The sequence below is a fragment of the Pseudomonas sp. GW821-FHT01D09 genome, from assembly GCF_059422465.1.
In genome coordinates this window covers 57,672-167,411 of record NZ_JBWKWY010000008.1, presented here as the reverse complement: position 1 = coordinate 167,411, position 109,740 = coordinate 57,672, and the positions used below count along the sequence as shown (strand labels likewise).

General features: G+C 61.8%; 94 protein-coding genes and 1 pseudogene (1 of these 95 cut by a window edge). 48 read left to right on the top strand and 47 right to left on the bottom strand.

Annotation, left to right across the window (positions count from 1 at the left end):
* Positions 1-176: 176 nt before the first annotated feature.
* The 5 genes from AC07W7_RS11305 to AC07W7_RS11285 all read right to left on the bottom strand — a co-directional run bounded on the left by AC07W7_RS11305 (position 177) and on the right by AC07W7_RS11285 (position 4,932).
* A complete protein-coding gene (locus AC07W7_RS11305; RefSeq protein ID WP_032862749.1) occupies positions 177-401 on the bottom strand; it encodes an MbtH family protein in 225 nt (74 codons plus the stop codon).
* Positions 402-480: 79 nt separating this feature from the next.
* On the bottom strand, positions 481-1,893 hold the full coding sequence (locus AC07W7_RS11300) for an aspartate aminotransferase family protein (RefSeq protein ID WP_076963773.1): 1,413 nt from the start codon (positions 1,891-1,893) through the stop codon (positions 481-483).
* A gap of 142 nt (positions 1,894-2,035) precedes the next feature.
* The gene (locus AC07W7_RS11295) at positions 2,036-2,809 is read right to left on the bottom strand and encodes an N-acetylmuramoyl-L-alanine amidase (RefSeq protein ID WP_495039329.1); all 774 of its coding nucleotides are present in this window, start codon (positions 2,807-2,809) and stop codon (positions 2,036-2,038) included.
* 123 nt (positions 2,810-2,932) lie between these two features.
* Positions 2,933-4,252, bottom strand: coding sequence for an ATP-binding protein (locus AC07W7_RS11290; protein ID WP_099170454.1), 1,320 nt, complete (start codon positions 4,250-4,252; stop codon positions 2,933-2,935).
* Positions 4,252-4,932: a response regulator gene (locus tag AC07W7_RS11285; protein WP_495039328.1), complete on the bottom strand. Its 681-nt coding sequence runs from the start codon at positions 4,930-4,932 to the stop codon at positions 4,252-4,254. Before AC07W7_RS11285 ends, AC07W7_RS11290 begins: the two co-directional genes overlap by 1 nt.
* A 173-nt stretch (positions 4,933-5,105) precedes the next feature.
* Here AC07W7_RS11285 and dsbD point away from each other — a divergent pair, with 173 nt between their 5' ends.
* Genes dsbD through dsbG form a run of 3 tightly spaced genes read left to right on the top strand, consistent with a single transcriptional unit; the run spans position 5,106 to position 8,442 of the window.
* Complete coding sequence (dsbD, locus tag AC07W7_RS11280; RefSeq protein WP_495039327.1) at positions 5,106-6,836, top strand: protein-disulfide reductase DsbD; 1,731 nt, start codon at positions 5,106-5,108, stop codon at positions 6,834-6,836.
* Positions 6,836-7,705, top strand: a complete 870-nt coding sequence (locus AC07W7_RS11275; RefSeq protein WP_495039326.1) for a TlpA family protein disulfide reductase — start codon at positions 6,836-6,838, stop codon at positions 7,703-7,705. Before dsbD ends, AC07W7_RS11275 begins: the two co-directional genes overlap by 1 nt.
* Entirely contained in the window at positions 7,681-8,442 is a 762-nt protein-coding gene (gene dsbG, locus AC07W7_RS11270; protein WP_076963779.1) for a thiol:disulfide interchange protein DsbG, read from the top strand. The genes AC07W7_RS11275 and dsbG overlap by 25 nt, the downstream gene beginning before the upstream one ends.
* A gap of 129 nt (positions 8,443-8,571) precedes the next feature.
* Here the strand turns inward: dsbG and AC07W7_RS11265 are convergent, their stop codons facing one another.
* The 3 genes from AC07W7_RS11265 to AC07W7_RS11255 all read right to left on the bottom strand — a co-directional run bounded on the left by AC07W7_RS11265 (position 8,572) and on the right by AC07W7_RS11255 (position 27,873).
* Complete coding sequence (locus AC07W7_RS11265; protein ID WP_495039325.1) at positions 8,572-11,991, bottom strand: hypothetical protein; 3,420 nt, start codon at positions 11,989-11,991, stop codon at positions 8,572-8,574.
* A 220-nt stretch (positions 11,992-12,211) separates the two neighbouring features.
* Positions 12,212-14,773: a hypothetical protein gene (locus AC07W7_RS11260; RefSeq protein WP_495039324.1), complete on the bottom strand. Its 2,562-nt coding sequence runs from the start codon at positions 14,771-14,773 to the stop codon at positions 12,212-12,214.
* 167 nt (positions 14,774-14,940) lie between these two features.
* On the bottom strand, positions 14,941-27,873 hold the full coding sequence (locus tag AC07W7_RS11255; RefSeq protein ID WP_495039323.1) for a non-ribosomal peptide synthetase: 12,933 nt from the start codon (positions 27,871-27,873) through the stop codon (positions 14,941-14,943).
* 429 nt (positions 27,874-28,302) lie between these two features.
* On the opposite strand from AC07W7_RS11255, the gene AC07W7_RS11250 reads away from it, so the two are divergent.
* Positions 28,303-28,854 (top strand): RNA polymerase factor sigma-70, encoded by a 552-nt coding sequence (locus AC07W7_RS11250; protein ID WP_029298131.1) that lies wholly within the window; start codon positions 28,303-28,305, stop codon positions 28,852-28,854.
* A gap of 76 nt (positions 28,855-28,930) precedes the next feature.
* Here AC07W7_RS11250 and AC07W7_RS11245 read toward each other — a convergent pair whose 3' ends face one another.
* The 3 genes from AC07W7_RS11245 to AC07W7_RS11235 form a co-directional block, all read right to left on the bottom strand.
* Positions 28,931-29,944 (bottom strand): GNAT family N-acetyltransferase, encoded by a 1,014-nt coding sequence (locus AC07W7_RS11245; RefSeq protein ID WP_099170458.1) that lies wholly within the window; start codon positions 29,942-29,944, stop codon positions 28,931-28,933.
* 81 nt (positions 29,945-30,025) lie between these two features.
* Positions 30,026-30,823, bottom strand: coding sequence for a substrate-binding periplasmic protein (locus AC07W7_RS11240; RefSeq protein WP_099170459.1), 798 nt, complete (start codon positions 30,821-30,823; stop codon positions 30,026-30,028).
* 99 nt (positions 30,824-30,922) lie between these two features.
* Positions 30,923-31,546: a TetR/AcrR family transcriptional regulator gene (locus AC07W7_RS11235; RefSeq protein WP_099170460.1), complete on the bottom strand. Its 624-nt coding sequence runs from the start codon at positions 31,544-31,546 to the stop codon at positions 30,923-30,925.
* A 157-nt stretch (positions 31,547-31,703) separates the two neighbouring features.
* On the opposite strand from AC07W7_RS11235, the gene AC07W7_RS11230 reads away from it, so the two are divergent.
* The 8 genes from AC07W7_RS11230 to ppnP all read left to right on the top strand — a co-directional run bounded on the left by AC07W7_RS11230 (position 31,704) and on the right by ppnP (position 40,887).
* Positions 31,704-33,482 carry an acyclic terpene utilization AtuA family protein gene (locus tag AC07W7_RS11230; protein ID WP_495039322.1) on the top strand — a complete coding sequence of 593 codons (1,779 nt, stop codon included), beginning with the start codon at positions 31,704-31,706 and terminating at the stop codon, positions 33,480-33,482.
* Positions 33,483-33,494: 12 nt separating this feature from the next.
* Positions 33,495-34,367: an SDR family oxidoreductase gene (locus AC07W7_RS11225; RefSeq protein WP_169898070.1), complete on the top strand. Its 873-nt coding sequence runs from the start codon at positions 33,495-33,497 to the stop codon at positions 34,365-34,367.
* A gap of 3 nt (positions 34,368-34,370) precedes the next feature.
* Positions 34,371-35,987 carry a geranyl-CoA carboxylase subunit beta gene (gene atuC, locus AC07W7_RS11220; RefSeq protein WP_197883051.1) on the top strand — a complete coding sequence of 539 codons (1,617 nt, stop codon included), beginning with the start codon at positions 34,371-34,373 and terminating at the stop codon, positions 35,985-35,987.
* A 20-nt stretch (positions 35,988-36,007) separates the two neighbouring features.
* Positions 36,008-37,165, top strand: coding sequence for a citronellyl-CoA dehydrogenase (gene atuD, locus AC07W7_RS11215; RefSeq protein ID WP_099170464.1), 1,158 nt, complete (start codon positions 36,008-36,010; stop codon positions 37,163-37,165).
* A complete protein-coding gene (locus AC07W7_RS11210; protein ID WP_495039321.1) occupies positions 37,162-37,944 on the top strand; it encodes an enoyl-CoA hydratase/isomerase family protein in 783 nt (260 codons plus the stop codon). The genes atuD and AC07W7_RS11210 overlap by 4 nt, the downstream gene beginning before the upstream one ends.
* Before the next feature lie 63 nt (positions 37,945-38,007).
* Positions 38,008-39,942 carry an acetyl/propionyl/methylcrotonyl-CoA carboxylase subunit alpha gene (locus AC07W7_RS11205; RefSeq protein ID WP_495039320.1) on the top strand — a complete coding sequence of 645 codons (1,935 nt, stop codon included), beginning with the start codon at positions 38,008-38,010 and terminating at the stop codon, positions 39,940-39,942.
* A gap of 70 nt (positions 39,943-40,012) precedes the next feature.
* Positions 40,013-40,555 (top strand): 3'-5' exonuclease, encoded by a 543-nt coding sequence (locus AC07W7_RS11200; RefSeq protein WP_099170467.1) that lies wholly within the window; start codon positions 40,013-40,015, stop codon positions 40,553-40,555.
* 47 nt (positions 40,556-40,602) lie between these two features.
* Positions 40,603-40,887, top strand: a complete 285-nt coding sequence (gene ppnP / locus AC07W7_RS11195) for a pyrimidine/purine nucleoside phosphorylase (RefSeq protein WP_169865569.1) — start codon at positions 40,603-40,605, stop codon at positions 40,885-40,887.
* Between the two features lie 63 nt (positions 40,888-40,950).
* Here the strand turns inward: ppnP and AC07W7_RS11190 are convergent, their stop codons facing one another.
* Positions 40,951-41,757, bottom strand: a complete 807-nt coding sequence (locus AC07W7_RS11190; protein ID WP_495039319.1) for an MOSC domain-containing protein — start codon at positions 41,755-41,757, stop codon at positions 40,951-40,953.
* 88 nt (positions 41,758-41,845) lie between these two features.
* On the bottom strand, positions 41,846-42,781 hold the full coding sequence (locus AC07W7_RS11185; protein ID WP_495039318.1) for a chemotaxis protein CheV: 936 nt from the start codon (positions 42,779-42,781) through the stop codon (positions 41,846-41,848).
* Positions 42,782-43,324: 543 nt separating this feature from the next.
* Here AC07W7_RS11185 and AC07W7_RS11180 point away from each other — a divergent pair.
* The 3 genes from AC07W7_RS11180 (at position 43,325) to AC07W7_RS11170 (ending at position 45,728) form a co-directional block, all read left to right on the top strand.
* Positions 43,325-43,774 (top strand): hypothetical protein, encoded by a 450-nt coding sequence (locus tag AC07W7_RS11180; protein ID WP_099170471.1) that lies wholly within the window; start codon positions 43,325-43,327, stop codon positions 43,772-43,774.
* A gap of 404 nt (positions 43,775-44,178) precedes the next feature.
* On the top strand, positions 44,179-45,072 hold the full coding sequence (locus AC07W7_RS11175) for a sensor histidine kinase (RefSeq protein WP_099170472.1): 894 nt from the start codon (positions 44,179-44,181) through the stop codon (positions 45,070-45,072).
* The gene (locus AC07W7_RS11170; protein WP_099170473.1) at positions 45,069-45,728 is read left to right on the top strand and encodes a response regulator transcription factor; all 660 of its coding nucleotides are present in this window, start codon (positions 45,069-45,071) and stop codon (positions 45,726-45,728) included. The genes AC07W7_RS11175 and AC07W7_RS11170 overlap by 4 nt, the downstream gene beginning before the upstream one ends.
* Here AC07W7_RS11170 and yegS read toward each other — a convergent pair.
* From yegS to moaB, 3 genes and pseudogenes are all read right to left on the bottom strand, one after another.
* Positions 45,690-46,614, bottom strand: a pseudogene (gene yegS, locus AC07W7_RS11165) (lipid kinase YegS); the annotation flags it as partial. The gene AC07W7_RS11170 and the pseudogene yegS sit on opposite strands and share 39 nt — an antisense overlap.
* Positions 46,615-46,702: 88 nt before the next feature.
* Entirely contained in the window at positions 46,703-47,929 is a 1,227-nt protein-coding gene (locus tag AC07W7_RS11160) for a molybdopterin molybdotransferase MoeA (RefSeq protein ID WP_495039317.1), read from the bottom strand.
* On the bottom strand, positions 47,913-48,452 hold the full coding sequence (moaB, locus tag AC07W7_RS11155) for a molybdenum cofactor biosynthesis protein B (protein WP_099170476.1): 540 nt from the start codon (positions 48,450-48,452) through the stop codon (positions 47,913-47,915). Before moaB ends, AC07W7_RS11160 begins: the two co-directional genes overlap by 17 nt.
* A 76-nt stretch (positions 48,453-48,528) precedes the next feature.
* On the opposite strand from moaB, the gene mobA reads away from it, so the two are divergent.
* Together mobA and AC07W7_RS11145 are read left to right on the top strand one after the other, a co-directional pair.
* On the top strand, positions 48,529-49,131 hold the full coding sequence (gene mobA / locus AC07W7_RS11150; RefSeq protein ID WP_495039316.1) for a molybdenum cofactor guanylyltransferase MobA: 603 nt from the start codon (positions 48,529-48,531) through the stop codon (positions 49,129-49,131).
* 81 nt (positions 49,132-49,212) lie between these two features.
* A complete protein-coding gene (locus AC07W7_RS11145; RefSeq protein ID WP_099170478.1) occupies positions 49,213-49,434 on the top strand; it encodes a YgdI/YgdR family lipoprotein in 222 nt (73 codons plus the stop codon).
* 68 nt (positions 49,435-49,502) lie between these two features.
* Here AC07W7_RS11145 and AC07W7_RS11140 read toward each other — a convergent pair whose 3' ends face one another.
* The 3 genes from AC07W7_RS11140 to AC07W7_RS11130 all read right to left on the bottom strand — a co-directional run bounded on the left by AC07W7_RS11140 (position 49,503) and on the right by AC07W7_RS11130 (position 51,091).
* Positions 49,503-50,393 carry a pseudouridine synthase gene (locus AC07W7_RS11140; protein ID WP_099170479.1) on the bottom strand — a complete coding sequence of 297 codons (891 nt, stop codon included), beginning with the start codon at positions 50,391-50,393 and terminating at the stop codon, positions 49,503-49,505.
* Between the two features lie 50 nt (positions 50,394-50,443).
* Positions 50,444-50,779, bottom strand: coding sequence for a hypothetical protein (locus AC07W7_RS11135; RefSeq protein ID WP_029298086.1), 336 nt, complete (start codon positions 50,777-50,779; stop codon positions 50,444-50,446).
* A 75-nt stretch (positions 50,780-50,854) separates the two neighbouring features.
* Entirely contained in the window at positions 50,855-51,091 is a 237-nt protein-coding gene (locus AC07W7_RS11130) for a glutaredoxin family protein (protein WP_099170480.1), read from the bottom strand.
* 154 nt (positions 51,092-51,245) lie between these two features.
* Between AC07W7_RS11130 and AC07W7_RS11125 the strand changes: the two genes are divergently transcribed.
* Positions 51,246-52,976 (top strand): cation:proton antiporter, encoded by a 1,731-nt coding sequence (locus tag AC07W7_RS11125; RefSeq protein ID WP_099170489.1) that lies wholly within the window; start codon positions 51,246-51,248, stop codon positions 52,974-52,976.
* Here the strand turns inward: AC07W7_RS11125 and AC07W7_RS11120 are convergent.
* Positions 52,963-54,171, bottom strand: a complete 1,209-nt coding sequence (locus AC07W7_RS11120; RefSeq protein WP_099170481.1) for an ammonium transporter — start codon at positions 54,169-54,171, stop codon at positions 52,963-52,965. The two genes, AC07W7_RS11125 and AC07W7_RS11120, sit on opposite strands and share 14 nt — an antisense overlap.
* Before the next feature lie 354 nt (positions 54,172-54,525).
* Between AC07W7_RS11120 and AC07W7_RS11115 the strand changes: the two genes are divergently transcribed.
* The 8 genes from AC07W7_RS11115 (at position 54,526) to AC07W7_RS11080 (ending at position 63,508) form a co-directional block, all read left to right on the top strand.
* Positions 54,526-54,840: an ElaB/YgaM/YqjD family protein gene (locus AC07W7_RS11115; protein ID WP_057439163.1), complete on the top strand. Its 315-nt coding sequence runs from the start codon at positions 54,526-54,528 to the stop codon at positions 54,838-54,840.
* A 2-nt stretch (positions 54,841-54,842) separates the two neighbouring features.
* Positions 54,843-55,229 (top strand): phage holin family protein, encoded by a 387-nt coding sequence (locus AC07W7_RS11110; protein ID WP_029298076.1) that lies wholly within the window; start codon positions 54,843-54,845, stop codon positions 55,227-55,229.
* Positions 55,226-55,567: a hypothetical protein gene (locus AC07W7_RS11105; RefSeq protein ID WP_099170482.1), complete on the top strand. Its 342-nt coding sequence runs from the start codon at positions 55,226-55,228 to the stop codon at positions 55,565-55,567. Before AC07W7_RS11110 ends, AC07W7_RS11105 begins: the two co-directional genes overlap by 4 nt.
* A 109-nt stretch (positions 55,568-55,676) precedes the next feature.
* Entirely contained in the window at positions 55,677-56,840 is a 1,164-nt protein-coding gene (locus AC07W7_RS11100) for an EAL domain-containing protein (protein WP_495039315.1), read from the top strand.
* 72 nt (positions 56,841-56,912) lie between these two features.
* Positions 56,913-58,244: a deoxyguanosinetriphosphate triphosphohydrolase gene (locus AC07W7_RS11095; protein ID WP_169901518.1), complete on the top strand. Its 1,332-nt coding sequence runs from the start codon at positions 56,913-56,915 to the stop codon at positions 58,242-58,244.
* Positions 58,245-58,490: 246 nt separating this feature from the next.
* A complete protein-coding gene (locus AC07W7_RS11090; RefSeq protein ID WP_169898051.1) occupies positions 58,491-58,892 on the top strand; it encodes a response regulator in 402 nt (133 codons plus the stop codon).
* Between the two features lie 354 nt (positions 58,893-59,246).
* A complete protein-coding gene (locus tag AC07W7_RS11085) occupies positions 59,247-59,873 on the top strand; it encodes a response regulator transcription factor (RefSeq protein ID WP_099170486.1) in 627 nt (208 codons plus the stop codon).
* Between the two features lie 8 nt (positions 59,874-59,881).
* A complete protein-coding gene (locus AC07W7_RS11080) occupies positions 59,882-63,508 on the top strand; it encodes a transporter substrate-binding domain-containing protein (RefSeq protein ID WP_495039314.1) in 3,627 nt (1,208 codons plus the stop codon).
* A gap of 80 nt (positions 63,509-63,588) precedes the next feature.
* Here AC07W7_RS11080 and AC07W7_RS11075 read toward each other — a convergent pair whose 3' ends face one another.
* Together AC07W7_RS11075 and AC07W7_RS11070 are read right to left on the bottom strand one after the other, a co-directional pair.
* The gene (locus tag AC07W7_RS11075) at positions 63,589-64,071 is read right to left on the bottom strand and encodes a GAF domain-containing protein (RefSeq protein WP_099169536.1); all 483 of its coding nucleotides are present in this window, start codon (positions 64,069-64,071) and stop codon (positions 63,589-63,591) included.
* A complete protein-coding gene (locus AC07W7_RS11070; RefSeq protein WP_099169535.1) occupies positions 64,068-64,958 on the bottom strand; it encodes an ATP-binding protein in 891 nt (296 codons plus the stop codon). The genes AC07W7_RS11075 and AC07W7_RS11070 overlap by 4 nt, the downstream gene beginning before the upstream one ends.
* A gap of 166 nt (positions 64,959-65,124) precedes the next feature.
* Between AC07W7_RS11070 and AC07W7_RS11065 the strand changes: the two genes are divergently transcribed.
* Complete coding sequence (locus AC07W7_RS11065; RefSeq protein WP_495039332.1) at positions 65,125-67,449, top strand: hybrid sensor histidine kinase/response regulator; 2,325 nt, start codon at positions 65,125-65,127, stop codon at positions 67,447-67,449.
* 51 nt (positions 67,450-67,500) lie between these two features.
* On the opposite strand, the gene AC07W7_RS11060 is transcribed toward AC07W7_RS11065, so the two are convergent.
* The gene (locus AC07W7_RS11060; RefSeq protein ID WP_099169533.1) at positions 67,501-67,986 is read right to left on the bottom strand and encodes a glutathione peroxidase; all 486 of its coding nucleotides are present in this window, start codon (positions 67,984-67,986) and stop codon (positions 67,501-67,503) included.
* 164 nt (positions 67,987-68,150) lie between these two features.
* Positions 68,151-68,543, bottom strand: coding sequence for a peptide-methionine (R)-S-oxide reductase MsrB (gene msrB, locus AC07W7_RS11055; protein WP_099169532.1), 393 nt, complete (start codon positions 68,541-68,543; stop codon positions 68,151-68,153).
* A 203-nt stretch (positions 68,544-68,746) separates the two neighbouring features.
* Here msrB and AC07W7_RS11050 point away from each other — a divergent pair, with 203 nt between their 5' ends.
* Complete coding sequence (locus AC07W7_RS11050) at positions 68,747-69,958, top strand: pyridoxal phosphate-dependent aminotransferase (protein ID WP_099169531.1); 1,212 nt, start codon at positions 68,747-68,749, stop codon at positions 69,956-69,958.
* A gap of 304 nt (positions 69,959-70,262) precedes the next feature.
* Positions 70,263-71,150 carry a protease HtpX gene (gene htpX / locus AC07W7_RS11045; protein ID WP_029298042.1) on the top strand — a complete coding sequence of 296 codons (888 nt, stop codon included), beginning with the start codon at positions 70,263-70,265 and terminating at the stop codon, positions 71,148-71,150.
* A 54-nt stretch (positions 71,151-71,204) separates the two neighbouring features.
* Here htpX and AC07W7_RS11040 read toward each other — a convergent pair whose 3' ends face one another.
* Positions 71,205-71,861 (bottom strand): thiopurine S-methyltransferase, encoded by a 657-nt coding sequence (locus AC07W7_RS11040; RefSeq protein WP_495039313.1) that lies wholly within the window; start codon positions 71,859-71,861, stop codon positions 71,205-71,207.
* Positions 71,862-71,964: 103 nt separating this feature from the next.
* Here AC07W7_RS11040 and AC07W7_RS11035 point away from each other — a divergent pair, with 103 nt between their 5' ends.
* Positions 71,965-72,732, top strand: a complete 768-nt coding sequence (locus AC07W7_RS11035; protein ID WP_495039312.1) for a DODA-type extradiol aromatic ring-opening family dioxygenase — start codon at positions 71,965-71,967, stop codon at positions 72,730-72,732.
* A 100-nt stretch (positions 72,733-72,832) separates the two neighbouring features.
* Here AC07W7_RS11035 and AC07W7_RS11030 read toward each other — a convergent pair whose 3' ends face one another.
* Complete coding sequence (locus tag AC07W7_RS11030; RefSeq protein WP_017136163.1) at positions 72,833-74,506, bottom strand: DEAD/DEAH box helicase; 1,674 nt, start codon at positions 74,504-74,506, stop codon at positions 72,833-72,835.
* 422 nt (positions 74,507-74,928) lie between these two features.
* On the opposite strand from AC07W7_RS11030, the gene AC07W7_RS11025 reads away from it, so the two are divergent.
* Positions 74,929-75,720 carry a crotonase/enoyl-CoA hydratase family protein gene (locus AC07W7_RS11025; protein WP_495039311.1) on the top strand — a complete coding sequence of 264 codons (792 nt, stop codon included), beginning with the start codon at positions 74,929-74,931 and terminating at the stop codon, positions 75,718-75,720.
* A 137-nt stretch (positions 75,721-75,857) separates the two neighbouring features.
* Here AC07W7_RS11025 and AC07W7_RS11020 read toward each other — a convergent pair whose 3' ends face one another.
* Positions 75,858-76,613 (bottom strand): spermidine synthase, encoded by a 756-nt coding sequence (locus tag AC07W7_RS11020; RefSeq protein ID WP_169898798.1) that lies wholly within the window; start codon positions 76,611-76,613, stop codon positions 75,858-75,860.
* A gap of 142 nt (positions 76,614-76,755) precedes the next feature.
* Between AC07W7_RS11020 and AC07W7_RS11015 the strand changes: the two genes are divergently transcribed.
* Positions 76,756-78,102, top strand: a complete 1,347-nt coding sequence (locus AC07W7_RS11015; RefSeq protein ID WP_495039310.1) for a class II 3-deoxy-7-phosphoheptulonate synthase — start codon at positions 76,756-76,758, stop codon at positions 78,100-78,102.
* An 89-nt stretch (positions 78,103-78,191) separates the two neighbouring features.
* Here AC07W7_RS11015 and AC07W7_RS11010 read toward each other — a convergent pair whose 3' ends face one another.
* Positions 78,192-79,424: a winged helix-turn-helix domain-containing protein gene (locus AC07W7_RS11010; protein ID WP_495039309.1), complete on the bottom strand. Its 1,233-nt coding sequence runs from the start codon at positions 79,422-79,424 to the stop codon at positions 78,192-78,194.
* Between the two features lie 43 nt (positions 79,425-79,467).
* Complete coding sequence (locus AC07W7_RS11005) at positions 79,468-79,674, bottom strand: DUF1127 domain-containing protein (RefSeq protein ID WP_495039331.1); 207 nt, start codon at positions 79,672-79,674, stop codon at positions 79,468-79,470.
* Positions 79,675-79,744: 70 nt separating this feature from the next.
* Between AC07W7_RS11005 and AC07W7_RS11000 the strand changes: the two genes are divergently transcribed.
* A complete protein-coding gene (locus AC07W7_RS11000) occupies positions 79,745-80,626 on the top strand; it encodes a LysR family transcriptional regulator (protein ID WP_099169524.1) in 882 nt (293 codons plus the stop codon).
* Here the strand turns inward: AC07W7_RS11000 and AC07W7_RS10995 are convergent.
* On the bottom strand, positions 80,616-81,365 hold the full coding sequence (locus tag AC07W7_RS10995; RefSeq protein ID WP_169898789.1) for a TSUP family transporter: 750 nt from the start codon (positions 81,363-81,365) through the stop codon (positions 80,616-80,618). The genes AC07W7_RS11000 and AC07W7_RS10995 overlap by 11 nt on opposite strands.
* A gap of 112 nt (positions 81,366-81,477) precedes the next feature.
* On the opposite strand from AC07W7_RS10995, the gene AC07W7_RS10990 reads away from it, so the two are divergent.
* From AC07W7_RS10990 to AC07W7_RS10980, 3 genes are all read left to right on the top strand, one after another.
* On the top strand, positions 81,478-82,428 hold the full coding sequence (locus AC07W7_RS10990; RefSeq protein ID WP_495039308.1) for a LysR family transcriptional regulator: 951 nt from the start codon (positions 81,478-81,480) through the stop codon (positions 82,426-82,428).
* Positions 82,429-82,505: 77 nt separating this feature from the next.
* On the top strand, positions 82,506-82,949 hold the full coding sequence (locus AC07W7_RS10985) for a MarR family winged helix-turn-helix transcriptional regulator (protein ID WP_099169522.1): 444 nt from the start codon (positions 82,506-82,508) through the stop codon (positions 82,947-82,949).
* A 151-nt stretch (positions 82,950-83,100) separates the two neighbouring features.
* A complete protein-coding gene (locus AC07W7_RS10980; RefSeq protein WP_099169521.1) occupies positions 83,101-83,520 on the top strand; it encodes an organic hydroperoxide resistance protein in 420 nt (139 codons plus the stop codon).
* A 61-nt stretch (positions 83,521-83,581) separates the two neighbouring features.
* On the opposite strand, the gene AC07W7_RS10975 is transcribed toward AC07W7_RS10980, so the two are convergent.
* Both AC07W7_RS10975 and earP read right to left on the bottom strand, forming a co-directional pair.
* A complete protein-coding gene (locus tag AC07W7_RS10975; RefSeq protein WP_099169520.1) occupies positions 83,582-84,160 on the bottom strand; it encodes an elongation factor P in 579 nt (192 codons plus the stop codon).
* 49 nt (positions 84,161-84,209) lie between these two features.
* Positions 84,210-85,343 (bottom strand): elongation factor P maturation arginine rhamnosyltransferase EarP, encoded by a 1,134-nt coding sequence (earP, locus tag AC07W7_RS10970; protein WP_495039307.1) that lies wholly within the window; start codon positions 85,341-85,343, stop codon positions 84,210-84,212.
* A 132-nt stretch (positions 85,344-85,475) separates the two neighbouring features.
* Here earP and AC07W7_RS10965 point away from each other — a divergent pair, with 132 nt between their 5' ends.
* Positions 85,476-85,844, top strand: a complete 369-nt coding sequence (locus AC07W7_RS10965; RefSeq protein WP_099169518.1) for a hypothetical protein — start codon at positions 85,476-85,478, stop codon at positions 85,842-85,844.
* Between the two features lie 14 nt (positions 85,845-85,858).
* Complete coding sequence (locus tag AC07W7_RS10960; RefSeq protein ID WP_099169538.1) at positions 85,859-86,341, top strand: GreA/GreB family elongation factor; 483 nt, start codon at positions 85,859-85,861, stop codon at positions 86,339-86,341.
* Between the two features lie 5 nt (positions 86,342-86,346).
* Here AC07W7_RS10960 and cysB read toward each other — a convergent pair whose 3' ends face one another.
* The 5 genes from cysB to AC07W7_RS10935 all read right to left on the bottom strand — a co-directional run bounded on the left by cysB (position 86,347) and on the right by AC07W7_RS10935 (position 90,218).
* Positions 86,347-87,321, bottom strand: coding sequence for an HTH-type transcriptional regulator CysB (gene cysB / locus AC07W7_RS10955; protein WP_099169517.1), 975 nt, complete (start codon positions 87,319-87,321; stop codon positions 86,347-86,349).
* Positions 87,322-87,425: 104 nt separating this feature from the next.
* The gene (locus tag AC07W7_RS10950) at positions 87,426-87,926 is read right to left on the bottom strand and encodes a universal stress protein (RefSeq protein ID WP_099169516.1); all 501 of its coding nucleotides are present in this window, start codon (positions 87,924-87,926) and stop codon (positions 87,426-87,428) included.
* A 76-nt stretch (positions 87,927-88,002) separates the two neighbouring features.
* Positions 88,003-88,914: a 5'-nucleotidase gene (locus tag AC07W7_RS10945; RefSeq protein WP_495039306.1), complete on the bottom strand. Its 912-nt coding sequence runs from the start codon at positions 88,912-88,914 to the stop codon at positions 88,003-88,005.
* A 9-nt stretch (positions 88,915-88,923) separates the two neighbouring features.
* Positions 88,924-89,883, bottom strand: coding sequence for a putative 2-dehydropantoate 2-reductase (locus tag AC07W7_RS10940; protein ID WP_197883509.1), 960 nt, complete (start codon positions 89,881-89,883; stop codon positions 88,924-88,926).
* Positions 89,883-90,218, bottom strand: coding sequence for a YbbN family protein (locus tag AC07W7_RS10935; protein WP_099169513.1), 336 nt, complete (start codon positions 90,216-90,218; stop codon positions 89,883-89,885). The genes AC07W7_RS10940 and AC07W7_RS10935 overlap by 1 nt, the downstream gene beginning before the upstream one ends.
* Before the next feature lie 187 nt (positions 90,219-90,405).
* On the opposite strand from AC07W7_RS10935, the gene AC07W7_RS10930 reads away from it, so the two are divergent.
* Entirely contained in the window at positions 90,406-91,482 is a 1,077-nt protein-coding gene (locus AC07W7_RS10930) for a 3-deoxy-7-phosphoheptulonate synthase (RefSeq protein ID WP_099169512.1), read from the top strand.
* Positions 91,483-91,537: 55 nt separating this feature from the next.
* On the opposite strand, the gene AC07W7_RS10925 is transcribed toward AC07W7_RS10930, so the two are convergent.
* Entirely contained in the window at positions 91,538-91,819 is a 282-nt protein-coding gene (locus tag AC07W7_RS10925; RefSeq protein WP_029297992.1) for a GNAT family N-acetyltransferase, read from the bottom strand.
* 615 nt (positions 91,820-92,434) lie between these two features.
* Here AC07W7_RS10925 and oprI point away from each other — a divergent pair.
* Complete coding sequence (gene oprI, locus AC07W7_RS10920; RefSeq protein ID WP_003172710.1) at positions 92,435-92,686, top strand: outer membrane lipoprotei OprI; 252 nt, start codon at positions 92,435-92,437, stop codon at positions 92,684-92,686.
* A gap of 121 nt (positions 92,687-92,807) precedes the next feature.
* On the opposite strand, the gene AC07W7_RS10915 is transcribed toward oprI, so the two are convergent.
* Genes AC07W7_RS10915 through AC07W7_RS10905 form a run of 3 tightly spaced genes read right to left on the bottom strand, consistent with a single transcriptional unit; the run spans position 92,808 to position 94,794 of the window.
* A complete protein-coding gene (locus AC07W7_RS10915) occupies positions 92,808-93,776 on the bottom strand; it encodes a L,D-transpeptidase family protein (RefSeq protein WP_169865617.1) in 969 nt (322 codons plus the stop codon).
* Between the two features lie 59 nt (positions 93,777-93,835).
* The gene (locus AC07W7_RS10910) at positions 93,836-94,132 is read right to left on the bottom strand and encodes a hypothetical protein (protein ID WP_029297976.1); all 297 of its coding nucleotides are present in this window, start codon (positions 94,130-94,132) and stop codon (positions 93,836-93,838) included.
* Between the two features lie 56 nt (positions 94,133-94,188).
* The gene (locus tag AC07W7_RS10905; protein WP_099169510.1) at positions 94,189-94,794 is read right to left on the bottom strand and encodes an arylesterase; all 606 of its coding nucleotides are present in this window, start codon (positions 94,792-94,794) and stop codon (positions 94,189-94,191) included.
* 10 nt (positions 94,795-94,804) lie between these two features.
* Here AC07W7_RS10905 and AC07W7_RS10900 point away from each other — a divergent pair, with 10 nt between their 5' ends.
* Both AC07W7_RS10900 and AC07W7_RS10895 read left to right on the top strand, forming a co-directional pair.
* Entirely contained in the window at positions 94,805-95,488 is a 684-nt protein-coding gene (locus AC07W7_RS10900; protein ID WP_029297972.1) for an ABC transporter ATP-binding protein, read from the top strand.
* Positions 95,488-97,998, top strand: a complete 2,511-nt coding sequence (locus tag AC07W7_RS10895; RefSeq protein ID WP_169898779.1) for an ABC transporter permease — start codon at positions 95,488-95,490, stop codon at positions 97,996-97,998. The genes AC07W7_RS10900 and AC07W7_RS10895 overlap by 1 nt, the downstream gene beginning before the upstream one ends.
* Before the next feature lie 39 nt (positions 97,999-98,037).
* Here the strand turns inward: AC07W7_RS10895 and greB are convergent, their stop codons facing one another.
* Together greB and AC07W7_RS10885 are read right to left on the bottom strand one after the other, a co-directional pair.
* Positions 98,038-98,511, bottom strand: coding sequence for a transcription elongation factor GreB (gene greB, locus AC07W7_RS10890; RefSeq protein ID WP_099169508.1), 474 nt, complete (start codon positions 98,509-98,511; stop codon positions 98,038-98,040).
* Between the two features lie 140 nt (positions 98,512-98,651).
* Complete coding sequence (locus AC07W7_RS10885) at positions 98,652-99,833, bottom strand: hypothetical protein (protein WP_495039305.1); 1,182 nt, start codon at positions 99,831-99,833, stop codon at positions 98,652-98,654.
* 308 nt (positions 99,834-100,141) lie between these two features.
* Between AC07W7_RS10885 and AC07W7_RS10880 the strand changes: the two genes are divergently transcribed.
* The 3 genes from AC07W7_RS10880 to AC07W7_RS10870 are packed head-to-tail and all read left to right on the top strand — an operon-like array spanning position 100,142 to position 103,598.
* A complete protein-coding gene (locus tag AC07W7_RS10880) occupies positions 100,142-101,068 on the top strand; it encodes an ABC transporter ATP-binding protein (protein WP_099169506.1) in 927 nt (308 codons plus the stop codon).
* Complete coding sequence (locus AC07W7_RS10875; RefSeq protein ID WP_495039304.1) at positions 101,065-101,790, top strand: ABC transporter permease; 726 nt, start codon at positions 101,065-101,067, stop codon at positions 101,788-101,790. Before AC07W7_RS10880 ends, AC07W7_RS10875 begins: the two co-directional genes overlap by 4 nt.
* A gap of 14 nt (positions 101,791-101,804) precedes the next feature.
* On the top strand, positions 101,805-103,598 hold the full coding sequence (locus AC07W7_RS10870; RefSeq protein ID WP_495039303.1) for a GldG family protein: 1,794 nt from the start codon (positions 101,805-101,807) through the stop codon (positions 103,596-103,598).
* A 10-nt stretch (positions 103,599-103,608) separates the two neighbouring features.
* Here AC07W7_RS10870 and AC07W7_RS10865 read toward each other — a convergent pair whose 3' ends face one another.
* The 3 genes from AC07W7_RS10865 to AC07W7_RS10855 form a co-directional block, all read right to left on the bottom strand.
* The gene (locus tag AC07W7_RS10865) at positions 103,609-103,917 is read right to left on the bottom strand and encodes a hypothetical protein (protein WP_099169503.1); all 309 of its coding nucleotides are present in this window, start codon (positions 103,915-103,917) and stop codon (positions 103,609-103,611) included.
* 247 nt (positions 103,918-104,164) lie between these two features.
* The gene (locus tag AC07W7_RS10860) at positions 104,165-104,599 is read right to left on the bottom strand and encodes a DoxX family protein (protein WP_099169502.1); all 435 of its coding nucleotides are present in this window, start codon (positions 104,597-104,599) and stop codon (positions 104,165-104,167) included.
* A gap of 103 nt (positions 104,600-104,702) precedes the next feature.
* Positions 104,703-106,124 (bottom strand): MltF family protein, encoded by a 1,422-nt coding sequence (locus tag AC07W7_RS10855; protein WP_495039302.1) that lies wholly within the window; start codon positions 106,122-106,124, stop codon positions 104,703-104,705.
* Between the two features lie 236 nt (positions 106,125-106,360).
* Here AC07W7_RS10855 and AC07W7_RS10850 point away from each other — a divergent pair, with 236 nt between their 5' ends.
* The 3 genes from AC07W7_RS10850 to AC07W7_RS10840 all read left to right on the top strand — a co-directional run bounded on the left by AC07W7_RS10850 (position 106,361) and on the right by AC07W7_RS10840 (position 109,253).
* Positions 106,361-107,167 carry a TatD family hydrolase gene (locus AC07W7_RS10850; RefSeq protein WP_495039301.1) on the top strand — a complete coding sequence of 269 codons (807 nt, stop codon included), beginning with the start codon at positions 106,361-106,363 and terminating at the stop codon, positions 107,165-107,167.
* Positions 107,168-107,263: 96 nt separating this feature from the next.
* On the top strand, positions 107,264-108,745 hold the full coding sequence (locus AC07W7_RS10845; protein WP_169865637.1) for a methyl-accepting chemotaxis protein: 1,482 nt from the start codon (positions 107,264-107,266) through the stop codon (positions 108,743-108,745).
* 145 nt (positions 108,746-108,890) lie between these two features.
* Entirely contained in the window at positions 108,891-109,253 is a 363-nt protein-coding gene (locus AC07W7_RS10840) for an Mpo1-like protein (RefSeq protein ID WP_169865639.1), read from the top strand.
* A 7-nt stretch (positions 109,254-109,260) separates the two neighbouring features.
* On the opposite strand, the gene AC07W7_RS10835 is transcribed toward AC07W7_RS10840, so the two are convergent.
* On the bottom strand, positions 109,261-109,740 hold the 3' portion of the coding sequence (locus tag AC07W7_RS10835) for an acyl-CoA thioesterase (protein ID WP_495039300.1). It continues 318 nt past the right edge of the window; 480 of the gene's 798 nt are visible here — the last part of the coding sequence; its start codon lies off the right edge, out of view; its stop codon occupies positions 109,261-109,263.

Sequence of the window (109,740 nt, the reverse complement as noted above, 5' to 3'; positions counted from 1 at the left end):
CCCCCCCCCCCCCCCCCCCCCCCCCCCCCCCCCCCCTCCCCCCCCCCCCCCCCCCCCCCCCCCCCCCCCCCGCTCCCACATTTGATCTGCGCTGCTTTGAGCATTGCGTTCGCTTAACTGATCGGCATTAGGGCTTGCCCGCTCCCACACAAGCCCGCTCCCACATTTGTTTGTGTTCAGCCAGCAACAACCTGGGCGTCCATCTTCTGGCGCAGGCTCAGCGGGCGCATATCGGTCCACACTTCTTCGATATAGGCCAGGCACTCTTTCTTCATCCCACTTTTACCCACGGTGCGCCAGCCTTCTGGCACGGCCTTGTAGTCGGGCCAGATGGAATACTGTTCTTCATGGTTGACCACTACCTGGAACAGGATGTCTTCGCGGTCAAATACTGAGGTCATTGCGGTTCTCCGTCACTTAAAGGCTGCCACGCACTGCGCGTGGCTGATGTATGTAGGAACGTACAACGGCGCAGGAAAATTAGAGGCTGGCCACCGCCGCCGCCACCGCCCGCCCGAAGAGTTCTGCCACGCGGTCGATTTCTGCGGCGGTGATGACCAACGGCGGCAGGAAACGCACCACACTGCCATGGCGCCCACCCAGCTCCAGGATCAACCCGCGCTTGAGGCATTCGCGCTGTACCAACGGCGCCAGTTGCCGATGGACCGGCGGGTGGCCCTGGACATCGGGCGTGCCGCTCGGGTTCACCAGTTCCACACCCAGCATCAGGCCGCGCCCGCGGATATCCCCCAGGTGCGGGAAGTCCCGTTGCAGGAGGCGCAGGTGTTCAGCCAGGCGCTCACCCATGGCCGCCGCGTGGTCAGCCACCTTGTGCTCCTTGAGGTAGCGCATCACCGCCGAGCCCGCCGCCATGGCCATCTGATTGCCACGGAAGGTCCCGGCATGGGCGCCCGGCAGCCAGGTGTCGAGCCACTGGCGATACACCACCACCGCCAGCGGCAAGCTGCCGCCAATGGCTTTGGACAGCACCACCACATCAGGCACAATGCCAGCATGTTCAAAGGCAAACATCTTGCCGGTGCGCCCGAAACCGCTCTGGATCTCGTCGACGATCAACGCCACCCCGGCCTGCTCGGTAATCCGCCGCAGGCCGCGCAGCCAGTCGAGGTCGGCCGGGATCACGCCGCCTTCGCCCTGCACCACTTCAACGATCACCGCCGCCGGCAGCAACACCCCGGCCTCCGGGTCATTGAGCAGGTTTTCCAGGTAATGCAGGTTGACCTTGACCCCCTCGGCCCCACCCAGGCCGAACGGGCACCGGTAGTCGTAAGGGAATGGCAAGAATTGCACGCCATTGGCCAGCAAGGCCCCCAACGGCTTTTTCGGCCCCAGGCTGCCCATCAGGCTCAACGCGCCCTGGCTCATGCCGTGGTAACCGCCCTGGAACGACAGCACCGTGCTGCGCCCCGTGGCGGTGCGCACCAGTTTCAGCGCCGCTTCCACCGCATCGGTGCCGGTGGGGCCGCAAAACTGGATCTTTGCCTCCCGCGCCAGTTCCACGGGCAACAGGCTGAACAGGTCCTGCACAAACTGGTCCTTGACCGGTGTGGTCAAGTCCAGGGTATGCAGGGGCAATTCGTCCAGCAGCACCTGCTGGATCGCCTCGATCACCACCGGATGGTTATGCCCCAGGGCCAATGTTCCGGCCCCGGCCAGGCAGTCGATAAAGCTGCGACCCTCAACGTCCTCGACATAAATGCCCTTGGCCCGCTTGAGCGCCAGGGGGATGCGCCGCGGGTAGCTGCGGGCATTGGACTCCTGCAGGCGCTGGCGGGCCAGCAGCGGTGATTCATCGAACTGGTACAGCGTTTCCACCGGAGTCGGGCTGGCCGACACCTGCAACTCTTCAATGCGACTGGTAGCGACTGACATCTCTAGATCCCTCAATACGCGAATGATGGTGACCAAACTGCCAACCCGTTGATGTGGCGTGCACACGGGTTTCCTGTTCTGGAAACGCTTCAGCGGCGCGGGGATTTACACCAGCGCCTGCGAAAAACCGGCAAATAGCCGGTCACTCGCCGGCGCTGGTGTACTTTTCATTCAACGCATAAAGAATCGCGCAGGTCTCGATATCGAGCTGCCCACGATAGTCGGCGGGCCGGAAGTGCATCTGGAAGGCCCGCACCCGCTGCTCGAACGCCTGGCGGTTTTTTGCCGGGGCGTAGCCATAGCGCTGGAAGGCCCGTTCGACCTCCACCTCCTGGGGCAACCCCAGGCGAAAGCGCCGCACATAGGCATTTTTGACCTCTTCATCGAACCAGGCGCCAATGCCGGCCTCGAACAAATCGTGCCAGGGCAAGCGTGGCCCCGGGTCACTTTTGCGCCAGAACGCCACATCCGCATGGCCGACGATATCCCTGGCGCCGATCTGCGGATGACGGGCGCAAATATCGCGGATCAGGGCGATCAGCACGGCGATCTGCTCCAGGTCATAGGCCGGAAAGGTCAATACACCGCCCTCATCGCGGGCCAGATTGACGATCTCGATGCCGATGGAACGACTGTTGACGTTATCGCGGCCCGCCCAATGGCTGGCGCCCGCATGCCAGGCCCGCTGGCGCTCGTCCACCAACTGGAACACCCGCAGTTCGTCGTAGCCGGCGTTTCGGTAGCTGGCCTCACGGGGATCGGGCAACAGGTAATGGGCGCTGACACCCAGCTGCGTCAGGGTGCGCAGGGAGGAGGCAAAGGGCGCGGCGGTGTAATGCACCACCAACTGGCGCACGGCTTCGCCATTGCGCGCATTAAAATCCTTGGCGGGATAAGTGGAATCGATGACCAACATAAGCGCTGTCCTTTTCAATACAGGCTGAGTCATTCAGCCGGCAAACCTGCAAACACAAAAATTAACGCCATCCTGAAGCGTCGGGCCTGAGGATGGCGGTAGTTATGTGTGTGCAAGCAAGGATCAGCGGCGCAACGGCATCCCCAGATCGACCCGCAGGCCGTCGGGCTGACTGTCGAAGACCAGGGAACAGGAACAGCGCTGGACAATCGCCTGCACAATGGCCAGGCCCAGGCCACAACCGCCGCTGTTGCCATTGCGCCAGAAACGCTCGGTCAGGTGCTGCAGGTCTTCGCTGGAGATCGGCGCGCCATGGTCGCGCACGCGGAACACCACTTGATGGCCCTGGGTAAACACGCTCAATTGCACCCGCGTCTCGGCCGGGGTATGGCGCAGGGCGTTATCCAACAGGTTGCGCAAGGCGGCAACTGCCAGGCCCACGGGCATTTCCACCGGGTTATCGGGCAGGTTGTCCGGCAGGACCAGGTCGATACGCCGGTTGTCGCCGGCATGGGCGTCCTGGATCGCCAGGCGCGCCACTTGCTCGGCGCTGGACTGCAAACCGTCGTCAAACGACAAGCTGCCCTCGACCCGCGCCAGCAGCAGCAATTGCTCCAGGGTGCGATGCAGGCGGTCGGCGCCCTCCTCGGCATGGGCCAGGGATTGGTCACGGGCGGCGCCGTCGGTCATGCGCGCCACTTGCAGGTGGGTCTTGATCGCCGTGAGCGGGCTGCGCAGCTCGTGGGCGGCATCGCCGGTCAGCCGGCGCTCGCGTTCGATGGTCTTGGCGATGCGTTGCAACAGTTGGTTCTGGGTGTCGAGCAACGGCTTGAGTTCGCTGGGCAACGGGTGAATCTGCAAGGGCTCAAGGGAGTCGGCGCTGCGGCGCATCAAGGCGTCGCGCATGCGGTTGAGCGGCACCAGGCTCTGGCCGATCCCCAGCCACAACAGGCACAGGCAGCCGAGCAGGGCCACGCCCACCGGCACCGAGGCCGCCAGCAGGATCGACAGGTTCAACGCCTCGCGCTCTACCTGGCGATCCGCCGTGGTGATGAACAAATCGCCACGGGCCAGGGTAAAGCTGCGCCAGGCGGCACCGTCGATGATCTGGTCGCGAAAGCCACTTTGCCGGGATTCCAGGCCCTGGTCCGGGGTGTTGTGGTTACGGGCCAGGATTTCGCCACGCAATGAGCTGACCTGGCACGCCATGCCACCCGGCACATTCAGTTGCTCGGCGCCAAAACGCTTGCCCTCGCCCACGCTGGCCAGGCCCGGCATCTGCTCCATCAGCCCGGCCACCATGCGCGCCGAAGCCACCAGGCGCTGGTCCAGGGAAAACATCATCTGATTGCGCAGGTCGTTGAGCATCCAGGCCGCCGCCAGCACCCAGATCAGCACAAAAGCAGCGCCCAACTTGAAGGTCAGGCGCAGACGCAGGCTCATCACGAGGCGTCCTCTCCACCGCCCGCCGGGCCCAGGCGATAGCCCAGGCCGCGCACGGTTTCGACAATGCCGTTGCCCAACTTGCGGCGCAGGTGGTGGATATGCACGTTCAAGGCGTTGCTTTCCAATTCATCGTTGAAGCCATAGACGCTGTCCTTGAGCTGCTCGCTGGACAGCACCCGGCCACGGTTGTGCAGCAGGGCCTGCAACAGGGCCTGTTCGCGACGCGACAGGTCCACGGGCTGGCCACCCAGCAGGGTTTCGCGGCTGCTGGGGTTGTAGCTCAGCCGGCCATGTTCGATCAGGTTGACGCTGCGCCCGGCCACCCGGCGCAACAGGGTTTGCAGGCGCGCGGCCAGTTCGCGCAGGTCGAAGGGCTTGAGCAGGTAGTCATCGGCACCGGCTTGCAGGCCATCGACACGGTTGGTCACCGAATCCCGCGCGGTGAGGATCAACACCGGAATCTCCAGGCCCGCGCTACGCTGTTGCTGCAGCAGTTTCAGGCCGTCTTCATCCGGCAGGCCGAGGTCGAGCACCATGATGTCGAACTCCGCCGCCTTGAGCATCGCCCGCGCGGCGGCGGCCGTGGCTACGCGCTCGACCGTAAAGCCCTGGGCGCCGAGACCGGCAACGATGCCACTGGCGATCAGGTCATCGTCTTCACAGACCAGTACGTGCATGCTGAACCCTTTGCAAAAATGCTGATTGAAAGGTGGGCGGATTAAGCGTGCATTATGCAGGCAAAAGATCCGCGCTCCGAAAATCCCTACACTCTAGAATATAGCCCGGTTAATCATCGGTTAATCAGCACCCCACATTGTGTGCTCCACTTGCATCGAACTAAGGCTTGACCATGCGGCATCTGTTTATCTTCCTGCTGGTATTTTTCACTGGATTGGCCCAGGCCGCGCCTGGCAGCAATCCGTTCGAGACCAAAACCGAATTCCTCCCGGTGGGCAAGGCCTTCACCTTCACCTCCGAGCGCCTGGCTTCCGGTGAAACCCAGCTGTATTGGCAGATTGCCGATGGTTATTACCTGTACCAGCAACGCATGAAGTTCGAGGGCCTGGCCGAGCAACCGGTGTTGCCCCAGGGCGAGGCCCATAGCGACGAGTTCTTTGGTGAGCAACAGGTGTATCGCCAGGGCCTGGAAGTGAAGCTCCCGGCCGGCGCCACCGGCCAGGTGAAACTGGGCTGGCAGGGCTGTGCCGATGCCGGCCTGTGCTACCCGCCGCAATCGCTCACCGTGGACCTGGGCGGCAACCCCTCCGTGGCCGCCACCGCCGAAGCCCAGGATGAAAGCCTGGCCAGCGGCCTGCAACAACGCAGCCTGGGCTGGAGCCTGCTGGTGTTCTTTGGCCTGGGCCTGTTGCTGGCGTTTGCCCCCTGTTCGCTGCCGATGCTGCCGATCCTGGCTGGCCTGGTGGTGGGCAGCGGTGCCAGCCCACGCCGTGGTTTTGCCATGGCCACCAGTTATGTGGTGTGCATGGCCCTGGTGTATGCCGCCCTCGGCGTGCTGGCCGCGCTGGCCGGCAGCAACCTGGCCGCGCTGCTGCAAACCCCGTGGATCCTCGGCAGCTTTGCCGCCTTGTTTGTGATTCTCTCCCTGCCGATGTTCGGTTTCTTTGAACTGCAATTGCCGGCTTTCCTGCGCGATCGCCTGGACAACGCCACCCGCCAGCAACGTGGCGGCAGCCTGGTCGGCGCCGGGGTGCTCGGCGCCTTGTCCGGCCTGCTGGTGGGCCCGTGCATGACCGCCCCCCTGGCCGGCGCCCTGCTGTATATCGCACAAAGCGGCAATGCCCTGCACGGCGGCCTGATCCTGTTTGCCATGGGCATCGGTATCGGTGTGCCCCTGCTGTTGCTGGTGACGGTGGGCAATCGCTTCCTGCCCAAACCGGGCAACTGGATGAATGTGCTCAAGGGCGTGTTTGGCTTCCTGTTCCTCGCGACCGCCGTGTTGATGATTCGCCCGGTCGTCGACGAAAGCCTGTGGCTCGGCCTGTGGGGCGTACTGGCCCTGGTCATGGCCTACTGCGGCTGGAGCCTGGCCCGCGAGTACGGGCTGGTCGCCAGGGCCCTGGGTGCCGGTTCCCTGGTCCTGGGGTTGTGGGGCGCGATCCTGGTGATCGGCGCCGCCGGTGGTAGCGATGATCTCTATCAGCCGCTCAAGGTTTTCGGCGGCTCGCCGGTCGCTGGCGCGCCGAGCGCCCATGACAGCTTTATCACCGTCAACGATCCGATAGCCCTGCAAGCCCAGCTCGACAGCGCCAAGGCCCAGGGCCAATGGGTGCTGCTGGACTACTACGCCGACTGGTGCGTATCGTGCAAGATCATGGAAAAACAGGTGTTCGGCAAAGCCGAAGTGCTGGACGCCCTGAAGAACGTGCGCCTGCTGCGCCTGGACGTCACCGCCGACAACGCCGCCAGCCGCGAACTGCTGGGCCGCTACAAAGTCCCCGGCCCACCGAGCTTTGTGTGGATCGGCCCGGACGGTGAAGAGCGCCGCGCCCAACGCATCACTGGCGAAGTGGATGCCGCCGCCTTCCTGCAACGCTGGACCCAGACCCGGGACGCCCGCTGATGCTGACCTTGACCATCGGCACCTTCGCCATCGCCTTGAACCACCTGCTGCTGATCAGTGCGCTGATCCTCGCCACCCTGGTGGGCTGGCGCGTGGCCAAGCGAGGCGGTGAAAACCCCGAATCCGTGCTGTTCAGCCTGTTCCTGCTGGGCATGCTCAGTGCGCGTATCGGTTTTGTGCTGATGTACTGGTCGTACTACCGCGACGACCCGCTGCAGATCGTCGACCTGCGCGACGGCGGTTTCCTGGCCTGGCCTGGGGTGATCGTGCTGATCATCGCCACCCTGCTGTGGAGCTGGCGCCGCCCGGCCCTGCGCAAACCGCTCACGGCCGGTGTGGTCAGCGGCCTGGCCTTCTGGGCGCTGGCCAGTTTCTCGTTGAATATCTACGAAAAAGGCACGCGCCTGCCGGATATCGCCCTGCGCAATGCCGATGGCGAAACCGTGCAACTGGCCGACTACCAGGGCGGCCCGCTGGTGATCAACCTGTGGGCCACCTGGTGCCCGCCCTGCCGACGGGAAATGCCGGTGCTGGAAAACGCCCAGAAACAACGGCCGGATGTGACCTTCCTGTTCGTCAACCAGGCCGAAAGCATGCAAAGCGTCAGCACCTACCTGGCCACCCAGGGCCTGAACCTGGACAACGTGCTGTTCGACGCCAGCGGCCGCCTGGGCCAGGCCGTGGGCTCCATGGCCCTGCCCACCACCCTCTTCTATCAAGCCGATGGCCGGCTGATCAACAGCCACCTGGGCGAGTTGTCCCAGGCCAGCCTGGCCCGCGCCATGGAATCTTTCGCCCCCACGGACTCGACTGCCGCCAAGACGGCCCCTGCAAGGAAACCCTTATGCCCCACCTCCGCCACCTGCTGACCCTACTGCCCCTGACCCTCGCCGCCAGCCTCGCCCATGCCGAAGAATGGCCGGCACCGATCAAACAGATCGAAGCCAAGGGTGCCAAGATCATCGGTAGCTTCGATGCACCGGGCGGGCTCAAGGGCTATGCCGCGCAATACCAGAACCGCGGCATGGCGCTGTACCTGACCGCCGACGGCCAGCACGTGCTGGCCGGCAACCTGTACGACGCCAAGGGCAATGACCTGAGCACCGCGCCCCTGGAAAAGCTGGTCTACGCCCCCATGGCCAAGGAAATCTGGGCCAAGATGGAGCAGAGCAGCTGGATCCAGGACGGCGATAAAAATGCGCCGCGCACCGTCTACCTGTTCAGCGACCCCAACTGCCCCTACTGCAACATGTTCTGGGAACAGGCGCGGCCTTGGGTCAAGGCCGGCAAGGTGCAATTGCGCCACATCATGGTGGGGATTATCCGCGAGGACAGCCCGGGCAAATCGGCGGCGCTGCTGGCCAGCAACGATACGGCCAAGGCCCTGGAAGAACATGAGTCGGCGGGTAAAGCCAGCAAGCTCAAGGCACTGAACAAGATCCCCGCCCAGATCCAGGCCAAGCTCGATGCCAATATGAAGCTGATGGAGGAGCTGGAGTTGTCGGCCACCCCGGCGATTTTCTATCTGGATGACAAGGGTCAGTTGCAGCAACAGCAAGGGGCGCCGTCGCCGGATAAGTTGGGGAAAATCCTTGGCAGCAAATGACTCGGGCTAACCACAGGCAACCCACAAGAATGCCCGCACAAAGCGGGCACTCTTGTGTCTCGTCGAGCCAATATAGAGTGGTCGATTCCCAGCTTTCGCTCACCCCTTTTCTGTAGGGCGAGTATCAGCTCAATGACGATAAGTTTCGCCACCATGCCAGATCGTTAGCGAATCAATCGCTCCATGCCCAAGGCTCAAAGCATCAATACGTACTATTTTCGCTCCGTTTTCGGCCTGGAAATCCACCCATGTTCTTGTCAGTGCTTCACGGGTTCCAAGTAACTGATTACTCTCACCGTAGAACCTGAACGTAGCCGTACGGGGTCCGATATTTGAATAACCAAATCTCACCCGCGCACATCTGAATTTAAACTTCAGTCGTGATAACTGCATTACATTAGTGGTTCCACCGCATTGCAATGCCAATGCCTTGCCCTCGATCATTCCTGGCATCAATTCTCCGTCAGTTCTGACCGGGTGAAGCCCAATGCCTTGGGGAGACGATGCAGGCAATTCAAAATCCAATAGACGAGTCTTGATGACACTGCCTGGCCCCAGATACTCCTGGTCTGGATAATGCTCAAAATCGTCAAAGTCGCTTTTGTAATTGGCCCGAATACTCAATTCCAGTATCGGAAATACCACCGCTTCACTTTCACGGGTACTGCCATCGGCAGTCACCTTACAGGTAAAGATCAGGGAGCTGAGATCCTTCAAGAGTTCAAGATCAAAACGCTTCAACGCCTTTTTCAAACCCGCCCCCACTTCCCCTGCCGTCACCCCCTCGCCCAAGTAAACGTTGATCGTATAAGGGCGGCTATTCGTTTGAGTTCCGACGCCCCTAAGCCATATTTTCTGGTTCGGCAAGATAAACCACCAGGGCTCAACCCTGATGTCCGCATCCCCGGTAAAGGTGCGCAAATCCAGGATGCCATTGGTCGCCTGTGGCACCACCGGCGTCGGCAAACGCACCGGCACACTGATCTGCAAATCAAGGTCCGCAGAAGTCGCCACTTTGCACAGGCTGGTGACGGTGTAGTGGATCTTTACCGTCTTGCCGCTCCCATGGATCACCGCTTCCCGAGGTATATGGAAGTCCACGTATTGCGGGTCGTTATTGCCTGGCTTCGACATCAGCGGCAAGCACGTACCGTCCGAGCGTTTCCAGCACACGCTGATCTCATGGCTGGCACTCATGCGCTCATACGCTACCCGTACCGTCACACCCTCCCGACCGTTGTACACCGTCAGTTGGGAACCCACCGCCTCGCGCACCGTTGGGGCTGTGAGTACCCAGTCTTCCTGGACAACCTCCAGGCTCAACACGGGGAATGTCTTCGCGCTGTCCCTGTCCAACTCACCGTTGAAATTCACCGCAAAATGCACCTGGAGATCACTGCAATCGGCCAGTGCCTGCAACGCCAGGCGCGGCAGCTGCGCACTGACGCCACTGTCCAGCCACTCTTCGGTGACCGGTTCACCTTCCAACACCTCAAAGCGGTAGGGGCTGCCATCTTCCTGCTCGCCCGTTACCCACAACCAGCACGCTTGCCCCAAGGCCATATAGTCCCATACCACCACCAAGGCAGTGGCATCGCCGCTAAACGTATTGAGGTCCAAAACATTACCGGTTGATTGCTCCACCCTTGGCGTCGGCAAGCCACTGAGACCTAAAACCTCGACCTCCCTCGCAGGCGATTGCCACTCACTGCCATCGCAGCGCATCACGCGGTAGGCCAGCAGGATGGGCTGGTTGAAATTGGCACTGATGGCAGAAGGCGGCACCCAAAACTCAAGACTGGCCTCATCCGCCACCTGCTGACATTCCAACGCTGGCGAACCCGGCCCCGGCGTGCCGCTAAACGTTGGGCACACCCGATCCCCTGGGCACATATGCTCGTAGGCCACCTGAAGATGTGCGCCCTCCACGGTATTGATCGGGTTAACCACCCAACCGTGGGTACCGTCGTCAACCGATTCGACGAGATGAGGGGCTGTCAGCTCCAGATGAGGCTCGGTCTGCAGCGTCAGTAAAAGCGAAGGGAACATGCGGTAAACCGGGCGCCCCGTTTTACGCGGAAGGAACTCCACATAGAAGACGATATACAACTCACTGTCATGCTTGAGCCTGGCCAGCTTCTCCCGTGACAGGGCCCTGCTCCAGCCATTGCGAACATCTTCCTCGGTTACCGGTGAGTCGGTAAAAAAGTTCCACCTGGCTTTTGAGCCATCGGCATAAGTGCCCCCGATATACACATCGACACGTTGCGTCGGATCAATAAAAGCCCAGGGTGCGACATAAAGAATCGGGTCTTTACAGCACAACCGGGAAAGATCCAGGATCTTGTCATATGCCTGGAGAACCTGGGGTGCAGGCAAGTTGGAGGGGAGCGGGATTCTCACCACACCTTCAAGCGACGCAAAAACCTCGTCCTCCCGAGTCACGGTGTAGGAAAAAAGTGCAAAGTTATCCAGGCGCATCCCTACGTACAACGGCGGAACATGGAAATCGACACACCCGTCTTCCACGCCATACTGGGGTGCAATGGGCGCGTCATCACCAAAGGTGGACTCCCAACGCAGGGTGATCAGGTCCGTGCTCTGCATATCGTCGTAACAGACACGGACTGTGGCCCCCGCCAACAACTTGAGTGGATCGACCTGGCCCGAGCCATCAGCCTCGACCAGGATCGGAGCAGGCAAGTGCAGGGACTTATCAACCAACAGCAGCACCGTCGTACGCGGATGAAACTCGTGGGCGTTTTCGGGCAGTTGGGTTTCGTAGATCGGGTCGACCGGTACCGGCGGCTTGGGGGCGGTGCCATCAAAGATCACAGCGATATGAAGGGTCAGTGCCGAATAGTCCTCGCGACGTGCCATCCAGCTGCGTGACAGCTTGAACTCAAAGACATGCCCCTCATGGGCTTCGGCCTCCGTGACCACATAGTCCCGCGCCACCCAGCTAAACGCGAACGGCGGCTTGTGCTGATCACCGGCCACATTGATAAACAACCGCTGCTTGGCCTGGATCATCGGCCAAGCCTTAAGGCGGATAATCTCATCGCCCCTGAAGGTCTTCATATCCAGTTTCCAGGTGCTCTGGACATACTTGGCATGCTCGAACACCGGCAGCGACTCCTTGAGGTCCTCCTCCCTGATCTGCTGGACCTCCAACTCCAGCACCAACGATTCCTTCAACTGGCCTGCCACCCTCGCGGTGTACCAGACCAAAACCGTATGCCCAATGCTGGTACTGACCCACTGCCATGGAATGGGAATATCGATGCTGCCGCTGGTACTGCCCGGATAGGCAATAGGCTCGAATACAGGCTCATCCTGGTCCTTGATCGCCCAATACACGGTGATGGGTGTGGTGCCCATCCCCGCAAAAGCAATGGTCGCGGCCGTGCCGTCACGCGCTTTAATGGGGTCCAGGGTATTGTTATTGATGGCGTAGTGGATCTGCGGAACGGGCAATTCGACGGCAACTTCGGCATCTGGCCCGACAGCAGCCGATGGCGAACGTTGGGGGGTGGTTTTTTTAACCATGACAAGACCTCCTGTCCAAGGAAAGATAACCAGCAGGCCTGGCTGACAGGCCAAAAACTGCAGTTATCTAGCCTTGGAAACAGGCGTCTTGCCTACTGTCATAATTGACAGTTCAACCACTGGGAACGCACATAATCGACCAACGGTGCACGGTTCCGGCACTGAATCGGCCCATAAAAAACGCCCGCACAAGGCGGGCATCAGGTCACTCAGGAGGCGGTCACAACTGTCTGACCCGCAGATCATCAAGGCCGTAGTCGTTCCCATATCCAGTGGCAACATGGCTGTACAGCTCAAGTTTCACGGTCTGCGCTTGGGCAACAAACACCCCCTTGTACGTCAACCAATTCGTACCCGTGATCTCCACAGGTCCCACCAGCGTCTGCCCTGCAGCCAACAAAGAAAGTCTCGGCAGTGGACGCACTTCATTCATCCCTTTGATCAAGATGCTGAACTCATAGCGTGTATTGACCTTAAGACCCGTGACATTCTTCCACAGGACAACCCCCTCTGATTTATCGGTATACGTATTGTTGAGCAAATACGGATTGGATCCGGTTCTATCAATCTGTAAGTCTCGCGGGTCAGAGGCTGCCGGGCCCCGCATCCAGCCATTCCAGTCATCACGATCAAAAGTGGTCAAATCATCAAAAACTGTTTTTACCAGCAACACCAGTGGCAAGAACTGCACTGCGTCACTTTCACGGGTACTGCCATCGGCCGTCACCTTGCAGGTAAACGTCAACTGGCTGTCATCCTTGAGTAACTCAAGCTCGACTCGCCTCAAAACATCTTTCAAACCGGCAGTGAGCTCGCCTGCCGTCACCTCTTTACCCAGGTAAATATTGAAGTGGTAAGGGCTGCCATCCTTGCGCGTCCCGGTCCCCCGTAGCCACACCTTCTGACCTGGCAAGATAAACCACCAGGGCTCAACCCTGATGTCCGCATCCCCAGTAAAGGTGCGCAAATCCAGGATGCCATTGGTCGCCTGTGGCACCACCGGCGTCGGCAAACGCACCGGCACACTGATTTGCAAATCAAGGTCCGCAGAAGTCGCCACTTTGCACAGGCTGGTGACGGTGTAGTGGATCTTTACCGTCTTGCCGCTCCCATGGATCACCGCTTCCCGGGGAATATGGAAATCCACGTATTGCGGGTCGTTATTGCCTGGCTTAGACATCAGCGGCAGGCATGTACCGTCCGAGCGTTTCCAGCACACGCTGATCCCATGGCTGGCACTCATGCGCTCATACGCTACCCGTACCGTCACACCCTCCCGGCCGTTGTACACCGTCAGTTGGGAACCCACCGCTTCGCGCACCGTTGGGGCGTTGAGCACCAGGTCTTCCTGGACAACCTCCAGGCTCAACACGGGGAATGTCTGCGCACTGCCCCGGTCCAACCGGCCGTTGAAATTCACCGCAAAATGCACCTGGAGATCACTGCAATCGGCCAGTGCCTGCAACGCCAGGCGCGGCAGCTGCGCACTGACACCACTGGCCAGCCACTCTTCGGTGACCGGCTCACCTTCCAACACCTCAAAGCGGTAGGGGCTGCCATCTTCCTCCTCGCCTGTGATCCACATCCAGCACGCTTGCCCCAAGGCCATATAGTCCCATACCACCACCAAGGCAGTGGCATCGCCGCTAAACGTATTGAGGTCCAAAACATTACCGGTTGATTGCTCCACCCTTGGCGTCGGCAAGCCACTGAGACCTAAAACCTCGACCTCCCTCGCAGGCGATTGCCACTCACTGCCATCGCAGCGCATCACGCGGTAGGCCAGCAGGATGGGCTGGTTGAAATTGGCACTGATGGCAGAAGGCGGCACCCAAAATTCAAGACTGGCCTCATCCGCCACCTGCTGACACTCCAACACTGGCGACCCCGACCCTGGCGTGCCGATAACCGTTGGGCACACCCGGTCCCCTGGACACATAAACTCGTAGGCCACCTGAAGATGTGCGCCGTCTACCGTGTTCACCGGGTTGAGTACCCAGCCGTCGGCGCCGCAGTCCACGGACTCGACCAGATGGGGCGCGGTCAGTGCCAGATGGGGTTCGGTGAGCAACGTCGTAACAAGGCCCGGAAACCCAATGTAAGTAGGATTCGGACCCGTACTGGGGCGAAACGCTACATAAAAATACGCATACAGTTCACTGCCATGCTTGAGCGCTGCCAGATCGGCTCGAGGCAGAGCCCTACTCCAGCCATTACGCACTTCGTCCGCCGTGACCGCCTCGTTACGGTAGTAAGTACGCCTGAATCGCGAACCGTCGATATATTCCCCAGCAACATAAAGCTCGACCACATTGGTCGTGGCGATAAATGCCCAAGGCTCGACATGGATAACCGGGTCATCGCAGCACAGTAGAGCCAGATCCAGAACGTCCTTGTGCATGCCTAAAAAGAGTGGGGAAGGTGCATTCGAGGGCCGATCAATGACAACGGCCCCTGCCGCCGAAGGGGGATACGCCTGGCCATCTACCGTTACGATGTAAGAGAACGAGATGGGGGCAATGCTGATGTTTATCCCCACGTATTGCGCAGGAATCACAAAATCGACAAACCCGGCCTCGACTCCATCCTGAGCGCTGACAGGAGCGTACTCCCCACCAGAGATAGGCCAACGGACCGTAATCCGGTGACTCGGAGTCATCTCCTCATAGCGGACCCGAATGGTAGCTCCCGCCACCAATTTCAGCGAATCGACTTTCAGTGCTCCCTCAGCCTCAACGAGGATGGGGGCAGGCAGCTCAAGAGGTGGCAATGTACCTGACATAATGAAAACTCCTTTTCAATGGCCGTTTTGCCAGAGGCTTAAGCCTTACGCCCCATTGGCACTGGCCTAGCAAACGCCCAAAAAAAGTAATTTTCTACTGTCAGAATTCACAGTTTGCATGGAAAAGTGGCGCCGCTGCCTGCTCAGCACAGCAGCCCCACTCCTGCTTAGAGTCCCTCCAGCTCCGCCATCAAATCACTCAACCGGTCCACCGTGCCGGCACTGATCTCATGGGCCGCCAAGCCCTCGATATAGCTCGCCAGCTCGGCCACCGTGCTGCACTCGAACATCGCCCGCAGCGGTACATCCTGTTGCAGGCTCTTCTGCACCCGCGAGGCGATTTGTGTGGCCAGCAACGAATGCCCACCCAGCTCGAAGAAGTTATCCAGCACGCCCACCTGCCCGACCTTCAGGACCTCGGCCCAGATCGTGGCCAGGGTCTGCTCCAGTTCGCTGCGCGGCGCCAGGTAGTCCTGGCTGTGCAGTTGGCCGATCTCCAGGGCCGGCAGGGCCTTGCGGTCGAGCTTGCCGTTGGCGTTCAGCGGCAGGCGCTCGAGCCACAACCAGTGCAACGGCACCATATACTCCGGCAACTCGCTGCGCAGGCGTTGCTTGATGCGGTCCAGGCGTTCGCCAGGGCTGAGGCTGGCGTCGCTGGCAACCAGATAGCCGACCAAGTGCTTGCCATTGGCCCCTTCCTGCACGCCGACGGCGGCATCGCGCACTTCGGGTTGTTCATGCAGGCGCGCCTCGATTTCACCCAGCTCGATGCGGTAACCGCGAATCTTCACCTGGTGGTCGATACGCCCGACGTACTCCAGCACCCCATCGCTGCGCCGCCGCGCCAGGTCGCCGGTGCGGTACAGACGCTCCCCGGGTGCGCCAAACGGGTCCGGCACAAACACCTGGGCGGTGCGCAGCGGATCGCTGACATACCCGCGCCCCACACCGGTGCCGGCCACGCACAACTCGCCCACCGCGCCTTGCGGCACCAACTCCAGCGCGCCATCAAGGAGGTACAGGCGGTTGTTGTCGGTCGGCGTGCCGATCGGTAGGTAGGTGCCACGGGTCGAGGCCAGGTCGACGCGGAAGAACGCCACGTCATCCGAGCATTCCGCCGGGCCGTAGGCATTGACCAGGCCAATGTCCGGGTAACGCAGCAGCCATTGGAGCGCCAGTTCCGGCGGCATTGCCTCACCGGTCGGCAGCATCCAGCGCAGGCCCTCCAGGCCGATGCGCTCCTGGGCAAGCATGCCCTGGATCAGCGACGGTACGCTTTCCAGCACGGTGATGCCCTGGGCCTGCACATGGGCCAGCAAGCCCTGCGGATCATGGGCGATGGTGTTGGGGACGATATCCACCCGCGCGCCAAACAACGGCGCGGCGAGGAACTGCCACACGGAAATATCAAAGCTCTGGGACGCGGTCTGGGCGATCACATCCTGCTCGCTCAGGTTCAGGTACGGCACCTTACTCAGTTGGTTGTTGAGCATGCCACGCTGCTCGACCATCACACCCTTGGGCAACCCGGTGGAGCCGGAGGTGTAGATCACATAGGCGAGGTTGTCCGGGCCGCTGTAGATCCCCGGATTGCTATCTGCGCCCACGATGTCTTCCCACACCAGCAACTTCGGCCGCGCGCCGCAGGCAAAGTCGTCGAGCAACACCTGCGCCTGTTCAAGGCAGGCCGCAGTGCACACCAGCAATGGCGTGCGGCTCAGGTCGATGATCCGGCTCAAGCGCTGGCTCGGCAGGCCGGGATCCAGCGGCAAGTAACCGGCACCGGCCTTGAAGCTGCCGATGATCATGCCCAGCAGGTCCAGGCCACGCTCGGCCAGCAGCGCCACCGGCTGGTCCAGGCCGACACCCGCCGCGACCAGGGCATGGCCCAGGCGGTTGCTGCGCTGGTTCAGCTCGGCATAGGTCCATTGCTGCTCCAGGCAACTGGCGGCGATGCGCTGCGGATGCTGCGCCACTTGCGCCTCGAACAGTTCGACGTAGCTGCGCTCAAGCGGGTACTCATGGGCGCTCTGGTTGCAAGCGTGCACCAGGAACTCGCGTTCCTGCGCGCCCATCAGCGGCAGGTCGGCCATCTCGCCATGGAAGCCCTGCACCAGCGCCAGCAGCAGGCGCTTGAACTCGGCGAGCATGCCCTGCACGGTGCTTTCATCGAAATAACGCTGGTCATAGGACAGGTGCAGCCCCAGGTCATCGCCCGGGTAGCACACCGCCGTCAGCGGGAAGTTGGTGTGGGTGCGGCCCGAGTCCGAGGTGGCGTTCAGGCTTTGCGCACGGTCCAGCACCGAGACTTCTACCGGGGCATTTTCAAACACGAACAGGCTGTCGAACAGCGGCTGGCCCTTGGGCAGCTCGCTGTGTTCCTGGATGGTCACCAGCGGCAGGTACTCGTACTCGCGCAGTTGCATATTGCTGTCGAGCAAGGCGCTCAACCACTGGCGCACGCTGCACGGCTGATCGTCCTCGGGCACCTTGACCCGCAGGGCGATGCTGTTGATAAACAGGCCGACCGTGCGCTGCATCTGCGGCATGTCCACCGGGCGCCCGGCCACGGTGACGCCGAACAGCACGTCACGCTCGCCGCTCAAGCGCCGCAGCACCAGGGCCCATGCGGCCTGGGCGAAGGTATTGACGGTCAGTTGATGAGCCTGGGCCAGCTCGCGCAATTGCGCGCCATCGCGCGAATCCAGACGGGTATAGCAATCGCCTACGACCATGCCGCCACTGTGGCCGGCGTGTTCGCGCAGGAATGGCCGGTCGCTGGGGATCGGCGTGGTGCGCTCAAAGCCTTGCAGGTTCTGTTGCCACCACTGCCGCGCCTCGGCCAGGTTCTGGCGTTGCAGCCAGGCGATGTAGTCGCGATAGCGTGGCGGCGCGGCCAGTTGTGCCTCGCGGCCCTCCCCCAGGGCCATGTAAATCTCGAAGAAGTCATTCATCAACAACGAGCGGCACCAGGCATCGATCAGGATGTGGTGGTTGCTCATCATGAACCAGTAGCGGGCCTCGCCGACGCGGATCAGGCGCAGGTGGAACGGCGCCTGGTTGAGCAGATCGAAACCGGCCTCGCGCTCGCTTTTGAGCAGGGCTTGCAAGCGTGGCTCCTGTTGCTCGGCCGGGGTGCCGGTCCAGTCCAGGTATTCAATCGGCGTGCTGCCGGGCTTGTGGATCACCTGCAACATCGCTTCGCCGACATTCCAGCAGAACGACGCGCGCAAGGCTTCATGCCGGGCGATCACGGCTTTCCAGGCCAGGGCAAAACGCTCGGGGTTGAGCTCGCTGTGGATGCGGTAGCGGTCCTGCATGTAATACAGGCCGGTGCCCGGTTCCAGCAGGGTGTGCAACAGCAGGCCTTCCTGCATGGGCGTCAGCGGGTACACGTCCTCGATGGCGCTGGCCGGCACCGGCAGTGCATCCAGTTGCGCCTGGGTCAGGTGCGCCAAGGGGAAGTCGGACGGCGTCAGGCCACCGGCATCCTCATGTAGGCAGTGGGCGATCAGGCTGTGCAATTCGTCCAGGTAGGCGTCGGCCAGTTCGCTGATGGTCTGGCGCTCGTGGCGTTCACGGCTGAAGGTCCAGCGCAGCACCAGTTCGCCACCGTACACCTGGCTGTCCACACTCAGGGCGTTGGGCAGCGGCGCATCCGGGTCATGGGCTGGGCCGGCAGACGTTTCCAGTGGGTGGAACAGCGCCTGGCTGTCGAAGCTCTGGTCGAACTGCCCGAGGTAGTTGAACGTAATCGAAGCGCTCGGCAACGCCGCCATGGCCTGGCGACAAGGGCTGTCGGCCAGGTAGCGCAGCACGCCATAGCCCAGGCCCTTGTGCGGGACGGCGCGCAATTGTTCCTTGATCGCCTTGATCGACGCGCCCGGCCCGGCCTCCAGTGGTGTCAGGCGCAGTGGGTAGGCGCTGGTGAACCACCCGACACTGCGGGTCAGGTCGATCTCATCGAACAGGGCTTCGCGGCCATGGCCTTCCAGTTGGATCAGGGTCGATGCGTGCCCGCTCCAGCGGCACAGTACGCGGGCCAATGCCGTCAACAACAGGTCGTTGACCTGGGTGCGGTAGGCGCTCGGCGCCTGTTGCAGCAATTGGCGGGTGCGCTCGGCATCCAGGCGCACGCTGACGGTCTCGGCGTCGCGATGACGCAGGCTGCCGTGCGCCCGGTCCACCGGTAGCGCCACCGCCGGGCCGGCCAACTGTTGCTGCCACAGGCTCAGTTCTTCGCGCAGGGATTCGCTGCTGGCATAGGCCTGCAAACGGGCGGCCCAGTCGCGCACGGCACTGGTCTTGGCCGGCAGGCTGACCGCCTGGCCGTCGCTCAGTTGGCGATAGACGTTTTGCAGGTCTTCCAGCAAGACACGCCAGGACACGCCATCCACCACCAGGTGATGGATGGCGATCAGCAAGCGTTGCTGGCCAAGCGGCCCGTCCACCAGCAAAGCGCGCAACAGCGGGCCGTGCTCCAGGTCGAGGCTGCGCTGGGCATCGGCGAACAACGCCTCGCACTGCGCCATATCCGCCACCTGGGCCAGCCACAACACGCCGCCCTCCGGCACCGCCAGATGCTCGGCGTGCCATTGCGCGTCGCGCTGGGTGAAGCCCAGGCGCAAGGCGTCGTGGTGTTCCAGCACGGCCAACAGCGCCTGCTCCAGGCGACGTGGATCGAGGGCCTGCACCGGTGCCAGCACCAAGGCCTGGTTCCAGTGCTGGCGCGCCGGGATCTCGCTGTCGAAGAACCAGTGCTGGATTGGCGTCATGCCCGAAGGGCCGGTCAATACACCTTGCTCGGCAGTGATCTGCTCACTGCGCGTGGCCACTGCGGCCAGGGCCTGCACGCTCTGGTGCTGGAACAGGTCGCGAGGGCTGAAATGAATCCCCGCCTGGCGCGCCCGGCTGACCACCTGGATCGACAGGATAGAATCGCCACCCAGCTCAAAGAAGTTATCGTGCAGCCCGACCTGCCGCACATTGAGCACCGCACACCAGATCGCGGCCAGGCTCAGCTCCAGCGCATTGCTCGGCGCCACGTACGCTTGCCGATTGGCCTCGGGGTCCGGCTGCGGCAAGGCGCGGCGGTCGAGCTTGCCGTTGGCGGTCAGCGGCATGCTGTCGAGCACCATCAGGTGCGCGGGCACCATATAGTCCGGCAGTTGCGCCTTCAGGTGGCTCTTGAGTGCCTCGCGCAAGGCGCCATGATCGCTGGCAGCGCTGACCAGGTACGCCGCCAGTTGCTTGCCACCCGGCGTGTCCAGGGCCAGGACCACGGCTTCGCGTACCGCCTCGTGTTCCAGCAGGCGGGTTTCGATCTCGCCCAGTTCGATACGGAAACCACGGATTTTCACCTGATGATCGATGCGCCCCAGGTACTCCACCAGGCCATCGGCGCGCTGGCGCACCAGGTCGCCGGTGCGATAGAGACGCCCGCCATCGGCATAGGGGTCGGCCACAAAACGTTCGGCGGTCATGCCCGGACGCTGGTGATAACCCTGGGCCAGGCCGGCGCCGCCCACGTACAGCTCGCCGGTCGCGCCCTGGGGCACCAGCGCCAGGTCGGCATCCAGAATATAGGCAACCCGGGCGCCGATGATGCTGCCGATCGGCACACTGCCGGCGCCCTCCTCCAGCACCTGCGGCGCCAGGCTGGCCAGGGGCATGACCACGGTTTCGGTCGGTCCATAGGCATTGAAGAACAGCGCTGGCTGAAACGCCGCACGGATACGCGCCAAATGCTCGCCGGTCAGGGCTTCGCCGCCGGTAATGCACATGCGCACCGGCAAGGTCTGGTGTTGCGTGGCCAGCCACTGCGCCAACTGGCTGCCATAGCTGGGGGTAAAGCCGAGGATATTGATGCGGTGCTCACGGATCAGCCCGCAGATTTCTTCGGCATCCCATTGACCCTGGGCGCGCAATACCACCTGCGCGCCACTGAGCAACGGCACCAGCAGGCGCTCGGTGGCGGCGTCGAAGTTGATCGAATAGAAGTGCAGCTCACAATCGTCGGGGCGCATGCCAAAGCGCTCGATCACCGCCTGGCAATGCATGGCGATTTCACCGTGGGACACCACCACGCCCTTGGGCTTGCCGGTGGAGCCGGAGGTGTAGATCAGGTACGCCTGGTGCTGCGCCAGGCTGATCGTCGGCAGGTCGCTGGCCGGGTAGTTGGCCAGCGCCGGCAGGTCATCTTCCAGGCACCAGCCACTGACGCTGGCGGGCAACTCGCCCAGGGCCTTGAACATCGCCCCATCGCTGAGCAGCAGGCCGATGCCGCTGTCTTCGATCATGTAGTGCAGGCGGTCCAGGGGGTATTCCGGGTCCAGCGGCACATAGGCGCCACCGGCCTTGAGGATCGCCAGCAGGCCAATGACCATTTCCAGTGAGCGCGGCAGCGCCAGGCCGACCCGCACCTGCGGGCCCACCCCACGCTCGCGCAGCATCCAGGCCAGGCGATTGGCACGGCGGTCCAGCTCGCGGTAGCTCAGGGTCTGCCCGGCAAAGGTCAATGCCGGGGCATCGCCACGGGCCTGGACCTGTTGGCTGAACAGCTGATGGATGCACTGGTCGAGACGGTGCTCGCCAGCCTCAAGGCCGAGGCTGTCTTGCAGTGCACGCTGTTCATCGACGTGCAACAGCGGCAGTTCGCTCAAGCGCTGTTGCGGGTCGGCGATCAACGCCTCCAGCAGGTTGCACCAATGGGCGGCCATGCGCGCAATGCGCGGCTCGTCGAACAGGTCGGTACTGTAGGTCAGGCAGCAACCCAGGCGATGGTCGAGGTCGGTGACTTCCAGGTTGAGGTCGAACTTGGTGGCGCGCGCATCGTTGGCCAGGTATTCGACGGTCATCCCGGCCAGTTGCCGGCTTTGCTGGAACTCCCAGCGCTGCACGTTGCACATCACCTGGAACAGCGGGTTGTACGCGGCGCTGCGCGGCGGTTGCAGGGCTTCCACCAGGTGGTCGAACGGCAGGTCCTGATGGGACTGGCCTTCGATCACGGTGTGACGCACCTGCTCCAACAGCTCAGCGACGCGCATCTGCCCGTCGAGCTGGCAACGCAGCACCTGGGTGTTGAGGAAGGCGCCGATCAGCCCTTCGCTTTCCGGGCGAATACGGTTGGCCACTGGCGCGCCGATGCGCAGGTCGGTCTGGCCGCTGTAGCGGTAGAGCAGCGTCGCCAGGGTCGCGGTCATGGTCATGAACAGGGTCAGGCCCTGCTCGGCATTGAAGGCGCGCACCTTGGCGGCGAGTTCATCGCCAAGGTCAAAACGGTACAGCTCGCCCTGGTGACTTTGCACCGCCGGGCGTGGCCGATCGCTGGGCAGTTCCAGCAATGGATGCTCGTTGCCCAGTTGCGTGGTCCAGTAGTCGAGCTGGCGCTGGCGCTCACCGGCCTCCAGCCATTGGCGCTGCCACACGCTGTAGTCCAGGTACTGCACCGGCAGCGGTTCCAGGGGCGATTCGCGCTCATCGATAAAGGCTTCGTACAGCGCGCTGAGTTCACGGGCAAAGATGTCCATGGCCCAGCCTTCGGTGACGATATGGTGCAGGGTCAGCACCAGGTAGTGCTCCTGCTCGCCGGCCTTGACCAGGCAGGCGCGCAGCAACGGCCCGGTTTCCAGGTTGAAGGGGCTGTGGGCTTGCTGGTCAGCCAGTTGCTGCAAGCGTACTTGCCGTTCAGCCTCGTGCAGCGCCGAAAAATCCTGCCAGCTCATGCGTACGCTGCTTTGCGCGGCAACGTTCTGCCGGGCCACGCCATCGACACTCGGGAAGGTGGTGCGCAGGGTTTCGTGGCGCATGATCAAGGCTTGCAACGCCGCCTCGAAACGCCCCACATCCAGCACCCCGCGCAAGCGCGCCATGCCGCCGACGTTATAGGCCGGGCTGTCTGGCTCCATTTGCCAGAGGAACCACATGCGCTGCTGGGAATAGGACAGCGGCACCGGCTGGCGGCGATCCACCTTGCCGATCGCGGTCTGCTGGTTGCGTTGGCCACTGGCCTGGATCAGCCGCACTTGCTCGACGAAATCCCCCAGCTCACTGGCTTCAAACAAGGTGCGCAGCGCCAGCTCCACATCACAGGCCTGGCGTGTGCGGGAGATGATTTGCGTGGCCAGCAGCGAATGGCCGCCAAGGGCAAAGAAGTCGTCACGCAGGCCGATACGCGGCACGCCCAGCACCGTGCGCCAGATCCCGGCGATCTGCTGTTGCAGGGCGGTCTGCGGTTCGACATGTTCACGCACCTGCCACACCGGTTCCGGCAAGGCACGCCGGTCCACTTTGCCGCTGGGGCCCAGGGGCATGACGTCGAGGCGGATCAGTTGCGCCGGCACCATGTACTCCGGCAACTCGGCGGCCAGGGCGGCTTTCACGTCCTGCTCATCCAACTTGCCGCTGGCGGTGTAGTAACCGATCAACTGGGCACCGCCGGCGGTGTCGCGGATCAGCACCAGGGCCTGGGCGATACCGGCCTGGGCCAGCAACCGCGCCTGGATTTCTTCCGGTTCCACACGAAAGCCACGCAACTTGACCTGCTGATCCAGGCGCCCGAGGTACTCCAGCACCCCGTCGGCCGTCCAGCGCACGCGGTCGCCGGTGCGGTACAGGCGTGCGCCCGCCGCGCCCAGGGGGTCGGCGACAAAACGCTCGGCGGTCAACCCGGCACGCCCCAGATAACCGCGGGCCAGGCCGATCCCGCCGATGCACAGTTCCCCCGGCACCCCAGCGGGCAACAGGTTGAATTGCGCGTCCAGCACCCGGCCAATCACATTGCCCAATGGGCGGCCAATCGGCGAGCGTTCGCCGTCGGCGCGCTGGCAGTGCCAATGGGTGACGTTGATCGCGGTTTCGGTGGGCCCATAGCGGTTGTGCAACTGCACCATTGGCAGTAGCGCCAGGAGTCGATTGCGCAATTGGGCGGGCAAGGCTTCGCCACCGGAGAACACCCGGCGCAGGCTGGTACATTCGCCCGCCAGGGGTTCATCGACAAACAGTTGCAACAGCGGCGGCACAAAATGCAGGGTGGTCACCCCATGCGCCTGCACCAGTTGCGCAATCCGATGGGGGTCGCGATGCTCGCCGGGGCCGGCCAGGACCAGGCGACACCCGCTGATCAGCGGCCAGAAGCACTCCCACACCGACACGTCGAAACTGATCGGTGCCTTTTGCAGCAGCACATCGCTTGCATCCAACTGATAGGTGGCCTGCATCCACTGCAAGCGCTCGGCCAGGGCGCCATGGGTATTGCCCACGCCCTTGGGCTGGCCAGTGGAGCCGGAGGTGTAGATCACATAGGCGAGGTTGTCGGCATTGAGGTGCAGGCCCGGGGCCTGGGTCGGCCAGCTGTCGAGCTTGAGGCTGTCCATGGCGATCACCGACACGCTCTCGGCCGCCGGCAACTGTTGCAACAGATGGGTCTGGGTCAGCAGCAATTGCACGCCACTGTCGGCCAGCATGTAGGCCAGGCGCTCGGCCGGGTAGTCCGGGTCCAGCGGCACATAGGCGCCGCCGGCCTTGAGGATCGCCAACAAGCCGATCAGCAGTTGCGGCGAGCGCTCGGCGGCAATCGCCACGCACACGTCCGGGCCGACGCCTTTGTCGCGCAGGTAATGGGCCAGGCGGTTGGCCTGGGTGTGCAGTTGGGCGAAGGTCAGGCTGGCATCGTGCCAGACCAGGGCGGTGCGCTCGTCGCTATAGTGGTTGAGTTGCTCCGGCACCAGGCGCTGCGCCGGTGCGCAGGGGGCTTCGCCCCAGTGGCGTTGCTCGACGTACTCGTTGGCGTTCAGCAGCGGGATATCGCCCAGGGCTTGCTGCGGTTGCGCGCAGACGGCCTGCAACAGGCTGACCAAATGCGCGGCCAGACGTTGGATAGTACGGGCGTCGAACAGTTCGTCAGCGTAGTCGAATGACAGGCTCAGGCGCCCGTGGCGGTCTTCTTCGCTGTGCAGCTGCAGGTCGAACTTGGCCTCGCGGCTGTGCCATGGCAGCTCTTCGGCGAGCAGGCCCGGCAGGCGGCGCAAGGCGCCCAGGTCGCGTTGCTGATGGTTGAACAGCACCTGGAACAGGCCTTGCTCGCGGGCCTGTGGGAAAGCTTCCAACAATTGCTCGAAGGGCAAGTCCTGATGGGCCTGGGCCTCGGTGGCCGCCAGGCGGGTCGCCGCCAGCAGTTCGCTGAAGGGCTGGCGCGGGTCCACCTCGGCGCGCATGACCAGGGTATTGATAAAGAAGCCGATCAGGCCCTGGGTTTCCTGGCGCCCACGGTTGGCATTGGGCACGCCGATGCGGATATCGCGCTGGCCGCTGTAGCGGTGCAACAGGCATTGGAATGCCGTCAGCAACAGCACGAAGGGGGTGGCCTGGTGGGCCTGGGCGGTCTGGCGGATCGCTTCGCCGAGGCCCGCCTCCAGGCGCAGGCTGTAGCGTGCGGCACTGTGGCGTTGTTGGGCCGAGCGCGGATGGTCGGTGGCCAGGCTCAAGGTCGGATGTTCGTCGCCCAACTGTTGCTTCCAGTAATCCAACTGGCGCTGGCCTTCACCCTCGGCCAGCCATTGGCGCTGCCAACTGCCGTAGTCGGCGTACTGCACGGCCAGGGCCGGCAACTCGACGGCCTGGCCCTGGGACGCGGCGGCATAGAGGCGCGAAAATTCGTCGATCAATACATTCAGCGACCAGCCGTCGGCAATGATGTGGTGCAGGGTCACCAGCAACTGGTGGTCTTCATCGTCCAGGCGCAACAGGGTGACCCACAGCAGCGGGCCTTGTTCCAGGTCGAATACGGTACGTGCCTCGTCCTCGCGGATCTGTGTGGCGCGAGCTTCACGCTCGGCCACGGGCAGGTCGCGCAGGTCGATGACTTGCACGGCAAATTCACGCTGGGCATCGACGCGCTGGTAGCCCTGGCCGTCACGCTCATAGAACCGCGTACGCAGCGCTTCGTGGCGCTGGATCAGTTGCGCGAAGCTTGCATGCAGCGCGTCTTCGTCCAGCTCGCCACGCAGGCGCAGGGCACCGGGGATGGTGTAGGCGCTGCTCTGCGGGTCCAATTGCCAGGTGATCCACAGGCGGTTTTGCGCCAGGGACTGCGGCATCTCCTGCTGGCGTGACAAGGCGCTGATTGCGCCCTGGGCCACACCCCCGTCCTGCTGCAATTGCCCGATGCCGGCAGCGAAATCGGCCAGCACCGGCGCCTCGAACAACAGGCGCAGGTTGAGTTCCAGGCCCAGGGTTTCGCGCAGGCGGGCGACCACCTGGGTGGCGCTGATGGAGTTGCCACCAAGCAAGAAGAAATGGTCATCGCCAGCCACTTGCGCCACCTGCAGCTGTTCACACCAGATCGCCGCAATCTGCTGTTGCAGTGCTGATTGCAGGCCCTCCTCGCCGGCCTGCCCGCCCTGTTCGGGGAACTGCGCGTAGCTGTCGAGGCTGCCATCGGCCAGGCGGGTGCGGCAGGCCGAACGCTGGAGCTTGCCACTGGAGGTTTTCGGCAACGCGCCGGGGTTGAGCAGCAGCACCACGCACGGCGCCTCTTGATAGGCCTCGGCCACCGCCTGGCGAATGGCTTTGATCAGGGCTTCGGGCGGCAGGATCTTCTGTACGCTGCGGCTGATTTCTGCGGCGATACCGATGCCTTCCAGGCCCTGGTCGTTCACTGCAAAGGCCGCGACACGACCCTTGCGCACCACTTCCACTTCGCGTTCGACGGTTTGCTCGATGTCCTGCGGGTACAGGTTGTGGCCACGCACAATCAGCAGGTCTTTCAGGCGCCCGGTGATAAACACCTCGCCGTCGCGCATAAAGCCCAGGTCCCCGGTGCGCAACCAGGTGCGCCCGGCGTGCTGCACAAACGTCTTGGCGGTGGCTTCGGGGTTGCGCCAGTAGCCGTGGGCAATGCTCGGACCGGTGGCCCAGAGTTCGCCGACGCAGTTGTCGGCCAGTTCAGCCAGGGTCTGCGGTTCGACGATCAGCACCCCATGCTCGGGCTGGCGGGTGCCGCAGCTCATGATCGCACTGCCCTGCCCTGGCTCGGCCCGGTTGGCGGCCAGCGCCTGCTCGTCCACACGCAACGCCGGGATACCCTGGCCACGGGTGCCGCCAGCGACAAACAGGGTCGCCTCGGCCAGGCCATAGGAGGCAAAGAAGTTGTTCGGGGTAAAACCACAGCAGGCGAATTTTTCGGCGAAGCGCTCCAGGGTGTCGAGGCGGATCGGCTCGGAGCCGGAATAGGCCACGCGCCAATGGCTCAGGTCCAGGCGCTCCAGGGCCGAGTCGCTGACCCGCTCGCTGCACAGGCGGTAGGCGAAGTCCGGGCCGCCGCTGATGGTCCCGCGGTATTGGCTGATCGCTTCCAGCCAGCGCAGGGGCCGGCCAAGGAAGTACGCCGGCGACATCAACACACACGGCACGCCGCTGAAGATCGGTTGCAGCAGGCCACCGATCAGGCCCATGTCGTGGTACAGCGGCAGCCAGCTGACAATCACGTCATCGGGGTTGAGGTCGATGCCAAACCCGCGGCGGATCAGCAGTTCGTTGGCCACCAGGTTGCCGTGGGTGACTTGCACGCCCTTGGGCAAGGCCGTGGAGCCGGAGGTGTATTGCAGGAAGGCGATATCGTTGTCCTGCAGGTTTGGCGCGACCCAATCAGCGGCAATTTCGCTGTGCAGTTCATCCACGCAGAGCAACGGCGGCGCTTGCTCGATCTGCCCCAGGGCATCGCGTAAACCGCTGCTGGTCAGTAACAGCCTGGGCTCGGCATCGGCGATGATCGACAGCAAGCGCTCCTGGTGATGCCGGCGGGTGGACTCCGGCGGATAGGCCGGCACCGCGATCACCCCGGCATACAGGCAGCCAAAGAACGCCGCGACATAATCCGGGCCGCTGGGGAACAGCAACACCGCACGCTCGCCCAGGCCGGCCGAGGCCTGCAAGGCGGAGGCAATGGTGCGGGCGCGCAGGTCCAGGTCACGGTAGCTGAGCACCACACTGTCATCGGCGGACTCGGCCAAAAAGCGCAGGGCCACCTGGTCCGGGGTCTGCGCGGCACGGCGCTGGAGGGACTGGACCAGGGTGCGGGGAAGTTCGAGGGCGTCCATCATGAGGGGTTCCTGCCTGCAATCGGCTTACGGGGAAATCGGGGATAGGGGGCGTGTCGCGGCGTATTCAGCCGGTCGCCTGCCGCGCAGGGCCATGGTGCCAGCGGGTCGATGGGCTCATCTCAGACACCCCTGCCTGGAACGCCGGGTTCTCGCGATACAAACGCATGTCGTCCTCCTCTGGGTGCACATCCATGGCCGGCGTGTTGGCGGGCCTGTCACCAATGAGAACGGATGGCCCGGCAAAATAATTACTCGGCAGGCCAAGGTCCGCAGACAAAGAGAAGTGCCTCACCGTTTGCATTTCGGTATAAGATTAGTTCCGCTTCTCATTTGACAATCATTATCATTAAGCATAATTTGTTGCCCGATGTGTAGGAGGCCTCAGCAGGGATGCCCTCCACTAACCTTATTTGCAGCAAGGTGATTTCCATGACGGAACAAGTATCCACAAGCAGGTGCGATTCACCGTTACTCCAGGCGTTTGTCGATAACCGCCTGATCCTGGTCAAGATCGCAGCGCGCATCACCGGCTGCCGTTCCCGTGCCGAAGACGTGGTGCAGGACGCCTACTTCCGGTTGCAATCGGCCCCGCAGATCACCTCATCGTTCAAGGCGCAACTGAGCTACCTGTTCCAGATCGTGCGTAACCTGGCTATCGACCACTACCGTAAACAGGCCCTGGAACTGAAATACTCCGGGACGGAAGAGGAAGGCTTGAATGTGGTTATTCATGGCGCTTCACCGGAAACCTCGCACATCAATTTCTCCACCCTGGAAAACATCGCCGACGCCCTGACCGAGCTGCCCCAGCGCACGCGCTACGCGTTCGAGATGTACCGCCTGCATGGCGTGCCGCAAAAGGACATTGCCAAGGAACTGGGCGTGTCGCCGACCCTGGTCAACTTTATGATCCGTGATGCGCTGGTGCACTGCCGCAAGGTTTCGGGGACCCATAGCGATACGTTTGCCCGACGGGTCTAACCACCATGGGCATAAGCTTGTGTGGGGGCCAGCTCCCACACAAATCCCACTTTTGATCTGTGTTGCCCTGTAGCGCTCAGACCAACCCGCACCGCTCAAAAAACCGCTCCCGCCCCAGAATCATCAGCGCCGCGCGCTTGTGGGGGAAATCGAATTCCTTCTCGCAGTGGAAGCACTGGTTCTGCATATGCCCGATCATCCTGGCATTGTCAGCCCTGGGCTCCGCCACCACCCGCTGGGTGCGCGGGTCGTCGAGGAACAGGTAGTGCACCAGCGCCGACAGCCAACTGGCAACCTTGTGCGGCCCACGATGATGCTCCTCGCCCACCAGCATATGGATGCCCCGGTCGTAGTCGCCCACCTCATAGAACGGCGCGATGCGATCCTCCTTGGCCCAGTACGCCTCGAAATAGGCAAAGGGCTCGTCGTCGAAACAGCCGATCAGGGTCAGGGTGTGCGGGTCGGCGTCCAGCTTCTGCAGATAGTCCCGGTGTTGCTCCAGGCTGCCGCTTTCCTGCCAGAAATTGGCGACCCGCGCACTGTTCTGCCAGCGATTGAAGCGGGCCAGGTCTACATCGATCTCCAGTGTGCGCAGTGAGATCCACGCGCCCAGGCGGATGTCGAAACGTCGATAGACTTCCCCCCGCGGCTTGGGCGCGCGCGCCGGATGGCGCTTGCCCGTGCTGATGATCATCTGCTGCGGATAAGCCTCATTCGACGGCAGGCCCAGCCACGGTTGTGGCAATTGCCAGAACAGGGTGCGCTCGCAACGCAACTGCCCCGCCACGTCCGTGGCCAGCAGCAGGCCGCTGCGCAGGGCCTCATCCGGGGTATGTTCAAGGTGCCAGAAGAGTTGCTGGCGCTCAGGCTCCCGGGCAAACAGCCAGTAAGCCGCAGCCCACAAGGCCTGCACCGACGGCACCTCACCGGGGTTTTGCAAATGCAGGTGCAACGCTTCGCCGCGCGCAAGGCGCAGGCGCACCAGCGGCTGGCCGGCGAGGGTCAGGGTCAGGCGGCCATCGCTTTCGTCTGCGTTCAGGGTAGGCCCTGCCGGGAGTGGCAGGGCTGACAAGTCTTGGGGATTGGGCATGGAGGAGGCTCACGGTAATCGTCGACAGTTAGACGAAGTGACGTGAACCAGCCGCAAAAATTTAAGCCGGCGTTGCCGCCATCAGGGCGCGTCAGCGACCGGCAGCACATCGATGCGGTAGGGCTCGAAGATCTTCAACAGCTCGCCGCTGTCGCGCAGGCCCTTGAGCAGTGCGGCAAATGCCGGGCCGCTGATCGGCGCCTTGGGGCGCAGCAACGCGTAGTGGTGGTAGACCTGGTCAATGCGCTCCGACACCAGGAACTGCCCAGCCGTGTCGGCATTGCGCACCATAAAGTCACTGAGGTAGGAGCGCGTCACCAGGGCAATATCCGCGCGCCCCCGGGTGACCATCAGCAAGTTGCTGTCATGGGAATAGGTCAACGTGGCGTTGAACTGCGCGGCCATGGCCTTGGGGTCGGGGTTGAAGTTGGCAAAGGCGTAGTGATAACCGCTGAACACCGCCAGGCGCTTGCCCTTGAGCTCGGCGAAATACCCCTGGTCACGACCGGCCTGGCGCTGGGCGACGAAAATCTCGGCGTCCTCCAGGCCCATGTCGACACTGGTATGGGGGATGCCCTGCCAGCCCCACTGCGGGTTCTCGAAGATGGCCATGTCGACCCGGCCCTGCTCGAAATCACGAAAGCGCCGAGGGATGGAGGTGGGCACCAGCACGAACTGGTAGTCACTCTGCGCACGGTTCAGCGCCTCCAGCAGTTGCGGTAGCAATCCGGTGTCGGCGCCCTGTTCCGGGCGCACGGTATACGGAGGAAAATGCGCGGCACCGATCCGCACCAATTGAGCCGCCGAAACCTGCGCCTGCCACAAAGTGCCCATCGCCAACACTGTAAGTCCTGCAGCCAGCCGCCATGGCGAAAACATCAGGCACGCACCGTTCAAAATCTGGATCTCGCTAAGCTAGGCGTTTTTGTCCCCAGAGACAACTTTCTACCCGACAATTTAATGGCCTGCGCTCCAGGCCTAATCGGCCTTGAGCACCAGTAACAACGCTTCCTCGGCCAACTGTTCGAGGGTCATGCTGCCCTCGGCGCGGAACCAGGTGGTGGTCCACGACAGTGCCCCGGTCAGGAAACGCCGGGTGATAAACACATCGCCCTTGATATAACCCGCCTGCTTGGCCTCGCCCAGCACCTGCAACCAGATCTCTTCGTAGACATCGCGCAACGCCAGCACCTGGGCCTGGCCCTCTGCCGACAGCGAGCGCCATTCATACACCAGCACGGCCATGGCTTCGCCGCTGCCGCCCATGATCGACTGCAATTCGCAGCGAATCAGCGCCAGCACCCGCTCGCGCACATTGCTCGCCTCGGCCAGGGAGGCGCGCATCATCGCGGTGTTGTAATGGATAGTTTCTTCCATCACCGCCCGCAGGATTTCGTCCTTGCTCTTGAAATGGTGAAAAATGCTGCCGGACTGGATCCCCACCGCACTGGCCAGGTCACGCACGGTGGTGCGTTCAAACCCCTTGTTGCGAAACAGGTGAGCTGCGGTCTGCAGCAGCTTGCCCCGGGCACTGTCAGGGTCGGTCAGTTGCCCGCCGTCCACCATGGTGCGCATCACCTCCAGGGCTTTTTGCTCATCCATGCTGCTCTCCTCAACTACTTTGATTGCGTCGTGGCCGGCAATTTAGGCCGTGACAGCCACCCAAGCAAGCGCTTGGGCATAAGTTGTGTTCATAGTTTACAAACCAAGCGCTTGCTTGGTAGTCTCGACCCAGCGATTTTCCAAAGAAGGGCTTCCCATGGACAAGACCGTTCGTATCGGCTGCGCCAGTGCATTCTGGGGCGACACCTGCACCGCCGCCGCGCAGTTGGTGCACGGCGGCACCCTGGATTACCTGGTGTTCGACTACCTGGCCGAAGTCACTATGTCGATCCTCGCCGGGGCGCGCCTGAAAGACCCCCAGGCCGGCTACGCCACGGATTTCGTCGAAGTGCTGGCGCCGCTGCTCGGCGATATCCAGCGCCAGGGCATCCGGGTGATCAGCAACGCCGGCGGCATCCACCCCCAGGCCTGCGCGGCGGCCTTGCAGGCCGCTTGCGACCAGGCCCAGGTGCCGCTGAAAATCGCCGTGGTGCTGGGCGATGACCTGCAACCACAGTTCAAGCAACTGCAGGGCATCCAGGATATGTTCAGTGGCGCGCCGTTGCCGGCGATGTGCGTGTCCACCAATGCCTACCTCGGTGCGCCGGGCATCGTCCAGGCCCTGCAACTGGGGGCCGATATCGTCATCACCGGACGCGTGGTGGACAGCGCGGTGGTCAGCGCGGCCCTGGTGCATGAGTTCAACTGGGCGTGGCAGGACTACGACCACCTGGCCCAGGCCGCACTGGCCGGGCATATCATCGAATGTGGCGCGCAGTGCACCGGCGGCAACTTCACCGATTGGCGCCAGGTGCCGGACTACGAGCACATCGGTTTCCCGATTGTCGAAGTCAGCGCCGACGGCCAGTTCACCGTCAGCAAAGCACCGGGCACGGGTGGGTTGATCAGCGAACTGAGCGTCGCCGAACAACTGCTGTATGAAATCGGCGACCCACGCGCCTATCTGCTGCCGGACGTGATCTGCGACTTCAGCCAGGTCACGCTGACCCAGCAGGGCACGGACCGGGTGCACCTGCGCGGCGCCAAAGGGCAGGCACCGACCGACCAGTACAAAGTCAGTGCCACCTACCCCGACGGCTTTCGCTGCACCGCCAGCTGCCTGCTGGCCGGTATCGATGCGTGGGCCAAGGCCGAACGGGTCAGCCAGGCGATCATCAACAAGACTTCAGAACTGTTCAGCCAGCGCGGCTGGGCGCCCTACACCGAGGTCAATATCGAGTTGCTCGGCAGCGAAGCCACCTACGGCGCCCACGCCCGACGCGAGGACTGCCGCGAAGTGGTGCTCAAGCTCGCGGTGCGCCACCCAAGCAAACAGGCACTGGTGCTGTTCGCCCGGGAAATCGCCCAGGCGGCCACCGGCATGGCACCGGGCCTGACCGGTATTGTCGGCGGCAGGCCCACGGTGTATCCACTGATCCGCCTGTTTTCGTTCCTGATCGATAAGCGCGCCTGCAACCTGAGCGTGGACTTCCTGGGCCAGTCCCACCCCTGCGAACTGCCAGCCCCGGCCGCCCCGAGCACGCCCCGCGCGCCCCTCGACCCGCCCAGGCCCGAAGGCCGCGCCGAGGCCAGCGTGCCCCTGGTGAAGCTGGCTGTGGCGCGCTCCGGTGACAAGGGCAATCACAGCAATATCGGGGTGATCGCGCGCCGGCCCGAATACCTGCCATGGATTGCCGAGGCACTGACCCCGCAAGTGATCGCCGACTGGATGCGCCATGTACTCGACCCACTGCACGGGCGCGTCGAACGCTGGTACCTGCCCGGCAGCCACAGCCTCAACTTCCTCCTGGAAAACGCCCTGGGCGGCGGCGGTATCGCCAGCCTGCGCATCGACCCGCAAGGCAAGGCCTTCGCCCAGCAACTGCTGGAAATACCGATTGCCGTGCCCCGCCACCTCGCTGATCAACTCAACTAAAGGACTCACACCGTGGCCTTCGACTCGATCTTCAAAGCCGACCTGTTCCAGGGGCAGACCCTTATCGTCACCGGCGGCGGCAGCGGTATTGGCCGTTGCACCGCCCATGAACTGGCGGCGCTGGGCGCCCATGTGGTGCTGGTGGGGCGCAAGCCGGAAAAGCTGCAACAGGTCGCCCAGGAAATCAGCGAGGACGGCGGCCGCGCCAGTTGGCAGGCCTGTGATATTCGCGATGAAGAGGCGGTGAAGGTGCTGGTCAGCCAGGTCATCGAAGCACACGGGCCGATCCACGGCCTGGTCAACAATGCCGGCGGCCAATACCCCTCGCCCCTGGCCTCGATCAATCAAAAAGGTTTTGAAACCGTGTTGCGCACCAATCTGGTGGGCGGTTTCCTGATGGCGCGGGAAGTGTTCAATCAGTCGATGAGCAAGCACGGCGGCGCCATCGTCAATATGCTCGCCGACATGTGGGGCGGCATGCCCGGCATGGGCCACTCGGGCGCGGCGCGCGCGGGGATGGACAATTTCACCAAGACTGCCGCGTTCGAGTGGGGTTATGCCGGGGTGCGGGTCAACGCGGTGGCGCCGGGCTGGATCGCCTCCAGTGGCATGGACACCTACGAAGGCGCGTTCAAAGCGGTGATCCCGACCCTGCGCGAGCATGTGCCCCTCAAGCGCATTGGCACCGAATCGGAAGTCAGCGCGGCGATTGTGTTTTTGCTCAGCCCCGCCGCTGCGTTCATCAGCGGCAGCACCTTGCGCATCGACGGTGCCGCCAGCCTCGGCAGCCGCGCCTGGCCGCTGCACAAGGCCCAGCCGCCGAGCCCATCGTTCAATGGTTTTCACCGCGCCTACCTGCCGGATGTGCTCAAGGAGGGCCAATAAGCCATGCCCGTCATCGACTCCCTGCTCGACCCCCACAGCCCGCAGTTCGCCCAGAACCGCGAAGCCATGCTCACCGCCATCAATCACCTGCGCCAACTGGAACAGAACCTGCTGGACAAGGCCGCCGAGGCCAAGGGCAAGTTCGACAAGCGCGGCCAACTGCTGCCCCGCGAGCGCCTCAACCTGTTGCTCGACCCCGGCGCACCCTTCCTCGAACTGGCGAGCCTGGCCGGCTACAAGCTGCATGACGACAAGGACGGCAGCGCCGCCGGGGGCGGTCTGATTGCCGGTATCGGTTATGTCAGCGGCGTGCGCATGCTGGTGGTGGCCAATAACAGCGCAATCAAGGGCGGGACGATTTCCCCCAGCGGCCTGAAAAAATCCCTGCGCCTGCAACAGATCGCCATGGAAAACAAACTGCCGGTGGTGACCCTGGCCGAAAGCGGCGGCGCCAATCTTAATTACGCGGCGGAGATTTTCGTCGAAGGCGCGCGCAGCTTTGCCAACCAGGCGCGGATGTCGGCCATGGGCCTGCCGCAGATCACCGTGGTGCACGGCTCGGCCACCGCCGGCGGTGCCTATCAGCCGGGGCTGTCGGATTACGTGGTGGTGGTGCGTGGCAAAGCCAAGCTGTTCCTCGCCGGCCCACCGCTGCTCAAGGCGGCCACCGGCGAAGTGGCGACGGATGAGGAGCTGGGCGGCGCCCAAATGCATGCGCAAACCGCCGGCACCGCCGAATACCTTGCCGAAAATGATGCTGATGGCGTGCGCATCGTGCGCGAGATTGTCAGCCTATTGCCGTGGGACGACCGGCTGCCGCCTGCACCGGTACGGGCCTACGCCGAGCCGCTGTATCCGATTGAGGAACTGCTGGGTTTGATCCCCGATGATCCGAAAAAACCCTATGACGTGCGGGAAATCATTGCGCGGATCGCCGATGCCTCCAACTTCCTGGAGTTCAAGGGCGAGTTCGACCCCCACACCGTCTGCGGCCACTTGCAGATCCAGGGCCGCGCCTGCGGGTTTATCGGCAACAACGGGCCGATCACGCCCAAGGGCGCGAGCAAGGCGGCGCAGTTTATCCAGCTGTGCGACCAGAGCCAGACGCCGCTGCTGTTTTTCCACAACACCACCGGGTTTATGGTGGGCACCGAATCCGAACAACAAGGCGTGATCAAGCACGGCGCGAAGATGATCCAGGCGGTGGCCAATGCCCGCGTGCCCAAGCTCACCGTGGTGGTTGGCGGCTCCTACGGCGCCGGCAACTATGCGATGTGCGGCCGGGGCCTGGACCCGCGCTTTATCTTCGCCTGGCCCAACAGCCGCACCGCCGTGATGGGCGGTGCCCAGGCCGGCAAGGTGCTGCGCATTGTCACCGAGGCCAAGCAACTGAAGGACGGCCTGGTGCCCGACCCCAAGGTGCTCGACATGCTCGAACAGGTCACCGCACAGAAACTCGACAGCCAGTCCACGGCCCTGTATGGCAGCGCCAACCTGTGGGACGACGGGCTGATTGACCCCCGGGACACCCGCACGCTGCTGGGCTACCTGCTGGATATCTGCCAGCAGGCCCAGGTGCGCCAACTGCAACCCAACAGCTTCGGCGCCGCGCGCTTTTAACGAGCAGGAGAACAATAAAAATGATCATCACCCAGGAACACGAAGAGCTGCGTCGTACCGTGCGCAACTTTGTCGAACGCGAGATCAACCCCTACGTCGACGAGTGGGAAAAAGCCGGGCGCTTCCCGATCCACGAGATTTTCCGCAAGGCCGGCGACCTCGGCCTGCTGGGTATTTCCAAGCCGGAGCAATTCGGCGGCATGGGCCTGGACTACAGCTACTCGATTGTCGCCGCCGAAGAGTTCGGCAGCATCCGCTGCGGCGGCATCCCGATGGCCATCGGCGTGCAGACCGATATGTGCACCCCGGCCCTCGCGCGTTTTGGCTCCGATGAGCTGCGCGACGAGTTTCTGCGCCCGGCCATCAGCGGCGAACAAGTGGGCTGCATCGGCGTTTCGGAAACCGGCGCCGGCTCCGACGTGGCCGGCCTGAAGACCCATGCGCGCAAGGATGGCGACGACTACGTGATCAACGGCAGCAAGATGTGGATCACCAACGCCCCCAGCGCCGACTTTATCTGCCTGCTGGTCAACACCTCGGACGGCAAGCCGCACATCAACAAGTCGCTGATCATGGTGCCGATGAACACCCCGGGGGTCAGCGTCAGCCCGCCCCTGGAAAAACTCGGCATGCGCAGCTCGGAAACCGCCCAGGTGTTTTTCGATGATGTGCGCGTACCCCAGCGCAACCGCATCGGCCACGAGGGCGCGGGGTTCATGATGCAGATGCTGCAATTCCAGGAAGAGCGGCTGTTTGGCGCGGCCAATATGATCAAGGGCCTGGAGGCCTGCATCGACAGCACGATCGAATACTGCAAGGAGCGCCAGACCTTCGGCAAGGCGCTGATCGACAACCAGGTGATCCACTTCCGCCTGGCCGAACTGTCCACCGAGGTCGAATGCCTGCGGGCGCTGGTCTACCAGGCCACCGAGCAATACATCAAGGGCCAGGACGTGACGCGGCTGGCCTCGATGGCCAAGCTCAAGGCCGGGCGCCTGGGCCGCGAAGTCAGCGACAGCTGCCTGCAATACTGGGGCGGCATGGGCTTTATGTGGGACAACCCGGTAGCCCGTGCCTATCGCGATGTGCGCCTGGTGTCGATTGGCGGCGGCGCCGACGAAATCATGCTGGGGATCATCTGCAAACTGATGGGCACGCTGCCGGGGAAAAGGTCGTGAACGCCGGTGAAACCCTGCTGCTGGAACCGCATAACGGCGTGCTGCACATCACCCTCAACCGCCCGCAGCACCGCAATGCCATGAGCGTGCAGATGGTCAGCGAACTGCGCGCCGTGCTGGCAGACGTGGCGCGTGACGAGCAACTGCGGGCGCTGGTGATCAGTGGTGCCGGCGGGCACTTCTGTGCGGGCGGCGATGTAAAGGACCTGAGCCGTGCGGGCAGCCGCCAGGGCTTGCGTGATTTGAACCGGGTGTTTGGCGCGCTGCTGCAAGAAGTCGAAGCCTTGCCGCAAGTGGTGATTGTGCTGTTGCAAGGCGCGGTGCTGGGCGGTGGGTTTGGCCTGGCGTGTGTCAGCGACATCGCCATTGCCGACCACCAGGCGCAATTCGGCCTGCCGGAAACCAGCCTCGGTGTGTTGCCGGCGCAGATTGCACCGTTTGTGGTGCGGCGTATCGGCCTGACCCAGGCCCGGCGCCTGGCGTTGACCGCGGCGCGGTTCGATGGGGTCGAGGCGCAGCGCCTGGGGGTGGTGCATTTTGTCGAGCCCGATCCCCAGGGGTTGGCGCAACGCCTGGATGAAGTGCTGGGGCAGGTATTGCGCTGTGCGCCCCAGGCCAGTGCGCGGACCAAGACGCTGTTGCTCCAGAGCCTGGATCAGCCGTTGGAACCGTTGCTGGACCAGGCTGCCGAGTGGTTTGCCGAGGCGGTGACCGGGGAAGAAGGCATTGAAGGGACGCGGGCGTTTGTCGAGAAGCGCAAGGCCCGGTGGGTGATTTGATCTTGAAAACACCAGCTCCCACACCAGCCCGCACCTACGCAACCCATCAAACAGGGAGCCAAAATGCCCAATTTCCATAAAATTCTCATCGCCAACCGTGGCGAAATCGCCTGCCGGATCCAGCGCACCGCCCAAGCCCTGGGCTACCGCACCGTGGCGGTCTATAGCGAGGCCGACGCCAACGCCCTGCACGTACACATGGCCGACGAAGCCGTGAACATCGGCCCGGCCCCGGTACAGCAGTCTTACCTGAATATCCCGGCCATCCTCGATGCCGCACGCCTCACCGGCGCCGATGCCGTCCACCCCGGCTACGGCTTTCTCTCGGAAAACCCCGAATTCGCCAAGGCCTGTCTCGCCGCTGGCCTGGTGTTTATCGGCCCCAGCGCCGACGCCATCGAACTGATGGGCAGCAAGCGCCTGTCGAAAATCGCCATGCTCGACGCCGGTGTGCCGTGTATTGCCGGCTACCAGGGCAGCACGCAGGACGACGCCACCCTGCAGGGCGAAGCCGAGCGCATCGGCTACCCGCTGATGATCAAGGCCAGTGCCGGCGGCGGTGGGCGTGGCATGCGCCTGGTGCACACGCCCGCGCAACTGCTCGAACAACTGCACACCGCACGCTCCGAAGCCCTGAACGCCTTTGGCAGCGACGAACTGATCCTGGAGCAGGCGTTGCTCGCGCCGCGCCATGTGGAAATCCAACTGTTCGGCGATGCCCATGGCAACCTGATCTACCTGGGCGAGCGCGATTGCTCGGTGCAGCGCCGCCATCAGAAGGTCATCGAGGAAGCCCCCTGCCCGGTCATGACCGCCGAGCTGCGCCAGGCCATGGGCGACGCGGCGCTCAAGGCCGGGCGGGCGGTGGCGTATGTCGGCGCCGGCACCGTGGAGTTCCTGCTGGACCAGGACGGGCGGTTTTACTTCCTGGAAATGAACACGCGCCTGCAAGTGGAGCACCCGGTCACCGAACTGATCACCGGCCTGGACCTGGTGGACTGGCAACTGCAAATCGCCGCCGGCCAGCCCCTGCCCTTGCGCCAGGACCAAGTGACACTGACCGGGCATGCCATGGAGGTGCGCCTGTACGCCGAAGACCCGGCCCAGGGCTTCTTGCCACAGACCGGCGAGGTACTGCGCTGGGAGCCGGCGGCCGGGGTGCGGGTCGATCATGGCTTGCTGGCCCCGCAGCGGATCAGCCCGTTCTATGACCCGATGCTGGGCAAGATCATCGCCCATGGCGCCACCCGTGAAGAGGCGCGGCGCAAGTTGCTACGCGCCGTGCAGGACTGTGTGCTGCTGGGGGTTCCCAGCAATCAACGGTTACTGGTGGACTTGCTCGGGCACCCGCAGTTTGTCGCGGCGGATTTCAGCACCGGGTTTATCGCCGAACATTTCCGGGATATTGCCCGCCCCGCCATCAGCGACGAACAACTGGCAGTGGCCGCCGCCCTGTTCTATCGACACAGCGCGGCCGTGCACCGCCCGGCCCTGGCGGGCTGGCGCAACAATGCCAGCGTGCCCTGGACCTATCGCCTGAGCGTCGATGAGCAGCGCCACGAGGTCACCGCCCAGGTACTGGCGGACGATCATCTGCAAGTCGGTAACATCGACATACACCTGCTCGACAGTGACGGCCGTTGGGCCAGCCTGGTCATCAACGGCATTCGGCAGCGGCTTGCCTATCACCTGCAAGGCACCCAGCTCTGGCTGTTGCACGCAGGGCACAGCCTGTGCGTGAGCAACCAGACGCAAACCGTGGCCAGTCGCGAAGCGCCCGCCAGCAGCGGCACGGTCAAGGCACCGATGGACGGGGCCATCATTCTGGTGCAGGTGCACGAAGGGGATGTGGTGAGCAAGGGCCAACTGCTGCTGGTGCTCGAAGCAATGAAAATGGAGCACCCGCTCAAGGCTGGCATCGATGGGGTGGTCAAGGCCATTCATGTCAGCGCAGGCGATCAGGTGCGCAATCGCCAGGTCTTGCTACAGATCGAGTAGCCCTGGGCGGAACTACCAGGCTTGGCTACGCTCTATCCCCATCAGAAAGGGATGAGTACGGGAACCTGCGATGCCTCATTGGCTGATTATTGATCTTGAAGCCACAACGGATGACGGCGGCTGGCCCGTGTCGGAGATGGAAATCATCGAAATCGGCGTCAGCCTGGTCAACCGCCAAGGCCGCGAACTGGACCACTTCCAGCGCTTCGTGCGGCCCTTGCGGCGCCCGTTGTTGACGCCGTTCTGCCGCCAGCTGACGCACATCAGCCAGGCCAATATCGACAGCGCGGCGCCCTTGACCGAGGTCTGGCCGCTGTTCGAGCGCTGGCTCGGCCAGCATCACCCGCGCCTGGAAGGCTGGGCCAGCTGGGGCGACTATGATCGGCAGCAACTGGAACTGGAGTGGCAGCGCCATGGCTTGACCAGCGTGCTGGGCCAGACGCCCCATGTGAACCTCAAGCAACGCTTCGCCAAGGCCCGGCGCCTGGACAAGCCGCTGGGGCTCAATGGCGCGTTGCAACTAGCGGGCATGCAGTTCAACGGCCAGCAACACCGGGCCCTGGAAGATGCGCGCAATACGGCGCGTTTGCTGCCGTTGATTTTGCCCGTGTAGAAGGCATACTGGCCGGCCTTTCTTGCCCCTTTTTCGAGGATTCCCCCATGTTCAAAGTCAATGAGTACTTCGACGGCACCGTCAAGTCGATCGCTTTCGGCACCCCTGAAGGCCCGGCGACCGTCGGCGTGATGGCCCCGGGTGAATACGAATTCGGCACGGCCCAGCGTGAAATCATGCACGTGGTCTCGGGCGCGCTGACCGTCAAGCTACCCGGCAGCGACAGCTGGGAAACCTTCGCCGCCGGCAGCCAGTTCAATGTGCCGGCCGACAGCAAGTTCCAGCTCAAGGTGGCCGTGAACACTGCCTACCTGTGCGAATACCGCGGCTAAGCCTTTCCCACACGCAAAAAAATGCCCGTCTCCTGTGAGACGGGCATTTTTCATGGGGCCGGTTTATTCGAGGATGGTCACCGGCATGCCGACTTCCAGGTGGCCTATCCCGTCATTGACCAGGTTCTGGCCGAACATCACGCCATCGGGCTGCTTGCGGTAGGTTTCCAGGGTCGCCAGGGGCTGGCGGTCGGCGTTGCGCTCACCGGTTGCCGGGTCGATGGTGGTGAGGATGCACCGGGAGCAGGACTTGACCACCCGAAACTCCACCTCACCAATGCGCAGGCGCTTCCAGCCATCTTCGGCAAAGGCCTCGCTGCCTTCGATCACCAGGTTGGGACGAAAGCGCAGCATTTCCATGGGCCGGCCGATGCGCTGCGACAGGTCGTCCAGGGACGCCTGGCCAATCAGCAACAGTGGGAAACCGTCGGCGAACGCAACCTGGTCATCATCCTTGCCGTAGCCGGCGGCCGTGGTGCGGGCGCGCTCCAGGGGCACCTGCACCAGGCGGGTCGGTTTGCCGATAAACTCGCTGACCCAACGCGCGGCTTCATCGCCGGCATCGGGAACCCGCAGGGTGTCGCGCCAGATGGTCACGCCACGCAACTCGGCATCCGCACCGGGCAATGCCACGTCCAGGCTGGGCTGACCTGCGCTGCTCAAGGTCAAGCCCCCGGCGTCATTCCAGAGGGCCGACAACTGGCTCATCTGCGCCACCGCACGCTGGGTCAGGAAACGCCCACTGGCCTCGTCCACCAGCATCCATCGACGGTCCCCGTCCAGCCCCAGTTTATCCAGGCCAATCTGCGACAAGGGTTGTGCCTTGCCGGACTTCAAGGGGTACCGATACAACGCGCTGAGACGAAGCATGAGCCAGGGTTCCTGTGAGCAAAAGCGTCACCCTATACGAGGCCGTCGAGAGAATCAAAATATCCCCACGCCTTACGGCCGCTGGGGGTCAGATGGAAGGCTCATCCAGCATCAGGCGCTCGCGTACCACGTCAACCAGTTTGTCGGGCTGGAACTTGGAGAGGAAGTTGTCACAACCGACCTTCTTGACCATCGATTCGTTGAAGCTGCCGGACAACGAGGTGTGCAGCACCACATAGAGGCTGCGCAGGCGCGGGTCGTTGCGGATCTCGGTGGTCAGGCGGTAGCCGTCCATCTCGGGCATTTCGGCGTCGGTGAAGATCATCAGCAACTTGTCGGTCATGACCTGGCCGCTGTCCGCCCAGGCCTTGAGCATGTTCAAGGCCTTGAGGCCATCGCTGGCGATATGCATCTTCACCCCCAGTTGACCCAGGGTGTCGCGCAGTTGCGACAAGGCCACATTGGAGTCATCCACCAACAGCACTTCGCGGCCGCGGGCACGTTCGAGTACCGGGTCATCGAGTTTTTCCCGGGAGACCTTGGCGTTGTAGGGCACGATCTCGGCGAGGACTTTTTCCACGTCGATGATCTCTACCAGTTGCTCGTCCACCTTGCTGATGGCCGTGAGGTAGTGTTGGCGGCCGGCGCTCGCGGGCGGGGGCAGGATCGACTCCCAGTTCATGTTGACGATGCGATCGACACCGCCTACCAGGAAGGCCTGCACCGAACGGTTGTACTCGGTAACGATAATGGTGCTGTTGGGCCCCGGCACCAGCGGACGCATGCCGATGGCCTGGGACAGGTCGATCACCGGCAAGGTCTGGCCACGCAGGTTGACCACGCCGCAGACAAACGGGTGACGCTGGGGCATCAGGGTCAGCTTGGGCAACTGCAGGACTTCCTGCACCTTGAACACGTTGATCGCGAACAACTGACGACCGGCCAGGCGGAACATGAGGATCTCCAGGCGATTCTCACCCACCAATTGTGTGCGTTGATCTACCGTGTCGAGAATGCCAGCCATTAAAGACTCCTGGGGTGTGCTGAAAGATTGACTGCTTACTAAAAAGGTTATCGGCAGCCAGTGCCAGAGCTTGACCCTCGGTAAAATGCCACGTAAATGCATTGATGTCACACTGACATCATGCTTTACTGCCATCACCTTATCGTCTGGCAGTCAAGCAATGCCGCGAGACCCTCAAACGGTCACAAGGTTCCGCCATGTAAGGGATTCCCCTAGTCACAATCAGGCCCAACCTGATATTCGCAATATCCAATAGCCATTAATGTGACGCCATTCTCATTGCATGAATGGAGTCAGGCTTTTGTTTGCTATCGCAAGCCCCCGGTCCAGGGGCCTTCCAGGCATTAACGCCTTGGTAATCGAAGTCATGCGAATGCCACTGGTTGTTTGCAGCACCAGCCGTCGCGACGCTGATCACTCAAATAAAAGTACTACTCAAAATTCAGAAATGAACTACAGATTTCGGTCATATTTCGGCGCTAGCTTGAAGCCATTGCTCCAGTGCTGCATCTCAATATCTGACCGTATGTTGTGGAGACTTTCATGATGAACGACGGTAAAGAGTGGCAAGACGCACTTCCCGAGTTCCTCCTGGAGGCCGAAATGCTGCTGGCCAAGTCTGAGGAATGCTTGAGTCACCTGCATTTGATCCGCAACGACAACGATGCCATCGATTGCATGAAAAACAGCCTGAGGAAACTCGCCGAAAAGGCCGATGCCATGTCGCTGGGGGCTATCGGTGATTTTTCCCGGCGCCTGCAGGACCTGATCAACAACGCCCAAAGCCCGGTGCAACTGCACGACCAGGCACTCTCGGCCTTGCATGACTGCCTGACACTGATGGCCTGGCAACTGGAACTGATTGATATCAAGACCGGCAAACTCAGCCTGGATGAGACTGAGCAAGTGGCGCTGATCGAGACGGCTGCCCAGTTGATCCCACAAAAAAGCGTCGACTACACCTATCGCCAGGCCGCACCACACGCCTCCTGAGCCGGCCTTTTCCATAGGTAGACGCGCCGGCTTCACTGTTTGAAAGGGTGTTTGAGCACACAACTATCAATAGGCCATTATCGGCAACAGCGATACAAGACAAGATCAATCATACAACTAGCCGCCCGTAGAACTGGCCATGGCAGCGCCGGGGCCCATGACTGTCGCCAAGTACAACGCCAGGCGACCAGCGGTAATGGTTGATGGTACTATGACCACGCTCGAAGTGGCTGAACGTCATGATGCAAGAAAACGTGAAACACACCTCGAATCAACATCAGAGTCACTACCGTGCAGACCCGGTGCCGAAGGGAGGCCATGCCCCCAGAGCGCTTTCCAAACAGAGCCCGGTCAGCGGTCGTGACCGGTCTACCCGCAGCGAACACCCATCGGCTCCATCTGCTATGTACACCAGCCCCATCTCACTCATCGCCCGGTTCGGATCCCAAGGCAGTACCCGCTGGATCACCCTTGGCCTATGCCTGTGTGCGACGCTGGTCAGCCTGTGGGTCTATGCGCACCAAGCGCCACTGCCGATAGTCCTGCTGCTGCTCAACCTTGCCACCCTGGTCGCCGTTGGCCTGCAGCGTTGGCGCTCGCGTAAATCGATCAAGTTCCAGCCCCAGGAACTGGCCGACCGCCTGCTGCAAGTCCAGGAAAACGAGCGCCACCGCCTCAGCCGCGAGCTGCACGACGATATCGGCCAACTGCTGACCGCCGCCAAGCTGCAAAGCGACTGGCTGCGCCGCCGCCTGCCGCCGGAACTGCAGGAACAATGCAACGTACTGTGCAATACCCTCAACGAAACCCTGGCCAAGGTGCGGGACGTGTCAGCCATTCTCAACCCTCGGCAACTGGCCAGCCTGGGCCTGGAGGCGAGCCTGCGCGCGCATCTGCTCAAGACCCTGGAAAACACCCCGGTACATTGGAGCCTGGAATGCCAGCAACGCCTGACCGGGATTCCAGAAGAGATGGCCGTGGCGGCCTTTCGTATCACCCAGGAGGCCGTGACCAACATGCTGCGCCATGCCCAGGCGCGCAACCTGCTGGTGCGCCTGCAACGCTTGCCCCAGGGGCTGTCGCTGTTTATCAGCGATGACGGCCAGGGCTTCTCGCCCGCCACCGACCCCGGCCGGGCCGGGCAACGGGGCATGGCGGGCATGTCCGAGCGCATTGATCAACTGGGCGGCATGCTGGCGGTCAATAGCCAACCCGGCTGTGGCACGCAGATCGAAGCGCTGTTTCCCTGGGCGCCGCGCACCCTCGAACGGGCCAGTCCCCCTAAGGCTCTAGAGTGACCTGCAATTTACTCCTGGTAGATGACCACGCCCTGATCCGCGCTGGTGTGCGCGCGCTGATCCTGGATATTCCCGGCTATGCGGTGATTGGCGAAGCCAACGACGGCGCGCAAGTGCTCGCCCAGTTCGATGCCTTGCAACCCGATATCGTCCTGCTGGACTTGTCGATGAAGCACACCAGTGGCCTGGATGCCTTGCAGCAACTCAAGCACGCCTACCCCAAGAGCAAAGTGCTGATCCTGTCGATGCACACCGACCCGCAGTTGATCATGCGTGCCCTGGAGGCCGGTGCCCATGGCTACCTGCTCAAGGACACCACCGCCAATGAGCTGGAACATGCGCTGCTGGCGCTGCGCAATAACGAGCGCTACCTGAGCCCGGCCATTGCCCACACGGTGATCAACCAGGCCTTGATCCACAGCCAGTCCCACCCGGAAGCCCCCGTACAGCGCCACAACCTGACGGCACGCCAGTTGGAAATCCTGCGCCTGATCGTGCGCGGCAAGTCCACCCGGGAAATCGCCCATGGCCTGGGCCTGAGCATCAAGACCGTGGAAGCCCACCGCTCGCAGATCATGAAGCGCCTGCAGATTTTCGATGTGGCCGGCCTGGTGCTGTTTGCCGTGCGCGAGCAGATCATCAGCCTGGACGATTAGCCAGCAACGGCGAACCCACCGGCAAATGCACCTGCAAGGCCTTGGGCAAGGTGCAAAAGCGCAGGTCGGTGCCCTTGAGCGGCTCGCCATCGAGGTTGATATCCAACCCTTCGGCCACCTTGATTTCTACCCATGGCAGGCGTGCGCGCACAAACAGGTTGTCCAGGCCCCAGCCGTCCGTCATCAGGCTGCGCAAGGTGCCCACCACTTCCTGGGGCGCCGGCAGGATGCTGATATCCAGCAGGCCATCATCGGCCAGGGCGCCTGGGCACAGCTCATGCCCGCCACCGGCCTGGCGACCGTTGCCGATCCCCAGGGCCAGCAACTCGCCGCGCCAATGAAAGTCCGGCCCCACCAGCTCCCCATAGGCCGCCCGCAGTTCGCTGAAGCGCGACAGGCCGGTAAACAGATAGGCCGCGCCGCCCAGCACCTTTTTCAGGTCCTCGGAGGTGTTGGCCGTGACCTGGCTGCCAAAACCGCCGGTGGCCATATTGAGAAACACCTGCCCGCCCACCTCCCCCAGGTCGATGGCGCGCGGTGCCACGTCCAGCAGCTCCAGGGCCAGGCGCGGCTCCAGCGGCACCCCGGCCGCACGGGCGAAGTCATTGGCAGTGCCCAGGGGCATCAGCACCAGGCTGGCGTCAGTTTTCGCCCGAGCCATGGCCTCGGCCACATCGCGCAAGGTGCCATCGCCACCGCCCGCAATCAGCCGTGTGTAGCCGGCCTCCAGGGCTTCACCCACCAGGCGTTGGGCATCACCGCCCTCCCAGGTGACGCGCACCGCCAGCTCCCACCCCTGCTCGCGCTTGCCTTGCACTGCTGCCCGCACGTCTTCATTGAGGGCTTGCTTGCCGTGCAGAATCAACAGTGCCTTGGGTTTGCTCATGGGGGTGAAGCTCCTATCGTTGGAGGGGACCTGAGGGATGTTGACCTTCGGCAGTCGGAAAAAAGCCATTGGGCTGTAAATTAATTCTTCAGCCCAGCACTTCGCTCAAAGGAATGAAATTCACCCGGTCCCCCATGGCCAAGGTGGTGCCCTCCAGTACTTCCACCAAGCCCTCGGCCCAGGCGGCACTGCGCAAGACCCCGGAACTCTGGTTCTGGTAGATCACCGCCCGCCCTTGCTCCAGGCGCGCGCGCAGGTATTCGCGACGGTTGCCCGGCTTGGCCCAGACGAACCCCACCGGCACCTCGAAACGCAACGGCTGCACCGCTTCGACACCCTGGCGGCGCAGCAGGTACGGGCGCGCCAACAGGGCGAACGTGACCAGGGTCGACGCCGGATTCCCCGGCAGACCGATCACCGGCACGCCACGGAAATGGCCGAATGTCAGCGGTTTGCCAGGCTTGATCGCCAGCTTCCACAAGGCCAGCTCGCCCTCTTCGCGTAATGCGATACCCAGGAAGTCCGCCTCCCCCACCGAGACCCCACCGGTGGACAGAATCAGGTCCACCGAGCCCAGGGCGCCCAAACGGGTACGGGTCAGCTCCAGGTCATCGGGCAAGATACCGGCGTCAATCACCTCGCAGCCCAGGCGTTGCAACCAGCTGCACAGCACCCGCCGGTTGCTGTTGTAGATCTGCCCCGGCCCCAGTGGCAGGCCCGGCTCGATCAACTCGTCGCCGGTCGACAGCACCGCCACGCGCACGCGGCGCACCACCGCCAGGCGGTCGCGCCCCAGGGACGCCGCCAGGCCCAGTTCTATCGGGCCAAGCCGTGTACCGGTGGCCAGGACTTCTTCGCCGACCGTCGTCTCCTGGCCCTTGGGCCGGATGTTTTGCCCTGCGCGCAGTGCCTGGGTAAAGCTGACGCGCTGATCGGGCTGCACCTCGGCGTTTTCCTGCATTTCCACGCAGTCGGCGCCTGCCGGCACCGGGGCGCCGGTGAAGATCCGCGCACACGTCCCCGCCGCCAAGGGCTCGGGGGCCTGGCCGGCGAAGATGCGCTGGCTCACCAGCAGCGGCTCGCCCGCCCAATCGGCAGTGCGCAAGGCATAGCCGTCCATGGCGCTGTTGGGCCAGGGCGGCAGGTCGAGGGTGGACACCAGCGCCTCGGCCAGCACGCGCCCGTCGCACGCGGCCAATGGCAGGTGTTCCTGCTCACGGATCGGCGCGGCCTCGGCCATGTTCAACAGGCGTTCCAGGGCTTGCTCTAGCGGCATCAAGGCGCCGGTCTGGCCCGGCTTACCCACGGGATTCACACGGTTCGGCCAGCTTGAGGTGCGGCACGAAATTGCACGGGCGATGGCGGGCATCCAGCTGTTCGGCGAGAATCCCGTCCCAGCCAGTGCGCACCGCGTTGGTGGAACCCGGCAGGCAGCACACCAGGGTGCCATTGGCCAGGCCGGCCAGGGCGCGGGACTGCACGGTGGAGGTGCCGATATCGGCCACCGAAATCTGCCGGAACAGCTCGCCAAACCCATCCACCTGCTTGTCCAGCAAGCAACTGACCGCCTCGGGGGTGCTGTCGCGGCCCGTGAAGCCGGTACCGCCGGTAATCAGCACCACTTGCACCACGTCCTCGGCGATCCAGTGCGCGACTTGCGCACGGATTTTGTAGAGATCATCCTTGAGCAATACCCGTTCAGCCAGGCGATGGCCGGCCGCGAGCAGGCGCTCAACAAAGACCTGCCCGGAGGTGTCGGTTTCCAGGGTGCGGGTATCGCTGACGGTCAAGACAGCAATGTTAAGAGGTACGAAAGGCGTATCAGCCTGGGCTTTCATGGCTCGGTCCGGTTGTCGAAGGAACAGCCCGATGTTATATCACAGCCCCCTATTTCACTGCCGCTGCGGAGCCGTCATGCCATTCAATTCTTCGCCCCTGCCCTGCTCGGTCCTGTTGCTGGCCGGCGGTCGCGGCCAGCGCATGGGCGGGCTGGACAAGGGCCTGCTCGACTGGCACGGGCAACCGCTGATTGCCCACCTGCATCAGTGGGTGCGGCCCCTGACCGACGACCTGATCATCTCCTGCAACCGCAACCAGGCGCAGTACGCCCCCTACGGCGACCGGTTGGTCAGCGACGACAGCCTGGACTTCCCGGGGCCCCTGGCCGGTATCCGCGCCGGGCTGGCTGCCGCACGTCATGAACACTTATTGGTATTGCCCTGTGATGTGCCACGCATCGACGGGCAGTTGCTGGCAGACCTGCTCGAAACCGCCCGACAACACCCACAGGTGCCGGTGATGATCCGCCACGGCGCGTTCTGGGAGCCTTTGCTCTGCGTCATACCGACGCGCCTGCGCGGCGACGTGGAAAACGCCTGGCTGGCGGCAGAGCGCAGCCCACGGCAGATCCTCCTGAAACTGGGGGCCCGGGCGCTCGATTGCGCCGAGAACGACCCGCGCCTGGCCAACCTCAATACACCAGAGTTGTTGCACCCACGCCCCGGCGTGTCAGAATGAGCGCCAGAACAAGGAACTTTGCCGACGTTGCACACGTCACAAGGTCAGAACTCAATACAGCAACACTCTCGGAGAAGACTCATGACTCAACGGACCATCGCCGCTCTCATGCTTGCACTGGGCCTTGCTACCCTCGCCGGTTGCGCCTCGCCAACAGTGATCACCCTGAATGACGGTCGCGAAATCCAGGCTGTCGACACCCCTAAATTCGATCAGGATTCGGGCTTCTACGAATTCGAACAACTGGATGGCAAGCACACCCGCATCAACAAGGATCAGGTTCGCACCGTCAAAGACCTGTAAGTCTTAACGCCTGCTACGACAAAGCCCGCTTTTGAGCGGGCTTTGTTGCATCTGGCGCGTGGGAAATATCACCAATCCAGCACGATCCTGCTGTTGAAGCTGCGCTGTTCGCCGGTCACCGGGTCGACAAAACGTACGCCCTGGGCCAGCAACTTGAGCGGGTTGGCGTAGTCGTCCACAGCATCCTTGATAACCTGGGGATAAAACGGGTCATTGCAGATGCTCGCGCCCAGCGCCGTCATATGCACACGCAGTTGATGCTTCTTGCCCGTCACCGGAAACAGGCCATAGCGCCACAGGTCACCGTTTTTCTCGCGCACCTGCACCGCCGTTTCCGTGTTGCTCGCCCCGGGCCCCTCCTGCATGCGGAAGAACGGTTCGCCATCCACCAGGCGGCTCTTGTGCACCCGCGGGAAGGTCAGCGCGGGCAAGGCCGGGGCAATGGCCTCGTAGATTTTATCGATCTGGCGGGTGGGGAACAGTTGCTGATACGCCGAACGGCTTTGCGGGTTGGCCGAGAACAGCACCAGCCCGGCAGTATGGCGATCAATGCGATGCAGCGGCACCAGCGACGGGTTATCCAGGCGGCGGATCAGACGGCGCAACAGCGTCTGCTCGACATACTCGCCGGCAGGCGTCACTGGCAGGAAGTGCGGCTTGTCGGCCACCACCAGATGCTCGTCGGCGTACAGGATGCTCTCCTGCACCGGGATCGGCTTTTCATCCGGCACTTCGCGAAAGTAGTGGATGCGCAAACCTTCCTTGTAGGCCAGGTCCACGGCAATGGGCTGGCCATTGCCATCCAGCACCCGGCCACGGGCGATGCGGTCCAGCCACTGCGCGCGGCCGATGGCGCGAAAGTGCCCGCACAGGCAATCGAGCACCGTCACCCAGGGGCCAGGCGGCAGGTACAAGGTACTGGCTTGGTTCTGGGCAGCGGAAAAACCGGTATCGGACATGCGTACACTCAAGGCCTGGAAAGACTAAGGGGGCATTATCCCCCAGAATCTCAAGCCCTGACCAATTCGGCCCGCAGTACCGGCGAGGCACTGGCCGCCTCGGTGAACTCCTTGAGCCAGCGCAGTACATCCACCGCCTCCCAGCGGCCAGGGTCGTACAACGCATACAACAGGCCCTGATAGCCCACCACGTCCAGTTGCTTGTGATAACCGGCGCGCTGGAACAACGCTTCGATTTCGGCAAAGCAGGTGTTGAAATGCACTTTGTTGAACGGCGTCTTGCCTTCCGTGACCAGGCCATCGAGGCGCAGCTCATTCACCGCATCGCGCACGATATCGACGGACATGCGGTTGACGCTGCTTTTCAGTTGTTCGACATTCACCACGGGCGTTCCCTCTCACTCAAATCGCTGTACAAACATACAGTAACCGAATAATCAGCAACCTGCCATGGGTTGGCGCTAGATTAGAAAGGCAACGACCTGTTCCGTGTCGAACGGCCAGCCCAGTTCCGCCCCGGTATCCACCCGGCGCAGTACCGGAATGCTTAGGCCATAGGCGTCGAACAGCGCTTGCGAATCGGCGATATCCACCAACTCGACCATCAGCCCGTGTTCGACCAACGGCATGATTTGCGCTTCGGCAAACTCACACAGATGGCAGCCCAGGGTGCCGAACAACTGGCATTCAGGAAGCATGGCGTACAGACCCGATAAGAAACAGGTCACCATTCTAGGCCGCGGGAAAAACCTCGTCGAGTCATGCCAAAGACCTGATCCAGATCAGCATGGCCTATAACTGATTCAGCGATTCTCGCGGCTTTTTTCCTGCAACACCCCGACGGAGATGTCTGTGTTTGCCAACCTGCTGATCATTCTTGCCTCATCCCTGGTCGTCATTGCGCTGTTCCGCCGGCTGCAACTGCCGCCGGTGCTCGGCTACCTGTGCGTGGGCCTGGCCGTCGGGCCAACGGCCCTGGACTGGGTCAATGACAGCGAAGACCTGCCCGACCTCGCCGAACTGGGGGTGGTGTTCCTGCTGTTTTCCCTGGGCCTGGAGTTCTCCCTGTCCAAGATGCTCAGCCTGCGCCGGGTGGTGTTTGGCCTCGGCAGCCTGCAGGTGCTGTGCTGCGCCATCGTGCTGGGCGCCTTGCTGCTGTTGATGGGCATGTCGCCGGTGGCCGCGTTGCTGCTGGGGGCCGGGCTGGCCCTGTCATCCACCGCCATTGTGAGCAAGGAGTTGACCAGCCTGGGGGAGATCTTCAGCAGCCATGGGCAGAACGCGATTGGCGTGCTGTTGTTCCAGGACGTGGTCGCAGTGCTGTTGCTGACCCTGGTGCCGGTGTTCGCCGGTAGCAGCGAGCAAGCCTGGTACTGGGCGCTGCCCCTGACCCTGGGCAAGACCGTGGTGTTGTTCCTCGGCCTGCTGCTTGCCAGTCGCTGGCTGCTGCCGCGCCTGTTTCACGAAGTGGCCGCCTCGCATTCGGCGGAACTGTTCGTGCTGCTGGCCCTGGTGATCGTGTTGCTCACGGCCTGGCTCACGCACCTGCTGGGCCTGTCGCCAGCCCTCGGCGCATTCCTGGCGGGCATGCTGCTGGGCGAAAGTCATTACCGGCACCAGATCGAAGCGGATATCCGCCCGTTTCGCGACATCCTGCTGGGGCTGTTTTTTGTCAGCATCGGCATGTTGATCGACTTGCAGCTGTTTATCAGCCACAGCCTGCAGATCCTTGGCCTGACCCTGGCGCTGATGCTGATCAAGGGCTGCATTGTCGCCGCACTGGTCAAGCTGCGCGGCAGCGACAGCGAAACCGCCTGGCGCAGTGGCCTGGCCCTGGCCCAGGGCGGTGAGTTCTGCTTTGCGCTGATGGCGCAGATGCAATTGAGCAACATGCTGCCAGGCGAAATCAGCAGCCTGCTGCTGGCGGCGACGTTCTGCTCCATGCTGCTGACGCCCCTGCTGCTGCGCGCCGCCCCCGCTATTGCACTGCGCCTGCATCGCAAGCCCAACCAGCAAGTGCAGCTGGAGGCAATCACCGCGCTCAACGCCGAACTGCGCGGGCATGTGCTGATCTGCGGTTATGGCCGGGTCGGGCAATCCATCGGGCGCTTCCTGCGCCGTGAACAACAGGCGTTCATTGCCCTGGACGATGACCCTGAACGGGTGCAGGAAGCCGCCACCGAGGACAGCAGCGTGCATTATGGCGATTGTCGGCGTGGCGCCCTGCTCAGCGCGGTCGGCCTGGAGCGCGCACGCCTGGTGGTGATTGCCGTGGACAATAGCGATGTGGCCCTGGTGGTGCTCAAGGAAGCACGGCGGATCAACCATAAAGTGCCGATCCTGGTGCGCACCCGCGACGACAGCCAGTTGACTGAACTGAAGGCCGCCGGGGCCAGCGAGGTGGTGCCCGAACTACTGGAGTCGAGCCTGATGCTCGCCTCGCACGCAATGATCATGCTGGGCCTGCCCGACCAGCAGGTGCGCGACCGCGTCGACGAGGTACGGCGCAACCGCTACCGCTTGCTCCACGGTTTCTACCAGCATACCGACGACAACCGTGCAGCCCCGATCAATCCTGACTGACTGCACCAATCTTATGGATCGACAAGTCCGCGCCGTAGTACTCCTGTTCCTGGCTCAAGCGCAGGCCGCAGAGGCGCTTGAGCACGCCGTACACCAGCAACCCGCCCGCCAGGGCCACCACCACTCCCAGGGCGGTGCCGATCAACTGGCTGATCAGGCTCACGCCGCCCAGCCCACCCAGGGCGGCCTGGCCGAAGATCCCGCAGGCAATCCCGCCCCACACCCCGCACAAGCCATGCAGGGGCCAGACACCCAGCACATCATCGATCTTCCAACGCGCCTGGGCGGCAATAAAGCACCACACGAACAAGCCACCGGCCACCACCCCGGTGACCAGCGCGCCAACAGGATGCATCAAGTCGGAACCCGCACAGATCGCCACCAGCCCGGCCAACGGGCCGTTATGCAAGAAGCCTGGGTCATTACGCCCAATCACCAGCGCCGCCACGGTGCCGCCCACCATGGCCATCAACGAGTTGACCGCCACCAGCCCGCTCACCCCGGGCAGGGTCTGCGCACTCATCACGTTGAAACCGAACCAGCCGACGATCAATATCCACGAACCCAGCGCCAAGAACGGAATGCTCGACGGCGCGAACGCCACCAGCCGCCCATCGCGATAGCGACCCTGGCGCGGCCCCAGCAGCAACACCGCCGCCAATGCCAGCCAGCCCCCCATGGCGTGCACCACCACAGAGCCGGCAAAGTCATGGAACGTCGCACCAAAGGTCGCCAACAACCAGGCTTGCAGACCGAAGTTGCCATTCCACACCATGCCCTCGAAAAACGGGTAGATAAACGCCACGATCAACGCCGTGGCGCACAGTTGTGGAGCAAAGCGAGCCCGCTCGGCAATGCCCCCGGAGATGATCGCCGGGATGGCTGCCGCGAAGGTCAGCAGGAAAAAGAACTTCACCAGGCCATAACCGTGGTCGGCACTGAGCACTGCGGCCGGCTGCATAAAGCTGACCCCATAGGAGATCCAATAGCCTATAAAGAAATAGGCCAGGGTCGAGACCGCAAAATCACTGAGGATTTTCGACAATGCGTTGACCTGGTTCTTTTGCCGCACCGTACCGACTTCCAGAAACGCGAAGCCGGCATGCATCGCCAGGACCATCACCGCGCCGATCAGAATAAACAGCGTATTGGAGCTGTGGACCAGGGTGTCCACCGCGCTTTGCACATTTTCCATGGGGATTGGCAGGCCTACAGTTCAGGAAAAGCACCAAAGCAGTTCATCGCCCAACGATCGCGCACTAAATTGGCACCGCGCGTTCCACCCTTCTTCAGAGGGTATGAACCGCTTTGGCGCGACGACCGTTGCAGAAGGCAGTGACTTGCGGGTTTTTCCACGGGTTTCAGGGATTTAGGGTAAGGTTTTCCAAGGCTTTGGCGAAAACCGCCCACATTGCGCGCAAGCCTTGCGGCTGGCGCACCAAGGCAAAGCAAAAGCTGTACCAGACAATTGCAGTGAACCTTCACCAATGCCGGTGACTCTCAAGCAAAACCCTGTAAAAGCACCAGACAGCCACTCACGGAGATAACCATGGCCAGAAAATCAGCAAAGACTGCTCAAGAAATACTGATGGAAGATTTCCAGACCCTGGTCAGCGATACCGAAAAGCTGCTGGACGACACCGCGATTCTGGCCGGTGACCAGGCTGATGAACTGCGCTCGAAGATCCACGACAGCCTGTTGCAGGCCCGGGAAACCCTGAAGTTGACCGAAGACTCCCTGCGCGAACGCGGCAAGGCGGCGGTCACCGCGACCGAAGACTATGTACAGGCCAATCCTTGGCAATCCGTTGGCATCGCTGCCGGCGTGGGCTTTCTGATCGGCCTGCTGGCTACAAGGCGCTAATCATGTCTATCGGCGAAACCGGCTCGTCCTCGGGCCCAAGCTCCACATCGCGGCGCCTCGGCGCGGCTGTCCTGGGCTTGCTGCATAGCCATGTCGAACTGTTCGGCATCGAGTTGCAGGAACAGAAGGCACGCACCGTCAGCCTGCTGCTGTTTGCCGGGCTGGCGCTGGTGTTCGCCCTATTGCTGCTGGTGGGGCTATCGGCACTGGTCATGATCCTGGTCTGGGATACCTATCGCCTGACCGGGATCATCAGCCTCTGCGTGTTTTACGTGCTGGCCGCAGCGTTCTGCGGGTTACGCTTGAAGGCCGCGGTGTTCGATGAGTCCACGCCTTTCCACGCCACCCTCGAAGAGCTGGCCAACGACCGGGAGCGCCTGCTGCCATGAGCCTGACTGAACTGCCGCAAACCAACTCCCGGCGGGAAATGCGCAAGGCCTTGATCCGCCTGCGCATGGAAATGCATCGCCAGGAAATTCGCCACGAATCCCAGCAACTGCTGCTGCCCTTGCAAAAGGTGCGCAACATGGGCCAAAGCTGGCAGGACGGGTTCGGGCTCAAGCATGCGCCGCTGTGGGGCGTCGCCGCAGTGACCCTGCTGGGATTTTTCACCGGCAAAGGCGCCAAGGGCGGCGGCATCGGCACCATGACCCGCCTGGTGCGACTCGGTGCGGGCCTGATCCCGTTGATCAAGCTCGCCATGCAGGGTGCCACCCGCAAGTCCTGACGCAACTGGCTGCATTCTTGCAAACGGATCAGGCCCGGCTCCTTCCCTAGAGGAGCCGGGCCTTTTTTATGTCGACTATTTCCTATGCGATGTACCCTAAGGAGGCTCTGTGATTGACGGGCAACCGCTCGCCTGTTTCCAACCCTTTATCGACACCGCCACCGGCCGCATTGCCGGAGTCGAAGCACTGGGCCGCCTGCTCCAGGCAGATGGGCAATTGCTTTCGGTGGGCCCATTGTTCGCCGATACGCGCACGCCCACCCCGGCGCTACGCCGCCTCGACCGCACGCTGCGCGACAATGCCCTAAGCCGCCTGCATGAAGCGCCTGAAGACTGGTTCCTGAGCCTCAATATCTCGCCGCGCTGGATCACCCTGCTACGACCGGGGCAACCGCTACCCAGCCTGAAACAGTTGCAGGCCCATGGCGTCGATCCAAAACGCATCGTGTTTGAGATCACCGAACTGGGCGGCAACAGCCAGCGCCTGGCCGAGGTCGTCGCCCGCTACCGCGAGGCGGGGGCACGGATTGCCATTGATGACTTTGGTGCCGGGTACTCGCAGCTGGATCGGGTCCTGGCCCTGCGCCCGGATATCCTCAAGCTGGATATGCGCCTGTTCCAGGCCGCAGCCCTGGGTGGCCCGAGCGGCGAGGTGGTACGCGCCCTGGCGCAAATGGCGGAAAAAACCGGGTGCTGGATCATTGCCGAAGGCGTGGAAACCGAAGCGCAACTGCGCTTTGCCCTTGAATGTGGCGCGCGTTATGTCCAGGGCTACCTGTTTGCCCAGGCGCAACTGGACTGGTTTGCCAGCGACGCCTTTGTCCCGCGTTTCGCCGTACTGCGCCAAGCCTATGTCCAGCAGAAACTGGCAGAGCATGGGCGGATTATGCTGCTGCGCCAGCCACTGATCGAGCTGATGCAGATCCTGCAAGGCTGGGCGCAGGCCCACGCACCGCTTACGCAATTGCCACAGCTGCCGGGCTTTCCCCGGTTACTGCGGTTCTATCAGTGCGATCGCCATGGCACCCAACTGACCCCCAACTTTGAATGGCGCCAGGATGCCTGGCACGCTGACAGCCGCTACCTGGGCCACAACTGGTCATGGCGCCCTTACTTCTATCATCTGCTGGCCGAAGGCTGGGAAGAGCGCCGTCTGATTCTCTCCAACACCTACCGCGATGCCACGACCAATCAATACTGCCTGACGGCAGGACAATTCTTCGATAACGGCCAGCGCTTGCTGTTAATCGATCTTGACGCCGCCGGCCTATAGTTTTTCGCTTGCTCCCGGCACGCCGAACCGGGAAGCTGGAGGCCGACATTCATCCCACGGAGCGCCCCCGCCTTGGATTGGCCTACCCTGCTTACCCGCGAACGCCTTGGAAAATCCCTGCACAGCCCGCAAGAGCTGGGCCGCAGCCCGTTTCACAAAGACCATGACCGGATCATCTTCTCCGGGGCCTTTCGCCGCCTGGGCCGCAAGACCCAGGTCCATCCGGTGACCAGCAACGACCATATCCATACCCGGCTGACCCACTCGCTGGAAGTCAGTTGCGTGGGACGCTCCCTGGGGATGCGCGTCGGCGAGACCATTCGCAGCGCCCTGCCCGACTGGTGCGACCCCAGCGACCTGGGCATGGTGGTGCAATCGGCCTGCCTGGCCCACGACATCGGCAACCCCCCGTTTGGCCACTCCGGCGAAGATGCGATCCGCCACTGGTTCCAACAGGCAGCCGGCCGTGGCTGGCTGGATGATATGAGCAGCGCCGAGCGCAATGACTTCCTCAACTTTGAAGGCAACGCGCAAGGGTTTCGCGTGCTGACACAACTGGAATACCACCAGTTTGACGGTGGCACCCGCCTGACCTACGCCACCCTGGGCACTTACCTGAAGTACCCCTGGACCGCGCGCCACGCCGACTCCCTGGGCTACAAAAAACACAAGTTCGGCTGCTACCAGAGCGAGCTGCCGATCCTTGAACAGATCGCCCACAAACTCGGCCTGCCACAACTTGAGGAACAACGCTGGGCGCGCCACCCACTGGTCTACCTGATGGAGGCGGCCGACGATATCTGCTACGCCCTGATCGATCTGGAAGATGGCCTGGAAATGGACTTGCTGGAGTACGCCGAGGTCGAGTCCCTGCTGTTGAACCTGGTCGGCGATGACTTGCCGGAAACCTACCGGCAACTGGGGCCCCAGGACTCCAGGCGACGCAAACTCGCGATCCTGCGGGGCAAGGCCATCGAGCACCTGACCAACGCCGCCGCACGGGCGTTCGTCGAGCAACAGCCGGCGCTGCTGGCCGGGACCCTGCAAGGTGACCTGGTGGAACATATGCATGGCCCGGCCAAGCGTTGTGTACTGAATGCCAAAGACATGGCGCGCAAGAAAATCTTCCAGGACAAGCGCAAAACCCTGCATGAGATCGGCGCCTACACCACCCTGGAGATCCTCCTGAACACCTTCTGCGGCGCGGCCCTGGAGCAACATGGCGGGCGTACCCCCTCCTTCAAGAACCGTCGCGTCCTGGATCTGCTGGGCAACAGCGCCCCCCATCCCGATTGGCCGCTGCATCGCTCGTTCCTGCGTATGATCGACTTCATCGCCGGCATGACCGACAGCTACGCCAGCGAGATGGCCCGGGAAATGACCGGGCGTTCACACCCTCAGTGACCCATGGTCCAGGCAGGTTTTCCTGCCTGGACGCTTGCCTCAAAGAATCGACCTACGCGGGCACCAGAGCAGCCTGATCGAATTCGCCCCAACACCCGATGAATAATCACCCCTCTCTTATCCACCCCAGCGATCAGCTCCTACATTCACCCAAACCCACGATAGCCAGCGCCTGGCTCACAGGGCAAACAGACACCGGCACTGGCTGGCATTTTTCCGGCTGCAGCTACTTCCACGGAACTTCCTATGCCCGAACGACAATTGCGCATCCTGCTGGTGGAAGATCACCCTTTCCAACTCCTGGCCATTCAGTGCCTGCTCAAGAGTTTCGGCTTCAACCAACTGACACCTGCCGAGAATGCCGAGCAGGCGATCAAGTTGATGAGAACAAACGAAGCCCCCTTCGATCTCATGTTATGCGATCAATGCCTGCCTGACCTCACCGGGCTGGAGCTGGTGGAGATCGCCAGCCATGCAGGCTTTATCAAAAGTGCTGTATTGCTAAGTGGGTTGCCCGCCCTCGAACTGGAACATCTGAAAACCCTGGCAATACAACGCGACTTGCGCCTGCTTGGATATTTGGCTAAGCCCTTGAATAAGGAAGCCTGGATCGAGTTGATCAACCAATCAGGGCTTGCCCACGATTAAAGAGTACGACCTTGCACATGAGCCGAAACCGCCTGATAAACCTGAAGCGCCTCACTGCACCAGGGCACTGTTGATTGCCCTGGTAACTTTTCAACTTTAAACGTAGGACATTAAACGCGCCTGCAAATGAAATATCACCCTCATCCAACTCGCAAATAACACTACGCAACTTTTAAACCTTTCACCCAAAAAACGCTTACATCTCGGTCAATAAAGCCTCAATGCATTGTAGTCCAATACCTTTTTAGTCGTAGGAATTTTCCTGTTTTATATCTACTCAGCCTTCCCTTCATGCTCCTGCCCTACCTTCTGAGCTAATGTGCGCGCTTATTTGCACTAGTATGGAATTGGCTCATGAATACAGTTTTTATTATTGACGACCACCCGGTTATTCGACTTGCAATCCGAATGTTGCTGGAACATGAAGGTTACAAAGTAGTCGGTGAAACAGATAACGGTTGTGATGCAATACAAATGGTCCGCGAGTGCCTTCCAGATCTCATCATACTTGACATCAGCATTCCAAAACTCGACGGACTGGAGGTTCTCTGCAGGTTCAACGCAATGAGTACGCCCATGAAAACCCTGATCCTGACGGCACAGTCTCCAACACTTTTTGCCACACGCTGCATGCGTTCAGGTGCCGATGGCTATGTCTGCAAAGAAGGTGACCTGAGTGAACTGCTAAGTGCCATCAGAGCTGTACTTTCAGGTTACAACTATTTTCCAAGCCAGGCCTTGAATACCACAGGTTCCGACTCCTGCGAAAATGAAGAATTGAGTCTTTTCAAGTCAGTCAATGATCGCGAACTTATGGTCTTACAACTTTTTGCACAAGGTCGTACAAATAAGGAAATTGCCAAAGGTATGTTTCTCAGTAACAAAACTGTCAGCACTTATAAAAAACGACTGATGCAAAAACTTAAGGCCAAGTCCTTGGTAGAACTTATCGAGATGGCAAAACGCAACGCGTTAGTGTGAGAAACAGGATGCCAAGGCGTTTAAAGGACTATCTAATCATTTTGAGTACCGGGCTGTGCTTGAGTACAGCCGTGCCAGCCACTCAAACCGCTCCAGAACGCTACTCACTGCTGAGTCGTGCCGGTATCGTTCAGTTGGACACCCAACTGAACCCCACGCAGCGCCAATGGCTACAAAACAAACGCGAACTGGTGTTGGGAACCTCGACACCCGACTACCCGCCTTTCGACATCACCGCCAGCGGTCATGACTATGAAGGTATTACTGCCGATTACGCGGGGATCCTGGCCAAAGCCCTGGCATTGCCCGTCACGGTGATGCGCTACCCCTCGCGGGAGGCGGCAATCCAGGCGCTGGAGGACGGGGAAATCGATTTGCTGGGCAGCGCCAACGGATTTGAAGCGAGCAACGCCGACATCGTCCTGTCAACGCCCTACGCGGTCGACCAGCCGGTGCTGGTCACCCGTGACGCAGAAACCCGCCCGCTCAATGACGGGCTGGCGGGCATGCGCTTGAGCCTTGTCTACCACTACCTGCCGCTGAAGGAAGTCGAGGCGCTGTACCCCAATGCGATCATCCAGGTCCATCCGTCCTATTTGAATGCGCTGAACGCCGTGGCCTTCGACCAGGCCGACGTGTTTCTCGGCGATACCATTTCCACCCATTACATGATCAACAAGGGCTACCTGAAGAACATCCGCATGGCCAATTTCGGCAAGCACGAAGCGTATGGCTTCAGCTTTGCCGTACACCGCGACCAGCCAATCCTGCTGGGCATCGTCGATACGGTCCTCGCCGGGGTCGGGACCTATGAGCGGGAAAACATCGCCCAACGCTGGAGTGCAGGCAGCGATATCCTGCTGACCGACCACAAGTTGCAGTTGACCCAACGGGAAGAACGCTGGCTCAAGGACCACCCGGTGGTGAAAGTGGTCATCAACGAAACCTTCGCGCCACTGACGTTCGTCGATTCAGATGGCCAGTTGCGGGGCATGACCGCCGACCTGCTGGAGTTGATCCGGCTACGTACGGGCTTGCGCCTGGTGTTCCAGCACACCCGTAGCGTCAACCAGATGATCGAGCAGGTCGAAAACGGCAGCGCCGACATCATTGCCGCCATCAGTCCAAGCCACGAACGCGAAACCAAGCTCAATTTCACCCGCCCCTACCTGCAGAATTCCTATGTCCTGCTGACGCGCAAGGAGCCTGGAGCGCCCTCGAACCTTGAACAACTGGCCGGGAAAAAACTGGCGATCACCGAAGGCAATCCCCTGGTGGACTACCTGCGCCAGGCGTTTCCACAGATCATCCTGGTGCAGGCCAGCGATACCTTCAAGGCCTCGGAAATGCTGGCCCAGGGGCATGTGGAGGGGGCCGTCAACTCGTTGGTGGTCGCCAATTACTTTCTCTCCTCCCACTTTTTTCAGGGGCAATTGCAGATCAGCTCGAGTATCGGCACGCAACTGGCCTCTTTTTCCCTGGCGACGTCACGCAGCGCCACCGAACTGGCCTCCATCCTGGACAAGGCCCTGCTCAGCATCGCACCGGATGAACTGGGGGTCATCAACAACCGCTGGCGTGGCTACACGGCCGCCTCCGATAGCTACTGGCGCAACTACCACCGCCTGATTATCCAGATCATCAGCGCCGCCGGGCTGCTGCTGCTCACCTCACTGGCCTGGAACGGCTACATGCGCCGGCAGATCAAGCACCGGCAGATGGCGGAGCGGGCCCTGAGCGACCAGTACGAATTCATGCGCGCCCTGGTCAATGAAACCCCTCACCCGATCTACGTGCGTGATCGCAATGGCTTGCTACAGACCTGTAATGACAGCTACTTGCAGGTCTTCGGCGTCAAGCGCGAGGAGGTCATCGGCAAGAGCGTCATGCAGATCAGCCTGGAAAACGAAACGCAAGCCAACCAGTACCATGCCGACTATCTGCGGGTGGTGGCCGAGGGCAAGCCGTTGATTCTTGACCGCGCCCTGCATATTCGCGGGCAACACCTGACGATCTATCACTGGATCCTGCCGTACCGCGATTCCGTGGGTATGGTCCAGGGCATCATCGGCGGCTGGATCGACATCAGCGAACGCCGTCAATTGTTCGATGACCTGCGCGCCGCCAAGGACCGCGCCGATGAGGCCAATCGCGCGAAAAGCACGTTCCTGGCGACCATGAGCCATGAGATCCGCACGCCCATGAACGCGGTGATCGGCATGCTGGAGCTGACCCTCAAGCGGGCCGACCACGGGCATCTGGATCGTCCGGCCATCGAAGTGGCCTACAACTCGGCCAGGGACTTGCTGGAGTTGATTGGCGATATCCTCGACATCGCGCGCATCGAATCCGGCCGCTTGAGCCTGGCGCCAGAGCGCGTCAACCTGCGGGAACTGATCGAGTCGGTGGTGCGGGTGTTCGATGGCCTGGCACGCCAGAAGAATCTCAACCTGTTGCTGGAGTTCAATCCCGGCGGCGAAGAACGTGACGTGCAGATCGACCCCCTGCGCTTCAAACAGGTCTTGTCCAACCTGGTGAGCAATGCCATCAAGTTCACCGAGCAGGGCGAGGTGAAGATCAAGGTAGACCTCCAGGCCACCAGCCAGCCACAGCAGATCCAGATGAGGCTGGTGGTCGAGGACACCGGTATCGGTATCAGCCGGGACGATCAGCAACGCCTGTTCGAGCCTTTTTCCCAGGCCGACAACTCCGGGCACCTGGCCAGGAACGGCGCCGGACTGGGGCTGGTGATCTGTCGCAGCCTGTGCGAGATGATGGGCGGGCAACTGGCCCTGAGCAGCGTGCCCAGTGTCGGCACCCAGGTGTTTGTCTCGTTGCAGATGACCAGCCTGCCACCGGCCTACCCACTGATCGAGCTCAAGCCCGCGACCCAGGATGCGGCGGCGTTGCTGAATGTGCTGGTGGTGGACGACCATCCCGCCAACCGGCTGCTCATGTGCCAGCAACTGGGCTTCCTCGGGCATCGATTCACTGCGGTCCAACATGGCGCGGCGGGCTTCCAGGCCTGGCGCCAGGAGCACTTCGACCTGATCATCGCCGACTGCAATATGCCGGTCATGAACGGCTATGAACTGGCCCGCTCGATCCGGGAGCACGAGCAACGGGAGAACAAAACGCCCTGTATCATCCTGGGCTTCACCGCCAATGCCCAGCCAGAAGAAAAGCAGCGCTGCCGGGATGCGGGCATGAATGACTGCCTGTTCAAGCCCATCAGCCTGACAACACTGGAACGCCACCTGGGAGAGATCACCCCGCTGTCGCCAGCGCGGGTCTTTGATCTCGATAGCCTGAACGCCCTCACCGGTGGCGATCCGCTGTTAAGCCAGCGTCTGTTGGAAGAACTGTTGAGCAGTAGCCGGCGTGATCGCGAGGAACTCATGACCTTGCTCGCACAAGGTGCTTACCAGGACCTGATCGACCAGGCCCACAAGATCAAGGGCGCCGCCAGGATCGTCCAGGCGTGCACACTGGCCGAACGATGCGAGGTGTTGGAACAGGCTGGGGAGGATGCCGACCCGGGGCAACTCGACATTTGGGTCAAGGCCATCGAACAAGCCATGTTCGACCTAGAACAAGTGCTGCAGGAGCAGTTGGACAATCTCGCGCCATCGTAGGAACGGGCTGGCCGGCGATGGTCGTTAACGAAGACATGGGGGGACCTGCCCCCCCAGCCATCGCCGGCAAACCAGCGCCCTCAGCAGTCAGTCAACCGCAAGAAAATCGCGGCCAGCCGCTCGATCCCCTGTTGATCCTCGCCACTGAAACGCGCCAGTCTCGGGCTGTCCAGATCCAGCACCCCAATCAACCGCCCCTGCTTGATCAAGGGCACTACCAGCTCGCTATTGGAAGCACTGTCGCAAGCAATATGCCCGGCAAACGCATGCACATCGTCCACCCGCTGGGTTTGCCGCGAAGCCGCCGCCGCACCACACACCCCTCGGCCAAACGCAATCCGCACACAGGCGATCTGCCCCTGGAAAGGCCCCAGCACCAGCTCTTCATCACGGTTGAGATAAAAGCCCGCCCAGTTCAAGTCATCGAGCTGGTTGAACAGGAATGCCGAAAACTGCGCTGCGTTGGCGATAAAGTCGCGTTCATCGGCCAGCAGCGACTCCAGTTGCGCACAGAGCATGGCGTACCCATCGAGACCGCTGCCCGCCTGTTGCAAATCGATCATGGCTGACGCTCCAGCAATTTAAGCCCCACCCAGTAGCGGGCGAATTGGTAGGCGCACCGCCCGTTGCGATTGCCCCGGCCCGTGGCCCAGCGCACCGCCAGGATGTCCAGTGCTTCATCGCGCTGCCACGGCAAACCCGCCTTGTTCGCCAGCTCGCCGATCCAGTGCTCCACCACATCCAGGAAATGCTCCTGGGTGAACGGGTAGAACGACAGCCACAAGCCAAAACGGTCGGACAAGGCAATCTTGTCTTCCACCGCTTCACTGGGGTGCAGCTCACCCTCCACGCGCTTCCAGTTGTCGTTGTCGCTCTGGTTTTCCGGCACCAGGTGACGACGGTTGGACGTGGCATACAGCAGCACGTTTTCCGGGGCCTGCTCCAGCGAACCGTCCAGTACGCTCTTGAGCACACGGTAATCGCCTTCGCCAGCCTCGAACGACAGGTCGTCGCAGAACAGGATAAAACGCTGCGGCAGCTTGAGCAGTTGCTCGACCACACGCGGCAGGTCGGCCAGGTGGTCACGTTCGATTTCGATCAGGCGCAAACCGGCCTTGGCATGCTGGGCCAGCAACGCACGGACCATGGACGACTTGCCTGTGCCACGCGAGCCCCAGAGCAACGCATGGTTGGCGGGCAGGCCGTCGAGAAACTGCTGGGTATTGCGCGCCAACTGTTCGCGCTGCTTGTCGACCCCAATCAGGTCGGACAGGCGCATATCCAGGCTGACGTCCAGTGGCAGCAGAAAACCGCTACGCCCCTCGCGCTGCCAGCGGGCCGCCAGGCAGTGGTTCCAGTCAACAGCCACGCGAGGCGCTGGCAACAACGGTTCCAGACGAGCAAGCACGGCATCGGCCCGCTCCAGAAAGGCATTCAATCGAGAATCCATGACTATTCCTGTGGCAAGTTCTTGTAAAAAATGGCGTATTGGCAACCCTCACGCAGTCACCAGACGGCTGCACCTGAAAAAACGATTCATACCGGGCAAGGCTGGCGCTGAGGATGTTCAGCTATGCTTGCCGGGCGAAGGGAAACGTAAAGTGGCTCAGCACTCAATGGATATCAAGTTCGCCCACCGCTTGTCTTATAAACAAGCCAGACTGACTGTGCTGGTCGGTTTCGTCTTGGGAACCTTGCTCAGCCTGATCCAGATCGGCATTGATTATGCCAGCGAAGACGCGTCCATCAATCGCGAAATACGCTCCCTGCTTGAAATCAGCCACAACCCTGCTTCACGTATCGCCTACAACATCGACGCCGAACTGGCCCAGGAACTGACCCTGGGCCTGTTGCACTCCCCCGCCATCACGCGGGCACAGTTGATCGACAACAATGACCTGGTGCTGGCTGACGTCGGCCGCCCGCGCAAGGAGAGCCGCTACCGCCCGGTCAGCGACTTTTTGTTCGGCGCCAACCGCCAGTTTGAAGACCGCCTGTACCTCACGCACATGCCTGGGGAATCCCTCGGTGTGTTGCGCCTTGACGTCGATACCTACGCATTTGGCAGCCGCTTCCTGCGTCGCGCAGAGATCACCCTGCTCAATGGCTTCGCGCGCAGCCTGATCCTGACCGCAATCCTGCTGGGCCTGTTCTACGCGATGCTGACCCAGCCCCTGGTGCGGATCATCCGCGAACTGAGTACCCGCCCCCCCGGTAACGCGCCCCAGGCCCGCCTGGATTGCCCAGCGGGGCACGAACACGATGAGATCGGCGTGCTGGTCAACGTCGCCAACCAGCAGTTCGAGAATATGGAGACCGAAATCCGGCAGCGGCGCCACGCCGAGGACCGCCTGACCGAGTACCTTGGCCAACTGGAAGATATTGTTTCGGCGCGTACCACCGAACTCAAGGCAATCAACCAGCGGTTAAGCCAGTCCAACGAAGAACTGGAAGCGTCGAAAATGACCGCCCTGGGCATGGCCCAGGCGCGGGCGGCTTTCCTTGCCAATATGAGCCATGAAATCCGCACCCCGCTCAACGGCCTGCTCGGCATGATCGCCCTGTGCCTGGACAGCGTCCTGAATACCGAGCAGCGCCAGCAATTGTCGATTGCCCATGACTCCGGCAAGGTCCTGGTAGAACTGCTTAACGATATTCTCGACCTGTCCAAGTTCGATGCCGGGCAACTGGAACTGGAGAACATCCCCTTCGACCTCGGCGCCCTGGTGGAGGACACCGCCAACCTGCTGTCGCAGAACGCCGCGCCCAGCGTCGAATTGACCTGCCTGATCGACCCGCAGTTTCCCGCCCAGGTCGTGGGCGATCCGACCCGGGTGCGGCAGATTGTCAGTAACCTGCTGTCCAATGCCTTGAAGTTCACCCGTTTTGGCCGCGTCGATGTACGCCTCAGCGCGCAACCCGATGGCGTGCGCATCGAAGTGTGCGACACCGGCATCGGCATTGCCCAGGAGGCCCAGGCGCGGATCTTCAAACCCTTCACCCAGGCCGGCGCCGGCATTACCCGCCAGTTTGGCGGCACCGGCCTGGGGTTGGCGCTGACCCACAATCTTTGCGAAGCCATGCGCGGCCGGCTGACCATCAGTTCAGAGACCGGCTTCGGCAGCCAGTTCTGCGCCGAACTGCCACTGCCCGCCCACACCCCGGCGCCTCGGCTGGGCCCCTTGACCGGTGACGTGGTGGTGATCAGCGGGGCCAGCAGCGGCCTGGCCGAACTGCTGCACACCCTGCTGCCGCACTGGGGGCTGACGCCGCGCTGCTACACCCTCGACGAGGACTTGACGGGCCTGGCAGCGGATATCCTGATCACCGACTGCCCCGAATGCCTGTTTCGCCTGCGCCCGACCGTCAACGCGCCGATCCTGCTGGTCACCGCCTACGGCAACTTCATGCCCAGCGAAGAAGTGGCCGCCTTGGCGCCCCTGCAACAGCAGGCACGCCCCCTGAGTCGCGCCGCGCTGTATCAGGTGCTGCACCGCACCCTGCGCGCCGACAGCGAAATCGTCCTCGACCTTGCCCAACTGGAGGCCAGCCCGGTGGCCCATCGGGCGCACATCCTGCTGGTGGAGGACAACCTGGTCAATCAACTGGTGGCCAAGGGCATGCTCAGCAAGCTCGGCTGCGAGGTGGTGGTCGCAGCCCATGGCGGCGAGGCGCTCAAGCAATTGGAAGAGCAACGTTTCGATCTGGTGCTGATGGACTGCAACATGCCGGTCATGGATGGCTACGAGGCGAGCCGGCAGATCCGCCGCAGCGGGCGCTGGCCGCAGCTGCCGATTGTCGCGCTGACCGCCAATGCCCTGGCTGAGGAACGCGAACGATGCCGGGCCGCCGGCATGAACGACTACCTGGCCAAGCCCTTTCGCCGCGAGGAACTCAACGCCCTGCTCGACCTGTGGGTGCCGACTACGACAACCCTCTGACCTGCTGGAGCAACGGGTCATCCAGGGCCAGGGAGACGCCAGGCACGTCGGTCATTTGAGCAGCGCTTCGATCTCTTGGGTCAGTTCCCCGGGTTTGGTGGTCGGGGCAAAACGCTTGACCACCTGAGCGTCACGACCGATCAGGAACTTGGTGAAGTTCCACTTGATGCCCCTGGAGCCCAGCAGGCCCGGCGCGCGCTGTTTCAATTGCACAAACAGCGGGTGGGCTTCGCTCCCATTGACATCCACCTTCTTGAACAGAGGAAAACTGACACCGAAATTCAGCTCGCAAAACTCGGAAATGGCCCCCTCGTCACCCGGTTCCTGCTTGCCGAACTGGTTGCACGGGAAGCCCAGTACCACCAGGCCCTGGTCCCGGTATTGCTGCCAGAGCTGCTCAAGGCCTTTGTACTGCGGGGTGAAACCACATTTGCTGGCGGTATTGACCACCAGGATCGCCTTGCCGGCGAAGTCCGCCAGAGTCTTTTGCTCGCCCTTGATGGTGGTGCAGGGGATGGCCAGCAGGTTATCGCTCATTAGAGACGCCTCAAGAAGTAGAGAAGAAAAACATAGCGAGCAATTCCATTGCACACCATTTAATCAGCCAGCCTGATAACCCAACATCACCCCCCGGCAGGCGCGGGCTTGCCCGCGAAAAACGCCCAGACGCCACGTTTATCCAGGCAGCCCGCATCGTCGGTTCAACGCGGGACCAAGTCCAGGCACACCGAGTTGATGCAGTAACGCAAGCCCGTAGGCGGCGGACCATCCGGGAACACATGCCCCAAGTGTGCATCGCACTTGGCACAGGTCACTTCGGTGCGGACCATCCCGTGGCTGACATCACGAATCTCGATCATCGCGCTGTCCGCAATCGGCTCATAAAAACTGGGCCAGCCACAACCGGCATCGAATTTGGTCTTCGAGTCGAACAATGGCTCATTGCAGCAAATGCAGTGATACACACCGTCGGTCGTAGTGGCGTTGTACTTGCCGGAAAACGGCCGCTCGGTGCCCTTGAGGCGGCACACTTGATACTGCGCCGGGTCGAGCATTTCCCGCCATTGATCCAGGGTCTTCTCCAACTTTTCCATCAATACACCTCGACAACTGAAAAAGCCTGATCTGTGTCTTTTCCATGGATCAGGCGGCACGTATGATTGCGCCTCTTCAAAGCACCAGTCTGGCACCCACGTTATCGGCATTCAAACGTATTTATGGGTCAGGCCACACGCAGGATTCCCAGCACGGTAGTCTTCACACCGTCTGGATCGTTCATTTTCGGGATCACATCGCCATGCAGGTCAGCAAATCGAACAAGCTCGCCAACGTCTGCTACGACATTCGCGGCCCGGTGCTCAAGCACGCCAAACGCCTGGAAGAGGAAGGCCATCGCATCCTCAAGCTGAATATCGGCAACCCGGCGCCCTTTGGTTTCGAGGCGCCGGACGAAATCCTCCAGGACGTGATCCGCAACCTGCCCACCGCCCAGGGCTACAGTGACTCCAAGGGTTTGTTCAGCGCGCGCAAGGCGGTGATGCAGTACTACCAGCAAAAGCAGGTGGAAGGGATCGGTATCGAGGATATCTACCTGGGCAACGGCGTCTCCGAGCTGATCGTGATGGCCATGCAGGCCCTGCTCAACAATGGCGACGAAGTGCTGGTGCCGGCGCCTGACTACCCGCTGTGGACCGCCGCCGTGACCCTGGCGGGCGGCCATCCGGTGCACTACCTGTGCGACGAACAAGCCAACTGGTGGCCGGACCTGGCCGATATCAAGGCCAAGATCACGCCCAACACCAAGGCGCTGGTGATCATCAACCCGAACAACCCGACGGGCGCGGTGTATTCCAGGGAAGTGTTGCAGGGCATGCTGGAACTGGCGCGCCAGCACAACCTGGTGGTGTTCTCCGACGAGATCTACGACAAGATCCTCTATGACGACGCCGTGCACATCTGCACCGCCTCCCTGGCCCCGGACCTGCTGTGCCTGACCTTCAACGGCCTGTCCAAGTCCTACCGGGTGGCGGGGTTCCGTTCCGGCTGGGTGGCCATCTCCGGGCCCAAGCACAATGCCCAGAGCTACATCGAAGGCATCGACATGCTGGCCAATATGCGCCTGTGCGCCAACGTCCCCAGCCAGCATGCGATCCAGACTGCGCTGGGTGGCTACCAGAGCATCAACGACCTGTTGTTGCCCGCCGGCCGCCTGCTGGAACAGCGCAACCGCACTTGGGAGCTGCTCAACGACATTCCCGGCGTCAGTTGTGTCAAACCCATGGGCGCCTTGTATGCCTTCCCGCGGATCGACCCGAAAGTCTGCCCGATCCACAACGACGAGAAGTTCGTCCTCGACCTGCTACTGTCGGAAAAGCTGCTGGTGGTCCAGGGCACTGCGTTCAACTGGCCGTGGCCTGATCACTTCCGCGTGGTGACCCTGCCGCGGGTGGATGACCTGGACATGGCCATCGGGCGTATTGGCAACTTCCTGAAGTCCTATCGCCAGTAGCCTGACTTTCGCTGTACAACCTGCAACAGGTCGTACAGCGATTATCTGGCAACACATCTCTGCCGAGAAACGCCTGCTGCACCCACCCTCTTCGCCTCGACCCTGTACTTTCCAGCAATCACGGGGTCCAAAGGCTTGCGGACGGGAATTTCTAGCGGCATAAAGGCTCGGAAAATCCCTGCAAGGCTCTACATTCGCGTTGTAGGACACAGTTTGAAATAGTCGCCCGGTTGAATAGCCCACTGCCGCACCTTATATACCCCGCAGTACGCGACATATTAAGCATGAGGAGAATTCTACAACCATGATGCGCATCCTGCTGTTCTTGGCCACTAACCTGGCGGTCGTGCTGATTGCCAGCATCACCCTGAGCCTTTTCGGCTTCAACGGGTTCATGGCGGCCAACGGGGTTGATCTGAACCTCAATCAGCTGCTGGTTTTCTGTGCCGTCTTTGGTTTTGCCGGCTCGATCTTCTCGCTGTTCATCTCCAAGTGGATGGCGAAGATGAGCACCAGCACCCAGATCATCACCCAGCCGCGCACCCGGCATGAGCAATGGCTGTTGCAGACCGTCGAGCAGCTGTCTCGCGAAGCCGGGATCAAGATGCCCGAAGTCGGGATCTTCCCGGCCTACGAGGCTAACGCCTTTGCCACTGGCTGGAACAAGAACGATGCTCTTGTTGCCGTCAGCCAGGGTTTGCTGGAGCGTTTCTCGCCCGACGAAGTGAAGGCCGTGCTGGCCCACGAGATCGGCCACGTCGCCAACGGTGACATGGTGACCCTGGCACTGGTCCAGGGCGTGGTGAACACCTTCGTGATGTTCTTTGCACGGATCATCGGCAACTTTGTCGACAAGGTGATCTTCAAGAACGAAGGTGGCCAGGGTATCGCCTACTACGTGGCGACGATCTTTGCCGAACTGGTACTGGGCTTCCTCGCCAGCTCCATCGTGATGTGGTTCTCGCGCAAACGCGAGTTCCGCGCCGACGAAGCCGGTGCCCAACTGGCCGGTACTGCCGCGATGATCGGCGCCCTGCAACGCCTGCGCTCCGAACAGGGCCTGCCGGTGCATATGCCTGACACCCTGAATGCCTTCGGCATCAACGGTGGCGTCAAGCAAGGCCTGGCACGGATGTTCATGAGCCACCCGCCACTGGAAGAGCGGATCGACGCACTGCGCCGTCGCGGCTGACAGGCAACGCAAAAAAGGGGCGATTGAATCGCCCCTTTTTTGTGGGCGCGTGTTTTACAGCCGCGCCAACTGGTAAACCTGCTCTTCCAGCCGTGTGATACCCGCCTGGGCGAACCTGGGGCTCTCGGCCAGGATATCCCGCTGTTCCCGGATCTCCAGGCGCCAGCGTCCGCCCAGCAGCCTGTGGACTTCAGCGTCGCCGATTGCAAACGGCGGGCCTGCCTTTTGGGCCTGCTCATAATCCAGGCTGATCAACAGACCACTTTCCACCTGCGGCGCAATCGCCTGCAGATGCGCGACATAGCGCTCGCGCATCGGCAGTGGCAAGGCAATCAGCGCCGCCCGATCGTACAGCGCGGTGCACCCTGCCACATCCTCACCGCTCAACTCGAAGAAATCGCCGCACCACAATTCGAGAGTGCCCGCCTGATAGACCTTGAAGCTGCCCCGCTGGCTGACGTGCGCCGCCAGGCTTTGCTCCTGGAAAAACTCTTCCACGGCCTTTTCCGACAGCTCTACCCCCAGGACCTGGTGCCCCTGCTGCGCCAGCCACAGCAGGTCCAGGCTTTTGCCACACAGCGGCACCAGCACCCTGGCCCCACTGGCCAACCCGAGGCCCGGCCAGTGTCGCTGCAAATAGGGGTTGACCTCCGGCAGGTGGAAGCCGATCTGATTGTGTGCCCAACGGTCATGCCAAAAGGTGGAGTCCATGACTAATCCTAAAAATTCGATCAAATAACGCTAAAACTTATATTAGATTTAGATTAATGATCTGATTGAAGATGGTCCCATCTTAACCTTGAGGACCCCGCCCATGCTCCCCAGCCTGTTTATTTCCCACGGCTCGCCCATGCTTGCCTTGCAACCCGGCGCCAGCGGGCCAGCCCTCCAGCGCCTGGCCGCCGACTTGCCACGCCCCAAGGCAATCGTGGTGATGTCCGCGCACTGGGAAAGCCGCGAGCTGCTGGTCAGCGCCAGCCCTGCGCCCGAGACCTGGCACGACTTCGGCGGTTTCCCCCGCGAGCTGTTTGCCGTGCAGTATCCGGCCCCCGGTGATCCGGCACTGGCCCAGCAGATCGTCGAACGGCTCATAGCCGATGGCCTGCAAGCCCGCCTCGACCACCAGCGCCCGTTCGACCATGGCACCTGGGTGCCGCTGTCGCTGATGTACCCGGCGGCGGATATACCGGTGGTACAGGTCTCCCTGCCCAGCCATCTGGGCCCCGCCCTGCAAACCCGAGTCGGCCAGGCGCTGCGCAGCCTGCGCGAACAAGGTGTGCTGTTGATCGGCTCGGGCAGCATCACCCATAACCTCGGTGAGTTGGACTGGCGGGCCGGCCCGGAAAGCATCGAGCCCTGGGCGCGGGAGTTCCGTGATTGGATCGTCGACAAACTCGGCACCCAGGATGAAGCCGCCTTGCACGACTACCGCCGCCAGGCACCCCATGCGGTGCGCAGCCATCCCAGTGATGAACACTTGTTGCCGCTGTACTTCGCCCGTGGTGCGGGTGGGCAGTTCAGCGTGGCTCACCAAGGGTTCACCCTGGGTGCCCTGGGGATGGATATCTATCGATTTGATTAGCAGGCCCCGCTAGATCCAGAGCCGGGTGAAAACCCAGGCAAAAAAAATCCCCGAACCAGTCGGGGATTTTTTATGTTCGATCAATCAACCCAAGGGTCGATCAATCTTCGCGATAGCGACGCAGTTTGAGCTGCTTGCCCGCAACGCGAGTGTCCTTCAGCTTGGCCAGCAACTTCTCCAGGCCATCTTCCGGCAACTCCACCAGGGAGAAGCTGTCACGCACCTGGATGCGACCGATCGCTTCACGTGCCAGGCCACCCTCGTTGAGGATAGCGCCCAGCAGGTTCTTGGCGGCGATGCCATCACGCGCGCCCAGCGCGGTACGGCAGCGAGCACGACCTTCAGCCAATGGAACCGGAGCACGACGCTCACGATCACCACGGTCTGGACGGTCACCGGTACGCTCTGGACGATCACCGCGCGGAGCGTTGTTCGGCACCAGTGGGCGTTCTTTTTCGATCGCGGCAAGGGTCAGGGCCTGACCGTTGGTAGCCTTGCGCAGCAGGGCTGCAGCCAGGGCACGCGGGGTGCAACCGATATCGGCAGTCAGGCGGTCCAGCAGGTCGCCGTGGGTCGATTCAGCATCAGCCACCAGCGGCGACAGGCTGTTGGTCAGTTTCTTGATGCGGGCATCGAGAACAGCCTGGGCATCCGGCAGGCGGACTTCGGCGACTTTCTGACCGGTTACACGCTCGATCACTTGCAGCATGCGGCGCTCACGTGGAGTCACCAGCAGCAGTGCACGACCTTCGCGACCGGCACGGCCAGTACGGCCGATACGGTGAACGTAGGACTCTGGGTCGTACGGCATGTCAACGTTGAACACGTGGGTGATACGCGGAACGTCCAGGCCACGGGCAGCAACGTCGGTCGCCACAACGATGTCCAGGCGGCCATCCTTGAGGGAGTCGATCACGCGCTCACGTTGGTTCTGGGCAATGTCACCGTTCAGCGCAGCGGCTTTGTAGCCTTTGGCTTCCAGGGCACTGGCCAGGTCCAGGGTCGCTTGCTTGGTGCGCACGAACATGATCAGGGCGTCGAAGTCTTCGACTTCCAGCAGGCTCAATACAGCCGAGGTCTTCTGGTCAGCGTGAACCAACAGGTGAGCCTGTTCGATCGCGGTAACGGTCTGGGTCTTGGTCTGGATCTTCACGTGTTGCGGATCGCGCAGATGGCGTTCGGCAATGGCACGGATCGACTGTGGCAGGGTGGCCGAGAACAGCACGGTCTGACGGGTCGGTGGCAGTGCCTTGAAGATGACTTCCAGGTCATCCATAAAGCCCAGCTTCAACATTTCGTCAGCTTCGTCCAGAACCAGGTGGTTCACGGTCGACAGTACTTTTTCGTCACGGCGCAGGTGGTCGCACAGACGGCCCGGGGTGGCGACAACGATCTGTGCGCCATTACGGATTGCTTTGAGTTGTGGGCCCATAGGCGCGCCGCCGTAAACGGCCACAACGGTAACGCCCGGCATTTGCTTGGCGTAGGTTTCAAAAGCGGTTGCTACTTGCAGCGCCAACTCACGGGTTGGCGCCAGGATCAGGGCTTGCGGCTCGCGCTTGGCAGGATCGATGCAGTGCAGGATTGGCAGGGCGAACGCGGCGGTTTTACCGGTACCGGTTTGCGCCTGGCCGATCATGTCTTGGCCGGCCATGATGATCGGGATCGATTGCTGCTGAATAGCCGAAGGTTCTTCGTAGCCGGTCGCGATGACGGCAGCAAGAATGTTCGGGTTAAGATTAAAAGCGGCGAAGCCGCCGGTTTCCTGGGTCATGGGTCTGCCTCTAAGTGCATCCGCAAAGACCCATGCTCCAAAGCTGCGCATGCCGTGTTGAGACTCAAGAGTCGCCCTGGCTGCTTTGTCGGCGGGGATTTGCGAAAACGAATGAATGAAAAAGATTCGTCAAGGGAGAGTCCGCTGTGCGGACGTGCAGCCGAAGCTGACTTCGGGGAATTGCGCTACCTAAACGCGGCCCGGTTAAAGGCCGGCGCGCACTATACCGGAAATCCTTGAAAAAGGGAGCTTTTTTTATCGGAAAAGTCCATCCCACTGCTCTGTGTCACAGCCTTTGCGCTTCCCTGCAAGAACGTCTATTTTTCAAAGGCCCGGCCCTGTTGGTTATTGCGCTTAAACGCTTCACCTTTTGCAGCGGACCCTTCGGTCCGAAACTGCCTGTCGCGTCCGAGGATCCCCCCATGAAACACGCCAGCAGCAGCCGCGTCAGCCGTGAACTACAAGGGCATGTCCTGTTGCTGGGGCTCGATCGGGTCGCCAAGCGCAACGCCTTTGACCTCGACCTGCTCAACGAACTGAGCCTGGCCTATGGCGAATTCGATCGCAATGAAAACGCGCGGGTGGCCGTGGTGTTCGGACATGGCGAGCACTTTACCGCCGGACTGGACCTGATCAACGTCGCCCACACCATGGCGCAAGGCTGGCAAGCCCCACTGGGAGGCTGCGATCCATGGGGAGTGTTCGCCGGGCCCAGGGTCAGCAAGCCGGTGATCGTGGCCGCACAAGGTTATTGCCTGACCATCGGTATCGAGTTGATGCTCGCGGCGGACATCAACCTGTGCGCCAGCAATACGCGCTTTGCGCAGATGGAAGTCCAGCGTGGGATCTTTCCTTTTGGTGGCGCCACCTTGCGCCTGCACCAGATTGCCGGCTGGGGCAACGCCATGCGCTGGCTGCTGACGGGCGATGAGTTCGATGCCCATGAAGCCCTGCGCCTGGGGCTGGTGCAGGAGGTCATGGCCAGCGAAGACCTGCTGCCCCGGGCGCTGACCCTGGCCAACCGGATTGCCAACCAGGCGCCGCTGGGGGTGCAGGCTACGTTGATGTCGGCACGCCAGGCGCGAAATGAGGGCGAAACCGCCGCAGCCGCCGGGTTGCCGGCGCTGGTCGAAAAACTGCTTAACAGCGAGGATGCCAAGGAAGGAGTGCGGGCGATGCTGGAGAAACGGCCGGGGGTATTCAAGGGGGTGTGAGCAGGCAGGGATGGCCTCATCGCGGGCAAGCCCGCTCCCACAGGGGGAGATCTTGGCCATGCAGAATAGCCACAGAACAAATGTGGGAGCGGGCTTGTCGGGTCGCCGCATCGCCGCGATGAGGCCAGTACAGGCACCTACGTCGCCGGCCGAACCGCCTTGATCAGCGCCTGCAACGAATACCCCAGGCGTGGCGCCAGCGCCTCGGCCCGTGCAGAAACCGCCGCCAGGTCCAGCGTCTGGTCCAGGTCCGCCGGCACGATCAGGATCACATTGCCCTCCTTCACCGGCAGCTCCCAGTAATGCCGGTGGTACAACCCGCGCAACAGCGCAGCGCCCAGGGGCTTGCCATCATCGGTGGCCCACTGATTGATCACCAACCAACCACCGGGGTTGAGCTTCTTCTGGCAGTTTTCCAGGAAGCTCCAGGCCAGGTGGCCAACCCCCGGCCCGACATCGGTATACAAGTCGACGAAAATCAGGTCCGCCGGCTCCGCTGTCTCCAGCAACTCCAGGGCATCGCCTACGCGGATGTACAGCCGTGGATCATCATCCAGCCCCAGGTATTCGATGGCCAGGCGCGGCACGTCCGGGCGCAATTCAATCGCCTCGACATCCTCCAGCGGCAGGAACCGGAGGCAAGCCTGGGTCAGCGTCCCGGCGCCCAGGCCAAGGAACAGCGCACTCTCGGGCTGCTCGTGACACAAGGCGCCAATCAACATGGCACGGGTGTAGTCATACTCCAGCCAGCTCGGATCGGCAGTGAACACGCAGCTCTGCTCGATGGCATCGCCAAACTCGAGAAAGCGGTAATCGGCCACTTCCAGCACACGGATCATGCCGAAGTCATCATGGACCTCAGCCAACAGGCGCTCGACGCGCTCCTCAGTCATTTCATCTCCTAATGGGCCCGGGCACGGGTTCAAGCCGCCTGGTCCCAAGCGGCAAAGGCGCGATTGTCGGCCAAGCGGCGCCAGCAGGTCACGCACTAATTACTGATAACATGCACGTTCCCGACATTCATTCGAGTTCACGATGAGCCAACCCTGGAGCCCCGACAGCTGGCGCGCCCTGCCGATCCAGCAACAACCCCGCTACCCCGACGCCGCGCACTTGCTGCAGGTCGAGCAGAGCCTGGCCAGTTACCCGCCGCTGGTGTTCGCCGGCGAAGCCCGGGAGTTGCGCCGCCAGTTTGCCGAGGTGACCCAGGGGCGCGCGTTCCTGCTGCAGGGTGGCGACTGCGCCGAGAGCTTTGCCGAGTTCTCCGCCGCAAAGATCCGTGACACGTTTAAAGTATTGCTGCAAATGGCCATTGTCATGACCTTCGCCGCCGGCTGCCCGGTGGTCAAAGTCGGGCGCATGGCCGGCCAGTTCGCCAAGCCGCGTTCGGCCAACGATGAAACCATCGACGGCATCACCCTGCCCGCCTACCGTGGCGATATCGTCAACGGTATTGGCTTCGACGAGAAAAGCCGCGTCCCGGACCCCGACCGCCTGCTGCAGTCCTATCACCAGTCCACCGCCACCCTGAACCTGCTGCGCGCCTTCGCCCAGGGCGGTTTTGCCGATCTGCACCAGGTGCACAAGTGGAACCTGGACTTTATCGCCAACTCCGCCCTGGCCGACAAGTACAGCCAACTGGCAGACCGCATCGACGAGACCCTGGCCTTTATGCGCGCCTGCGGCATGGACAGCTCGCCACAACTGCGCGAGACCAGCTTCTTCACCGCCCACGAAGCGCTGCTGCTCAACTACGAGCAAGCCTTTGTGCGCCGTGACAGCCTGACCAACGATTACTACGACTGTTCGGCCCATATGCTGTGGATCGGCGACCGCACGCGCCAGCTCGATGGTGCGCACGTCGAGTTCCTGCGCGGGGTGAACAACCCGATCGGGGTCAAGGTCGGCCCGAGCATGAACCCCGACGACCTGCTTCGCCTGATCGACATCCTCAACCCGGACAACGACCCCGGCCGCCTGAACCTGATCGCGCGCATGGGCGCCAACAAGGTCGGCGACCACCTGCCCAACCTGATCCGCGCCGTGCAGCGCGAAGGCAAGCAGGTGCTGTGGAGCTGCGACCCGATGCATGGCAACACCATCAAGGCCAGCAGCGGCTACAAGACCCGGGACTTCGCGCAGATCCTCAGTGAAGTGAAGGAATTCTTCCAGGCCCATGAAGCCGAAGGCACCTATGCCGGTGGAATTCATATTGAAATGACCGGGCAGAATGTCACCGAGTGCATTGGTGGCGCGCGACCGATTACCGAGGATGGCTTGTCAGACCGCTACCACACCCATTGCGACCCGCGGATGAATGCCGATCAGTCGCTGGAATTGGCGTTCCTGATTGCCGAGACGTTGAAGCAGGTCAAACGCTAGAGCGGTGGTGGCTTGATCCACCGCAATCGCGGGCAAGCCCGACTCCCACCACGCTCAATGTGGGAGCCGGGCTTGCCCGCGATTGCGCCCTATCTGCCAGCCTCCATTGCCAGCATCGCCACCCGCAACCGGGCTGCACTGTGCCGCTGACAATTGATTTGCACCTGTTCCAACCCCAGCCAATCCGCCATCTGCCGCAGGTTCAACGCCAGCGCCAACATCCCTGCCTCGTCCAACCCCGGCTCTTCCTCATGCACGGCGTGCACTGCCAACCGCGCCTTGGCCCGCTCGGCCCGCAAATCCACCCGCGCGGCGATGCGTTCGTTGTGTAGGAACGGCAGCACGTAATAGCCATACACCCGCTTGTCCTGCGGGGTGTAGATCTCCAGTCGATAGCGGAAGTCGAACAGGCGCTCGGTACGACTACGCTCCCAGATCAATGAATCGAAGGGCGACAGCAAGGCACTGGCTGCCACCTTACGCGGGACCGTCGGCTCGGGCAGGCAATACGCCGGCTGCTTCCAGCCCTGGACCTGGCACACCTGCAATTGCCCGTCCTCGAGCAATTCGGCGAGGCGCCCATGACTCTCTGCCGGGGCCAGGCGAAAATAATCGCGCAGGTCCTTTTCCGTGGCGATACCCAGCGCCGTCGCGGCCTGCAGCAACAGGCCACGCTGGGCACTGTGCTCGCTCAAGGGCGCCTGTTGCAGAATCGCTGCCGGGATGACCCGCTCCGGCAGGTCGTACAGCCGCTCGAAACCACGGCGCCCGGCCACCGTCACCAGCCCTGCGGCAAACAGCCATTCCAGGGCCTGCTTTTCATCACTCCAGTCCCACCACGGCCCGGCGCGCTCTTCACGGGTCGACAGGCTGCCCGCCCCCAACGCACCCTGCTGTTCGACGATGGCCAGCACGCGGCGGATGGTAGGCTGTTGCTCGCGCCCAAAACGCGCCATCTGCTGATAGATCCCCTGCCCCTCGGATGCGCGCTGCATGCGCCAGCGCAGCAGCGGATACAGCGTCATCGGTAGCAGCGAGGCCTCATGCCCCCAATACTCGAACAACGTACGTTTACGCCCCAGGCTCCAGGCCGCCTGTTCAAGCAGCAACGGCGAGTAATGACCCAGGCGGGAAAACAGCGGCAGGTAGTGGGAACGCACCACGGCATTGACCGAATCAATCTGCAACACGCCCAGGCGCTCGACCAGACGATTGACCTGGGCCGCCTTGATCTGTGCGGGCGGCTGGCGCCCGGAAAAGCCTTGGGCTGCCAACGCCAGGCGGCGGGCTTGCTTAAGGGAAAAGCTCAGTTCTGCGGGCATGGGCATCTCCTGATTGCGCCCGCGAACTGTAGCGCGAGGATCGTCATTTACCCAACGGGTCATTCCACACAGACCGGTGGCGTTCATGCTCGACATCCGCCCGGGTCAAGCCAATATCCTTGAGTGAGTCATCACTCATTTCTGCCAGGATCTGACGCTCGCGCTGCACGGCGTACCAACGGCAAACCCTTTGAAACACCCCGGCCAACGGGCGCTTCACCAACAACACATAACCTCTTTGACCCTTCATCATCTCGCCCTCCAGTGGGGATGACTAAAGTCTGGGCCCAGGGCTATGATCAATCCAACGAATGTTTCTTATGCAACACATCTCAGAGATTGATCAATTGACTCACTACCCGAGCATCGACACCGACGTGCTACGCACCTTCGTCGCCATCGCCGACCAGGGGGGCTTCACCCGCGCCGGCGAGAAGGTCAACCGCACCCAATCAGCGGTCAGTATGCAAATGAAGCGCCTGGAGGAGGACGTGTTGCAGCGCAAGTTGTTCGAGCGTGATGGCCGGCAGGTCAGGCTTACGCCCGAAGGCCAGGTGTTGCTGGGGTATGCGCGGCGCATCCTGAAGTTGCATAGCGAGGTGTTCAATACCTTGCGCGAGCCGCATATGGTCGGGCTGGTGCGCATCGGCACCCCGGACGACTACGTAATGCGCTACCTGCCCGGCATTCTCAAGCGCTTTTCCAAGGCCTACCCGCTGATCCAGATCGAGATGCACTGCGAAGGCACGCCGGTGCTGATGCAACGACGCGACCTGGCACTCACGGTGATCAGCCGCGAACCGGGCAATGAAATCGGCGAACTGCTGCGCAACGAACGCATGGTCTGGGTGGCATCGCCCTGCTTTTGCGTGGATGAGCACGAGACCCTGCCCCTGGCAATCTCCGGCCTGGACAGCTTTTGCACACAATGGGCCCGCGCCTCGCTGGAGGCCGTGGGGCGTGAGTATCGCCTGGCCTATCACAGCTCCAACGGCGCGGCGATCCAGGCCGTGGTCGGTGCCGGGCTGGCAGTGACGGTGATGATGGAAAGCCTGGTCACCGAAGACTTGCGGATCTTGGGCAGTGACGAAGGTTTCGGCCCGCTGCACACGGTCAACTTGCGCCTGCTGCGCAACCCGAACATGACCTCGCCCATCACCGAATGCCTGGCCGAATATATCCTCGACGGTTTCAGACTTTAAAGGTCAGCATCACCGCGCACATCACCAGGAAACCGCAGAACAAACCGCGCAACAGGCGCTCCGGCAAGGCGTGGGCGATTTTTACCCCCCAACTGATGCTCAGCAGCCCGCCGACCGCCAGGGGCACGCCGATCAGCCAATCCACCTCGTGGTGCCAGGCATAGGTCACCAGGGTCACGCCGGTACTGGGCAAGGCCAGTGCCAGGGACAGGCCCTGGGCAACCACCTGGGTGGTGCCGAACACACTGGTCAACACGGGCGTGGCTACCACCGCGCCGCCAACACCGAACAGGCCCCCCATGGATCCCGACGCCGCGCCCAATACCCCCAGCCACGGCCAGGAATAGCGCATCTGTGCTGAAGGCGGTGTATGGCGGGTGAACATGCGTAACAGGTTGTACGCCGACAGGGCCACCAAAAACACAATAAAGCCAATGCGCATCATGCCGGCATCGATGCCTACCGCCCAGATCGACCCCAGCCAGGCAAAACAAAAACCCATGATGCCCAGTGGCAAGGCATGGCGCAGTTCTATGCGATTGCGCTGGTGGTAACGCCATAACGCCAGCATCACATTGGGGACCACCATCACCAGCGCAGTGCCTTGGGCAATTTGCTGATCCAGGCCAAACAGCACGCCCAGCACCGGAATCGCGATCAACCCGCCCCCAATGCCAAACAGCCCGCCGACAGTGCCCAGGGCTACGCCCAGCATTACATACATCGCTATATCCACCACAACCACACCCCTGCGCCGTCTCAAGCCCTGCATGCTACGCACTGCGCCCTGGCAGGGAAACGCATAGCAACGCACAATGGCTATGCCAAATCCGCACAAGCGAATGATCCCCATGAACCCCACAACCCTGACCGATCAACTGGGCCTGTTCCTCGATGTGCTGGAAGCCGGCAGCTTTTCGGCAGCGGCGCGGCGCCATCCGCTGACGCCCTCTGCCGTGGCGCGGCGCATTGACAGCCTGGAAAGCGCCCTGGGCAGCCAGTTGTTCCTGCGCAGCACCCACGCGGTGCTGCCCACTCCGGCCGGGCTGGCGTTTGCCGAGCGTGCGCGGCGGATTATCCGGGAGTTGCAATTGGCACGGGCCGAGGCCGTGTCCCTGAGCCATGCGCCCGAGGGCCTGATTCGGGTGGATGCCCCCGCCGCGTTTGGCCGGCGACACCTGGCGCCGGCCATCGCGGATTTCCTGGCGGTCTACCCGGGCCTGGACGTGCACCTGCATCTGATCGACAGCTTTGTCGATATGCAGGGCGAACATCTGGGCAAGGTGGACCTGGTGCTGCGGGCCGGACATATAGTCGATACCCGGCTGGTCGCCACGCCATTGGCCAGTATTGTGCGAATCGCCTGTGCCAGCCCAACCTATCTGAAAAACCGTGGCACGCCGACCCATCCCAGCCAGCTCAACGAACACGACGGCCTGGACTGGGAAGGCCTGGCGCCGATGTTCGCCTGGCGCTTTGAACTGGATGGTCGCAAGAACACCTACCGCCCACAGCGCATCCGCATGAGCGCCAATAATGCTGAAGCCCTGCTGTCCGGCGCCCTGGCCGGGCTGGGCATCGCGCACCTGCCTACCTGGCTGGCCAGTGAATACCTGGTCCGCGGCGAACTGGTGCCGCTGTTCTGTGAAAACGGCCTGCCCACTGCAGAAACCGCCGGCATCTACGCCCTGCGCCTGGAACAGCAGGCCAATGCCCGCAGCCGCCTGTTGCTGGAATACCTCAAGAGCCGTTTCAGCCCCGTCCCACCGTGGGATCTGGCGTTGCAAAGTGGCTGGGGCTGACAGCCGCCAGCAAATTATCTGGCGCATCAAAGGTTTGCCCGCTAGATTCCAGCTCAAATACGCTTTAAGGCACCGCCATGACTGACACCTGCGACTCCCTGCTCCTCGACAACCAACTGTGCTTTGCCCTGCACTCCACCTCGTTGTTGATGACCAAGGTCTACAAACCCTTGCTGCAAGCCCTTGGCCTGACTTACCCGCAGTACCTGGCCATGATGGTGCTGTGGGAAGACGATGGTTTGACCGTAGGGGAAATCAGTAACCGCCTGCTCACCGACCCGGGCTCGCTGACCCCACTGCTCAAGCGCCTGGAAGCCGAAGGCCTGTTGAGCCGCACACGCAGCCGGGTCGATGAGCGTGTGGTGGTGGTGGCGTTGACCGACGCAGGCCGGGCACTGCGGGACAAGGCCATGGATGTTCCCCCCTGCATCCTCAGCGCCAGCGGGTTGCAGAGGGAGCAACTGCGCAAGCTGCAAGCGGACTTGCTGGAACTGCGCAGGAATTTGCAGGGTAGCGTCTAGCCACCTGTCGGAACCGGCTTGCCGGCCCCGACAGGTCATCGCGATCACTTCAAAAATTTATATTGCGCACTAAACATTTGCGCGATACATTCATTTCGCCACTTACTTAACGCGCAAATTTTTAGCGCAAAAATACAGCGAGGAACACCCCATGCAAACCCTCTATACCGCAGTAGCCACCGCCACCGGCGGCCGTGATGGCCGTGCCGTTTCCAGCGACAATATCCTCGACGTCAAACTCGCCACCCCAAAAGAACTGGGCGGCGCCGGCGGCCAGGCCACCAACCCGGAACAACTGTTCGCCGCTGGCTACTCAGCCTGCTTTATCGGCGCCCTGAAGTTCGTCGCCAGCCAGAGCAAACGCAAAATCCCCGATGACGCCTCGATCACCGCCCATGTCGGTATCGGCCAGATTCCCGGTGGTTTTGGCCTGGACATCGACCTGCACGTGTCCCTGCCCGGCTTGGCCGAGGATGAGGCGCAAAGCCTGGTAGACGCTGCACATCAGGTCTGCCCGTACTCCAACGCTACCCGTGGCAATGTCGATGTGCGCTTGCATGTCACGGTGTGACCGGTAAACAGGCATAAAAAAACCCGACTCTTGGTCGGGTTTTTTATCAGTAACGCAAGACTTACTTAGTAACCTTGGCGCGACCTTTGTACGAACCACCTTCACGGGTGTCGATCTCGATCAGGTCGTCGATCTCGATGAAATCAGCCACTTGCAGTTCGGTACCGTTAGCCAGCTTGGCAGGCTTCATCACTTTGCCCGAAGTGTCACCGCGAGCGGAACCCTCGGTGTAGGCAACCTTACGCACGATGGTGGTCGGCAGCTCTACGGACACCAGGCGCTCTTCAAAGAAAATGGCTTCGCAGACGTCTTCCATACCTTCTTCGATGAACGGCAGAACAGCTTCGATATCTTCAGCGTTCAGCTCGTACATGGTGTAGTCGGTAGTGTCCATGAACGTGTAGGTGTCGCCGCTGATGAACGACAGGGTCGCTTCCTTGCGGTCGAGGATCACGTCATCCAGTTTGTCATCGGCGCTGTAGACGATCTCGGTCTTGTAACCGGTCAGCAGGTTCTTCAGCTTGGTCTTCATGATTGCGCTGTTACGACCAGACTTGGTGAACTCAGCTTTCTGAACCAGCCAAGGGTCGTTTTCGAGACGGATCACTGTACCGGGTTTCAGTTCTTTACCAGTTTTCATTACGAATATCCGAAATTTGGATGGGATTTACAAAAATCAAGGTCGCGTATCATATCCAATTTTCATAAAACTGTACCAGCGCCGTCGCAAGATCGGCCTGCAAGGCCTGTTCCAGACACCATTGCTCGGCATGTGCAGTCAGTTCCGGCCAATGCTCAAGCACGGTTTTCCAGCCTGAGGCCATGTCGCTGTCCGTGTTCCAGGCTTGCCATAGGACGATCAGCGCAGCTTTCGCGGGGGCAGACAGGTCCTGGGTGTACAGATCAAGGAACGCATCGAGCTTGTCCAGGTGGATGTCTTCATCCTGGCGGTAGATATGCCATAACAACGGGCGCCCGGCCCATTGTGCGCGCACAAAGGAATCTTCGCCGCGCACGGCATTGAAGTCACAACACCACAGCAGGCGGTCGTACTGCTCCTGGCGCACGAACGGCAGCACCTGCACCGTCAGCGCGCCGCGCAGGTGCACCTGCCCCACGCCTAGCGCCTCGCCCCCCAGCCAGCGCTGTACATCGCCAAGGATGCGCCCTTCCGGCACCAGCAGATGGGTGGCCTGGCCATCGGCCGCCAATACGTCCAACCAACTGGCCAGGCCGGCATTTTCGTAGGCGAACAGCGAGATCAACCGCGCGCCCGCCGCAGGAACAACACCCAGCGCTTGTAGGAATTGTTGCTGGGCCTGGGGATCACGCTGAAAAGCCTGACGCCGCTCAATCAACCCCGCCTCACGCAGCAAGCCCCCGGTGCCGGGGCGAAATCCCGGAAAGAAGAAGTACTTTTGCACGCCCTTGAACTTGACCGACGGCAGGCCGTGACATCCGACCACCCATTCCTCGGCACTCAGATAATCCAGGTTCATCCACAACGGCGTACGCTCGCGGGCCGCCATGGCCTCCATATAGGCCGCTGGCAGTTGGCAGGCAAAGGCTGCGATCACCACGTCCGCCGCTGCCGTGGCGGGCCAATCCGCCGGCCAGTGGCGCACATCCACGCCCTCCTGCCACTGCTGCGCCAATTGCACGTCCACCTCGGGGCACATGCGCTCGAACGCCCGCAGGTCATCGACCCACAACCGCACGGCACAGCGCTGTTCTGCCACCAATTGCCGGGCCAGGCGCCAGGTCACGCCGATGTCGCCATAGTTATCGACAACGCTGCAAAAAATATCCCAGCGGGCTTTCATTCCGGGCTCCATCAGTCAAAGGCTCGATTGTCCGCATAAATGCCGCCAGGCAGAAGGGCTGATCGCGATTATTCTGCACGCTGGCTATGCGACAATCCCCCACTCGCCGCAACCGCCCGCCAGGAGGCCGCCATGTCCGCTCGCCCGTTGTCGCTGTTCAAACTCAGTATTGCCGTGGCCCTGGGCCTGTGGCTGGGCTTTGTCGCCATCGCGCTGACGGCCTGGCTGGCCTCGCGCTACCTGCCTGGACAACCCGTGGCCGCCGTCACCCAGGCCGTCCAGCAGTTGGGCAGGCCGCCTGCCGTGACTCCGGAGCCGCCGAACCGCATGTTTGAGCAATACCAGCAAAACCTGCACAAGCAGGCACAACAGCAGGCGCTGGATCAGGCCCGGGACAACCCGCGCAACCTGTCCAACCCCAAATGCCAGTTCTGGCTCCAGCAGGACCAGAACGCCCCCAGCGACAAGAGCCGGGCCAATGTCCTGCAATTTTGTGATTGAGCACAAAACCGCCCATGAATAAACACGCCGTCCTCCAGTTGATCCTGGAAAAACTCGCCGCCGACCTGGATGTGGCGCAACGCGCCGCGCAAACCGCCTACGAAACCGCGACCCACGAAGAAAACATCGCCGAGAACAAATACGACACCCTGGGCCTGGAAGCGTCTTACCTCGCCGCCGGGCAAGCCAAGCGCGTCGAGCAAATCAAGCAGTCACTGGTGCTGTGCCAGAACCTCAACCTGCGGCCCTACGATGAACAACGGGGGATCGAGGTGGGCGCCCTGCTTGGCCTGGAGGATAACGACGCTCGCCAGCAATGGCTGTTCCTGGCGCCGGATGCGGCAGGCCTGAAAGTCTATGTGGTGGGGCAGTTGGTGACCGTCATCACCCCTCGCTCGCCGCTGGGCAAAAGCCTGCTGGGCAAGTTCGAGGGCGATGAGGTGGAGATTCTGGTGGCGGGCACCCGGCAACAATTCGTGGTGACCGAGGCCCGCTGAGCCGATCAGTGAACCGGCAGTTCAACACCGTCGAACAGGGCTTCCAGTTCCTGCTTGTTATGGCACTGGATCGCCTTGGCCATGACTTCACGGGTCAGGTGCGGGGCGAACTTCTCGATGAAGTCGCACATGAAACCACGCAGGAAGGTGCCACGACGGAAGCCGATCTTGGTCACGCTGGACTCGAACAGTTCGCTGGCATCGAGTACCACCAGGTCGCTGTCGAGCTTGGTATCGACGGCCATCTTGGCCACGATGCCAACGCCCAGGCCCAGGCGCACGTAAGTCTTGATCACGTCGGCGTCAGCCGCCGTGAACACTACTTTGGGCGTGAGGCCGCGATGGCTGAAGGCCTCATCGAGCTTGGAACGGCCAGTAAAACCGAACACGTAGGTGACAATCGGGTATTCCGCCAAGGCTTCCAGGGTCAGCTTCGGCAGCTTGGCCAGTGGGTGGCCCTGGGGCACCACGACGCAGCGGTTCCAGCGATAGCACGGCATCATCACCAGGTCGCCGAACAGCTCCAGGGCTTCGGTGGCGATGGCGAAGTCGACGGTGCCATCAGCCGCCATTTCGGCGATCTGCATCGGCGAACCCTGGTGCATGTGCAAGGCCACGTCCGGGTACTGCTTGATAAAGGAGCTGATGACCGGCGGCAGGGCATAACGGGCCTGGGTGTGGGTGGTGGCAATCGACAGGGTGCCCTTTTTCTCGTTGGAAAATTCCTGGGCGATCTGCTTGATGCTTTCAACCTTGCGCAGGATCTCGCCGGCGGTGGTGATGATGCGCTCACCGGCCGGCGTGACACGGGTCAGGTGCTTGCCGCTGCGGGCGAACACTTCGACGCCCAATTCGTCTTCGAGCAGGCGGATCTGCTTACTGATACCCGGTTGCGAGGTGTAGAGGCTTTGCGCCGTGGCGGAAACGTTGAGGTCGTGGTGCGCCACTTCCCAGATGTAGCGCAGTTGTTGAAGCTTCATATGTATCCCTCAAAGCAGATAGACGCCACGGATATCAGCGACGGTATATAACTATATTAAAGGTTTGATTGATAAATCTAGAACTTTTTATCGTTTACGCCCCATCACACATCTTCACTGCGCCGGCGCTGCAGCAAAGGCACCAGATAGACCGGCACCCGCGACAACTGCAACACCCGCGCCGCCGTACGCCCCAATGGGGTCAGGATCCCCGCGCCCTGGCTATGACTCCCTACGATCAACAAATCTACCGAGAGTTTCTGCGCCTGGTCGAGAATCACCTGGGCGGGATCCCCCTGGATCACCCGCACCGAACGAATCGTCTGTAAATCCTGCTCGCCATCCGCCAGTTCTTCGCGAAGGCTGTCCAACACCCGCTGTTCGATACTCGCCATGACCGTGGTCAGCCCCTGGGCCTGCCATTCGCTCAAGGCCGGCTCGTCCAGGTAGGTTTGCAGCACCGAGTCGGCGAGCAGCCCGATCGGCTCCACGACATGGATCACATGCAGATCCGCCTTGAACGTGCGCGCCATCGCCAGTGCATGTTGCATCACGTAAGGCGCATACACACCCAGGTCTGAGGCATACAACATCGACCGAATCATAGAACCTCCTGGACTGCCAGGATGGCGGGGACTGTTTCAGCTTAGCAGCGCCTCCGCGACTGCGATGAACTTAGCGTTAGACCTGGACTTTCGGCTCATTGCTCACACCATGGGGCACATGCCCGGTGGCCACCACCTCCCTGGCTTTCTCGCAATGGCCGGCCTGGTCGTCAAAAAACACATCGGCAGCGAACGCTTCAAGGAACGCCGACTTTTCCAGGCCGCCGAGAAACAGCGACTCGTCCAGGCGGATGTCCCACTCGCGCAAAGTGCGGATCACCCGCTCATGGGACGGGGCCGAACGCGCCGTCACCAGCGCCGTGCGGATCGGGCATGACTCATCGGGGAACTCGCGCTGCAACAGATTGAGGGCCGCCAGGAATCCCTTGAACGGCCCACCCCGTAGCGGTTCGCGAGCCGCTTGCCGCTCGCTGGCCTGGAACGCTTCCAGGCCGCCGCTTTGGTAGACGCGCTCGGACTCGTCGGAAAACAGCACCGCGTCACCGTCGAAGGCAATCCGCAACTCAGTGCTGGAAGCCCGACGGGCGCCGCCGGACAAAATGGTCGCCGCCGCAAAACCGGCATCCAGCGCGCTACGCACATCTTCGGCGTGGGTCGAGAGAAACAGGTGGCAGCCAAACGCCGCCAGATAAGGGTGGGGGTTACGCCCACCGACAAAGGCAGCGCGGGAAATATCCAGGTCGTAGTGCTGGATCGAATTGAACACGCGCAAGCCGGTATCGGCACTGTTGCGTGACACCAACACCACCTCGACCCGCGCCCGGCCGAGGCTGGCATTGAGGGTCAGGAGTTTCTTGACCAGGGGGAAGGCATCCCCCGGCTCAAGGATTTCTTCCTCGTGATCGATCTGGTACTTGCGGTAGGCCTCGACGCCCTGGGCCAGGTAAACCTTATGGCTTTCGCCCAGGTCGAACAGGGCCCGCGAGGAAATCGCCAGCACCAATTTGTCGCTCATGCTTTTGGCCATGCCTGTTCCTCAGTTGTTGCGCCGATCGATAAAACCCAAGGCCTGATACAGCGCCTGCATCCGCGGCAATTCGCAGCCGGCGGCCCTGGCTGCGGCCAGCGGGCGGGCATAGATCGCGGCCAGCTCCAGGGGGCGCCGATGTAGATGATCGTGATACATGCTGGGCCAGTAGTCCGTCAAACGTTCGGTCATGCTGAACATCTGCTCGGCATAACCGGGCGCGATCTGATGGCCGCACGCGTGGGCGCCCTGCACCACTTCGGCCATCAGGCCCTGGATCAATTCCCGGCTGGATTCGTCGGCCATCAACGCCGAGGTATTGGCTCCGAGCAGCACCGACAGGCCGTTGTACGGCACATTCCACACCAGTTTATGCCAGCGCGCCTGGTCCAGGTCGGGCATGGCCTGGGCGTCGATCCCGGCGTGGCGGAACAGCCCGGCGCCCTCTTCGACAATCGCCTGGCGGCGTGCCGCATCATCGGTGGCACTGCCACTGTGATAGCCCAGGCTGACCCGGCCCATGGCCTGGTGCTCGACAATCCCCGGCCCGGAACGGTGTACGCAGATATAGCAAAGCCCGCCGAGCAGGTGCACCGATGGCGGCAGGTGCTCGCGCAGGGCCTCCTCGACACCCAGGCCATTTTGCAACAGCACCACCTTGGCATCGGGCGCCGCTGCCTGGGCAATGGTCGGCGCCAGCTCAACGTTACCGGTGGTCTTGGTGCCCACCAACAGCCAGTCGCAAGGCGGCATGTCGGCCGCATTGGCATAGGCCTGCACCGGGTGCAGGCGCAGGGCGCCATGCACCGCGCTATTGAGTTGCAAGCCGCGCTCGCTGACCGCCGCGAACTCACTGCGCAACAGGAAATGCACGTCAAAACCGGCGCGCGCCAGCATCAACCCGTAAAAACCACCAATGGCACCGGTGCCGATAACCCCGATGCGTGGCCCGGGTTCAACTGCACTCATCATGGCAACTCCTCTGGTTCTCGTTTGAGCGCTTCGTCTATACCTTCACGCAGGTCGCCGGCATTCAGGCCCACCTGCAAGGCGCCGTGGAACTGCCCCTCGCACACCACAAACAACGCCGGCAAATGGAAGATCCCATAGCGCTGCACCGCGCCGCCATTGTGCCCGGCGTCAACCCAGCAGATGCGCGCAACCGGCAGCTCCCAGCCGGGCAACTGCTGGCGCGCCCAGCGGCAACTGGAACAGCCCACACTGGTAAATACCAGCAATGAAGCACCCGGTAACCCCAACAACTGTTGGTCGATATCCAAATCCGTCAATTCAAACGCTTTCACTCGCTCCACACCACCCCCTTTAACCAGGCAACACACTATCAGGCCGCACGCCACCGCGCGCAATTGCCCATTGTCGAGCCGGCGTGTACGCGCTAAGGTTCGGCTCCCCGCTGCATTTAAATCATGCTGTGCTCCGCCGCACGGGGTTCGCTGGCGGCCGGCACCCGTGACCCTGACGAGTAACACGATGGCTGATTTACCGATCAACGACCTAAACGTCGAATCCAACGAGACCCTGATCACGCCCGATCAGCTCAAGCGCGAAATCCCTTTGAGCGACGCTGCCTTGCAGACCGTCACCAAGGGCCGCGAAGTCATTCGTGACATCCTCGACGGCACTGACCACCGCCTGTTCGTGGTGATCGGGCCGTGCTCGATCCACGACCTCAAGGCCGCCCACGAGTACGCCGAGCGCCTTAAAGTGCTGGCCGCGGAAGTGTCTGACACCCTGTACCTGGTGATGCGCGTGTATTTCGAGAAGCCGCGGACCACCGTCGGCTGGAAAGGCTTGATCAACGATCCGTACCTGGACGACTCATTCAAGATCCAGGACGGCTTGCACATCGGCCGCAAGCTGCTGCTGGACTTGGCTGAAATGGGCCTGCCCACGGCCACCGAAGCCCTGGACCCGATTTCCCCGCAGTACTTGCAAGACCTGATCAGCTGGTCGGCGATCGGTGCGCGTACCACCGAATCGCAGACCCACCGCGAAATGGCCTCCGGCCTGTCCTCGGCCGTGGGCTTCAAGAACGGCACCGACGGCGGCCTGACCGTGGCGATCAATGCCTTGCAGTCGGTTTCCAGCCCGCACCGTTTCCTGGGGATCAACCAGGAAGGTGGCGTGTCCATCGTCACCACCAAGGGCAACGCCTATGGCCATGTGGTACTGCGTGGCGGCAATGGCAAGCCCAACTATGATTCGGTCAGCGTGGCCCTGTGCGAACAGGCGCTGAGCAAGGCGAAGATCAAGCCCAACATCATGGTCGATTGCAGCCACGCCAATTCCAACAAGGACCCGGCCCTGCAACCACTGGTGATGGAGAACGTGGCCAACCAGATCCTGGAAGGCAACCAGTCGATTATCGGCCTGATGGTCGAGAGTCACCTGAACTGGGGTTGCCAGGCCATTCCAAAGGACCTGGCCGACCTGCAATACGGCGTGTCGATCACCGATGCCTGCATCGACTGGTCCGCCACCGAGACCACCCTGCGCAGCATGCACGCCAAGCTCAAGGACGTATTGCCCAAGCGCAAACGTACCTGACGCACACAAAAACGCCGGGCTGAGCCCGGCGTTTTTTTATGCCCGCCTGCTGGCTTTACAGCTTCGCGGCATGGCGCTGGTGACGCTCCATGTAGCGCTCCACGTAGGAGCAGGATGGGATCACCGTGTAGCCCATGCTCTCGGCGTATTGCAGCGCCTCTTCGGTCAACGCAGCGGCAATGCCGCGCCCACGCAAGGCATTGGGCACAAACGTGCGGTAGATATCCAGGGTCTGCTTCCCCAGGTCCATGTAGGTCAGATAGGCACGATGACCGTCCACATTGGTCTCGAACTGATGACCAGCCTGGTCATGGTGGATGGACAACGCCTCGCTCATCACTACTCCTTGCGGGTCTTGGTTTCTGACCCCTACCTTACCGATGTTTTTCCGGCGAAGGAACATCTACGCCACCCCGTGCCGGTCTCGACAACGAGAAAAGCCCTACAGCACTCACGCCCCGCACGCAGGAATAGTAGGCACCAATCCGGTCATTGCTCAAGGGACGCTCGTCCTCCATCGGGCTGGCGGACATAGAAAGGGCTGATCGAGCATCCCGTGGTCGATCGGCCTGAACATTGCCGGCAGTTGAAGCTTGAGACGAACAAGCGCTTTTAAAGTCACCTCTACATGCGCGAAAGATGCCCACATGTCTCAGGGAAATCTGAACAATAGTGTTCATGCCGATATATAAATTGACAGGCGCTTACAACGTTTAACACTTGCCAGCCGGCGCTTTCAGCCTGGATCCAATCTTTGGCCACACATCAAGAACTGGATATTTTTTATACAAACTCGCCAAAGATTAGCCAAAATAGATTCGGCACAAGAATTTTTTTTGCTTCTTGCGCTACGTCAGTTTACTTACTACAAGTAATGGGTAGTATGTACGCCGGCTATTAGCTCACTCTGAGATAGTAGCCATTAAATAGAAAGTCCTTGAAGGGGAACACGATGAACAACGTTCTGAAATTCTCTGCTCTGGCTCTGGCCGCAGTTCTGGCTACCGGTTGCAGCAGCGTCTCCAAAGAAACCGAAGCTCGTCTGACTGCAACTGAAGACGCAGCAGCTCGCTCCCAGGCTCGTGCAGACGAAGCCTACCGTAAAGCTGATGAAGCTCTGGCTGCTGCTCAAAAAGCACAACAGACTGCTGACGAAGCTAACGAGCGCGCTCTGCGCATGCTTGAAAAAGCTAGCCGCAAGTAATAATCCCTCGGGGTTGTTATCAAGCCGATCCATTTTTGGATCGGCTTTTTATTGCCCGTATCCCGGGCAATAAAAAGCCCGCCAGGCGCATGCCATGGCGGGCTTTGATGGGCAGCAGGCGTTACTGCTGCAGATCGACCGGCATACTGGTGACCATCGGCGCCGCGCCCGGCTCGCCAATCTGCGCCGGCAAGCCATCTTCGGCCGCGACAACATCGCGCACTTCGTCCCAGTTGACCCGCAGGTTGTTGGCCAGGTCTTCGCGCTTGAGCATCGCGTTGATGACGGCGGTGTGCTTGTCGACCACCGACGGCGTGCCATCGTCGTTCAAGGGCGCATGCGCCTCCAGATAGACCTTGCCGCCGCTGATGCCGAACTTGTAGGCATCATTGATGATCCGCACCGGCGTGCCCACCGGGACCATACTGGCCATCTCCAGCACGTTGTTGTTGAACATGCGGAAGCAACCGTGGCTGGTACGGGTACCGATGCCGAACTTCTTGTTGGAGCCATGAATCAGGTAGCCCGGCGTGCCCAGGGTGAACTTGAACGGGCCCAGGGGGTTGTCGGGACCGGCCGGCACCACGTTGGGCAGCGGGTCGCCGTCCGCCGCGTGCTCAGCCTTGATCGACGCGGGCGGGGTCCAGGTCGGGTTGGGGGTCTTGGCAATGATGCTGGTACGGGCAATCGGCGAGCCCCAGCCTTCGCGACCGATCCCCAGCGGGAAGGTGTACACCACATTCTGGCCCTTGGGGTAGTAGTACAGACGGTACTCGGCCAGGTTGATCACGATGCCTTCGCGGGGGCCCGGCGGCAGGATGAAACGGGTCGGCAGCACAATCTCGACCCCGGTTCCCGGCAGCCAGGCATCCACCCCGGGATTGGCCGCGACCATCTCCGAATAGCCCAGGTCATAAGTCACCCCCAGGTCGGCAAAGGTGTCTTCGTACTTGGCCTTGATCACCTGGACCTGGCCGACAATGTCTTCACCCGGCGGCGGCAGGGGCAGTTGCAGGGCCGCAACAGGACCGGCCGCACACAAGGCGGCGAGAGACAGGCAACGGGTGACGACAGGCAGGCGCGACAACATCCGGGAAATCCTTCGCAGATCGACGGGGGTAAAATGGCGATTGTAGCGTGTAGCTGCCCTTAAAGCTCGAAGCGCAGTTCAGGCCAGATAGGCGGCGTGCCACGCTTTTGCGATTCAAGAATCGCCCGGCACAAGGGGCACAGGCGCTGGTCCTGGAAGATCGAGCGGTCCACCGATGACCAACGTGGCTGGGCCGGCAGCAAGGTGCCGCAGAGCGTACGGTCGATGGTACCGCCCAGTTCCAACTGGCGCGTGACCAGGTGCACCTTCACTTCCTGGCAGGCGAACAGATCCAACTGCTCGTCAGGCTCGATCAGTTGGTAGGCAAACAGGGACCAGGCAGGACGCGACGACATCGGGGGCTCCAAATCGGGGGCGCCACCTTAGCCGAAAGACCGCTGCTAGAAAAGCGTCATAACAGCGGTTTTAGCGTCGGCCAGACATTTTCCAGCAACTTGGCCTGGGCGCCGACGGCCGGGTGCAGTTGATCAGCCTGCATCATCTGCGGGTGCCCCCCCACGCCTTCAAGGAAAAACGGCACCAAAGCAACGTTTTTTTCCTTGGCCAACACACCATAGACTTCGGCAAACGCCGTGGTATATCGCGGGCCATAATTGGGCGGCAACTGCATTCCCAGCAGCAGCACTTTGGCACCGCCGGCCTTGGACTGGTCAATCATCGACGCAAGATTTTGTTGCAATTGCGCCGGGGGCTGGCCACGCAAGCCGTCGTTGCCCCCCAACTCGATCACCACCACGTCGGGCTTATGCTCTGCAAGCGCCGCCGGCAGCCGCGCGAGGCCGCCAGCACTGGTGTCGCCGCTGATGGAGGCGTTGACCACTTTATCGTCGAAACCCTCCTTCTTGAGCCGTTGCTCCAGCAGGGCCACCCACCCTTTGCGGGTATCCAGGCCGAAACCGGCACTGATACTATCGCCAACGATCAGGACAGTACCCGCCGCTGCGTTCTGGGCCATGCACATCAGGGCCAGGCCAGCACTCAAAAACCATATTCGCATCGGATTCTCCATGGGCGCATGCATTCTCACCGCGCAGAACCTTAGCAAAGTGGTTCCCAGCGCGGAAGGTGAACTGACCATCCTGCACGAACTGAGCCTGGAACTGAACAAGGGCGATAGCCTGGCTATCGTCGGCAGCTCCGGCTCTGGAAAATCCACGCTCCTTGGCCTGCTGGCCGGGCTCGACCTGCCCAGCAGCGGCGAAGTCACCCTCGCCGGCCAGGCCCTGAGTGTGCTGGACGAAGATCAACGGGCACGCATCCGCGCCGAACACGTCGGCTTTGTGTTCCAGTCATTCCAATTGCTCGACAGCCTCAATGCCCTGGAAAACGTCATGCTGCCCCTGGAGCTGGACGGGCGCAAGGACGCCCGCGAACGTGCACGGCACTTGCTCGAGCGGGTCGGCCTGGGCCAGCGCCTGACCCACTCGCCACGCCAGCTTTCCGGCGGCGAGCAACAACGGGTGGCCATTGCCCGGGCGTTCGCCGCCGAGCCGGACGTGCTGTTTGCCGACGAACCCACCGGCAACCTCGACAGCCATACCGGCGAGCGCATCAGCGACCTGCTGTTTGAACTCAACAAGGAAAACGGCACCACCCTGGTGCTGGTGACCCACGACGAGCGCCTGGCCCATCGCTGCCGACGCCTGATCCGCCTTGAAGCCGGCCTGATGGTCGAGCCCCTGGAGCCTTGATGGCACGTTTGCCGCTGTTGCGCCTGTTCAGCCTTGCCCTGCGCCAATTGCTGCGCGATGCCCGCGCCGGTGAATTGCGCGTGTTGTTCTTCGCCCTGCTGGTGGCGGTGGCCGCCAGTACCGCCATCGGTTATTTCGGCGCGCGGCTCAACGGCGCGATGCTGTTGCGCGCCACCGAGTTCCTCGGCGCCGACCTGGTGCTGGAGGGCAGCTCCCCGGCCCGCCCCGAGCAAATCACCAGCGGCACGCAACTGGGCCTGGCCCACGCCAGGGTGGTGGAGTTTTCCAGCGTCATCGCCACCGACAACGGCATCCAGTTATCGAGTATCAAGGCCGTCAACGAGCAGTACCCGCTGCGCGGCCAGCTGAAAAGCGCGGCCGAACCGTTCGCCGCACAAACTCCCGGCGGCGGGCCGAAACCCGGCGAGGCCTGGGTCGAGGCCCGCCTGTTGACGGCACTGGACCTGAACGTCGGCGACAGCATCGACGTCGGCATGAAGACCCTGCGCCTGGCCCGCGTGCTCACCTATGAGCCGGACCGTGCCGGCAACCTCTATAGCCTCACCCCACGGGTGATGATCAACCTGGCCGACCTTGAGGCCACCGGCGTGGTCCAACCGGGCAGCCGGGTCAGCTACCGTGAATTGTGGCGCGCACCGCCAGGCAGTACCGCACTGCAAACCTACAGCGACCAGATCAAACCAGGGCTGGCCGCCAACCAGCGCCTGCAGGACGCACGGGACGGTAACCAGCAGATCGGCGGCGCCCTGGGCAAGGCCGAACGCTACCTGAACATGGCCAGCCTGGTCGCGGTGTTGTTGTCTGGGGTGGCCGTGGCCCTCTCGGCGAACCGCTTTGCCAGCCGCCGCTTCGACGCCAGCGCGCTGCTGCGTTGCCTCGGCCTGTCGCGCCGGGAAACCATGTTGCTGTTCAGCCTGCAGTTGAGCGTGCTGGGGCTGCTGGCCAGCCTCGCCGGCGCGGCACTGGGCTGGCTGGCGCAACTGGGGCTGTTCTACCTGTTGCACGATCTGCTGCCGGCCGATGTGCCGCCGGGCGGCTTGCTGCCGGCTGTCGCGGGCATCGGGACCGGGCTGGTGGCCCTCGCCGGTTTTGCCCTGCCCCCTCTGGCGGCCCTGGGCCGCGTGCCGCCGCTGCGGGTTCTGCGTCGCGACTTGCTACCGATCCCCTCCAGCACCTGGATGGTATATGGCGCGGCACTGTTTGCCCTGGGCCTGATCATGTGGCGCCTGAGCCTGGACCTGGTGCTGACCTTCGCCCTGTTGGGCGGCGGGGTGATCGCCGCGCTGATCCTCGGTGGCCTGCTCCTGTTGCTGCTGCAAAGCCTGCGCCGCCTGCTGGCGCGCGCGGCCCTGCCCTGGCGCCTGGGGCTGGGCCAGTTGTTGCGCCACCCGTTGGCGGCGGCGGGCCAGTCCCTGGCGTTTGGCCTGATCCTGCTGTCGATGGGTTTGATCGCCCTGCTGCGTGGCGAACTGCTGGACACCTGGCAGAACCAACTGCCCAAGGATGCCCCCAACTATTTCGCCCTCAATATCCTGCCGGCCGACAAGGACGCCTTCGGTGCTCGCCTGCTTGAACTGCAGGCCCAGGCCGCGCCCTTGTATCCGGTGGTGCCGGGACGCCTGATCAGCATCAACGGCGAACCGGTGCAGGACATTGTCAGCAAGGACTCCAGTGGCGATCGCGCAATCCAACGGGACCTGAGCCTGACCTGGGCGGCCAACCTGCCCCCAGGCAACACCCTGACATCGGGCAGTTGGTGGGCGGATCAGCCAAGCGACGGCGTGCCGGGTGTCTCGGTAGAGGCCAAGGTGGCCGAAAGCCTCAAGCTCAAGCTCAACGACCACCTGACCTTCACCGTTGGCGGGGAAAACCGCGAGGCCCGGGTCACCAGCCTGCGGGAGATCAACTGGGACAACTTCCAACCCAACTTTTTCATGATCTTCCAACCGGGCACCCTGAAGGACCTGCCGGCCACCTACCTGACCAGCTTCTATCTGGCTGCCGGCCATGACCAACAGATTGTCGATCTGTCCCGAGCCTTCCCGGCCGTGACCATCCTGCAGGTCGAGGCGCTGCTGGCCCAACTGCGCAGTATCCTGGCCCAGGTCACGCTGGCCGTGGAATACGTGCTGCTGTTTGTCCTGGCGGCAGGCATGGCGGTGCTGTTTTCCGGGCTGCAGGCCACCCTGGACGAACGCATCCGCCAGGGCGCCCTGTTGCGCGCCCTGGGCGCGGAACGCACGTTGCTGGTCAAGGCCCGGCGTATCGAGTTCGGGCTGCTGGGTGCGGTCAGCGGGCTACTGGCGGCCCTGGGCACCGAGTTGGTGACCCTGGTGCTGTATCGCTATGCCTTCGACCTGGTCTGGCACCCTCACCCCTGGCTGCTGGTGCTTCCGGTGATCGGCGCGGTGCTGATCGGCGGGGCCGGGGTATTCGGTACACGCCGGGCCTTGAATGCCAGCCCACTGACGGTACTGCGCGAAGGCTGAAAAAAAGCCCGCCCCCTTACGGGAGCGGGCCACACAGGCTTACTTGACGTACTCGATGCCGGTGATCCACCAACACACCTCGCCACCCGGCGTCTGCACAATGGCCTCATCGTCCACCTCTTTGCGCAGCAGGGCCCTGGCCATGGGGGAGTCGATGGAGATGTAGTCCATGCGCTCATAAATCTCGTCATAGCCCACGATCCGAAAACGCTTGGTCTCGCCCTGCTCGTTCTCGATATCCACCCAGGCCCCGAAGAACACCTTGCCCTCCTGCTCAGGCATGTATTCCACCACCCGCATATCTTCCAGGCGTTTACGCAGGTAGCGCACCCGGCGATCGATTTCACGCAGCAGCTTCTTGTTGTACTGGTAGTCGGCGTTCTCGCTGCGGTCTCCCAGCGAAGCTGCCCACGTCACCTTGCGCGTGGTATCAGGACGCTTTTCTCGCCACAGGTAATCAAGCTCTTTTTTCAGCGCCTCATGACCTTCTTTGGTAATCAGCTTGGTACTCAAAAGCGTCACATCCCCAGCAAGTATCCATTGGTTCAAAGCACCCGCGCATCAGCCTGCAATGCACTGGCGGCCTGACGGCAACCGGTCGGCCTTGATGATAAATGAACGCCAGAAAGTAGCCAGGCCTGATTCCCCCGGAGTCAATCGACCCCAAGCACTTTGCTGGTCGCCTCCTCGACCTTCTCCACAGGAAACAAGGTGCCGTCCAGGCGATACAGCAACGCCTTCAGATCGCCCCTGAAGCCCGACAACTGCCCCAGGCCGGTCGCCAATTGCTCCGCCTGTTGTTGGGATGCCCTGTCCTGCGCCTGGAGCCTGAACGACTCGTCTTCCAACTGCCGGGCCCAACCCTCCAGGCGACGTTGCTCTGCCTGCTGCAACTGTGCATCCCGGTCCAGGTGTTCCTCACGACCATTCAACGCTTCGGTTCGCTGCTGCAAGGCGACCTCCAGCGCGTTCAGCTGTTGACTGGACTGCTCCAGCGCGGTTTTTTCCCGTAGCAATTGGTCTTTTTGCTGCTCAAGCTCCTCCTGCTGTTGCTGCAATGCGCGCTTTTGTTGCGTCAACTCTTGCGCCACGCGGGCCAGATTGGTCAGTGTGGTATCCACTTCAACCAGGGACGACTGATTCGCCGCCACGACTGGCGAGGCAACTTCGGGCGGCGCAACAGGCGGCTGCACCGACACTGGCGCAACAGCCACCTGGACCTCCTTCGGCGGGGGAGGCACTGGCTCAGCCGGCGTTACCGCCGACACCACAGCTGACGGCTCCTCGTGGGACGCTGGCGTCAAATCCTCAGCGGGACTTGCCGCACCGGGTGGCGACACCATTTTTGACGAGAAGCGAATAGACGGCACAATCAACTCGGTGCTCTCAATCGCAGGCAGGCCAATGACTGAAGTCCCGAGAGTGATCACCTTCATCACCAAGGTCTTCTTGATCATCAGTGAGTGGTGATCTTCCGGCCGGGCCGCCGGGAGCTTGCTGCCCTTCAGGTCAATGAAATGATAAGGCACTTGCGGCTCTGAGGCGTGGCCATCCTTGGCACCGGATGTGGTGGCCAGGGTGATGATCTGCTTGAGGACACTCATTGCCAGTTGCAGGTTCTCCTTGGACTCGATGCTTCCAAGAAAATACCGTTCGGACTTTTTGCGCAACGCGGCAATGTAGACCCGGGAGCTTCCGGGCTCTACCTCTTCGTCCAGGCTGTAGACAAGAAAGTTCGAAGCGATTTGCGGTACCGCAAAACAACAAAGCAGTGCACCGTTAACCGGGGAATCATGACCAGAGTGTTCAAGAACAAGAGTACGTAGAAGCATCATGAGTGTCGGACTCCATTACGGTAGTACTTCATATACACGCCATCATTCCATTCAAAACCAACAAAACCTCAAGAACAGCGCAATTGTTTCAGCGAGTGATTGAGCCACATGTAGGACTTACCTTATTCACGCGCCTCAGCGTTTCCAAGCGTCCCTATTGAACGTACCATTTTTTAACAAAGCCGCACCTGAAACACTTGATCAATACTTTTCACCGCAACCTTCGGCAATTCTCAACCTGAAGACACAGGCTTATTGAGCCCCCGCCTACTCAGCATGCCCCGGCAAACAACCAAGTAGAAAAGCCTATGATCGAAATAACAAATTTAACAAAAAAAACAAGACGGGCGACGGCCATCGACAACTTGACATTCAGCGCCCGCCCCCGGGAATGCCTGGGGTTGTTTGGACATGATGGCGCGGGTAAAAGTACGTTGCTCAAATTGCTCTGCGGCGCAACCCGGGCAACTTCCGGCACGATAAAAATATATGACATGGATATCTCGACCCACCCCATAAAGGCACAAACAATAATAGGCTACCAGCCAGAATTTGCACTCGGCCATGGCAACATGACAGTAAAGAGTTTTCTGGGTTTCATGGCCGAAGTTCGCGGGCTCCGTGGCCAGGAAAAGCGCAAGATGGTTGATCGAGCGATCGCCCGCCTGGAGCTTTGGCGAGTGCTTGACTCCCCTATCAGCGCCCTTCCTCCAGGGCACCAACGCAAAGTAGCGCTGGCCCAAGCCATCCTGCATGACCCCAAGCTGCTGTTACTCGACGAACCTACAGAGGGCCTGGACACCCTGCAAAAACAAAAGGTCGGGACGCTTATCCAGTCGTTGACCGAAGACATGACCGTCATTGTTGCCTCCCGCAACCCCGAAGAATTCTCCTCTATCTGCCAACGGGCCCTGGTCCTGGCCGAGGGCCGCCTGCTGGCAGATACCTCCGTATCCGAACTGCAACACAGCTCGCGCCATTACCAGGCAATCACCCTGGCCGCCGATACGCCCCTGGACCTGCTGGCCCTGGCCGTGCTTCCGGGGGTGGCCGGCATCGAAGAAGACCGGCATGCCGATGGCAGCGTGACGGTACTCGCGATGCCGGGGCAAATCATCTATCCACACGTCAATGCCCTGATCGCCAACCGGCGCTGGAAAATCAATGCCTTGAGCCTTGAGCCCGGGCGCCTGAGTGATGTCATCCACCATTTGAGCCAGGAGGCGCCCAATTGAAACGTCTACCCGTAATATTCAAGCGGCAACTCAGCAACTACTTGTCGAGCCCGGCCACTTATTTTGGCGTTTCTGTCTTCTTGATGACTAACACTGCGCTCGGTTTTAATGTAGGAAGTTTCCTAGAAAAAAACCCTACAAACTTAAATGCTTTTTTTCAGTTCCACCCCTGGCTTTATCTTTTTTTCATTCCATTTATTTCCACACTGCTTTGGACAGATGAGTACAAAGACAATACCTTCCTCTTTACAAACACGCTGCCAGTGTCGGCCCTCGAACTGACACTGGGCAAGTTCCTGGCCGCCTGGGCCCTTTGCGCGTTAACGCTGTCCTTGAACTTCCCACTGGTCATCGCCGTTAACTACCTGGCCATAGCGGACAATTCAACCATCCTGGCCCAATTCCTGGGAAGTTGGTTACTGGCGGGCGCTTATCTTTCGTTTGCCTGCCTTATCTGTGTGCTGGCCTATAATCGCCTGATTATTTTCGGCATCACACTCACATTATTATTGATCACCAGTATTATATCGTCTGTGCTGGATGTGCTGAGCCACCAGGCCCCCATCTGGATTATTGACAGCCTGGTTTCACTTAACCCACGGATACGTTTCAGCACAATAGATAGCGGCCTCCTGACATTGCACGACACGCTGTACTTCATCAGCATGATCATTGCTTTCCTTACCGCAACCACCCTTACTTTAAATTTCAGAAAAGGCTGACAAAGGAAATTCCCATGAGGAACCTTATTAATTTCGGTGTGACGTTGACCGTCATCGCCCTGCTTTTTCTCGCCTTCAATCTGGTATGGGCCCTGAAATTACCCAACTATCGACTGGACCTTTCAGAGAAAAAAATCCACACCCTCTCGCCTTCGACCAACGCCCTGCTCGCGACACTTGAACCCCCCATGGATTTATATTTTTTCAACACCAGCCATCCCCGTAAAAGTGCAGCCCTGAAAAGCCATGGCGACTACATTGCCTTGCTGCTCAAGGCCTACGAAAGCGCATCAAAGGGCAACATTACGCTGCACCTGATTGACCCTGACCCGTTTTCAGAAGACGAGTACAAGGCTGAGTTATTGGGCCTGGATAGCCAACAGGGGCTGTTTGGGCTCATCGGCACCCGTGCAGACCATGAGCCTCAGAAAATTGAACGCTTCGACCCCGCCCAGGCGGACTTCCTGGAATATGAGATCAGCCGCCTGATCCACCATGTCGCGCGCCAAGAACAACCGATCATCGGGCTGATCTCTGGGTTAGCCATGGACGGCAGCCGGGATGAACAGAACCGGGAAAGCGCACCGTCATGGCAGTTACTCAAGAAAATCCGCAGTGATTTCAACCTGATGAGCCTGGGCCGCGACCTCTCGCGCATCCCTGGGCATGTCAAGACCTTGATGGTCGTCCAGCCTGCTCGACTGCCGGAGCAGACACTGTTTGCCATTGACCAGTTTGTCCTGGCGGGGGGCAAGTTGATGATGTTTCTCGATCCCTTGAACGGCCTGGACTCAACCGCCGACACCTCGGGCCAGCAGAACCTGCTGGCCGCCTGGGGCGTGCAAATGCCAGCCAATAAGGTAGTGGCGGAAAGCCTCTATGCCACCCCGGTGGTTATGACGAGCGGCCAGCCCGCCGTACGCCATCCCGGGGCGCTCACCCTACCCAGGGAGGCGATGGCCCGGCACGATATCAGCACCTGGGGCGTAGGCAGCCTGACGCTGTTGAATACCGGTACGCTCCTGCCCCTGAAAAAAAGCCGCACCACATTCACCCCGCTGCTCCAGAGTTCCGGGCAAGCCAGCACGTTCGATGGGGCACGCTTCGCTCAACAGGAGACCTTTGAAGCCATGATCGGCGAGGCAACCACCCGCGGTCGGCCGAATGTAATCGCAGCCCGCATCGAAGGACCTGCCTATTCCGCCTTCCCTGACGGCTTCAATGGCCAGAAAGCTACGCTGCAGAAGGCCGCCAATATCCATGTGGTCGTGGTGGCCGACACGGATCTGCTCAGTGACCGTGTCTGGCTGGCGGCACACGGTGCCAACGGACAAAAAACGCCACGCTCGGACAATGCCAGGTTTGTCTTGAATACCCTGGATAACCTGACAGCGCCCGAAACCCTGAGCGCTATCAGCCCTCGTGCGAGCGACCAGCAACCCCCAGGGTTGCTCGACAGGCTACGCACCGAGGCCGCGCAATCCTACCGAAAAAAGGCGGCCCTCCTGGAGCAACGCCTGGACCAGACAGAAAAGGAATGGCGATCGCTGAACACGCCGCCCTCCATGCTGGGGAGCCAGGCCAACGCCTCGAATACGCTGTTACAGGCGCTCAATAAAGAGCGCCTGCGCTTACGCATGGAGCTTCACGTCCTGAGAAAAGAAGCCTACAAGAACGTCCGCCAACTGGAACTCACCGTGGTGTTGCTCACGGTCGTCATCGTTCCACTGATAGTGAGCCTGCTGGGCCTGGGGATCTTCATCTCGCGTCGACGTCGCCAACATCCACCTGCCGCTACGTTCTACTAAGGGTTGTGGGTTAACGCCGGGTAATCAAGCCCTGGCGCGCCACGCGGGTCAGGTGGCGGATAAACTCGCTGGCATCCTCGGCGTTCGGCGCCTGGATCACCGCCAGATCAAAGCTGTTGCTGGCAAAGCGGGCCAGGGACTCACCGTCTTCGACAAACTGGATCAGGAACGCCGAAGGACGGCCAGTACGCCGGGGCCAGCCATCCAGATAACGCAACAGCGTCGGCTGGTGCTTGCCGCCAAGGAGGATTTTCGGATTGCGCTGAGTCAGGCCCGCAGTGATCGGGGCCAGGCGTACAAGGGGTCGTAGTGCATTCATCGTGTCGTGTCTCTGCCTCAAAAGTCTGCGGGCAGGTGAGAGGCAACACCGAACCAGCGCTTTAGCGGTATTTCGAAACCTGGAGCAGGTTTCTGTCGGGACTGCAGCGAGTCCCTGTGGCGCCCCGCAATTAGCTGTTTAAATCGGCGCATGCAGCATCCTAGAGAAGCCAGTGGGGCAGTGTCAAGAATCCCGTACAACGAAAAAGGCCCGCACGGGGCGGGCCTTTGACATGCGTGCAACGTGATCAGTTAGCAATGGCGCGGTCGGCAGAAAGTTTGCCAGCACCTTCAAACAGCACAGCCACTGTGCCGCCCAGCAGTGCCAAGGCGAACTCATAGCCGTTGTTGGTCATGAACAAACCGTTGCTGATATGCACCGAGAAAATCGCCACCAGCGAGACAATGGTCAGGCCCAGCGCCGCCGGGCGTACCAGCAGGCCAATGATCAGCGCCAGGCCGGCAAAGAACTCAGTACCGCCCGACAACAGTGCCATCAGGGTACCCGGGGCCAGGCCGATGCTCTCCATCCACTGCGCCGTGCCTGCCAGGCCACCGCCGCCAAACCAGCCAAAGAGTTTTTGCGAACCGTGGGCGGCAAAAATGATACCGACAAAAATCCGCAGGACCGTCAGGCCGTAGCCGGCACGGGTGGACAGAAGGTTTTTGATCATTGGGCTCATGTTGATAATCCTTTTCGATGTAGGGGTTGGTTGGCCGCTATATTAATCAGTTTAAGCAATGATAAAAGCCGAAAAACGCGCTAATTAATATCGATAAGTTAGATTATTTGCGTGAGACGATCTTTGACCCCACCGGCTCCAGGGAGTCCCGTTCCCGATCAAAGGCCAAGTAGTACTTGTTCACGCTATTAACATAGCTGACGCCGCCCATTCCGACCTGCTCCATGGCGATGCGCTCGACCTGGAAAAACCACTGGTTGGGGTTCAAACCCCGGCGCCGTGCCTCGGCACGCATGCCCTGCACCCGCTCCGGCCCCATGTTGTAGGCCGCAAGGACGAACGCCATACGCTCGCGCTCGTTGAGTTTGGGGCTGGAGAAAAACTTGCGGCGGATCAGCGCCAGATAGCGCGCGCCCGCCTGCACATTGCTGTCCAGGGTCTGGATATTGTTGACCCCGACCCGCTGGGCCGCCGACGGGGTGATCTGCATCAGGCCCGTCGGCCCGCTGCCACTTTTCGCCGCGGGATTGAGGGACGACTCCTTGAAGGCCAGGGCCGCCAGGTTCAGCCAGTCCATGTCTTGTTCCCGGGCATGTTTTTGCAGCACGGGGCGCAGTTTTTCCAGACGCTGGCGATCAGCCCGCGCCAACGGGTAACGCACCTGGGAGAGACGTCGGTAGATGCGCTGGAAGGCCACATCCTGATCTGACGGGCTCTTGTAGGTTTTCAGGAAGCGATCGATGCTCGCCCGCAGCATCGAGGCATCCTGGCGTACGAACCAGTACTCTTGACCCGGCTCGCTGATCGCCACTTGCTTGTCAAAACGCAACTTGGGCAGGATCTTCGACCAGCGCTCGGCAATTGGCCGCTCGACAATGGTCAGGTGGAAGATCCCGGCCTGGACCATCTCCAGCACATCTTCCACCGCCAGGCTGGGGTCCACCCATTCCACCTTGACCGGCGGCAGTTTGCGCAGCGCCAGCTTCTGGTTGACCTGGTTGACCGCCTCCCCCGCCGCACTGCCCGTGGTCAGGGCCAGGGTGCGCCCGGACAGTTGCTCCAGGCGGGTAAACCGCCGCTCGCCCTTGAGGCCCACCAGCCACAATGGCACATCGCTGGCAATCGGGTCACTGCTGCTGATCTTGTGGGCCGCCGTCACATCCAGCAATTCACCGGGCGCCACCAGGTCGCCTTCGCCACGGGCCAGCGCCCCCAGCAGTTGATCCTTGGCCTTGGGAATGATCTTGAGGTTGATTTCCTGGCCATCGCGGGCACGGCCATTGAGGTAGTGCTCAAAGGCGCGCAGGCGATGGTACTCAACGCCAATGGACTGGCCCTGGACTTCACCGGAACTGTTGCGGCTCTGGTTGACCAGCACCCGTAGCGTGCGGCTGCTACGGATTTGCGCCAGGTCGCGCACCTTGCCCGGCTTGGTCACTTCCACCGGCCCGTCCAGGCGCGCAACCGCCGCCGTGGGCAGCAGCAGCGTCAGGCACACCATAAGCAATGCCGAGGGTCGGATCATCCGCTCTCCGGGAAGAACAAGGCCCCATGCTTCGTAAGAAAACGCCGCATTGGGGGACAGAAACAGAGCGCCAGAGGCGCAGGCTTTGGGCGCAAGGGTGGCACAGTGGCAGGCTGTCAGCCAACCACGGTGTTACTGGCGACGTTCAAAGACAGCGATAACTCTTTGTAGTTCTTGGTTTTTCTTATAAATCTACAGCTCTGATAGACTTTCCGGCCGCAGGCGGAGATAGCACCATGCAACTCATTGATATCGGCGTCAACCTGAGCAACCCCAGTTTCGACGACAAACACCAGGCCGTGCTCGACCGCGCCTATGCCGCCGGCGTGGGCCAACTGGTCGTCACCGGCACCAGCGTGCACGGCAGCGAACAGGCCCTGCACCTGTGCCAGCGCTGGGATCAAGGCGCGCAACGGCTGTTCTCCACCGCCGGCATTCACCCCCATAGTGCCAACGACTGGAGCGTCGACAGCGCCCGGCAGTTGAAGGATCTGCTCAGCCAGGACCGGGTGCGTGCCGTGGGTGAATGCGGGTTGGACTTCAACCGTGATTTCTCACCCCGCCCCCAGCAGGAAAAAGTCCTCGAAGCCCACCTGGCCTTGGCCGTTGAGTTGCAATTACCGGTGTTTCTCCACGAACGAGACGCCAACCAGCGCCTGCTGGAGATCCTGCGCGACTACCGGGATCACTTGCCCGCGGCCGTGGTGCATTGCTTCACCGGTGAACAGCAAGCGCTGTTCAGCTACCTCGATCTGGACCTGCATATCGGCATCACCGGCTGGATCTGTGACGAACGCCGTGGCACGCACCTGCACCCACTGGTCAGGGACATCCCCCGGGGCCGTCTGATGCTGGAAAGCGACGCGCCCTACCTGCTGCCGCGCACCCTGCGCCCCAAACCCAAAAACGGGCGCAATGAGCCGGCCTATCTGCCGGAAGTCTTGCGCGAAGTTGCCCTGCACCGCGAAGAAAGCCTGGAAGACCTGGCCCAGCACAGCACCGCCTGCGCCCGCGCGTTTTTCGGCTTGCCTGTGCCGGATTGACGCGGTGCATTGACCCATATCAACACCCATTTTCCCAATAGCGGCACAATAATGGCACCTTGCCAATACTGTTTCCGCTATCAGAGAAAACCTTCCATGGGTGCCTGGCTTAGCAATATCTCGCTGAAGTACAAATTCTGGGCCGTGAATGCGGTCGCGTTCATCACCACGCTGCTGCTGGTGCTGTATGCCGTGCAGCTTGAGCAACAGGCCCGCAGCCATGCCGCCCAAGCCTCGGCACAAGCCCAGGGCCGCTTGCTCAGTGCATGGCCGGCTGGGCAGGCGCTGCCCCAGGGCGAGCACTGGCTGGCGTTTGCCCGGGGCCAGGTGCCCGAGTTGGCGGACCAGGACCTGTCCGCCCTCAGCCAAGCCAATGGCTGGGTCGAGTTCAACCACATGCCGTTGTTCGGCGAAAACCCGCTGCTGGGCGCCGAAGTCATCTCCCGCGCCGACGGCCAGCAAGTCGCCGTGCTGGCCTATGCGCCGAGCCTGAGCCAGGTGTTTACCGAACGTTTCACCAACTATGCCGTGGCCGTGCTGATCCTGATGCTGGCGATGCTCTGCGCCTCGCAGTTGCTGATCCGCTTTTTGCTGGCCCAGCTCAACACCCTGAAAGACGTGATGCTGCACGTGGAGAAAACCGGCGACCTCTCGGCCCGCGTGCCCCTGGCGTGCAAGGATGAGGTCGGGCAGATGGCCAGTGCCTTCAATGCCATGCAGGCCGGCTACCAACGGGTGGTCAGTACCGTGGCACGCACCGCCAAATTGTTGGACGACGGCGCCGCACGCCTGGCCAGCAGCATGAATGAGGTCCAGCACGGCATGCTCGGTCAGCAAAGCGAGACCGACCAGGCCGCCACCGCGATCAATGAAATGACCGCCACCGTGTATCACATTGCCCAGCATGCCGGCGCCACCCGCGACTTGTCCCAGACCGCCGACACCCTGGCCGGTGGCGGCCAGGAGGTGGTGACCCGGGTCCAGCGCTCGATTGCCGGGTTGTCCACCGGCGTGCAGCAAACCGCCGAGATGATCCAGAAGCTGGCCGAGGACAGTCAGAAGATCAATGGCGTGGTCGGCGTAATCCATAGCATTGCCGAACAAACCAACCTGCTGGCCCTCAACGCCGCCATCGAAGCCGCCCGCGCCGGGGAGATGGGCCGCGGCTTTGCCGTAGTGGCCGATGAAGTACGCAACCTGGCCAAGCGCGTACAAAGCTCCACCGATGAGATCACGCGCATGGTCTCGGACCTGCAGGCCGGCACCCGGGATGCGGTGGACTTTATGCAGGAAAGCTCGTTCAAGGCCGATGACTGCGTGCAGCAGGCCCAGGAAGCCGGCGCTTCCCTCGCGCAAATCACCAGCGCCGTGGCGCAGATGCGCGAAAGCAACACGCAGATTGCGGTTGCCGCCGAGCAGCAGAGCCATGTGGCCGAAGAAATGAACCGCGCGGTGGTGAGCATTCGCGACGTCACGGAAAACACCGTGCAACAGACCGTGGATTCGGCCACCACCAGCAATGAACTGGCGACCCTGGCCGGCGAGTTGAGCAAGGCCATCGGCCAACTGAAGTTGTAAAGTTCGCCTGTGGAGCCGCCAGCGCCTGCCGCTGGTGGATCCCATCAAAATGCTATAACCCCCATAGCCAACCCCAATTCGCCGCCCCTGCCCGCCCGACCTAGACTCTGTTCATCGAGTATCAATGGACAGAGGATTTAACATCATGGGCAAACGTCACCCCAATCTCCCGGCCTGGCAATGGCGCGCCTACCCGCAGAACCATCAGCACCCGACCAACCTGGTATTGCACCTGATTGCCGTGCCGCTGTTCATCGTCGGGTTTCTGCTGATCGTGTCCGGCGTGTTCAGCCTGAGCCTGGCCAGTTTCGCCATCGGTGTCGTCGGCGTGGTGGCCGGCCTGGCGCTGCAACGTCATGGCCATAGCCTGGAAGCCCAGGCCAGCGAGCCGTTCAGCGATCGCCAGGATGCGGTGCAGCGCCTGGTGGTCGAGCAGTTCGTGACCTTCCCGCGCTTTGTCCTCAGTGGTGGCTGGTGGCAGGCCTGGCGTCAGCGCCACCGCCACTGAGGCGGGTTCAGGCGAAGACCACCACGGTCTGGCGGCTGATGGCGATCAACTGACCGTCTGGCCCCCACAACATCGCAGCGGCATGGCCATAGCCGTCGCGGGCATGTTCGATCTCTACGTGGTACTGGCACCAATCCAGGGTCGTCAATTGCGCCAGGGGCTGGATGAATTCGATGGTCCAGGTCAGGGTGCTGCCCGGTGCCGGCCTCTTCAGGTGCGGGAGCAAGGCCGGTGGCCAGGCATCCACCAGCGCGAGGATATGGGCTTCGGTCAAGGGTTCTTCCTTTACATCCCCCCGCAAGCGCACCCAGCCGCCCATCTCCCGGGATTTGTTGCCGGTGAACGGCAAGCCACCAACGCTCCAGCGCATCGCCAGGTGGCGCATGAACTCAGGGGTCACACCTTTGATATAGGGCAGCTCCTGGCACTCGTCCCAATGCTTGAAGGTGGGCGCGGGCAGTGCCGGCACGTCGATCTCCGAGGGCCG

Excerpts from the sequence above, each read along its gene's own strand:
- AC07W7_RS11305 (WP_032862749.1), bottom strand. The coding sequence starts at position 401 with ATGACCTCAGTATTTGACCGCGAAGACATCCTGTTCCAGGTAGTGGTC.
- AC07W7_RS11300 (WP_076963773.1), bottom strand. The coding sequence starts at position 1,893 with ATGTCAGTCGCTACCAGTCGCATTGAAGAGTTGCAGGTGTCGGCCAGC.
- AC07W7_RS11295 (WP_495039329.1), bottom strand. The coding sequence starts at position 2,809 with ATGTTGGTCATCGATTCCACTTATCCCGCCAAGGATTTTAATGCGCGC.
- AC07W7_RS11290 (WP_099170454.1), bottom strand. The coding sequence starts at position 4,252 with ATGAGCCTGCGTCTGCGCCTGACCTTCAAGTTGGGCGCTGCTTTTGTG.
- AC07W7_RS11285 (WP_495039328.1), bottom strand. The coding sequence starts at position 4,932 with ATGCACGTACTGGTCTGTGAAGACGATGACCTGATCGCCAGTGGCATC.
- dsbD (WP_495039327.1), top strand. The coding sequence starts at position 5,106 with ATGCGGCATCTGTTTATCTTCCTGCTGGTATTTTTCACTGGATTGGCC.
- AC07W7_RS11275 (WP_495039326.1), top strand. The coding sequence starts at position 6,836 with ATGCTGACCTTGACCATCGGCACCTTCGCCATCGCCTTGAACCACCTG.
- dsbG (WP_076963779.1), top strand. The coding sequence starts at position 7,681 with ATGCCCCACCTCCGCCACCTGCTGACCCTACTGCCCCTGACCCTCGCC.
- AC07W7_RS11265 (WP_495039325.1), bottom strand. The coding sequence starts at position 11,991 with ATGGTTAAAAAAACCACCCCCCAACGTTCGCCATCGGCTGCTGTCGGG.
- AC07W7_RS11260 (WP_495039324.1), bottom strand. The coding sequence starts at position 14,773 with ATGTCAGGTACATTGCCACCTCTTGAGCTGCCTGCCCCCATCCTCGTT.
- AC07W7_RS11255 (WP_495039323.1), bottom strand. The coding sequence starts at position 27,873 with ATGATGGACGCCCTCGAACTTCCCCGCACCCTGGTCCAGTCCCTCCAG.
- AC07W7_RS11250 (WP_029298131.1), top strand. The coding sequence starts at position 28,303 with ATGACGGAACAAGTATCCACAAGCAGGTGCGATTCACCGTTACTCCAG.
- AC07W7_RS11245 (WP_099170458.1), bottom strand. The coding sequence starts at position 29,944 with ATGCCCAATCCCCAAGACTTGTCAGCCCTGCCACTCCCGGCAGGGCCT.
- AC07W7_RS11240 (WP_099170459.1), bottom strand. The coding sequence starts at position 30,823 with ATGTTTTCGCCATGGCGGCTGGCTGCAGGACTTACAGTGTTGGCGATG.
- AC07W7_RS11235 (WP_099170460.1), bottom strand. The coding sequence starts at position 31,546 with ATGGATGAGCAAAAAGCCCTGGAGGTGATGCGCACCATGGTGGACGGC.
- AC07W7_RS11230 (WP_495039322.1), top strand. The coding sequence starts at position 31,704 with ATGGACAAGACCGTTCGTATCGGCTGCGCCAGTGCATTCTGGGGCGAC.
- atuC (WP_197883051.1), top strand. The coding sequence starts at position 34,371 with ATGCCCGTCATCGACTCCCTGCTCGACCCCCACAGCCCGCAGTTCGCC.
- atuD (WP_099170464.1), top strand. The coding sequence starts at position 36,008 with ATGATCATCACCCAGGAACACGAAGAGCTGCGTCGTACCGTGCGCAAC.
- AC07W7_RS11205 (WP_495039320.1), top strand. The coding sequence starts at position 38,008 with ATGCCCAATTTCCATAAAATTCTCATCGCCAACCGTGGCGAAATCGCC.
- AC07W7_RS11200 (WP_099170467.1), top strand. The coding sequence starts at position 40,013 with ATGCCTCATTGGCTGATTATTGATCTTGAAGCCACAACGGATGACGGC.
- ppnP (WP_169865569.1), top strand. The coding sequence starts at position 40,603 with ATGTTCAAAGTCAATGAGTACTTCGACGGCACCGTCAAGTCGATCGCT.
- AC07W7_RS11190 (WP_495039319.1), bottom strand. The coding sequence starts at position 41,757 with ATGCTTCGTCTCAGCGCGTTGTATCGGTACCCCTTGAAGTCCGGCAAG.
- AC07W7_RS11185 (WP_495039318.1), bottom strand. The coding sequence starts at position 42,781 with ATGGCTGGCATTCTCGACACGGTAGATCAACGCACACAATTGGTGGGT.
- AC07W7_RS11180 (WP_099170471.1), top strand. The coding sequence starts at position 43,325 with ATGATGAACGACGGTAAAGAGTGGCAAGACGCACTTCCCGAGTTCCTC.
- AC07W7_RS11175 (WP_099170472.1), top strand. The coding sequence starts at position 44,179 with ATGTACACCAGCCCCATCTCACTCATCGCCCGGTTCGGATCCCAAGGC.
- moaB (WP_099170476.1), bottom strand. The coding sequence starts at position 48,452 with ATGAAAGCCCAGGCTGATACGCCTTTCGTACCTCTTAACATTGCTGTC.
- mobA (WP_495039316.1), top strand. The coding sequence starts at position 48,529 with ATGCCATTCAATTCTTCGCCCCTGCCCTGCTCGGTCCTGTTGCTGGCC.
- AC07W7_RS11145 (WP_099170478.1), top strand. The coding sequence starts at position 49,213 with ATGACTCAACGGACCATCGCCGCTCTCATGCTTGCACTGGGCCTTGCT.
- AC07W7_RS11140 (WP_099170479.1), bottom strand. The coding sequence starts at position 50,393 with ATGTCCGATACCGGTTTTTCCGCTGCCCAGAACCAAGCCAGTACCTTG.
- AC07W7_RS11130 (WP_099170480.1), bottom strand. The coding sequence starts at position 51,091 with ATGCTTCCTGAATGCCAGTTGTTCGGCACCCTGGGCTGCCATCTGTGT.
- AC07W7_RS11120 (WP_099170481.1), bottom strand. The coding sequence starts at position 54,171 with ATGGAAAATGTGCAAAGCGCGGTGGACACCCTGGTCCACAGCTCCAAT.
- AC07W7_RS11115 (WP_057439163.1), top strand. The coding sequence starts at position 54,526 with ATGGCCAGAAAATCAGCAAAGACTGCTCAAGAAATACTGATGGAAGAT.
- AC07W7_RS11110 (WP_029298076.1), top strand. The coding sequence starts at position 54,843 with ATGTCTATCGGCGAAACCGGCTCGTCCTCGGGCCCAAGCTCCACATCG.
- AC07W7_RS11105 (WP_099170482.1), top strand. The coding sequence starts at position 55,226 with ATGAGCCTGACTGAACTGCCGCAAACCAACTCCCGGCGGGAAATGCGC.
- AC07W7_RS11090 (WP_169898051.1), top strand. The coding sequence starts at position 58,491 with ATGCCCGAACGACAATTGCGCATCCTGCTGGTGGAAGATCACCCTTTC.
- AC07W7_RS11085 (WP_099170486.1), top strand. The coding sequence starts at position 59,247 with ATGAATACAGTTTTTATTATTGACGACCACCCGGTTATTCGACTTGCA.
- AC07W7_RS11080 (WP_495039314.1), top strand. The coding sequence starts at position 59,882 with ATGCCAAGGCGTTTAAAGGACTATCTAATCATTTTGAGTACCGGGCTG.
- AC07W7_RS11075 (WP_099169536.1), bottom strand. The coding sequence starts at position 64,071 with ATGATCGATTTGCAACAGGCGGGCAGCGGTCTCGATGGGTACGCCATG.
- AC07W7_RS11070 (WP_099169535.1), bottom strand. The coding sequence starts at position 64,958 with ATGGATTCTCGATTGAATGCCTTTCTGGAGCGGGCCGATGCCGTGCTT.
- AC07W7_RS11065 (WP_495039332.1), top strand. The coding sequence starts at position 65,125 with ATGGATATCAAGTTCGCCCACCGCTTGTCTTATAAACAAGCCAGACTG.
- AC07W7_RS11060 (WP_099169533.1), bottom strand. The coding sequence starts at position 67,986 with ATGAGCGATAACCTGCTGGCCATCCCCTGCACCACCATCAAGGGCGAG.
- msrB (WP_099169532.1), bottom strand. The coding sequence starts at position 68,543 with ATGGAAAAGTTGGAGAAGACCCTGGATCAATGGCGGGAAATGCTCGAC.
- AC07W7_RS11050 (WP_099169531.1), top strand. The coding sequence starts at position 68,747 with ATGCAGGTCAGCAAATCGAACAAGCTCGCCAACGTCTGCTACGACATT.
- htpX (WP_029298042.1), top strand. The coding sequence starts at position 70,263 with ATGATGCGCATCCTGCTGTTCTTGGCCACTAACCTGGCGGTCGTGCTG.
- AC07W7_RS11040 (WP_495039313.1), bottom strand. The coding sequence starts at position 71,861 with ATGGACTCCACCTTTTGGCATGACCGTTGGGCACACAATCAGATCGGC.
- AC07W7_RS11035 (WP_495039312.1), top strand. The coding sequence starts at position 71,965 with ATGCTCCCCAGCCTGTTTATTTCCCACGGCTCGCCCATGCTTGCCTTG.
- AC07W7_RS11030 (WP_017136163.1), bottom strand. The coding sequence starts at position 74,506 with ATGACCCAGGAAACCGGCGGCTTCGCCGCTTTTAATCTTAACCCGAAC.
- AC07W7_RS11025 (WP_495039311.1), top strand. The coding sequence starts at position 74,929 with ATGAAACACGCCAGCAGCAGCCGCGTCAGCCGTGAACTACAAGGGCAT.
- AC07W7_RS11020 (WP_169898798.1), bottom strand. The coding sequence starts at position 76,613 with ATGACTGAGGAGCGCGTCGAGCGCCTGTTGGCTGAGGTCCATGATGAC.
- AC07W7_RS11015 (WP_495039310.1), top strand. The coding sequence starts at position 76,756 with ATGAGCCAACCCTGGAGCCCCGACAGCTGGCGCGCCCTGCCGATCCAG.
- AC07W7_RS11010 (WP_495039309.1), bottom strand. The coding sequence starts at position 79,424 with ATGCCCGCAGAACTGAGCTTTTCCCTTAAGCAAGCCCGCCGCCTGGCG.
- AC07W7_RS11005 (WP_495039331.1), bottom strand. The coding sequence starts at position 79,674 with ATGAAGGGTCAAAGAGGTTATGTGTTGTTGGTGAAGCGCCCGTTGGCC.
- AC07W7_RS11000 (WP_099169524.1), top strand. The coding sequence starts at position 79,745 with ATGCAACACATCTCAGAGATTGATCAATTGACTCACTACCCGAGCATC.
- AC07W7_RS10990 (WP_495039308.1), top strand. The coding sequence starts at position 81,478 with ATGAACCCCACAACCCTGACCGATCAACTGGGCCTGTTCCTCGATGTG.
- AC07W7_RS10985 (WP_099169522.1), top strand. The coding sequence starts at position 82,506 with ATGACTGACACCTGCGACTCCCTGCTCCTCGACAACCAACTGTGCTTT.
- AC07W7_RS10980 (WP_099169521.1), top strand. The coding sequence starts at position 83,101 with ATGCAAACCCTCTATACCGCAGTAGCCACCGCCACCGGCGGCCGTGAT.
- AC07W7_RS10975 (WP_099169520.1), bottom strand. The coding sequence starts at position 84,160 with ATGAAAACTGGTAAAGAACTGAAACCCGGTACAGTGATCCGTCTCGAA.
- earP (WP_495039307.1), bottom strand. The coding sequence starts at position 85,343 with ATGAAAGCCCGCTGGGATATTTTTTGCAGCGTTGTCGATAACTATGGC.
- AC07W7_RS10965 (WP_099169518.1), top strand. The coding sequence starts at position 85,476 with ATGTCCGCTCGCCCGTTGTCGCTGTTCAAACTCAGTATTGCCGTGGCC.
- AC07W7_RS10960 (WP_099169538.1), top strand. The coding sequence starts at position 85,859 with ATGAATAAACACGCCGTCCTCCAGTTGATCCTGGAAAAACTCGCCGCC.
- cysB (WP_099169517.1), bottom strand. The coding sequence starts at position 87,321 with ATGAAGCTTCAACAACTGCGCTACATCTGGGAAGTGGCGCACCACGAC.
- AC07W7_RS10950 (WP_099169516.1), bottom strand. The coding sequence starts at position 87,926 with ATGATTCGGTCGATGTTGTATGCCTCAGACCTGGGTGTGTATGCGCCT.
- AC07W7_RS10945 (WP_495039306.1), bottom strand. The coding sequence starts at position 88,914 with ATGGCCAAAAGCATGAGCGACAAATTGGTGCTGGCGATTTCCTCGCGG.
- AC07W7_RS10940 (WP_197883509.1), bottom strand. The coding sequence starts at position 89,883 with ATGAGTGCAGTTGAACCCGGGCCACGCATCGGGGTTATCGGCACCGGT.
- AC07W7_RS10930 (WP_099169512.1), top strand. The coding sequence starts at position 90,406 with ATGGCTGATTTACCGATCAACGACCTAAACGTCGAATCCAACGAGACC.
- AC07W7_RS10925 (WP_029297992.1), bottom strand. The coding sequence starts at position 91,819 with ATGAGCGAGGCGTTGTCCATCCACCATGACCAGGCTGGTCATCAGTTC.
- oprI (WP_003172710.1), top strand. The coding sequence starts at position 92,435 with ATGAACAACGTTCTGAAATTCTCTGCTCTGGCTCTGGCCGCAGTTCTG.
- AC07W7_RS10915 (WP_169865617.1), bottom strand. The coding sequence starts at position 93,776 with ATGTTGTCGCGCCTGCCTGTCGTCACCCGTTGCCTGTCTCTCGCCGCC.
- AC07W7_RS10910 (WP_029297976.1), bottom strand. The coding sequence starts at position 94,132 with ATGTCGTCGCGTCCTGCCTGGTCCCTGTTTGCCTACCAACTGATCGAG.
- AC07W7_RS10905 (WP_099169510.1), bottom strand. The coding sequence starts at position 94,794 with ATGCGAATATGGTTTTTGAGTGCTGGCCTGGCCCTGATGTGCATGGCC.
- AC07W7_RS10900 (WP_029297972.1), top strand. The coding sequence starts at position 94,805 with ATGGGCGCATGCATTCTCACCGCGCAGAACCTTAGCAAAGTGGTTCCC.
- AC07W7_RS10895 (WP_169898779.1), top strand. The coding sequence starts at position 95,488 with ATGGCACGTTTGCCGCTGTTGCGCCTGTTCAGCCTTGCCCTGCGCCAA.
- AC07W7_RS10885 (WP_495039305.1), bottom strand. The coding sequence starts at position 99,833 with ATGATGCTTCTACGTACTCTTGTTCTTGAACACTCTGGTCATGATTCC.
- AC07W7_RS10880 (WP_099169506.1), top strand. The coding sequence starts at position 100,142 with ATGATCGAAATAACAAATTTAACAAAAAAAACAAGACGGGCGACGGCC.
- AC07W7_RS10870 (WP_495039303.1), top strand. The coding sequence starts at position 101,805 with ATGAGGAACCTTATTAATTTCGGTGTGACGTTGACCGTCATCGCCCTG.
- AC07W7_RS10865 (WP_099169503.1), bottom strand. The coding sequence starts at position 103,917 with ATGAATGCACTACGACCCCTTGTACGCCTGGCCCCGATCACTGCGGGC.
- AC07W7_RS10860 (WP_099169502.1), bottom strand. The coding sequence starts at position 104,599 with ATGAGCCCAATGATCAAAAACCTTCTGTCCACCCGTGCCGGCTACGGC.
- AC07W7_RS10855 (WP_495039302.1), bottom strand. The coding sequence starts at position 106,124 with ATGATCCGACCCTCGGCATTGCTTATGGTGTGCCTGACGCTGCTGCTG.
- AC07W7_RS10850 (WP_495039301.1), top strand. The coding sequence starts at position 106,361 with ATGCAACTCATTGATATCGGCGTCAACCTGAGCAACCCCAGTTTCGAC.
- AC07W7_RS10845 (WP_169865637.1), top strand. The coding sequence starts at position 107,264 with ATGGGTGCCTGGCTTAGCAATATCTCGCTGAAGTACAAATTCTGGGCC.
- AC07W7_RS10840 (WP_169865639.1), top strand. The coding sequence starts at position 108,891 with ATGGGCAAACGTCACCCCAATCTCCCGGCCTGGCAATGGCGCGCCTAC.